This window comes from Selenomonas bovis DSM 23594, assembly GCF_000381005.1.
GTDB lineage: Bacteria > Bacillota > Negativicutes > Selenomonadales > Selenomonadaceae > Selenomonas_C > Selenomonas_C bovis.
The window spans coordinates 3,450-86,344 of the sequence record NZ_KB908386.1; the positions used below are offsets into that span (position 1 = coordinate 3,450).

Below are 82,895 nucleotides of genomic sequence, written 5' to 3' on the forward strand. Positions count from 1 at the left end.
ACAAACGTCCACTTTGTGGACATTGTGCGCCCGTCCTTGCAGTAAATCCAGCCAATCGCGCTGCGCCTGCGGCTTGCGCTCTTGGGGATTTACATGTAAAACAAAGTGCGAGGCGGGACACCTCTTCCACCGCTTCGCGGTTCCCCTCCCGGGGCTGCCACTGGCAGCCCGCGCTGACGCGCCCCCTGAGGAGAAGGTATGTTCTCACCCGCTCAGCAGTAAGCGGAAAAATCTTTGTATTGATCATCCTTTCCTGAAAGGCTCCAGTGCCCCGTTCCCCTTTCATCTGTCCGCGAGCTTCGCCGCGTCGAGGATGGGGCCGTATTTCGCGCGCCACCAGGAGATGCTGCGGATGGCGTTGATGTAGTCCTGCATGGCCTGCTGGTCAAGCTCTGGCGCGGGACCGTCGTCCACGGGCTCGGGCACGAGCGGCACGGTGTCCGCCTTGCCGATGGCGTGGCGCGTGATGAAGAAGCCATAGTTGACGCCCTGCCGGTTCCCCGCCGTGAGGCTCGTACCGAGGCTCATGTAGGAGAATCCCTTGGGTGCGATGAGCTCGAGCAGCGTCGGCACGGCGTCGATCTGGCTGCCCGCGCTCTCCGGCGAGAGCGTGCCCTTGTGGATGCCGCGCCCTGTCACGATGAAGGGGATGCCGTAGCGCTCGTAGGTCGTGGGCGTTTTCTCGATATTATAGCGGTCGGCGTGGTCGCCCATGACGAGCACGAGGCTGTCGGGCCAGCGCTCCTTGACGGCATGGATGAAGCGCGCGAGCTCGCGGTCGGCGTACCAGTAGTGGCCGAGCTCCTTGAGGAGCGCCTCGTCACCGCGCGCCGCCGCAGGGAGCGCCGCGCGCGTGCGCTCCTTGTCGAAGCCCTTCGCCTCGACGTCGACGTCGTAGGGCGAGTGGTTCGATGCGTTCAAAATGACGTTGAAGCTCGGCGCGTCATCCAGCCCCGCGAGCACGCGCTCGTAGAGCACCTCGTCCTCGCAGCCCCAGACGCTCCCCGGCACATCGCCGAAGTCGCCGCGGCTGTAGAAATGCGCAAAGCCCTGCGCGCGCGTGAACGCGCCGATGCGCTCCCAGGTCGCGGGGCCAGCGTACCAGAAATTCGTCTCGTAGCCGAGCGCCGCGAGCTGCGGCGCGCTCGCCGTCGGATACGGCGCGGCGAACGCCTCGGGCATCGTCGTGAGGTAGAGGTTCGCGTCGGCAAAGCCCGTCACGACACCCGTGACGGCGGAGACGGTGCTCGCGCCGTTCGGCAGGAACGTCGGGCAGTAGTCGCTGTCCTCCTCCGCGATCACGGCGCGCATGCCGTCCGCGATATGGAGCTCCTTGTATTTCTCGAGCAGCGGCCAGTTCGCGTAGCTCTCCGAGAGGATGAGGAAGACATGCGACGGCCGCTCCGCCGCAGGGCCCGCCGCCTGGTGATGCAGGTAGTCGTCGAGGTCGTCGCTCACGGGCTCCATCCCCGCATGCAGCGCCGCGAGCGCGCGGATGTCGTCGACGGTGAAGTCGAGCCCGTTGCAGGCGAGCATGCGGTGCTGGAGCACATAGCCGCGGTGTACGGCCTGCAGGTTGTCGAGGATTGCCTCGTTGAGGAAATCATCGCGCGTCACGCCCGCGTTCTCCCAGTCGACGGCCGTCTGCCAGCCGAGGCTGCCGCCGAAGACAGAGAGCAGGCCGATGAGATAGCAGACGCCGAGCGCGAGCGCGCGCACGGCGAGCCGGAGCGGCCAGGCGAGGCGCGCGGCAAACGCGAGCCGCGGCCCGCGCCACGCGAGCACGAACAGCGCGAACAGCCGCCAGAGCACATAGGCGAGCAAGAGCGCGCCCGCGAGCCGCACAGGCAGGTAGAACTCCTGCACGAGCGAGAGGAAGAGCGCCCAGACATCGTCGTTCGCCGCGTTGAACATCAGCTGGCTGAAATTCGTATGGAACTGCCGGTAGTAGGGAAAGCTCGCGACGTAGAGCACCGAGAGCACGATGAGCTCCGCGCCCGCTGCCGCCTTCCAGCAGACGTTTTCTATCCGCGGCAGGAGATAGTGCGCGAGCGCGCCCGGCACGAGGGCGACGAGCGTGAGCGCGCCCGCCGTCTGGCACGAGAGGCGCGCGCCGCGCACGACGGCCGCGAGCACATCCGCCGCGCCTGTACCCGCCCCCATGTATTCCTGCATCCAGCCGAGGAAAAACAGCCGAAAAAAGAAAAGGACTGTAAGGTAGAAGAGCCATACCTTCAGTCCTTTTCTCAGCAAATCATCGAATGTCTCCCAGGCGAAAACCGCCGGCCACCTCATGGCAGGATGATCTCCACGCCGTAGTCCTCGGCCGCCTCGCAGATGTCCTCCGCGGGCTTCGAGTCCGTGATGAGGCCGGAGAGCGTATCGAGGCTCGTGTAGTTGTAGTTGCCGTCCGAGCTGAGCTTGCGCGCCTCGGCGACGACGTAGGCGCGCTTCGAGACGCGCACGATGGCCGCCTTGTTGATGCCGTCCTCGATATCATACGTCGAGACGCTGTTCTCCTTCACATCGACACCGACCGCGCCGACGAAAGCGATGTCCGGCTTCAGGCGGGAGATGAAGTCGAGCGTCATGCCGCCCCAGAAACCGTCGCGGCTCTTGTTGATCTTGCCGCCCGCGAACACGAGGCGGATCTTCGGGTTGCGCGCGAGCACGACGAGGATGTCGATCATGTTCGTCACGACCGTCATGTCGCGGTCCGTCTTCACGAGCAGCTCGGCGATCGCGAGGTTGCTCGTCGAGATATCGAGGAACACCATGTCCTTCTCATGGATGAGCTTCACAGCCGCCTGCGCGATGCGGCGCTTCGCCTCGACATCCGTGTTGCGGTGCTTGCTCACCTCGAGCATGTGCAGGTTCTCGCGGCGCACGACCGCGCCGCCGTAGGTGCGCTTGAGCTTGCCCTGCTTCTCGAGCGCGCCGAGGTCCTTGCGGATGCAGTCCTCGGTGACTTTGAACATCTCACTGAGATCCTTGACGCGCACCTTGCCGTCGCGCGAGAGGAGATTCAGGATGGCTTCCTGTCGTTCTTCCAAAAACATCTTGCGTCACTCCATTGATTGAAATACTGAGAACTCTTCTAGCCAAGGTATTGATTCATCTTGTTATTAAGTGACATTGTACCTGACATATTACAATTTTTCAAGTCCTTTCCCAAAAAATCGGCACAAATTTCAGCAAAGATAAACAATCGACGCAGCACCCCGGAAATCACGCGCAAACAAAAAGGAATGACACCCAATCCTGCCTTCCCCTATCGCCTCAGGAAAGGTACGGAATGTGCATCATTCCAGAAGGCCGCCGTGAGGCAGCCCCCGAAACGTCTCTCGTGCTCAGCGCACGAAGACGACGTTTGTCTTGTCGAGGAACCCGGTCGCGCCGTTCTCGATGAGCACGCGGTTCGCGTCCGCCGTCGAGAGCACGGGGTTCACGCCGCCGTCGAGGCGGATGGCACGCACGACAAGCGGGTTGCTGCCAGCGCGCGCGGCGCGGCTCAGATCGCTCGTGTAGCCCGCCATGCCATTCGTGACGACCTTATCATAGTCGAGGTTCTTGTAGCCGTAGATGGGCTGGCCGAGATCGTTCTTGATGACCGGGCTCATCGCGGGCTTCAGGCCGAGGCCGGAGCAGTCGACGATGAGGCCCGTGTAGCCGCCGATGGCCTGCGCGCCCGCGGGCGCCGCAGAGGCCGAGGAGCCCTTGGCGCTCGTCGCACCCTGTGTGACCGTCGTGCCCGCCGCGGTGCCGCCGAGCGTCACATCGACGTGGACGCTGCTCGGCACGGACGGCGCGACGGAGGCGACCGGCGCGGGCAGCGGCTCCTTCGCCGCCGTCTGCGGCAGGACCGCCGCGGCGACGGACTTCGTGACGCCGAAGAGCGGCACCTGCATCCTCACCGTGTAGCCCTGGCCGCCCTCGACCATCTTCTCATCGACGATTCGGGCCCCTTGCACGAGTGCGCTGACGTTCGTCTTGATGACGTCGCTCGATACGGCCATATCCTCGACCGTCGTCGCCGCGTCGACCTGCACACCCGCGATCTGTTCGGCGATCTGGCGGTACGCGTCGACGACGGCCGCACGGCGCGCCATCATGCGGGCCTGCACGGCGTTGCGTGCGTTCGAGGGCGCGACGCCCGTGCCCTCGACCTCGATGACGGAGCTCTCCCAGTCCGTCCCTGCCGCCGCAAAGGCGCTCGCGCAGCTCATGATGAGCAGCGCGCAGACAAGGGACAAGAGCCGTCCCCCAGCAATCCATTTCCTCATGTAGAAAACCTCCCTTTTCTCTCCCTTTGTCCTTATTATCGGCATTTATCGACAAAAAGTAAATAGTTTCCTTTCGGCGACCTCTTCATTTCGTTCCAGCGGGCCGCCCCAGCGCCTGCAGCCGCTGCCGCGCGCGCTCGCGCAGGCGCAGGCTGCGCGCGAGGAGCATCTCGTAGACGGGCGCGCCGCCCGCGATCTCCGAGACGAGGTAAGCCGTCATCGAGACGAGGATGAGCGGCAGCAGGTGCGCGAACGAGCCCGTCATCTCCATGATGAGCACCGTCCCCGTGATCGGCGACTTCACGACGCAGGCGAAGTACGCCGCCATGCCGAACACCATGCAGTCCACGGCAAGCTGCGGCGCGAGCAGGCCGAGCAGCACCGCCGCGCGCGCGAACATTGCGCCGCCGAGCGCGCCGAGCACGAGCATCGGCAGGAAGATGCCGCCCGGCACGCCCGAGCCGAAACAGAGCATCGTGAAGAAGAACTTCCCAAGGAAAAGCACGAGGAGGAAGAGCAGGCCGTAGTCCTCCCGCACGAGGCTGTCGACGAGCGGGCTGCCGCCGCCGAGAATCTGCGGCAGAAAAAAGCCCGCCGCGCACGAGGCAAAAAGCGGCACCACAGGCTTCGCCCGCTCCGGCAGCGACAGGCGCTGAAAGCCGTCGAGCGAGGCCGTGAGCGTGCGATTAAACGCGAGCGAGAGCACGCCGACGAACGCGCCGAGCAGGACGAGCGGCAGGAAGAACGCCCCCGTCGCCACCACGGGCACCTCGCCCATGTGAAAGACCGGCGCGAGGCCGAAGAACTCCTGCGTCACCGTCGTCGCCGTCACCGACGCGGCCACCGCGCCCATGAGCACGAGCGGCGAAAAATCCTTCGTGAGCTCCTCGAGGCAGAAAATCACGCCCGCGAGCGGCGCGTTGAACGCCGCCGCAAGGCCAGCGCCCGCGCCCGCCGTCAGGAGATAGCGGTCCTCGCCCGGCGCGCGGCGCGCGAGCCTGCCGACGCCCTGGCCGAGGCACGCGCCAAGCTGCACGCTCGGCCCCTCGCGTCCGAGCGACAGTCCCGCGCCGATGCCGAGCACCGCGCCCGCGAATTTCAGCACGAGCACGCGCGCCCAGTTCATCTGCATCTCGCCCGCGAGGATGCCCTCGATCTGCGGGATGCCCGAGCCGGACGTCATCGGCTCCGCCTCGAGGATGCGGTAGATGATATAGCCGATGCCCGCGAGCGCGAGCAGCCAGAGCGCCGTAAACTCCCACGGTGCCTGCGCGAGCCACGCGTAGAGCCGCGGCAGGATCTCCTCCGAGCATACGAGCAAATAGCGGAACGCCGCCACGACGAGCCCCGTGAGCACGCCGATGAGATTCCCCTCGAGGAACAGCCGGAGCTTCAGCCGTTCCGGCTGCGCAAGCCACGCGAGGAGTGCAAGGAACTTTGCACGCAAAGAAAACATCCTTTCCGTAAGGAATCACTGATTCATTCAGCGCTTCCATAAAAAAGAGGCCCGGCGGGCAATGCCCGACCTGAGCCTCTCATATCCTTATTCCGCCGTGAACGGCAAGAGTGCGATGTTGCGCGCGCGCTTGATGGCGACCGTCACCTGGCGCTGGTGCTTCGCGCAGTTGCCCGAGATACGGCGCGGCAGGATCTTGCCGCGCTCCGTAATGAAGCGGCGCAGCTTTGCCACGTCCTTGTAATCGATATGCTCGACCTTGTCCACGCAGAACGTGCAGACCTTCCTGCGGGGCCTTCTGCCTCTGTCACGTCTCATCAATCTGTTTCCCTCCAATCAAAACGGGATTTCTTCATCAGGGATGGACGGTCCGAAGGAGTTGTTTGCCTGCGGCGCCTGCTGCTGCGGCGCAGCGTTCTGCTGATAGCCGCCCTGCGGCATCGGCGCGCCGCCCTCGCGCTGCGGGCGCGAGCCCATGAACTCGACCTCATTCGCGACGACTTCCGTCACATAGCGCTTGCTGCCATCCTGTGCGTCGTACGAGCGGACCTGCATCCGCCCCTCGACGAGCACCTGGCTGCCCTTGATGAGGTTGTTTCCGCAGACTTCCGCGAGGCGCTCCCAGACGACGATGGGGATGAAATCCGCCGTCGGCTGGCCGTTCGCCTCCGCATTCCTGCGGCCGAAGCGACGATCCACCGCAAGCGTAAACGATGCGACGGCCTTGCCGCTCTGCGTGTAACGAACCTCCGGGTCACGCGTCAGACGCCCGGCTAAGATAACCTTGTTCATGGCAAATCCTCCCAGACCTTCAATATCAGTCCTCGTCAGCTCTCACGATCATGTGCTTGAGGAGCTCGTCCGTAATCTTCATGACACGGTCGCACTCCTTCATGCATGCCGGCTCAGCCGTCACATAGAACAGATCGTAGAAACCCTCGGTGTTGTCCTTGATCTCATAGGCAAGACGCTTCTTGCCCCAACGGTCTTCCTTGTCAATCGTGCCGCCATTGTCGGTGATGAGCTTGCTGAACTTGTCGATGACAGCGTTCACAGCCTCTTCCTCCAGCGGTTTCACGATAAATACGACTTCGTACTTTCTCACGAAATCACCTCCTCTTCGGTCTTTGGCCCTCCCCCGTAGAGAGGGCAGAGTTTCTTCTGTCGCTTTCGCGACTAGAAAATTATATCACGCGGCAAAGAAGTTTGCAAGGGAAAATCTCTCACCGCCTAGTACAAAAAGGCGCCCGCCGCGCCTGCTCCGGAGGGCAGAGGCAGCGAAAGCGCCTTTCGATGCATCGATCAATATTTGAATTTCTGCAGCGACTCCGAGAGCTCCTGCGCGAGCTGCGCGAGGCTGTCGCTCGCCGTGGCGATCTCGCCTGCCGACGCGCTCTGCTCCTCGCTCGCAGCCGAGACGCTCTCCATCTCGTTGACGACCTTGCCGCCGTTGCCCGCGATATTTTTCGTCTTCTCCTGGACGACGCCGGTCTGCGCGCCGACCTGACGGAGCTCGCTCACCATGGTCTGCGCGCGGTTCGCGACGCTCTCCGCCGCGCCGCGGATCTCGCCGAATGTCTCCTTGAGCTGCGCGACCGCCGCCGTGCCCTCCTGCACGGCCTGGCTGCCGGACTGCATGGAGGCGACGGCTGCCTCGGTATCGGCCTGGATGCCCGTGATGAGATCCGTGATCTGCTGCGCCGCCTCCTGCGAGGCCTCCGCGAGCTTGCGCACCTCGTCGGCGACGACGGCGAAGCCGCGGCCGTGCTCGCCCGCGCGCGCCGCCTCGATGGCCGCGTTGAGCGCGAGCAGATTCGTCTGCTCGGCAATGCTCGAGATCGTCTCGACGATCGTGCCGATCTCCTGCGAGCTCTTGCCGAGCTTATCGACCGTATCGCGCGAGCTGTTGACGACCTTCTCGACACTCTCGATGTCCGCGACGGCATCCTCGACGCGCTTGCCGCCGTCTACGGCGCGCGTGTACGCCGTGCCCGCGTCCTCCGACACGGCATCCGCCGTGCTGCCGAGACGGTTCAAGGAGTCGAGCGTCTCGGCAACGCTGTCCTGAGACTCCGCAACGTACTGCTGCTGCTCCGCCGAGGCCTGCGCCGCGTTCGTCACCGACTGCGCGACCTGATCGGACGCCTGCGCGCTCTGATGCGCGCTCGCCGTGAGCTCCTCTGAGGAGGCCGCGAGCTGCTGCACCGTCTCGTTCGTCTTCTTCATGAGCGCGCGCACGGTCTTGCGCATCTCGGCGAAGCCGCGCATCATATCGCCGAACTCATCGCCGCGCGTGATGGACGCGCCCGTATCGCGGAAGTCGCCGTCCTGCATCTTCTTGCAGGCCGCGTTCACCTTTTCAAGCGACTCCGTGATCTTCTTCGTCGTGATGATGCACGCCGCGATGAGGATCACGAGCACGACGAGCACGATGATGACGATATTGCGGATGACAGCGCTGACCTCCTGATCGGTATTCGCCTTGAGCTCGACGGCGCCCTGGTGCTCATCCTGCGTGAGCGCGATGAGTTTCTTGCCCATCGCGGCCGCCTGCTTCGCGCCGGTATTGCTGTAAAGACCAATCGCCTCGTCGTATTTCCCCTCGAGCGAGAGCTTCGCCACCTGGTCGAATGTCGCATGGACGTTCTTCCACTCGCTCTCGACGTCCTCCATGAGCGAGTTGCTCTCATCGTCGTCGACATCAATGGCATTGTAGCCCGCGATCGCGTCGTCGACCTGCTTCGCGCCCGCCTGATATTTCTGGTTCAGCTCCTGCAGACGCGCGGGATCATCACGGCACGTCGTCATGATGATGACCATGCCCTGCGCATAGCGCATGCCGCTCATCGCCGAGCCCGCGTAGTCGATGCCCTTGACGCTCGACTCATACATCGTGTTGAGATCGCCGCGCACCGTATTCAGGCCGAGATAGCCCGCGATGCTCACACCGAGCAGCCCGGCCACCGCGATGACGCCGAGGACTGCCATCTTGAATACGACCTTCAGATTGTCCATCCAGCCCATAAAAACACTCCCTTACTCTCTTACACAAATCATACCAAAACCCGGATCAAATGCCATGTCCCATCGCATCGCCAGGAGCGGCATCAGGCCGCACAGCCCGCGAGCCACCGGCGAGGCACAGCACAGGCGTCATCCCACCAACGCAGACCTGCCCCGATGCGCGCGGCATCCGCGCCCATGAAGGCGTTCGTCCGAAGCACGCCGCCCTTCCGTATACTGGAATAATTCTCCCCTAACAGGAGAAATCCTGCTGCTTTTTTTGAAAAAATTTCAGTCAATGCGTCATTTTCTGCGCCGCCTCACCACGGATGCTTCGTTCGCCAAAAAGCGGGCTGGAGCATCGCGAACAGCGTGAAGATCTCGAGCCGGCCGAGCAGCATCTCGAAGCAGAGCAGCGCCTTCATGCCCGCGGGTAGCGGCGCGAACGTGCAGGTCGCGCCCGCGATGCCGAACGCCGGGCCGACGTTGCCGAGCGTCGTGACGCTGATGCCGACCGCGTCGAAGATCGGCACGCCGAACGCCGTGAACGCGAGCGCGAAGAGCGCGATCGCCATAATGTAGAGGAAGAAAAAATGCCCGACGCGGTGGAGGACGGAGACCGGCACCGTATGGCCGTTCAGCCGCACGACGTGCAGCGCGCGCGGATGGAGTTTCGCGAGAAAGACATTCGCGCTGCTCTTCGCGAGCAGGACGACGCGGCTCACCTTGAGCCCGCTCGCCGTCGAGCCTGCGCAGCCGCCGATGACCATGAGCGTCAGCAGCACGCCCTTCGAGAGTGCAGGCCAGCGGTCGAAGTCCGCCGTCACGAACCCCGTCGTCGCGAGCGACGCCACCTGGAACACCGCGTAGCGCGCCGCCTGCGGCAGCGGCTCGCCGCCCGCGAGCACGAGGTTCGCCGTCACGAGCAGCGCGGCGCATGCGAGGATGGCGAGATACACCCGGAACTCCGTATTGCGCCGCAGCGCGCCCGCGCCCTTTTTCCACACCTTGTAATAGAGCGCGAAATTGCCGCCCGCGATCACCATGAAAAGCGACATCCAGCCCTCGATCCAGACGCTGTCAAACGCCATCGCGTTCGCGTCGTACGTCGAGAAGCCGCCCGTGCCGAGCGTCGAGAGCGCGTGGTTCGCCGCCGTCACCGCGTCCATGCCGCAGAGCCAGTAGATGACGGCCGCCGTGAGCGTCAGCCCCGCATAGAGGCGGAACAGCGCGCCCGTCATCGACTGCAGGCGCGGCATCACGCGGTCATGCGTCGGGCCCGTCGTCTCCGCGTTGTACATGTAAACCGTGCTCTGCCCCGCCTGCGGCAGCAGCGCGATGAAGATGACGATGATGCCGAGCCCGCCGAACCAATGCGTCATGCTGCGCCAGAAAAGCAGGCTTCGCGGCATCTCCGAAAGCGAGGTGATGACCGTCGCGCCCGTCCCCGTGAAGCCCGACAGGCTCTCGAAAAACCCATCGAGGAAGCCGAGGCAGCCGCCGAGCACATACGGCAGCATCCCGAGCCCCGCGCCGATGCACCAGCCGAGCCCCGTGATCGCGATGCCCTCGCGCATCGTGATCGCGCGCACCTCGCGCCGCGCGTGCGTGACGAGCACGCAAAAGAGCGCGAGCGCGAGGCCGAACGTCAGGCCGAACGCGCGCAGCGCCTCCCCCTCGCCCCAGAAAAGCGCAAGCGCGCACGGGAGGACGAGCACCCCCGCCACCGCGAGTGTCAGCCGCGCGAGCACGTAAAAGACAACGCGCAGATCCATCCCGCGCCTCCTTTCCGCCAAACCTTACCAGCGCCGCCGCAGCCGCTCCCCGACGAAGCACGCGAAGAGCAGCGCGGAAAAAATCTCCACGCGCCCCAGAAGCATCAGACCGATGCAGACAGACTTCCCGAGCACCGATAGCCCTGCAAGATCCGTGAAACCGAACAGCGCTGCCGTATGCCCCGTACTCGTGAGACACCCCGCCGCGAGGCCGAGCGCGGAGAGCACCGGCACCCCCGACGCCGCCACTGCGAGCGTCCCGGAGAGCAGCACCACCACCGTGAGGAAGAAGAGCGCGAGCAGCCGCCCCACCACCTTGTCCGGCACCGGCAGCCCGTCGAGCCGCACGCAGACCACCATGTGCGGATGCAGCGTCCGCCGCAGCTCCTCTGCCGTCATGCGGCCGAGCACGAGCAGCCGCACCGTCTTGAGCCCGCCCGCCGGCGAGCCGAGACACGCCCCCGTGAACGCGAGCAGGAACAAGAGATACCGGTCAAAATCCGGCCACCCCGCCACTGCCGTCGACGAAAACCCCACCGTCGTGAAAAACGACACCGCCTGAAACAGCCCGTGCCGCAGCGCCTCCCCCGCCGCATACGTCTGCGTGAGGAAAAGATGCGCGCCGATGAGCAGCCCCGAAGCCGCCGCGATCACGAGCGCCGCCCGCAGCTCCGCATCGCGCACGAGCAGGCCCAGGCTGCGCCGCGAGATCGCCTTCCAGTAGAGGAGGAAATTCCCGCCCGTCACGAGCATCATCAGGCAGCCCGCCACCTCGAGCGCCGGGCTGTCGTACGGCTGGAACGCCGCCGTCAGACTGCTCCCCGCCGTCGAGATCGTGAGCATCGCGAGCAGCAGCGCCTCAAACGGCGTGAGCCCCAGGAGCGCGAGCACCGCGAAAAAGAGCGCCGTCAAACCGCCGTAGACGAAAAGCCCGCGCCAGAGCGCGAGATGCATGCGCCGCCAGACAGGACTGAACGCGACGCTCTGCCGAGCCGTCAGCGTGATGCCGAAGCAGCCGCTCACCTGCGGCAGCACCGTCACGAGCATCACGACGAACGTCAGCCCGCCGAGCCAACTCATCAGCCCATGCCAGAGCAGGAGCGACGGCGGCAGCGCCTCCGCCGCGGGGAAACAGGAAAGCCCCGTCGCCGTGAACGCCGCCATGCTCTCGAAAAACGCCGCGAGCGGCGCGAGACGCCCCGAAAGCACAAAAGGCAGCGCGCCGACCGCTGCGAGATACAGCCACGCGAGCACCGCGAAACAAGCGCCCTCCCCGAGCCGCAGCGGCCGCCGATGCGCGCGCCCCAGCCAGCAAAAAAGCGCCCCCGAGCCGAGCGCCACGAGCAGCGGCACGCCGAACATGACGAGCCCCTCGCCCTGCGCCGCGACGGCCTCGCCCTTCCCCGCAAACGCCAGCACGCCCCGCACTCCGGAGCCCACCGCCAGCGCATCCCGCGGCGAAAGCGCGAGCGGCGGCAAAAGCGCAGCCGCCAGCGCCAGGGACAGACGGCTCATCAGATACCAGAAAATCTCATACCCCTGCCGCACAAACCCACCTCGCAATCATCGCCGCTCCGGCCATCCCATCGAAACAACCGGCTCACGCTCATATCAGCCGTCCGCATACGATCGTTCGCACACATCGTACCAACACAGACAATGCGTCTCTCCTATCCCCTCGGGCTGCAACCTCATCAAGACATCTCCGTAGCTTCGAGGCAGACACCTCTTCCGCCATCGCTACGCTCGGCACCTTCTCCTGAGGAGAAGGTCGATAAAACCGCCTCAAACAATCTCCCGCCACGAACAAACCATCGTTGCTTCACTCGCCTCGAACAACCTCCCGCCTCGAACAACCCCGCGTACTTTCTTTCCCGCCTCCCCCGTCGGCAGCGGGGCGGTTGGTGCCGGGCAGCGAACGCAGCGCGGAACTTATTCGGAGGCTCAACGAGCGCCTATCCCGCGCCGGTCGCGCTAAGCGCGACTAGGCGTACTTGCGCCCATTCCAATCAGCTGCGCCCTCCGGGCTTGCTTCTTGGGGGCGCAATGCAGCCGACGAGAGCGAAGCGCGGAGTGAGTCGCACGCGGCCTGCCGTCCTGCGCCTCGCCCCCTATTCTTTTCCTTTGAAACACCTCATGACTTTCTTCGCGAACTGTGTCTGCACGAAGAGGATCACGCGGTCGCCGGGCAGCAGCACGGACTCGCCGTTCGGGATGACCGCCGCGCCGTCCCGCACGTAGGCGCAGACGAGGCACTCGCGCGGCAGCTTGGCCTGCATGAGCGGCTTGCCCGCCGCGGGCGCCCCCTCCTGCATGATGACCTCGACCGCCTCCGCCTTCGCCCCCTCGAGCAGCGACACCGACACGACGCCGCCGCGCCGCGCGAACGCGAGCACCTCGCTCGCCGAGAGCAGCCGCGCCGAGAGCACGACATCGACGCCCACCTTCTCCATGAGATCGACATACTCATTGCGCGCGACGCGCACGACCGTCTTGTCCGCGCCGAGATGCTTCGCGAGCAGCGCGAGCATGAGGTTCAGCTTGTCGTCCTCCGTGAGGCAGACAACGACATCCGCCTCCGCCACGCCCTCCTCGAGCAAGAGATCGATATCCGTGCCGTCGCCGCAGATGGCGATGCCGTTCCTGAGCTTTTCCGCCATGCGCTGGCAGCGCTCGTGCTGCTTGTCGATGACCTTCACCTCGACGCCCTGCCCGTCGAGCATCGTCGCGAGCGCACGCCCCGCGCGTCCCGCGCCGATGACCATCACGCGGTGGATGCGCCGCGCGTCGCGCTGCACGAAATTCTGGCTGAACTTCTCGATCTGCTCCGGGATGCCGATGAAATACGCATTGTCATGTGGCAGCAGATAATCGTCGCCGTGCGGGATGATCATGCGGTGGTCGCGGAAAATCATCCCCGCGAGCACGCCCGGCGGCAGCTCGATATCGCGGAGCTGCCGCCGCGCAAAAGGCGAGCTCCGCCGCACGCGCGTCTCGAACAGCCGCACCTTCCCATGCGCGAAATCCTCGACATTGAGCGCTGCCGGCGTCATGAGGATGCGGTTGATCTCCGCCGCCGTGATGAGCTCCGGATTCAGCATGAGATCGATATCGAAATTCTCCTTGAGATACTCCTTGGCCTCGCCCATGAACTGCATATCGCGGATGCGCGCGATCGTATGCGCGATGCCGTGCTTCTTCGCGAGGATGCAGGCGACCATGTTCACCTCGTCGCTCGCCGTCACCGCGATGAGGATATCCGCGCCGCGGATGTCCGGCTCGTTCATCGTGATGGGGCTCGCGCCGTTCGCATGGATCGTGAGCACATCGAGCGTATTCTTCGGCCCCTCGAGCTGGTCGGCATCCTGATCGACCACGACGACATCGAACGCCTCCTTCGACAAAAGCTCCGCAATGCTGTACCCGAGCTTCCCCGCCCCGACAACGACAATCCGCACCATGACCGCTCCTTTCCCCGCATTCGTATGATTCCTAGTATACGATAGGCGCTATGTTTTTTCAACCCAGCGGCCAGAGCGCCTCATACTGCATGCAAAAAGAGCTGCCTGCAGTTCCTCGGTCTGCACCGATTCCCTGCGGGCAGCTCTCGCCCCTGACAAAACAAGAAACTCTTTATCTTTCTCCCAGCATTCCCAACACAAGGAGGCTGCTTACTGCAGCAAGCTCAGGACACTGCTACCGTTCTGGTTCGCCTGGGCGAGCATCGACTGCGCCGCCTGCAGGAGGATGCTGTGCTTCGTGTAGGCGGTCATCTCCTTCGCCATATCCGCGTCGCGGATGGCCGACTCAGAGGCCTGCGTGTTCCGGCTCGACGTGATGAGATTGTCCGCCGTCATGCCGAGACGGCTCTCGATCGCGCCGATGGTCGTGATCTGGTCGAGCGCCTTGCGCAGGGAGTTGTCGATGAGCGTGAGGGAGGTCTTCGCCTGATCGACGGTCTTGACGCTGAGCTTGCCACCCTCATCGTCTGCAAGCCCCATCGCGCGTGCGTGGATGTCCGAGAGCGCCACGCCGATGTTCTGATTCGCGCGCGTGCCGAGCTGGAACATCAGGCTCGTGTGGCGGCTGAACGTCGGCCAATGCACGGTGAGACCGCCGTCGTACATCGTCGTGTCGCTGTCCGGAAAGTACCAGAACGCGGCCGAACCGCCCTCAGGCACGATGTCCTCGCTCGTCTTCTGCTCGCGGCTGCCGCCCGCGTCGTAGCCGGTCGCCGCACCCGTATCGTCATTGTCGAGGTCGATGCCGCAGCACTCCTTGTAGAACGCGTCGGCATTCGCATACGCGGTCCGATCCGCGACGAAGGCATCCTGCAGCCCCTTGAGCGTCGCGCCCGGCACCGCCGCGCCGATCGCCGTCTCGAGGCTCTTGCCGCCGCCATTCATGAGCGCCGTCATGAAGCGCGCCATCGAGCCCTCGCCGCCCTTTTTCTCCACGTAGCGCAGGAACGCGAACCCGCCGGCATAGGGCTGCTGAGTATTCGTGCCGCTGCCGTTCGCGAAAAGTCCCTGATAGGCCGCCGCGTCCATGCTCCGCAGCGTCTGCGTGCGCGTATCGTCCGCGCCCTGCGTGAGCTCCGCCATGCCCTCGACGATATAGAGCGGCATGTCGGCGAAATCATCGATATTCGCCGACATCACGGCATGCGTGAGCTCATGCGCGAGCACGCGGTCGAGGTAGATGGCGCTCGCGCTCGACGACTTGCCGTTGACGTTCGTCGTGTCGAGCTTCGCCGTGCTGCTGTCATAGTAGTTCAGGTTCACCGTCAGCGTGAGACCGGTCGTATGACTCCCGACATACGAGCTGCTCACGTACGCGAGCGCGTCCGCCTGCGCGCTGCCCGCCGCCTCATGCTTCAGGATCACGTCCATCTCCTTCGGCTTCGTATTCGCCTCGTTGAACCGGATGCCGTACGACTGCTCGATGAGCGAGAGCGAGTTCGGGATCCACTCCGTGTGGAGCGCCTTGATGATGGTATCCTGCGCCGTATCCGCGCGATCCGCGCTACCGTCGAAGAGATAGCGCCCGTTGAACTGGATGCTCGCGTTCTCATCGACCTGATCGATCTGCTGGTCGATCTCGCGCTGGATCGTTGCGCGGTCGGCGTCGCTGTTGTGGTCGTTTGCTGCATCGAGCGCCTTCTCCTTGATCGTGCGCAAGACATCGATGGTCGACTGCACCGCGCCCTCCGCTGTCCGCATGAGGCTGCTCGCGTTCTGCGCGTTCGCCTTCGCCTGATCGAGGCCGCGGATCTGCACGCGCATGCGCTCGGAGATCGCGTACGCCGACGCGTCGTCACCGGCACCGCCGATTTTCCGGCCACTTGCGACTTTCTTCAGATCTTTCACCAGCTGCGACGAATTTTTATTGAGCGTATGGAGCGTCTCTGCCGCCGCCATATTGTGCATGATGACCATTGCCATATCAAGATAACCCCCGTGTCCATTGCCAAAAACGACTCCTTTCTTTATTTATCGACTGCACGCTTTCGCGTCTTAAGGAATCACTGATTAATCCAACGCTTCCTTAACCGTAAATTTTCCTCAGCTACGCTTGCGGAACACCAGCCCGCGAGCGCCCGCACCGCCGCCTGCCGTCTCATGCGCTTGATACGCGTAGAGCGCCGCCCCCAACAGCGCGAGCAAAGCCACGAGCCCCACGACCTTTTTCCTACCCTGCATAACCCTGCCTCCCCCTGTAAGCTGGTATTATGGGCTCGCGAAAAATCATGACATGTTCATGATCTTGTTTGCGTCTGCGAATTTGTACTTGTGCAGCATGAGCGGGCGCGGTCGAGAGTTCGCTACCTGTGGATAAGTGCGCCTTTTGGACAGGAAATTCCTATTCGAAAGGGCATTTGAAGGGATATGGAGACGTATTTTCGCGATAATTGGGTCTAATTATCGCGTAGTTGTATATAGTAATAGGTGTGTATTCGATACATGCCTATTAATCAGTGGTTCCTTAAGGAACCGCTGATTAAATGAGGTGCTCCGGATTTACGCGGATGCGCTGTATCTCCCTAGGAGACAAACCGGAGGCGTAGCGGGCTACGCTGAGGATTTGTCGACGACGGGAGGACAACGCAGACGCGTGAAGACGGCGTGCCGAATGAATCAGTGGTCCCTTAAAGCAAATAAGCGATTATTTTCGCTTTCCCTTCGAGACCAGCGGGTATATGAGAGAGGGTATTTGGGGGACGACAAAAATCGTACCAAACTATCACGGGAAGCATACAGTCCTGAGGAGTATTATGGACAGAAACGTCCCGGATGAGTTTTTCCTTGGCAACGATTTATCAAAATGGGATTATCAAAAGGGACCGAAGCATATTCTACGCAAATCGGCAAATGGTCATCAATATATGTATTCGGAAAGGCCAATCGCTTTTCCAGACCCCATCGACAGGCCAGCACGCACCATGCTGACGAGCGAGGCGACAACAAATCGCAGCACCCATGTCATCTGCGATATCGACCGCAATGAGTTGCGCTTGCTGACGCCAGAGGAAGCGGAAGCTATACAGGGATTCAAAAAGGGCTGGACAAATACTGGAATGAGCAAACGGTTTCGGTATTTTTGCATGGGAAATGCGCTTGTGACAGGATGCGTTACTGTTATGGGAGTGACGTTAAACCGCATTCTGGCAGGAAAAGCGATTAAAAAATTCCTATGTGGAGACCTTCGCGTTGCTAGACGATTTTCGCAAGAAAAACGGGATTATGCAAACAACACTTGCCACTAGTAATCCAGCTTCTGTCGTTGTGGATGATTTGCCCAACATTGATACCTGTAGTTTAGCCGCAGAGGAATCTTATAAGCAACTTCGCAATGTCTACTATCGTCATGCGCACTTGCGCCAAATCAAGGAGCAGTTGACGAGCCATCAACAAAAAGATATTTTAGATGCACTGGACACCGAAGAAGCCAGCCTGTTGGCTTCGCTACGATTAATCCACGTTGATTGTCAAAAAGAGGAATCATTGCGACTCTTTTAGTGATCTGCTGCAAATCCCATCTAAAAATAGCGGGTACCCAATGACACCTTTTCGCTAATCTTTATGCATCCATCCCGAAGATTTCTGCAAAAATCATGGCGAGATCTTCGTCATCCGTCGTGGTTTGCTCCATTCTCTCGTCGTTAATGGCATCAAGCATAAGCCTGTTCTTCTCTTCGAGACGCTGATAAACTGTTTGGTCAAGAGACACCATGTTTCCTTGGAAATCAAACGCCTCCATCATGTAATAGTATTGTGTATATTGGCCGGCAGGAAGACCCAAACGATGAATACGGTCTTTTGATTGCAGCATATGAACGAGGTTGTAGCTATATTCCAGATATACCGCATCATGGCATACATCATGGAGCGACACTGATTCCGCAAGCGTGTGAGGATTGGTAACTAAAACATCCAACCTGCTACCATGAAAGTCATTCAGAACATTTTCACGCGTATCCATCTCGGTACATCCATCTATGGATTCAGCGCGGATTCCACGATGCAGCAATTCTTCTTTGACCTCTCTGATTGAGCGGCGAAAGATACACCAGCAAATCGCTTTCTTTCCATCAGCCACAAGCCTCACCAATTTGCGAAGGCAGGCATCCATTTTAGTGGATATTTTAGGGCATTTACTGACAAGTTCGCTAACTTCTGTTGAATAATCCTTGAAATCAATATCCCCGATGTCTTCTGCTTCAAAATCAAGGATTTCCATCAAATCTGATGCGTCGATACTGTCCAGAAGCATTCTGGGATTCGATTCCAGTTGCAGCACACGAATAAACCAAAGAAGCCTGTTGCTTCGGTGATAGGCTTCTTTTAGTATATAGAATAGCCTATTCTCTATATTGCTCGCTTGCACATTGCATTCTATATCCGGATTTGCTGGAGGAACTTCGAGCTGCTCTTTCGTTGTCCTGCAGTAGAAAGGTTTCAGTTTGCGATTGATATCCTCTTTTTCTGTTTCTGTCGGATTTTTCAACTCACTTTGGCGATACCCAAAGAATGCTCGATATTCATTTGGAAACATCAGGTGAAGCATATTATAGATGTCCACATACCCGTTAGGGATAGGCGTTCCCGTCATTACCGTGACATAATGAGCAACTTGCGCTATATATAACGCGGATTCGGCTCGTTTTCCATTGATTCCTTTGATTTTGTGGACTTCATCGAAAACCAGCATGGTGTCTTGCCTGGATACCAAATCTCGTAAATCTTGTTCCCAGTTTGCCAGGCTTTCATAATTGAACAGGAAAAGATTGTATTCTTCATAATGGTGACGAAGAGAAAGTTGCTTTTGTTCCCTATCCTCCCAAGCGTTATCATGCAAGTTGAACACTCTTAATTGCTGCTTTTTGCCAAAGCAAGCACGAAATTCGTGTTGCCAGGATCCAAATGCATTTTTCGGGCAAACGACGAGAATGCGTTTCATGCCAACTTGCTCTTGCAAAAAAGCGAACATACCAAGCACCGATGATGTCTTGCCAGAGCCGGGGACTGAAAAATTCCCGCTCTTTATCATCATTGTCATGAAAAATGCATCCCACATCTGGCGGCTTTCTAACCGCCTTTCTAAAGAGGAACTGACAATTTCCCTGAACTGTTGGAATTTGGGCAGCATTCTCTTGTCGTGCCGTTTGATGTCTATCCCCAACGTAGAGCGTTTTTGAATATGAATCTCCTGGCTTTCGATGAATTCACGGAGCCGATTGGTCATGGCATAACGATAGCCGTAATCTAAACGTGGAATTTTCATATTCAATATGCTGTCAATCTTTTTGTAGTCAATATAGGTAAGGCCGTCTTTGAAATAAATCATCCCAGGCTTTGTGCTTTTTATATACTTGCGCAGCCTAGTCCTGACAAAGCCCCGGTCGAGCAGATACTTTCCGCCATCGCCAAGATTCATATGCAAAATCAATCGTCCATTATCAAAATCAAGAATGCAAGCATTCTCCAGCAAAAGGATGTCTTCTTTTATCATTATTCCCTTGTCGTGCCTCATTATTTCTTGCAATACCACGTCATCAATCTCTCGTACGACAACGTCACCATAACCGCCCTTCCAATATGCATCAAAAATGCGTTGGCTCTTATTGATGCCGCGCGTATAAAATCCATTCTTGTCCAACCAACTGCATACTACGCTAAACGATTCATGATTTTGTCGCATTGCCGCAACGGTTTCATTATTAGATCCGGTAAACTTTATGCGGTTCCCTGCAGCATCAGACAGTATGCCGAATTTGTCGTGGAATATCCCCTCCCTGGTAAAGGCAACTTTTATATCAAGGCATCCCATTGCAATCAGCCGCGCCAGATTCGACAAGCCTTTTTCAAGGAATATGTTGCCATCTGTCTGCAGAGATTCCAGCAATTCCTGTCTGACACGGCTCCTCACGGCATAGCCAACCCGAATTTCTTCGAGTTCTTCCTCGGGTATCTCCTTTGAAACTACCAATCGATATTTATGTCCCATGCCTGCAAAATATTCCACGCCTGTTGCATAGATTGCCAAGGCTCTCGCAGAAAAATAAGCACTGGCACGGTCATAGCTTACCGCCTCCATTAACACTGGATTGAAAAACGATTCAACGACATCGTCTTCAGTGGTATAAAACGAGTCAAACTGGAGGTCAGTGAACATCTGCTTTCCCCTTTAAATCGTTAAGGAGTTCTATCAGCTCATCTGCCTTTCCGCGTATGTCCTGAAGTTGCGTTTCGGACAATTTGGAAAATATATTCGTGTCCAGCTCTGCAATCGCATCAATCGCTTTGTCCAAGACATGAGCGGCCTGTTCTCGGTTCGCTGTTGCACGAATACGTTCGTCGTATTTGTCCGTTGTCTGCAGCGCCTCTCTGGCAAGAGCGGATTCGCGTTTCATGCTTTCCAGTTTTTCAAAGCGAACTTTCTCTTGCGCATCTTTGCTGTCACTGATTTGATCTGCGACTGTTTCCGCGATATCCATCTGCTTTTCGACGAATTCTCTTCGCTGACGTTTATCTTTCAATATTTTTTTGATTTTGCGCATATATCTCGTCATGTCAGCTTTGGGGGCCAAGGCTAAATTCGAGAATATGATTTGTTTCACGTCTTCCTGCTCATCCTCGTCTTTTTCACTCTTGATGATTGGATATATTTCTCGCAAAGGACCATCCAGCTTCTCTTTTCTGGCAATATAGAACTGAAATGGGTGCTGGATGAAATCAAGATACTCCACCATTAATTGCGCTATTTCAAGGTCTTTGTTGACCTCCTTGAGCGGCTGGTTGATGCTTTTTGCATATTCGTCCGCCGTCAGCAGTTTGTTCCTTACGACATCATTATACAAGCCCGCCAGACGATCGATTGGATCGTAATCGACACGTGCCTCTTCGCCATGCTGAACCATCAGCTCAAGCATCTTGATATGCTTGGCATCACGTTCCATGTTCTCGGTCAGGATTACAGTCTCGAAAAAACCAAATTTTGCAGGATTCTTACGGTTAAGTCTGCGCAAGCAGGTGAACCTGCGGTTCCCATCCACGACGCGTCCATCGCTTAAGGTAATGCCCGCTTCACGTTGATCAACCAATTTGATGTTGTTTTCTGTCTGTTCAATTTTTTCTGGATTGCTGGCAACGATGAATTTCTCGATTTGATCGTTATACGCTTCAATATCATCCCGGCTGATATCCTGTCCGTTGTGTTCAGAGCGATATTCTTCCAGCCATGTTGCAATACGGTCGTTCTGGTCATTATAAAAGAGTGCGTCCAGGCGCACACGATATACTGGATAGGGTTTCGTTTTCCCAGCAATCGTCAGCTTGCGGGTCATTTCCGTTCTCTCAACCAATCCGCTAACTTCGTCTGTCAATAGGTTCATCTGTCAAACCTCCTGAAAATACGCATCGTAATCACGATACAGTTTATGCATAATGCTATTATAGTACAAATCGTTCTCTCTTTCCGCAGCGATTTCTATCACCACATGGTTATCCTTATATTCCATACCATATTCTTCACGGAGCATATCCATAAAATCATCAATATCAATCGATACCTCATGCTCCATGACATCCGCAATAAATCCTTCCATCGATATTGTGTCTGCGCCACTGTAAAACAGTCTTGTGTTTCCGTGCCTTAATGATTGGAATGCTCCGCTGAATCTCAAAATCGACATCAGAAAATAATCATCGAATCCCAAGCAATCAACAGACGTCTTTCCGCCTTTAGCACGAAAATAAGAAATTGTAAAATAGGATTCTTCCATAGCGGCTTTGACCTCATAGGCAACTGACACAAGTCTTTCTTTCGTCCATCCTTCCTTCTCCAAACGACTAAGCATAATAAAATGGTTTGGTGCAAATTCTATGGCCTGTAACTTCTGTTGCATAGGCCAAATCCACCATGTCCTGATGTTCGTGTCCGCTTCAGTAAACTCAATTATTCCGCGTTTGTTGGCAGTATAGATGAACGCTTCTCTGAAGCTTGAAAAATCTTTTTTATAAATCGTTTGGTCATTTGCTACATACCCCAGTTTATCCAAATTATAGCGGTTTAAAATATCCGGGGAATCAGGGCACACAGCATTAAATATCTCTTTTGCCATCAAAAGGCTATAATACGGCTGTGTCAATGCCATGGATAAATTTTTTAGGTCTTCTTCAGATGCTTTCTGAACGGCAATAGAATAAGTATCACCTTGTAAATATTTTTTTGCAAAACAAGCATAATTGGCGAAAAAAGTTGACTTCGGAATTCCATATTGCTCTCCATAGTACGAAGCAAATTCTTCTTTTGTCGCTTCACCAAGTTCCCGCAAGGCTCCAAGCACTTGCCGCTCCCGGTTCGCATTCCCAAAAGCCAGAATTGGCATCCTGCATACGGACATACGCATTTCCTTTGCTGCGGCATGGCTTACTATTTTTTTCAGAAGATTGTGCAGCTCATAGGCATCCTTCAGGCCGTATTCCTCCGCCACATCGGGATACCTGTCAAGGAAATACTGCGTCCCAATCTCGACATCTCTGCCAGCCAGCTCCTCAAAATGAAAATCTCGCAGCAGCACCTTGGCATCGACGTCTCGCGTGTCGTAAAAACGAAAGATTTTTCCCTGCTTCCACAACGTGCAGGGGCTTCTGCTCAGTGCCACTTCCCCATAACGCGCCGTCAGGGTAACCCTCTCGTCCTTGTCACAATCTAGCATGAAAAGGAATACGGCATACTTTTTGTAAAAATCTTCAATCCCAATATCCTCCTCACAATAGTGCGACAGGAAATAGTTCAGGAAACTTTGCCTGTTTATCGGCAAGTATGTGCCATCCACATTGACGCAATCGGCATATGCGGCTTTTTTCAGGAGAATGGCAATTTTTTTGCGGTAGCCTAGCGGTATATTCTCGTCCCGCAAGGAATCGGCAGGACTCTTTTTGCGGCTTCCTCCGTACCTATGCGCCAGATAATAGTATCCTGTTGCGTCGACGCCAAAGGCATTTCGCATCTCATCAGGAGAAAACGAATACTCGTAAAAGACCTCGCAGAACCTGTCCTCATAGAGCGCATGACCCTTCCTGCGGATTGTCCGGATTGCCTTCGCCTCTATTTGCCTGACCCTTTCCCTCGTCACCGCCAATTCGCGCCCGACCTCTTCCAGCGTGGCATTGCCTGACCTTCTCGCGAGAACTAGCCGCTCCCTCTCCGTGAGATCCTTCGTATGGGCGATGTACTCGCGAAACGTTTCCCGCATCTTGACATAGCCCATGTTGTCCTTCTCAACGAAGCCTTCCTCTGTCAGGTCGCGCAGGGTGGCACCTAGAGGGAGATACCCTGCAAGCCCCCATGGGAGCTGTGCACCGATTTCCTGCTCAATCTCGTCATAGGGGCAGGGCCAGTCCCGGTCTGTCACCGCGCATATCGCCTGCCGGACGGCCTCGGCCATGCACTCTGAGTCGCCGATGGCACGTAGGAACGGCTCGTTCGCCGTGATTTTCTCTGCCGTGTCCCCGAAGGGGGCCAGCTGTTCCTTGCCTTGCCGCAGCACCTCCAGCAAGGCAACGCAAAGTTCGTTCCTCGCGCCGCCATGCTTTTCCTGGAAGGACAGGACATCGGCAATCAACTGGCTATAAAGCCCCGTCCTTCCCGATTGTCCTTCCACATCGATTACAGCGCGGCTGCCGTATCTTTCAAGCAGCTCTCCCTGTAGCCGTATGATTTCCCGCACAGATTTTTCCCCTAGGTTTCGTACGCTTCGCCAGTCGCTTTCCCTCACACCGAGGAAGGACGCCAAGTCCACAATCCGCTTTTTCATCTGTTGGCTGCGCACGATGCCGTTGAAGGAGCGTACGGACAGGTTCGCTTGGAGAAGGCTCAGTAGCTCGTCTCGGCGAATATCAGGGAATCGCGTCTCGCTGGCGGCATCCATGCCGGATTGATAACTTTTCCCTTCACGCCAAGCGGCAAGCATGGCAGTGGCGTTCTGGCGCAGACGCTCTTGAAACGCCATGATTTCCTTGACCGTCTTTCGCCCCAGATTGCGTACCCGATACCAGTCTTCCTCTTCCATCGCGAGGAAAGTCTTCACGTCTGTGACCTGCCGGCTTGCCTTGATGCCGTGCACAGCGCGCACAGAAAGATTCTCTTTCAGAAAAGCGAAGAATTCCTCCCGTCGCGGGCTGTCATCTGGAAGGGGGCGAGAAACACCTTCTTGCGTCGCTTTCCCTTTTGAAAAGTCCATACTGACTATGCTAGGTTCAGCCAATGCCCTAACCAGCACAGATGGTTCGCGAGATTTGTCCTCTTCCTCGGCCCGTTTTTCTGCAGATTCATCATCGATGTCTTTTATCAGCGAGGCAACCTCTGCGAGAACTTTCTTGTACTCCGTCGGGTTATTCTTATATAATTTCACGGTATCGATAAACAACCGCGTCGGTTTCGTATAAAGCGATTTCCCGCTCCAAGCAGATTCCATACTTATCATTTGGGAAGCAATGCCACTTCGAGATCGATATGAATCATCAATCGTTAGGCCAGAGGAGACAGCCATCTGTCTCAATTTTCCCGAACAATCTGCAATGGCCTCTGAACGCGTCATTTCTCCATTGACGTATTGCAAGTAGGAGTTTAAGAGAGCAACTGCCTCATACTTGGTGAAAGGAACGTTTTTGGATTTTGCCACGCCTCGTATCACTTCCTCTGTATCATACGGCATTTCAGTAACAATTTGCTTTCAAAAATGGAATCTCCTTACGTTTGACGCGAACCCCAAACAGCATGATCGGATACAAGAAAGACCGAACCTGACGGCTCGGCCTGGTCTCCAAATGATACCATCTGGGCAACTCTGTTACGCATATTATATCGAGCCTTGTTGCGAAATACAAGAAATTTCTGCACTGGGCATATTTTATGTCTTTTATGTTTTCGTATCCTTTTCGACGCTCTGTGCCTTTAATCCTGCTTTTACCGCAAAAAAGCCGTCATACCTGCCTTTTCCTCTTGCGGAACAAGAATTTGCGGGTTTTGTCAACTTCATCTCGATACAACGAACGAGATGGCTATAATAAACCATGTTGGAATAAATATTCCATTTAGAATCAAAGGAAGGAGGAACCGGCTTGCGCACAAAAAACAAGGCCAACTTTCGCCTGCTGGAGTCCTTTATCGACGGCTACCAAGAGAAACATGGGATTTCTCCCACGACGAAGGACATTTCCCGAGGGACAGGGCTTTCCACCGGCACGATTTCCCGCTATCCGCAGTATATGCGGGAACAGGGGATGATTGACTACCAAGGGCACAAGGGTTTTGTCACCCGCAAGATGCGGAAGATGCGGGACGCGACGGAGCTGGTGCCGCGCCTCGGGAGCATCGCCTGCGGCATCCCGAAGTTCGCCGAGGGGAATATCGAGGAGTATGTGCGGCTGCCGATAGCGCTTTTTGGGAGCGGCGATTTTTTCCTGTCCGGCAAACAGGGAACCATCAGGGGAATTTTCCATTCCCAGCAGATGGTTTTCTGTTTGCCGGATTTTTTGTGCAAAAAATTCTGTCGACCGTTAAGGAACCACTGATTAATGCAAGGATTTTTCCGTTCTGCGTCGAAAGCAACGATAAGGGCATTGGAAGGGATATGGCGACGTATTTTCGCGATAATTGAGTCTAATTATCGCGTAGTTGTACATAGTAAACTCAACGAACAAACGTCCACTTTGTGGACATTGTGCGCCCGTCCTTGCAGTAAATCCAGCCAATCGCGCTGCGCCTGCGGCTTGCGCTCTTGGGGATTTACATAGTAAACTCAACGCACAAACGTCCACTTTGTGGACATTGTGCGCCCGTCCTTGCAGTAAATGACACGCGAAGTCATGCTCGACGCCCTCGAACACGACTACAACGACCTCATGAACCTCGGCGAAATCTACGGCGCCCGCGGCGTAGAGGCAGCCATCGACACCATCCACCTCTACGAGAAAGCCCTCGAGCTCGCCTACGCCAAGACTACCGACTACGGTGAGGAAAGCGAGCACTAATTACAACTTTCGAAACACAATCGAGGGGACGATTACAGAAAATCGTCCCCTCGATTGTGTTTGTCGAAAACCACTTTCAAGATTTCTCACGCGATAACGGCATAGGCAGACCTACTGTCCAAGCCCCTGTCACCCTGGACCAGCAAAAAATCCAGAAAAGAAAAAAGGCATACAGGCCACCCTTGTCGAAACAAGCAACGTACAAGCATCCATTCCACGGATATCGTGCGCCCGTCCCGGGATACTTCCCGCCGATTACTCCGTGCCCCGATTATCATAACAACATATCGTCAAGAAAGAAGGCTGCTCTAGAATGCGCGAAGATTTATATGACAAGACAAGTCCGACGGATATAGAGGCATACGGCAAGAAGATGATTGGAAAAACTATGCGGCAGATATATAAGTCACGCATTGACAAGGAACTAATCCACGACAAGCAAGAGGGCTATCTATCCTCCCATGAGGACAAGAACTACAAGGGCGGCATCGGCAACCTGATAGAGGAGTGCTGGTTCGGATATGCGGCCAATTCGGATGCTCAGGCAGATTTCTCCGATGCAGGCGTCGAACTGAAGGTCACGCCGTATATGAAGACCAGCCATGGATTCCGTGCCAAAGAGCGCCTCGTACTGACGATGATCAACTATATGGAAATCGTCAAAGAACGCGATTTCGAACACAGCCACCTGTGGGAGAAAGCGCAGCTCATCCTGCTGGTATGGTACCTGCATGCAAAGGGTATCAGCGATATGGACAGCACGGTGGATTTCGTACAGCTCTTCACACCTCCACCAGAGGATCTCGCAATCATACGCAGCGATTATCAGAAAATCATCACAAAAATCAAGGCCGGCAAAGCCCACGAACTCTCAGAAGGTGACACTTTGTATCTGGGTGCCTGCACGAAAAGCTCTAATTCCAAGGTGAGGCGTCAGCAGCCGTTCAGCGATACAGAGGCAAAGCCCCGTGCGTTCTCCTTCAAAAACAGCTATATGACCTATATACTCCTGCACTATATCATGCCCGGGAAACAGACATACGAACCGATTGTCAAGGAAGGTCAGCACATCGCCAACTTCGAAAGATATGTCACTGATAGGATTGCCAGGTATCGGGGGGCCAGCATTTCTAATCTAGCTGCCCATTTCCAAATTGCCTCACACGCCAAGAATATTCCGGCGATGCTGGCTTTCCGTATCCTCGGTGTGACAGGGAACAACTGCGAGGAATTCGAAAAAGCAGGCATCGCCGTCAAGACCATCCGCATCCAAAGGAATGGCCGTATCAGAGAGAACATGTCATTCCCGTCAATAAACTATCGAGAACTTGCCAGGGAGAATTGGGAGGATTGCACATTCGGAAACTATCTGCGTAATACGAGATTCTTCTTCGTAATATACCACGAGGATTCGGATGGGGAATATCGTCTGCAAGGAGGGCTGTTCTGGAATATGCCAGCCAAAGACCTGGAAGGCGATGTGCGCGCGGTGTGGCAGGAAACCCACGACATCATCAGTAGGGGGCAACTGTCACTGACGTGCAGCAGGAACGGCACGATCATCAACAACCTGCCGAAAAAAGCAAACCATCCGATATCTCACGTCCGGCCCCATGCCAGGACCCGCGATGATACCTCCCCTTTGCCCGAAGGAACGCATATCCATATAGGAAAAGGCGTCGCCTGGAGCAATCCGGATGCTTATACAAAACATTGCTTCTGGCTCAACAACAACTACATCCTGAGACAAATCAAGCAGGCGGGAAACTGATAGCTGCGAAATCTCCAGCAGTCACCGGAGCAGCCAGATAGCCCGCAACATGTGGAGCATACACAAAAAAACAAGACCTGTCTGCAGCCTTGTCTTACTGTGTAAATCCCCAAGAACGCAAGCCGCAGGCGCAGCGTGATTGGTTGGATTTACTGTAAGGGCGATGCGCAATGTCCACGAAGTGGACGTTTGTGCATGTTGCTTTGTGTATAGGAAGTCATTCTTGTTCTACAATCTCGGCAAGCAGCCTGCCCATCCGGGTGATGCAGCCGACGACCAGAGCATTTCCCATACAGAAATATTGGAAACGATCCGTCATCCCTGTATCAGTCCAATGCTCAGGGAATCCTTGTATCTTGTTCGTTTCATTCGGAGTAAGCAGACGATACCGCCCTGTATCGAGATCGCGGACCACATGTGTACTGCGGTTCGTCGTTCCCTCGCTGGTGAGCATGGTCCGGGCCGGCCGATCCACAGGGTCCGGATAAGCAATCGGCCCCTCCGAGAACGTATATTTATGACCGTTCCTCGCTGTTCTCTCGATATGCTTGGCACCTTTGAGGTATTTGAATTTCTCCAAGGATGTATCGTCAAGATAATACTTTTCATCGACACCGTGGTCCATGATATCTCTCAGCAACACATGCGGCCCGTGGTAATCCGGCTCCGCCTTCGCTGTGAACAGCATGCCGTCTGTCATATAACCAGCCGTATCGAACGCGAAGCCGAACGCATCAGATATTGCCAACAAGTCTTGCGTGCCAAGTTCGCCCTGATGCAACGCCCCGCACGGCGCAATCGGAAACACCTGCGCGAAGAAGCCATCCTGATGGATGACCCTGTCTGCGGAAGCACCATGCATGTACCGCCCATAGACCGTATCATTCCGATAGGCAAAGATGAACGTGCGGCGGCGGCGCTGCACGAACCCATAGTCCGCGGCGTTGACAACGCGCCATTCGACACTGTATCCTAATGCCCAGAATGATGCCAGGATGATACCGAAATCGCGCCCCCGTTGCTTGCCCGGCGACTTGAGAAGCCTGTCGACATTCTCCAGCAGTACGAACGGCGGATGTTTCGCAATCAATACACCCCGTATCTGCCACCACAGCACGCCCTTCTTGCCCTCGATTCCCTTCGCTCCGGTACGGGCCACCGAGTAGTCCTGGCAAGGAAATCCGCCAACCAGCAAGGTATGATCCGGGATGCTTGCCTTGTCGACGGTGCCTATATCCTCATTGACATAGATATCCTTCTTGCCGAAATGAGCGCAGTAGCAGTCGAATGCGTCCTGGCGCCTCCTGCTCGGTTCCCACTGGTTCGCCCATACAGTATCCCAGTTTGCATCGGCGGCCTCGAGCCCGACGCGGAAACCTCCGACTCCCGCAAATAGCTCGCATACCGTCTTATCCATATATGGGGCCTCCCTTCCCTCGCTCTTTTCACGGATCTCATTATAACACGAACGCCATCATCGATCAAGGTCGAATTCCCAAAAGATCTGACCGCAATCAAATGTCCCCGGATAATCAGACCTGCGGTATCTGATACATCTTCCTGAAAGGAGGTGACGCCTTTGGACGTGCTCACGAAAGAACAGCGCCGGAAAGCCATGTCCCGCAACCGTGCCAAAGACACACGACCGGAAGTGCGTCTTCGCAAGGCGCTCTACCACCAACGGCTCCGGTACCGCAAGAATTACCGCAAACTCCCCGGAACGCCGGATATCGCCCTGACCAGGCAGAAGATAGCAATCTTCGTCGACGGTGACTTCTGGCATGCCAGAGGGCACGAGACGCACCCGGGAGAGCAGGTCACTACCAACAAAGAATACTGGGTCAAGCACCTATCCCGCAATGTCGAGCGCGACCGCGAAGTGACCGACACCCTGACCGAACAAGGCTGGCTCGTGCTCCGATTCTGGGAGTCCGACATCAAGCGCAATCTCGAGGCCTGTGTGAATACCATCTTGGCCTATGCGCGCTGACCATAGGAAACCACACTCTCCAGGCGACGAACCAGCTCGTCTCCGAGTGAAGCTCCCCCAGAGCTGGCCCCGCGATGCACCCGATGCCAGCGGCGCGCCAACGCGAGGTCGCCTCAGAGCGAGCGCACGCCCATCGCGTGCAGCAGCCAGCGGCGCAGGACGTGGACGTGGTTCTGCTCCGTGTTCTTCGCGGCGTAGAGCAGCGTGACGTTGTCCTCCTCGAGCCAGCGGCGGCATTCCTGCGCGAAGGCGTGGGCCGGCGCGCTGGCCTCGAGCTCGTCGAGGTAGGTGGCCGCGAAGCCCTCGAAGGGGAGTTCTCCCGCGTGGTAGAGCTTCCGCAGCTCCGCGGACGGCGTGATTTCCTTCGGCCAGGCGGCGAGTGCCGCCTGGTCTTTTTTCACACCGCGCGGCCAGAGGCGGTCGACGAGGACGCGCTGGCCGTCGTCCGGAGCGATGTCATCATAGATGCGTTTCATGCGCAGTTCGTACATAGAGGATGCTTCCTTTCTTATTCTGGGCTGCTACTTCCTTCAGCGCTTCTAAAAACTGACAGGCCCTGCGGCAGGCGCGGGCGGTGCCTGGGCCGCGGCTGCGCCTCATGAGATAACACACATTCCCCGCAGGCGTCTTGCTCAGCCGTCCTGCCTGTCAGCCCAGTAGGCGCGCAGGAGACTGAGGACGAAGGCCTGGCAGGCGGGGCCTGTGCCGAGGTCCCACGGATCCTGATTCTTCAGGATGCTGTTGGAGATGATGCGCACGTCGAGGAAGGGCACGCCGAAGGACTGCGCAATCTGCGCGACGGCGTCGCCCTCCATCTCCTCGCAGGCCGTGCCGTAGAAATCGTGCAGGAAGCGCACGCGGTCGACGGCGCAGTTCCAGCTGTCCGAGGTGCCGATGGTGCCGGTCACGACGCGCCCCCGGCGGTAGCTCGCTGCCGCCGCCTGCGCGGCGGCGAGCAGCGCCGCGTCCGCCGCGTGATAGACCTCCTGCGTGAACTTCCCGGCCTGCGCGTCCCAGGCGAAGACGCCGAGCTGCTTGAGCTCCTCCATCGGCGCGCCCGCGCCCGCCGCGCGGTAGCGGGACTGCCAGGCCGACTCGTTGACGGTGCGCGCGCCGAGCACGATGTCGTAGACCGCAAGCGCCGGATCATGCGCGCCTGCCGTGCCCTGGCTGATGATGGCCGCGGGCTGGTAGCGCTCGATAGCGAGCGCCGCGAGCGCCGCCGCGTTCGCCATGCCCCACTGCGTCTCGCTCACGACGACGGGATGGCCGTCCACGAGGCCGCGCACGCAGCGCCAGGGGCCGAACGGCTCCTCCTGCGCCTCCGTCATCTGCTCGATGAGATCGGCGGTCTCCACCTCCATCGCACCTTGGATGACGACGGGCTGTTCCTTCATCGCTGATTCCTCCCTTTCGCAAATGCCCTCCGCGTACTGCACGGCACGGCATGTTTCTTTTTTGATTATACGTTCCAGCTGCATGAGTTGCAAGGTGCGTAGTTGCGTTACATCTGTCTGAAATCAGAAGATTTTTTTTGCTCCTATCGGTAAAAAAATAATTCAGCTATTGATTTTCATTCTCATCTATGCTATATTATATCCAGGCTTTCGTTAGAGGATGTTGTTCCCATCGTCGCACGGGGCAGCGCCCTCGAAGCTCTCCTACTAATATAATACACAGCGAAAAACCAGGCATCTGCTCAATGCCTGGTTTTTCGTCGTTTCGCGCAAGGTCAATCATCGTCAGGCAAACTACACAAGGTTCCTGCCTGTGTGCGATAAATTTACAAAATGACTGGATTTTTATACAGCGTTCTGCTATGATGTAAAAAGTATCGCCCATAAGGTATACAAGATATAAAATTCTTTTATATAACCATTGTGTAGCATTTCTAGGAGGGAATGGTATGAAGTCTGACATCACCATCAAGATGGCCAGATGCAAGGGCTGCGGGATCTGCGTGGCGTTCTGCCCGAAGCAGGTGCTCGCACTCGACGAGCTCGGCAAGGTGCACGTCGTAAAGGGAGATGACTGCATTGCCTGCGGCCAGTGCGAGCTGCGCTGCCCGGACTATGCGATTTTCGTTGATAAAGCAGGGGAGGCGGCAAAATGAGCAAGGCAAGACTGATGCAGGGCAACGAGGCCTGCGCGGAGGGCGCGATTGCCGCGGGCGTGAATTTCTTCGCGGGCTATCCGATCACGCCGTCGACGGAGATTGCCGAGACGATGGCGAAGCTCCTGCCGAAGACGGGCGGCAAGTTCGTGCAGATGGAGGACGAGATCGCGAGCATGGGCGCCATCCTCGGCGCCTCGCTCGCGGGCGCGAAGGCGATGGACGCGACGAGCGGCCCGGGCTTCTCGCTGAAGCAGGAGCTCATCGGCTATGCGGCCTGCGCCGAGATCCCCTGCGTGCTCGTCGATGTGCAGCGCGTCGGCCCCTCGACGGGCCAGCCGACCGCGCCCTCCCAGGCAGATGTGATGCAGGCGCGCTGGGGCACGCACGGCGACCATCCCATCATCGCGCTCGCGCCGTGGAGCGTGCGCGAGACGTATGACGTGACGGTCATGGCCGTGAACTACGCGGAGCGGTTCCGCACGCCGGTCATCCTGCTCATGGACGAGGTCGTCGGCCATCTGCGCGAGAAGGTCGTGCTCCCCGACCATGTGGACGTCTACCCGCGCCGCCAACCGAAGAAGACGCGTGCCGAGGGCTATGAGCCGTTCACGCCGGACGAGGATCTCGTACCGAACGTCGCGGATTTCGGCAAGGGCTACCACATCCATGTGACGGGCCTCATCCATGACGACACGGGCTTCCCCGTCGGCAGCCCGGCCATCACGGAGCAGTCCATCCGCCGCCTCCACGAGAAGATCGACCGCGCAGGCGAAGAGATCATCCACACGGAATGCTCGTTCATGGACGACGCGGAGTACGCCGTCGTCGCGTTCGGCGGCACGGCGCGCACGGCCTACGAGGCAGTGCGGGCGGCGCGCGCGCGCGGCGAGAAGGTCGGCCTCGTGCGCCTCATCACCATCTGGCCGTTCGCGGACAAAGCCATCGCGGCGCTCGCGCAGAAGGTCAAGGGCATCCTCGTCGCGGAGATGAACTACGGCCAGGTCGTCGGCGAGGTGCGCCGCGCGGCCGCGGGCGCCTGCCCCGTCGAGCTCTGCGGCAAGTACAACATGCAGGCGTTCGAGCCGCAGGAAATCGAGACGGCCATCGACCAGTTCATCGCTGGCTTGAAGTAAGGGAGGAATCATCATGGAAAGAAGCTACGAGAAATATTTCCGCCAGAACCGCCTCCCGCACCTCTGGTGCCCCGGCTGCGGCAACGGCATCGCCATGAAGGCCATCGTCGAGGCCATCGAGAAGAAAGGCCTCTCGCAGGACAACACGGTCATCGTCTCCGGCATCGGCTGCTCCTCACGCGCGTCCGGCTACATGGACTTCGACACGCTCCACACGGCGCACGGCCGCGCCATCCCGTTCGCGACGGGCATCAAGCTCGCGAACCCGGAGCTCAACGTCGTCGTCATCACGGGCGACGGCGACTGCACCGCCATCGGCGGCAACCATTTCATCCACGGCTGCCGCAGGAACGTCGACCTCACGGTCGTCCTCTTCAACAACAACATCTACGGCATGACCGGCGGCCAGGCCTCGCCGATGACGCCACTCGGCAAAAAGGCGACGACGGCGCCCTACGGCTCCATCGATCGCCCATTCGACGCCTGCGGCCTCGCCGAGGCTGCAGGTGCGACCTACGTCGCCCGCTCGACCGCATACCACGAGAAGCACCTCGTCGACATGATCGCAGGCGGCTTCGACAACAAGGGATTCTCCTTCATCGAGGCGATGGTCCAGTGCCCGACGGCCTACGGCCGCAAGAACAAGATGGGCAGCCCCGCGAACATGCTGAAATGGATGCGTGACAACGCCGTGATGAAAGCCGCCTGGGACAAGCTCCCCGACGACAAGAAGACCGGCGAGAAATTCCCCATCGGCCTCTTCTACCAGACGACCGCCACGGACTACGACACGGCCTACGATGAGGTCATCGAGAGAGCAGGAGGTGCGAAATGAGAAAGCAGCTTAGATTCTCAGGCTCCGGCGGCCAGGGCGTCATCACCGCCGCCATCATCTTCGCCGAGGCGGCCGTCGCCGAGGGCAAGGAGGCCGTCCAGTCCCAGTCCTACGGCCCGGAGGCGCGCGGCGGCGCGTCGAAGGCCGAGGTCATCATCGACGACGCGCCCATCTACCATCCGCACGTCGAGGTACCGGATCTCGTGCTCGCCATGACGCAGAAGGCCGCGGACAAATACTACAAGGATCTGAACCCCGACGGCCTGCTCGTCCTCGACGAGGAGCTCGTGCCCGAGGTGCCGGACTTCCCGCACGTCGTGCGCGTGCCCATCACGAAGCTCGCCATCGAGGAAGTCGGCCGCCCGCTCTTCGCGAACATCGTCGCGCTCGGCGCGCTCGTCCACCTCACGGGCCTCGTCTCGTTTGACACCATCAAGGCATCCGTCGCCCACCGCGTGCCGCCCCACACTGTCGAGCAGAACATGAAAGCCCTGCAGGTCGGCTGGGACGCCGTCGAAGGGAAATAAAAGAAAGGCTCCAGCCTGCCGCGCATCCATCGCGCGGCAGGCTGGAGCCTTTTTATTCTGTGCGTACCTCCGGCAGGGCGGGCGCGGCTTGATCTCAGCGATCCGTGCCGTCCTGCGCCAGCATAATATCCGGCGTGACCGTCGCATCCTCACCACCATCGGACAGCGCCGTTTCTGCCGCAGCCTCTCTCGCCGCCCCGGTGCGATCCACACGCGCCGAAGCGAGATTTGCCAGCGCGACCACGAGGCAGAGCACCGCGAGCAGCAGGACAGCGATTCCCTTTTTCCTTGTCATGATGCCATCTTCCTTTCCTGTTCTTCGCAGCGCCGCTTTTGTTTACATCCTCATTATGCCACAGGCGCGCCCGCGGGAAAAACGGAGAAATCTGATATATCCATCGGAAAAACCGATGATTAAGGAACCGCTGATCAATTCTGCGCTTCCTTAGAACTGTTGCCCCATGCTACAATGAAAAGGATCACGGCCCAGATGCAGCCGTCATTCCCAAAGAAACACGGAGAAAGCCGCTGCTCCCGAACGAAAGGAATCCTTCTATGACACTCCTTCAAATGCGCTATTTCCTCACGGTCTGCCGCCTGCAGAACATCACGCACGCCGCGGCGGAACTGCATGTCGCGCAATCGACGCTGAGCCAGGCGATGCAGGCGCTCGAGGAAGAGACGGGGCTCAATCTCTTCCTGCGCACGGGACGCCATATCATGATGAGCCAGGACGGGCAGCGCCTCGCGCAGAAGCTCTCCCGCCTGCTCGCGCAGGTCGACGCGGTCGAACGCGAGGTGGAGGACATGGCGCACCGCCACCAGCGGGTGCGCATCGCCATCCCGCAGCAGCAGGCGGCGTTCCTCATGCCGCGCCTCCTGCGCGTGTTCCAGCCCGCCCATCCCGAGATCGTGCTCGACGTCATCGAGCCCTACGGCATCGAGTCGGCGCGCCTCGTGCGCGATGAGAAAGCGGACATCGCCGTCGTGAACTCCGACGAGCAAAGCCTGCCGGAGCTCCGCTACCGCCGCATCGCCTCGCATCCCATCTGCCTCACTGTCTGGGAGGGCCATCCGCTCGCGGCGCGCGGGCACATCTCCCTCGCCGAGGCCGCCCGCATCCCGCTCGCGATGCTCTCCGAGGAGTTCTATGTGACGCGCTGCGCGCTGCGCGCGATGGACGCGCGTGGGCTCTCCCCCGACGTGCGCTATTTCTCCCCGCATCTCTCGACGCTTTACAGCCTCGTGCGCCAGCGGGCGCTGCCCGCCATCCTCTACGAGCGCGCCCTCGCCGAGCTGCCCGGCCTCGTCGCACTGCCCTTCGACGAGGATCTGCGGCTCACGGGCACCATCCTCACGAAGAAAAGCCGCCAGTCCACAAGGGATCAGCGGCTCGTGATACAGTTCATCGCGCAGCAGCTCGCGGCTGCGGGAGACGGGGAGGAAAAGGCTCCCTGAAAGACAAAGCTCCTTGGGGAATGCGTGATATCACGCATTCCCCAAGGAGTTTTCAGCAAGGATCCGCTCATGAATAGAGGGACTGCTCTTTTATCAAAAAAGGAGGAAGACGCATCAGCGCGGGATGCCAGCGACCGCCCCGGACGTGCCGAACGCAAGGGCAGCGGCAGAGGTGTGCGGACTCAGACCATGTTTTCTGGTACGATCCCCCGCCGTACAACACCTCTTCCACCGCTTCGCGGTCCCCCTTCTCCTGAGGAGAAGGCTATTTCACGGCCATTTCGTCGTTCGATGCCTCTTCGAGCGTAACGGGAGGGGCACGACCGTCGCTACGCCATTGATCCGAACACTTCATCGTTCGATTCCTCTTCGAGCGCAGCGAGGCACCTCTTCCCAATGAGAAAGGTATTATTCACAGCCCCAGCGATAAGCGCTACATAGGAACAGATCCCTGAATGGGCCCCTCAATGGAACTGGATGGCGTCGAGCTCCCAGACGCGGCCCGTGACGCTCTCGATGGGCGCATCGGCGGTGACGCTGAGCTCCGGGGCGATGTTCTTTTCCGGGAAAACGTTCCACGTCGCCGTCTCCTCGCCGTGCTCGAAGAAGGCCTCGACGACGGTCTTGTCGACAAAGAGCTGCAAGGAGAGCGTCTGATCCGTGAAGAGCTTGAAGCGGCGCACGCCACGGCCGCCCTTTTTCATGCCGGTGCGGTCAATGGTCATGACCTGCGACGCGCGGTCGTAGGTGAGCGTCGTGCGCTCGAGACCGTAAGCGAGCGTGACCGTGACCGTCTGCGCCGCGCCGAACGTGAGGTCGAGCAGCACCTCCGCGCCGTCGCCGAGCTCCGCGCGCACGCCCGGCGTCTCCTGCGCGTCAATGTCGACGGCGCTCTCCGCGATGCGCAGCGCGCGCAGCTCGCGCGCGGGCTGGGAGAAGAGCTTCCCCTGGCGCAGCGTCAGCACGCGCGGCAGGGTGAGGCTGTGCATCCAGCCCTTTTCCCGCGTCGGATAGGCCGCCTCCTCGTCCGGCATGCCGATCCAGCCGATGAGGATGTGGCGTCCCTCGCAGGAGAAGACCTGCGGCGCGTAGAAGTCGAAGCCCTTGTCGAGCTCCTGGAAGCGCCCGTGCATGAGCTCCATGCTCTCGAGCGAGAGATGGCCCACGAGATAGCCGGACTGGTAGCGGTTTTGGTATTTATACTCCTTCGCCGCGAGGCCCTGCGGGCAGAAGAGCAGCGCGTCGTAGCTGCCGAAGCGCAGGAGATTCGGGCACTCCCACATGTAGCCGAAGTCCTTGTACTTCGTCGCAATCTCGCCGCGGCACGTCCAGCCCCGCTCACCCTCGTCATGGTAGACGAGCACCGTGCCAGTCTCGTCCTCGCGCTGCGCGCCGAGCACGAGGTAGCGCTCGTCGTGGCGGTAGAATACGTAAGGGTCGCGGTAGTGGCCCGTGTAGCCCGCGGGATTCGTCGGCAGGATGATCTCCTCTTTCGCGATCGTCCCGTCGTCCCTCAGCGTGCCGAAGCGCTGCGCGGGCGTGCGCACGCCTGCCGCGTCCTTCGCATTGCAGGTATAGAGCACGCGGACACGCCCGCCCTCGACGAGGCCGCAGCCGGAGTAGCAGCCGTCCTTGTCATGCGCGTCGCTCGGCCACATCGAGAGCTCCGGCACCGTGTAGTGCACGAAGTCGCGTGTCGTCGTGTGCGCCCAGCTCTTGTGCTTGTGCTCGCAGCCCAGCGGGTTCCACTGGTAGAAAATGTGCGTGACGCCGCCCGCGTGGACGAGCCCGTTCGGGTCGTTGATGAGCCCGAACGGCATCTCGAGGTGGAACCGATTGTGCCAGCGGTCAGTGAATGGCAGCGCCGCCTGCACCGCCGCGTCGATGGTCCCCTTGTCGATCGTATCCATACTATGCCCTCCGATATCCTATCTCTGGAAAAGCGCCCCGCCGCACGGTGCCGCGCGGACGCGAGCCGCCCTTCCCTCCGCCTTGCGGGGGAGCTTTCATGAAGAAAGAGGAACCCTCCAAACCGCGCGGGTTCCTCTTCTATTATACGTGATTTCGTCCGTTTCTGTAAGCCATCTCGCGGAATGTGTTCCCTTTTCAGTCCTCCTCCGGACGGAAAAAGAGATACGTCAGCGCGAACGCGACGGCGAAGCCGACGACATTGACGAGGATGTACGCGCCGAGATGGTCGAGATAGAGCAGCGTGCCCGGCAGAACCGTGATGCCCATGCCCGTGCCCGCGAGGTGCAGGAAGCTCGCAAGACCGCCCGCGCAGGCGCCGCCGACGAGCGCGTAGAGGAACGGCTTCATGAGGCGCAGGTTGATACCGAAGATGACCGGCTCCGTGATGCCGAGGAACGCCGGCACGATGGACGAGATGTAGAGGGCGCGCTTTTTCTTGTTCTGCGTACGCGCCGCGACGGCAGCCGCCGCGCCGCCCTGCGCGATGATGGCGCCCGTGATGATGGCGTTGAAGGGATCGACGCCCGTCGACGCGAGCAGCTGCACCTCGAGCGCGTTGAACACATGGTGCACGCCGAACACGACGATGGCCTGCTGCAGGCCGCCGACGACGAAACCGCCGATGCCAAACGGCAGCTGCAGGAACGCGGAGACCGCGCCGAAGATTGCGAGCTCAAGCGTATGCATGATCGGGCCGACGATGAGCAGGCCGAGCAGCATGGAGAGAAAGAGCGTGAGGAACGGCGTCACGATGAGGTCGATGACGTCCGGCACGATGGTCTTGAGCTTCTTCTGCAGCTTCGCGGCGAAGATGCCGAGCACGAGCGCTGGGAGCACCGAGCCCTGATAGCCGACGACGGGCACCTCGATGCCGAAGATGTTCATCGGGATGGGCTGCGCCGTACCGCCCGCGATTGCGTAGGCGTTCGGCAGCTCCGGCGAGACGAGCATGAGGCCGAGCACGATGCCGATGACCGGCGTGCCGCCGAAGCGCTTCGTCGTCGACCAGCAGACGAGCGCCGGCAGGAACGCGAATGCCGTATCCGTGAGAATGCGGCTCATGCGCAGCACGTTCTCGCTGAACTCGAGCCCCAAGCTCTGCGCCGCGCCGCGCAGGCCCATGAAAAGACCGGTCGCGACGAGCACGGGGATGATGGGTACGAAGACGTCGCCGAGCGTGCGCGAAATCTTCTGCACGAGCGACATCTGCGCGTAGGCTTCCTCCTTGTTGCTCACGCCGGAGAAATTCGTCCCCCTGACGAACTCCGCGAACACCTTGTCGACGAAGCCCGTGCCAAGGATGATCTGGTACTGCGCCGCCGCGAAGAACTGCCCCTTCACGCCCTCGATATTCTCGATGGCCTTCTCATCGATCTTGCTCTTGTCATTCACGATGAGGCGCAGACGCGTCGCGCAGTGCTCGGCGTTGCGGACATTCTCCATGCCGCCGACGTACTTCTCGATGAGCTTCGCCACGCGCTGCTCGTCGGGCAGGTCGTCAAAGGAATGATCCTCCGCGTCCGCCGCCGCGGCTGCTCCGCCAGCCGCGGCCTTTGACGTGATGCTCTGCCCGCCATACTCCACCGTGATGTCGCCGAACTCCGCGGCGTTCGTCACGACGACCGGCGTCGTCGTATCGTATCCGGCCTCGCGGATGGCCGCGGGATCGAACGTCAGGAGCACCTGCCCCTTCTTCACCTTGTCGCCCTGCGCGGCCTGCGCTGTGAAATGCTCCCCGTTGAGCTTCACCGTATCCATGCCGACATGGATGAGCACCTCGACGCCATCCGCAGATTTCAGACCGATGGCATGCTTCGTCTCGAAGAATACTGTGATTTCGCCGTCGAACGGCGCGACAACCTTGCCCTGCGGGTTCCTCACCGCGGCGCCGCGTCCCATCGCCCCGGTGCTAAAGACCATATCCTTGACCGCGCTGAGCGGAATCAGCTCGCCCTCGAGCGGGCTTGTCAGCCGAATGTCTCTCATCTCGCTACCTCCATCTTGCTTGTTCAGAAACCGCTTTTTCTCTCAGCGGCTCCTCCACTCCATGTATGAATCCCCTATGAATGTGGTATCAGTTCCACACTCATATCTTAGCAACTCCGTCGCGTTTTGTCAATATCCGTCAGAGAAAATCCTGCGCGCAAAAATGCTGCACGCGCCAACAAATGCGCGTGCAGCATCGCATCTATATGCCTTCCTTATTTCCCGCAGGCCTCGGCAAACGACTTGCCGAGCGCCTCGCAGGCCTTGAGATCCTCATCCGTCGGCCCGTTCTCGACGATGAGGCCGTCAGAAAAGAGCTTCGCGCCCGCCTCGCGCGTGCGCTCCGCCCACGCCTCCATCCAGGCGCCGCCGCCCCAGCCGTAGGAGCCGAAAAGCGCGACGGGAACGCCCGCGAGCTTTTTCTCCGCCAACGCGAAGAACGGCTCAAAGCTGGACTCCTCGAGCACCTCATCGCCCATCGCCGGACAGCCGAAGAAGAAGCCGTCATAGCTCCCCATCTCCTCCGGCGAGAACTGCTCCACCTCGAAGAGCTGCGCCTCCGCGCCCGCCTGGCGCGTGCCTGCCTGAATGGCCTTCGCCATCTCCTCCGTGTTGCCCGTACCCGACCAATAAACGATCGCTGTCTTGCCCATAAGAGCCTCCTTCCCGCGACGCCAGCGCGCCGCACACCCGCGGCCTTCAGACCGCGACAACCAGATCCTCGAACCGCTGTCCTGCCATGAGCTTGACGCAGAACTCCTCGGTGCACGCGGCGTAGCGCGCGAAGAGAGCGCGTGCCTCCGCCTCGTCGCCGTAAACCTTCCAATAACCGCTCAGCGCGAACCGCTGCCCGCGATGCTCGATGAACCCCGCCACATCGCCCGGCGGATAGCCGAGGAAAAGACCGATCTCGTGCGGGAACGTCTTCTGCCTCTCGATGCGCCGCGCGAGCTCCTCGAGCAGCGCGCCAAGCGGCGCCGCGCCATCGTAGCCGCAGCGCTCGAGCAATGCGCGCGCCTGCGGCTGCTTGAGAAACCGCGCGAGCGCGCGCGCCCGGTAGAAAAGCAAGAGCACATATACCTCGCCCTCCGCGAGCCGGCGGACCGTAATGCCCTTGCAGCGAAAGCAGGGCGCGTACGACGCGAGCAGCGCGTCGAAGTCCTCGAACCGATCCTTCCGGAACGAGAGCAGCACCGCCGGCTTCACGCCAACAAGCAGCGGCGCCCCATGAAACCCGAGCAGATGCTCGAACGCCTGTTTCCCCATGCCATCCACTCCCTTCGCTTGTATTATAATGCAAACGATTCTCATTTACAACATGGAGCGGCAAAATTTTTTTGCAAGGCGCCCGCCCTTCGTCCGTCTATGATATAATACCTCTGTAATTCTTTTCTTGCCGTGCCGGATGCGCTTGACATCCTCGGCACGCTATGCTATCATTCAAAACATATCACGATGGTATGTTTATAAACGAAGGAAGTGAGCCCTATTGATCAAGCTCTCTCATATCGTCAAGACGTACGACAGTCCCGCGGGCCCCGTGCACGCGCTCAAGGACATCAGCCTGGAGGTCGCGCGCGGTGAGATCTTCGGCATCATCGGCCTCTCCGGCGCGGGCAAATCGACGCTGATCCGCTGCATCAACATGCTCGAGCGGCCGACGAGCGGCACGGTCGAGGTCGACGGACGCGACCTCACGGCCATGAACAACCGCGAGCTGCGCGCCGTGCGCAAAAAGATCGGCATGATCTTCCAGCATTTCAACCTGCTGAGCTCCGCCACCGTCTACGACAACGTCGCGTTCCCGCTGCGCCTCGCAGGCACGGCGGAGGACACCATCCGCGCGAAGGTCACAGATCTCCTCGGCCTCGTCGGTCTCGCGGACAAGGCGCACCAGTACCCCTCGCAGCTCTCCGGCGGCCAGAAACAGCGCGTCGGCATCGCGCGCGCGCTCGCGAGCGACCCGAGCGTGCTGCTCTGCGACGAAGCGACGAGCGCGCTCGACCCGCAGACAACGAAGGCCATCCTGCGCCTCATCGCCGACATCAACAAGAAGCTCGGCCTCACGGTCGTCGTCATCACGCATGAAATGCAGGTCATCAAGGACATCTGCGACAAAGTCGCCGTCATCGACAAGGGCGTCATCGCCGAACAGGGCACGGTATTCGACATCTTCACGGAGCCGCAGCAGCCCATCACGAGGGAATTCATCAGCGTGCTGCTCTCGAACGACCTGCCCGCCGCGTTCCGCGGCAGCGCCGTCACGCAGGAAAAGACGCCCGGCAGCCTGCTGCTGCTGCGGCTCACATTCCTCGGGGAGAGCGCCGACGATCCGGTGCTCGCGGGCATGATCCGCAAGTTCCCCGACGTCGAGACGACGATGCTCTTCGGCACGCTCGACCAGATCAAGGAGATGCCGTTCGGCCGCATGATCGTCGGCCTCACGGGCCCGGACGAGAGCGTCACGGCCGCGCTCGCCTATCTAAAGGAAAAGGATCTCAAGGAGGAGGTGATCGGCTATGCAAAGCGCCATGATTGACCTGCTCATGAAGGCCCTCGGCGAGACCGTCTACATGGTCGCCGTCTCGATGGCCGTCGCGACGGCCATCGGCGTGCCGCTCGGCGTGCTGCTCTCCACGACGGGCAAGGGCGGCATCCTCGAGGCGCGCGTGTTCAACAAGACGCTCGGCGCCATCGTCAACGCCATCCGCTCCATCCCGTTCATCATCCTCATGGTCGCCATCATCCCGCTCACGCGGCTTCTCGTCGGCACGGCCATCGGCACGACAGCGGCCATGGTGCCGCTCATCATCGCCGCCGTCCCCTTCATCGGACGTCAGGTTGAGACGAGCCTCACGGAGGTGCCCTACGGCCTCGTCGAGGCCGCGCTCTCCATGGGCGCGACGCCGCTGCAGATCATCCGCCGCGTGCTGTTGCCGGAGGCCATGCCGAGCATCGTCGCCCAGCTCACGACCGTCATCATCAGCCTCGTCGGCGAGTCGGCCATGGCCGGCGCCATCGGCGGCGGCGGCCTCGGCGACCTCGCCATCCGCTACGGCTACCAGCGGTTCCGTCCCGACGTCATGATTGCGACCGTCGTCATCCTCATCATCCTCGTCCAGCTCGTCCAATTCGCCGGCAACCTGCTCGCGAAACGGCTGAATAAAAAATAAAGGTTATATAAGGAGGCATTTTCATGAAAAAAGTATTTGCTCTCATCGCAGCGCTCGCTTTCTCCGCCCTCGCCCTCGCGGGCTGCGGCAGCCAGCAGAGCGCATCCTCAGGCGCCAGCTCCGCCGCGTCCGGCGCGAAAACGCTGAAGGTCGGCGCGACCGCCGTGCCGCACGCCGAGATTCTCGAGGCTGCGAAGCCGCTCCTCGAGAAGGAAGGCATCACCCTCGAGATCGTCGAGTTCAACGACTATGTCCAGCCGAACCTCGCGCTCAACGACAAGGAGCTCGACGCGAACTTCTTCCAGCATGAGCCGTACCTCAAGAACTTCATGGACGAGCACAAGGAAGTCAAGCTCAAGAACGCCGCGGGCATCCACATCGAGCCGATGGGCGTCTACTCCAGGAAGATCAAGAAGCTCGATGAGCTCAAGGACGGCGCGACGATTGCCATCCCGAACGACCCGACGAACGGCGGCCGTTCCCTCCTGCTCCTCGAGAAAGCCGGCATCATCAAGCTCAAGGAGGGCGTCGGTGAAAAGGCCACGGTAGGCGACATCGCGGAGAACAAGAAGAACATCAAGTTCCAGGAAGTCGAAGCCGCTCAGGTGCCGCGCACGCTCGACGACGTCGACGCGGCCGTCATCAACTCCAACTTCGCCATGCAGGTGAACCTCGATCCGACGAAGGACGCGATGTTCATCGAGGACAGCACGAGCCCCTACGTCAACATCATCGCCGTGCGCGAAGGTGACGAGAACCGCCCGGAGATCCAGGCGCTCATCAAAGTCCTCCACAGCGATGAAATCAAGCAGTTCATCACAGAAAAATACAAAGGCGCCGTCGTCCCGGCTTTCTGAGCCGCCGACAGCGCAGCCATATGAAAAGCTCCGCCCTTCCCTGCGAGGAAGCGGCGGAGCTTTTCTATATGGAGCGTTTTGAGGAGATCGCACCGCAGTTTGCACACGTCAGGCGTATCCGATCTCTGGCATCAAATGCTTTGTATACGTATACGATGAGACTCTTGACACAAGTTACTTTTATCTAGGCCCTAAAAACTTAGGGGTTCGTTGTAAAATGAAGTTGAACAGTTCATCAAAAACAAAAATACATAGCAACGTCCTATGTTAAAATGGTTTTGAAAATAAACGAGAAACCGTGCAGACGCGCGAAGACGAAGCGACGAATGAATCAGTGTTTCTTTTGCTCTCTGATGAGCCTAATGATGCACGGGCAGTCAGAAAAGAAATCACTTGGTGCAACAACTCCTGCCCGCGATGCCCTTCCAAATGCTATCCGCTGCTGATATAATGGAAACAGCAAAGGAGGAACTTGCGATGAGCTCACCGGCGATCAAGGAGGCGATGACGGCCTCGGAGTGCTATGTCATGAATGACAAGTCCTATCAGGAATATCTCGCCCGAGAGTCCGCCATCCTCGACTATAACAACGACGTCCTCGGCAATCGACGCCTCGGAAGAGAAGAGGGGCGCGCGGAGGGGCGCGCGGAGGGGCGCGCACAAGGACGCGCGGAAGGACGTACCGAGGGGCTCGATGCATTTGCGGCCTTGAGCCGCAGCCTGCTTGCGAAGAAGCGGTACGACGATCTTGCGCGCGCTTCCTCAGACGCGGCCTATCGGCAGAAACTCCTCACGGAACTGGGCATTGAATGAAGCGAATACAACGGGGCTGTTGCATCAGTGAAAATTCACTCTTGCAACAGCCCCGTTTTTGATGAAGTGCAGATGAAGAAACCGCTGATCAAATGAGGCATTCCGGATTTGCGCGGATGCGCTGTATCTCTCCAGGAAAAACCAGAAGCACAGCGGCAAAACGCTCCAACGCGTTCTCACTGCGGATTGCAGGGGCGGTGAGAGACAACGCCCCTGCGTCATGGGTTCTCCGCCGGAGCAGCCGCTCAGCGGTAGAAATGCTGCGGATACTCGTAATACGAGCGCAGGCGGATCTTGATGATCTTGCCCTCGCGCACGTCAAAGCTCAGCTCGTGGCCGATCTCGCTGCCGTAGCCGTAGTAGAAATACGTCGTCGTATAGCCGTTGTCCTTCGCGGCCGTCGTGAGCTTCGTCGGCATGCCGTATTTCTGCGTGAGGATGCTGTCGCTCATGCCGACCTCGATGCCGGCGGGCGTCGCGATACCGTTCGGCGCGATGGTCGAGACTTCGCTCACGCCGTAGTCCTGGCCCGTGTAGCCGCCCTGATGGAACCGCACGCCGAACGTGTCGCCGTAGGTATAGGTGAGCCACGCGCCATGACCGCTGACGCTCGTCGCCGCCTTCCAGAGCGCGACGACCTGGCTGGGAGAATCATGGATGTGCACGCGCCCGAGCGCGACCTGCACGGGCGCGAGCGTCCCGACGATGCAGGGTGCTGTCGCCGTCTGCGGCGTCACCCATGGCACGATGTCCTCCGGCGTCGCCGCGGAGACACTCGAAAGGCCCAGCGCAGACGCAGCCAGCGCAACGGCCAGAATCTTCTTCCATTTCATAAGCCCACTCCCTTTGTCTGAAGCCCGCAGACACGCGGACCGGTTCGTCCTTACGGAAGCGCCGCTGCCCGCAGCGCTCCTTTCCCATGTTCTTTTATTCGCTTTTTCTGCGGAAATTCCTGCCACAATACCAAAACAGCCCAGCCACCAGGTACATTTCCCGGCGACTGGGCCTTTTCTCTATGCGCGCTGGCATGCAGCGCCTATCTCAGTGCATCATGTCCTGCCGTCCGCTGCCCTGCCAGGTGACAAAGGGCGCGTAGTCGATGCCGAAGAAGCGCAGGGCCTTGCCGAGGATCTGATCGACCTGCTGCTCGACGGTCGTCGCGCCGCTGTAAAAGGAGAGCATCGGCGGCACGATGGTCATGCCGAGATCCGCGGCCTCCTTGAGGTTACGCAGGTGGAGGCGCGAGAGCGGCGTCTCGCGCGGCACGAGGACGAGCGGACGGCCCTCCTTGAGGCAGACATCGCCCGCGCGCAGCAGGAGGTTGTCGCTGTAGCCCGTGACGAGGCCTGCGAGCGTCTTCATGCTGCAAGGAAGGACGAGCATGCCGAGCGTCTCGTAGGTGCCGCTCGCGATGGGCGCGGCGAGATCATGGCTGTCGTAGCAGACGTCAGCGAGTGCCTCGACCTCCGCGCGCGTGAGCGCCGTCTCCGCGCGGAAGTTTTCCCAAGCTCCATCCGTCGCGACGAGCTGCGTCTCGATCTCCGGCCGTCCCCGCAGGGCGCGCAGCAGGCGCGCCGCCATGATGACGCCGCTCGCGCCGCTGATGCCAATGATGAGGCGGCGGGGCTGCCCGTCCCGCGTCATGCGAGGTTCTCCAGCAACATATCGCCCACGGTCGGATAGACGGCGCGCGCCGCCTGCTTCATGAAGTCCGCCGCCGTCTCGACGGTATAGCCGTGATACCGCTCGATGGCGGGGAGGTCGTTCTTGTCATCGCCGATGACGAAGAGATCCTCCGGCGCGACCTGCCAGCCCGTGACAGCGAGCAGGCGCGCGATGCCTGCCGCCTTGTCCGCGCCCTCCAGATTGAGGTCGAGATAGTTGCGGTTGATATTGCCCACGAGCTGCGGGAACGCATCATGCACGGCGCGTGCGACCGCCTCCGCGGCCTCCGTCGTCTCGCACCGCATGCTGAGCTGCACGACGCCCGGCATGGCCTTCGCCTCCGCGAGCGTCACCTCCGGCATTACACCGATGCCGAGCTCGACATCGGGATTCGGCCGCAGGCTGAACGTCTCGCGCTCCGTGATGATGAGCAGGGGATCGCTCCCCTCCGCGAACTGCGGCAGAGAGAGCACGCCCCTGAGCACATCCTGCGGATAGACGAGACTCGCGAGGATCTCCCCCTTGCCATCGACGATGACCGCGCCGTTGTTGCAGATGAGGAAATCCGGCGCCAGCGTCTCGTACTTTTCCAGTTCGAGCCCGATCAGCCCGATGCCGCGCCCCGTATTGATGCCGAACTTATGCCCGGCGGCCTGCCATTTCCTGACCGCGGCGAGATTCTCCTCCGGCACGACCGCTCGGACGGGACAGAACGTCCCGTCAAAATCTGTTGCTGCAAGTTTCATAAAAACCCTACATCCTCTCCAATTCCCTGACGGCGCCCCCATCGCCGTCACGATCTCAGCCGACGACGCTGTGTTCCGCGACGGCGCGCGCGTCGAGCAGCGCCTGCTGATAGCCCGCCTCATAACCTTCCGCCGCGCGGCTCTCCGCGTAGTCGCGCAGGAGCGTCATCATGTCGCTGAGCGGCTCCTCCGTCCAGTCGCTCAGCGCGAAGAGCTCGCCGAGCTTGTTGATGCACGCGAGCTCCTTGCCCTGCGTTTCCTTCGAAATCCCGATGCCTGCCTCTGCTGCTTTTCGATCCATTCCGCTCATCCCTCCGTACAGAATCCATGCATTCCCCGCGCGCCAACGGCCTGGCCGCGCACGAAGCCAGCGGCGCGCAGTCTCTCATCCGAAGCGCCGCCGCCAGCGTTCAATGATACGAGTATAGCACAAGAAATTTTTGAAAAACAGTCTTGAAATTTCTCCATCGCCGTTTGTTGCCGACGAACGCTCAGAGACAAACGCCCGCGGGCACACAAAGCTACATGCACAAACATCCACTGCGTGGACATTGTGCATCGCCCTTACAGTAGCTCCAGCCAATCACCCTGCGCCTGCGGCTTGCGCTCTTGGGGATTTAGCTAGCAAAAGGGCGGCCGCATCTCCTGCGGCCGCCCTCCCGGTGCGCCGAACCCCGCTCAGCAGCGTCCTGCTGCTGCCGCACAGGTATCACGCAGCACCGCCGGTGATCTGGATTGTATGTCCCTGCGCCTCCGCCGCCGCTGTCTTCGGCAGATGCACGGAGAGGATGCCATCCTGGTACGACGCCGTCGCCTTGCTCTCATCGATGTTATCGATGTAGAAGCTGCGGCTCATACTGCTCGTGCTGCGCTCGCGGCGGACGTAATTGCCCGCCGCATCCTTTTCATCATTGCTCTGCTCGTTCTTCGCGGCAATGGTCAGATAGTTATCGCGATAATTCAGGGAGATATCCTCTTTCTTCATGCCCGGCAGCTCCGCCGTGAGATCGTAGCTCTCGCCATTATCCTTGACGTCGACCTTGAATTCCGGCGCGCGGAAGCCCTGCATGAACGGCTCATCGAAGACATTCATCAGACGGTCGAAGACATTCTCATCATTGCTCACGCTGCTATCCGAAACAAATGGAACCAAACCAAACATCATCAAGATCCCCTTTCTATGTCTGCCGGCTCTGAGCGCCGGCGAAAGAAGCTACTGCCCATCGGCAGCGGCTTTCTTGTTTGCCATGTGTCAGGCTCCGGGGAAGCTCCTCGCGGACCCTTTCCTCGCTCCCTCATCCTCCTGACAATCTTTATACTACGCCTAATTAGTCAAAAAGTCAATAGGTCAAAAAGAAAAAATATTTCCCCCGACTGTGCCTCAGGACATGATACATATCCCCCCCAAGAAACGAGGTGCCCTGAATTTGCGTGGATGCGCTGTATCTCTCTAGGAAACAAACCGCAGGCGTAGCGGCAAAAGGCTCCATCGCGTTTTGTACTGAGGATTGTCGAGGGCGAGAGGACAGTGCAGACGCGTGAGGACGGAGTGCTGAGTGAATCAGTGGTTCCTAAAATAAAATAGCATAAGCCTCCCCCGTCTTGTATAATGAAAAGCAACGAAACATCAGATCATCCAGGGAGGGAATCGCATGCGCATCCGGAAGCATCACGTGCTCGGCACGCTGGCCGCGCTCGCGCTCATCGTCCTGCTCGCGCTCGAGGCGCTGAGCTACGGCGCGGCGACCATCTTCAACGAGGTCGCCGCGCATCAGGACATGCTGCGCGGCAGCGTGCGCGTTGAGAAGCTCTTCGCGCACATCAACGGGCACGTGCGCTTCGAGGGGCTCGTCTGGTCGGACGAGGCGGGCAACCCCGTGCTCATCGTGCCGGAGGGGAGCTTCTACGTCAAGCCCCTCGACGTGCTCTCAGGCCGCCTCTCCTCGCGCTCCATCACGCGCCTCGAGCTCACGGACGCGGCGATCTCCCTGCGCATCCGCAAGGACGATACGGGACGGCCGCGGCTCGACTTCGTCACGCCGTCCGCCGAGTTCTTCGCCCTCATGGCAAAGGACGCGCCGCGCAGGAAGCGCAAGGGGCCGCCGCTCTCGCCCGAGGAACGCAAGGCACGCGCGGAAAGGGCGCGCGAGGCGCGCGAGGCGCAGCTCACGGCCCAGATCGCGAACTTCAACCGCGAGGGACGCCGCCTCGACCTCGATCTCGTGCTGAAGCACTGCAAGGTCGAGGTACTCTACGAGAAGCGCCACTACCTGCTCGGCGGCGCGCAGCTCACGGCCGCCCTCCACTCCGAGGGCGTGTCGCAGATCGATTTCTCGACGGGCGGCTTCGGCGGCACGATGGTTGGGCGCGGCATCTCGCTCAAAGGCACCATTGACGCGCGTCAGGAGCCCGTGCCCGAGATCAGCCTCGCGCTGCTCGCGAGCGAGGTCGATCCCTCCTCGCTCGGCTTCGGCATGAACATCCACGACAAGATGACGCTCACGGCGCATTTCACCGGCCCCGTCACGCATCCAGACGGCACGGGCACCGTGAGCCTGCCGGAGCTCAACCTGCCGGGCCTCTCGTTCACGAACGTCGAGGGGCGCGTCACCTACCAGGGCGCGCGGCTCGACTTTACGGACGTCACGGCAAGCGTCTACGGCGGCAGCTTCGCCGCGCGCGGCACCTACGACCTCGACGCGCGCACGTACCACCTCGAGGGCCACGGCGAGAATCTCTCCGCCGCGCAGGCGCTGCCCGGCAAGCATCTCAAGTGCCTCGTCGCGCTCGACATCGCCATCGACTCGGCGGGCAGCGCGCGAGAGACGGTGACGAGCGGCAGCTTCGTCTCGGGGCCGGGCCGCTACCACCTCATCGTATTCGACAAGCTCTCCGGCCGCTTCACCGACCGCTACCACGACCTGCAGTTCTACGACGCCGACATCGAGATGGCCGGCGGGCATATCAAGACGGACACGTTCCGCATCAAGGACAAGAAGCTCACGCTCGCGCCCATCGAGGTCTACGACGCGGACGGCCGCCTGCTCATGACGTATGACAAAGACGACTGAGCGGGCGCGCCGCCCCGGGCACCCTCCTTCCCCGGCACACAAAGGCAAAAACCGCGGCTGACAGCCCCAGACAGGCTGCCAGCCGCGGTTTTCTCTTTGCGCCGCCCGCGCTCAGGCCGGCTCCTTTTCCTCTACCATGACGACGTAGTAGACCTCGCCGTAGTAGGCGCTCGCCCGCTTGCGGGCGAAGACGAAGACGTATCTGACCTCGCCCTCCTTCGTGCGCACACGGCAGCGGACGTAGGCCTGCCGCGCCTCCCCCTTTGCCGTCTGCGAGCGCACGGACGCGATGGTCTCCGTGCGGTCCCCGGGATAGAGGATGCGCACGACATCCTTCTGCGTATACGCCGCGAAATCATCGAGATCCGTGCAGTCCAGGAGGCGGAACGCCTCGTCGTTGGCATAGAGAACCTTGCCGTCCGCCGCGCTGCAGACGATGATGGCCCCGGGCAGGTTCTGGCTGATGTCGCGCAGGCTGAACGAGAGCTTCGCGCGGTCGACCTGCTCCTGCTCCGCCGCATAGCGGCTGAAGCCGTTCTTCCCCTTGAGCTTCGTCGCGTAGAGCGCCGCGTCGGCGTAGCGCATGAGATCGTGCAGGCTCTCCGCCTGGTCCGGGTAGCTCACATAGCCGATGGAGAGCGTGAACGAGCGCTCGACGCCGCCGTAGAGATAGTGCTGCGGCGCCTGCGTGAGCTCTGAGAGGAGCCGCTCGGCCTGCGCCGCCGTCGTCGCGGGGAGCAGCACGGTGAACTCGTCGCCGCCGTTGCGCGCGACGAGCGCCGTCCTGCCGAAGAAATCGCGCAGCCGCCGCGCGAGCGCCCGCAGCGCCTCATCCCCCGCCGCGTGGCCGAGCAGGTCGTTGATGAACTTGAAATCATCGAGATCGAGACTGATGAGCACGGCCGGCGTCCCCTGGGCCTGCGCGTGCCAATCCTCGAGCGCCCGGTCGATGCCGAGCCGGTTGAGGATGCCCGTGAGACCGTCGTTGAACGTGAGGCGGTGCAGGCGCGCGAGCGTCTCCTTGAGCGAACTGACCGTATGCTGGAGCACGCCTGCGAGCTTGCCGACCTCGTCGTCGCTCTCCACATGGATCTGCACATCGAGGTTGCCGTGTGCAATCTCACGCGCCGCGCTGCTCAGGGCCTGGAGATGGCGCGTGAGGCGCTGCGTGAGCACGAGCGTGATGGCGGCGAAGAGCAGCAGGCAGAAAATGAGGATCGCGACAAGCTGGAGCGTCGCCGCGCGCGCCTCCGCCTGCACCTCATGCGTCGGTGCCATCACGAGCAGCTCCAGTCCGTTGCGCAGGCTGCAGGTTGCGATATCATACGCCGTGCCGCCCACCTGATAGCGTCCGAGCGCGTCCGTGGCGGATGTCGCGCCGTGGCTCACATCCTTGTCGATGAGCTTCGCGCCGAGATGATCCTCTGACACGCCCTGCGGCGCGTCGATATGGTAGTGCGTCTTACCCGTCGCGTCCGCGAGGAACGCGTAGCCCGTCTCATAGACCGGCCGCCGCTCGAGCAAGCGCAGGATCTCCCCGAAATCGAGATCCACGCCGACGAGGCCGAGGAACGTGCCGTCGCGATAGACAGGCACCACATAGGAGATGAGCATCTTCCCCTGCGCGATGGAGTAATAGGGCTCGACCCAGTGGCCGTGCCCCGTCTCTGCGGACTTGGCATAGAGCGTCAGATCCTGGCTGCTTTCCGGCAGGAACTCGGACGCCTTGTACCACTGCCGCTGGTGGAACGGCGAATGCTCATCCTCGCGCACATACCAGACGCCGTCCGCCGCGCCGCCCGTCAGGTTCTCCGCGTAGTAGGTATAGTAGGCGCGCGCCTCCGGCAGGGAGAGCAGCGTATCCCGCAGGATACGATCCAGACCCGCCGTGAACCGCGCGCGGCGCGCCCCGTCCCAGAGCGCCCCCGTCCCCGCGCTGGCACCGCTCACGAGGCCCGTCGCCGCGAACGAGACGACATCCTCCGTCTGCACGAGCTTCAGATCGAGCTCGCTGCGATAGAGCTCCGCCGTGCGGTTCATATTGTCGACCTCCTCGCGGCTCGTCGCCCGCGTGAGCGCCGTGAGACTCACCGCGCCGACGGCAAGGCCGAGCACGCAGAGAGAGCTCAGGCAGAGCGCGAGGAATTTGCTCTTGATGGAATGAAACATAAAATATGCCCCGCCTTTCGTATCCCCCAACCTAGTAAAACACGGCCACAAGTTCCGGGTTTCTCATTTATGGGAGTATTCGCGAAAGGCGGGGCATTTTCCTGCCTCGCCGGGAAAAGTCAGTGCGCCGCTGCCGCGCCCATCAGTCCACCGACCCGGTCTGCACTTTCCGCGGCGACATCGAGCTCCGCGCAATCGTAGACGACATGCGAGATGCGCGTCGCAAAAATCCCGCCGCCCCAGGCAACGGACTCCCCTCCGTGCCCAGGGTGGCGGGATCTTTGCGGCGCGATGTCTCAGGGCCGCTGCAGGAGATTGAGCAGCGCGCTCTCTCCCAGCGTGCTGGCCGCCTGCGCCATCTGCGCCATGCCGCTCGTCTCCGTGCGCGTGCTCAGCACCGCGGGCGTCTGCTCCGGGTTCGCGCTGCGCGTCTTCGTCTCCGAGACGATGCGGTTCCCCTCGTAGACCGTGACGAGCACCGAGCCGTCGGAAAGCACCTGCGTGACTGTCGTCGTCTGCGTGTCCTTCTCCTCGCCGCTGCCCGCGGGCTTGCCCGCGCGCATGTTCTTGAGCAGCGCGGAGAACGAGTCCTCCGCCGCCCGGCCGCCCGTCCTCGGTGCGGCGCTCACGGCCCAGACCGTCTTGCTCTGCTCACGGATCTCATCAATCGTACTCATAGCTCCTCCTTCCCACATATTTCCTTCATCCATTATATCGAAGGAAATATATTGGGACTTAAGACCGCCGCGGAAAAGAATTTCCTCCTTTTTTCGCAGCAACGCCAGCGGAGAAGCGCCCGCGCCTCAGCGCCCCGTCTGCCAGCCGAAGCGGCGCGCGAGCAGGCGCGCGAGTAAGAGGCCGAGCACGCCCGTCACGATCTGCGGCCAGCTCATCATGAAACCGAGCACCGCGGCGAGCGGCGCGGGCACGGCGAGCAGATGGAGGACGAGGCGCGTCCCCGCATAGAGCAGCGCCGCCTTGAGGACGGGCGCCGCGAAGACGGCGCGCCCCGGCAGGCAGGAGACAGCGAGCTGGAACGCCATGTTGCCGAGCGCCACGACGGGCACGAGCGGCAGCAGGGGCAGCTGCCCCTGCAAAAACGCGCCGACGGGCAGCGCCGCGCCGATCACGAGCGCCCAGCGCGTGCGCGTCTCCCAGACGGCCGCGGCCATCACCGCGTTGAGCAGGCTGCCGATGAAAAACATCTGCACCGGCCCCGGGATCATCGGCAGGAAGAGGCGCAGCCCCTGCAGGAGGACCGCCAGCGCGAGGAACAGCGCCAGATGCAGCCAGGAACGTTCCATGCGCTCACCTCCCCCCGCTCTGCCGCGTCGCCGCGCGGAACTGCCGCGGCGTCTGCCCCGTCGCGCGGCGGAAGCATTTCGTGAAATAGCTGATGTCATGGAAACCCACGCGCGCGGCGATCTCGCTCACTTTCGCGTCCGTCGCGAGGAGCTGCGCCGCGGCCCGCTCGAGGCGGTAGTCCGTGAGATAGCGCATCGGCGAGGTGCCGACGGTCTTGCGGAAGCTCCGCAGGAGGACGCTCTCGCTGCAGGCGGCGAGGCGCATCAGCGTCTGGTTGGAGATGTCCTCATCGTAATGCGCGGCCAGATAGTCGAGGAGCAGCTTCATGCGCTCCATGAGCGTCTCATCGAGCGGCGCGGCCGGGCAGGCGGCGAGGTTGCCGCAGATGAGGTGCATGGCCCGCGAGAGCGCGTAGCGCGCCTCGATCGCGTAGCCGTCCGCCTCCTGCACGATGGCGTCCCAGGCGCGCATCATCAGGGCGGCGACCGCCCCATGCCAGGGGCGGCTGCCGCCGAGCAGCAGGAAGGGCAGATCCTCCCGGCCGCAGAACGGCACGACGAGCTCCTGCCAGTAACAGGAATGCGGCGAGCCGCCGATGACCTCGGGGTGGATGACGAGCGAGCGGAGGACGCTCGCGCCGCCCGGCACATGCTGCACGGCATGCAGCACGCCCGTGTTGATCAGGACGCCCGCGCCCTTCTCGAGCGTGCGTTTTTCCGTGCCGACCTGCACGGTGACCGTCCCCGCCGTCGCGAGGATGTACTCGAGCTCCTCGTGCCAGTGCATCGGCACGTTGTCGACCGCCATGTCGTCCTCGTAGCAGGCCACGGGAAAGAGCAGATCGCCGTGCTGCGTCTGCTCCTTCAGCCTCTGGTCGGTATGTACGTCACAAATCTGGATGGCCATATCTATCTCCTTTCCAAGGAAATCGCTGAGATATTCGATGCGACGTTCCCTGTTCGCCGCTTGCCAAGCGAGAGCGATGATTCCTCAAGAAAAGGAGCCCGCGAAGCGGTGCCTTTTCACGAGGGATGCTCCCGCGGCCGCCGGCCGCGTCAGCGAGCGTTTGCCGGCGGGCCAATCTGACGGTTTTCTACCAGAAAATAGCCGGAAATCTTCTGGAAATCTCCTCTTCCTGACGGTATGATGATAGCACAGATGACAAAGGAGGACAATATGACATCTTTACTGCTCGCCGTGATCTACCTCGCCTTCATCAGCCTCGGCCTGCCGGACTCGCTGCTCGGCGCCGCCTGGCCGGCCATGCAGCCCTCGCTCGGGGTGCCGCTCTCCTACGCGGGCATCCTCTCGATGATCATCGCGCTCGGAACGGTCGTCTCCAGCCTGCAAAGCGACCGGCTCACGCTCCGCCTCGGCACGGGGCGCGTCACGACCATCAGTGTGGGCATGACGGCGGCCGCGCTGCTCGGTTTCTCGCTCTCAGGCAGCTTCTGGCAGCTCTGCCTCTGGGCCATCCCCTACGGGCTCGGCGCAGGGAGCGTCGACGCCGCGCTCAACAACTATGTAGCGCTCCACTACAAGAGCCGCCACATGAGCTGGCTCCACTGCATGTGGGGCGTCGGCGCGACCACGGGACCGTATATCATGGGGATCGCCCTCGCGCGCGGCGCAGGCTGGAGCGCCGGCTATGCCACCATCGCCGGTCTGCAGGTGCTGCTCACGCTCCTGCTCCTGCTCAGCCTGCCGCTCTGGAAGTCGCGCCCAGGCGCCAGGGAGACCGCGCCAGCGGCTGCTCCCGCGCGGGAACAGCGCAAGCCGCTCTCCCTTGCCGCCGTCCTCGGCATCCCGGGCGCGCGGGAGATCATGATCGCTTTTTTCTGCTACTGTGCGCTGGAACAGACCTGCGGACTCTGGGCCAGCAGTTTTCTGCATCTCGGGCACGGGATGACAGAGGAGCGCGCCGCCGGGCTCGCCGCGCTGTTTTTCCTCGGCGTGACCGCCGGGCGTGCGGTGAGCGGCTTCCTCACCATACGGCTGAGCGATACGCGCATGATCCGCCTGGGGCAGCTGCTCCTGCTGATCGGCACCTCGCTGCTCTTCCTGCCCGCGAGCGCCTGCGCCCTCGCGGGGCTGGTGCTCGCAGGTCTCGGCTGCGCGCCCATCTACCCTTGCGTCATCCACGCCACGCCGAGCCATTTCGGCAAAGAGCTGTCGCAGGCCGTCATCGGCGTCGAGATGGCCGCCGCCTACATCGGAACGATGCTCATGCCGCCGCTCTTCGGCGTGCTCGCGAACCACATCGCCGTCACGCTGCTGCCGCTCTACCTGCTCGCGCTCCTCGCGCTCATGACCACCATGACCGAGCGGCTCGAGCGCAAGACCGACCGGCGCGCCCGGCCATGACGCTATCATATCGCATCAGCTTTTTACAATATCACATGGGTTTCTATCAAAAATTTTGATGGAGTGCCTTTTCTATCGGTGCGCAGGAAAAAAGCCCGCAGGCAGGGAGCGGCTTTCGCTGTTCCCTGCCTGCGGGCTCTATAGTTCTTGCTGACGAGTGTGTGGACGTCCGTGATGTCCGCGCGAAGGAGATGTTCCCGGCGGCGTCACTCCTCTTCCGCCACCGCCTCGACTGCTTGCAAGAGGCCGATATGCTTCATGACTTCCTCGACTTTCTGCACGTCGATTGGCTTCGAGGCGTAGGCGTCGCAGCCGAGCTTGAAGGCTTCCTTGACATAGTCGACGTCTGAGATCGCCGTCATCATGATGATCTTCAGATGGTCTTCCGGCGGGGTCGCGTACTGCTTCTCCAGGCCGCGGATCACCTTCAGCGTCTTGAGCCCGTCGACTTTCGGCATCATGATATCGAGGCAGAGTAAATCGTAGGGTTCCTGGCGCTTGATGGACTCGAGGTAGAGGTCGAGCGCCTCCATGCCGTCCACCGCGACGTCACAGGCACCGTATTTCTCCATCGCTTTCTTCAGGAATGCCCGCGATAGGCGGTCATCCTCCGCAATCAATATCTTCATTTCCGCTCCTCCCTCTTGGTCCGATCGCTGCCGGATAGTTTCTTCTCGCAATACGCCATCAGGTCCTGGACATCGTCCTCCTGCACGGGGATCTGCGCGTTCCAGGTCTCGAGGATCGGGTCGCCCCGCAGCTTCGGATTGATGAAGATGCCGTGGCGATCGAGCTCCATGCCGCCGTTCTCCGGCTTGGAGAATTTGAGGATGGCGTTGATGCGGTGCAGGAGTTCTCCGGCACTTGTCTGCACTTCCTGCAGGTATTCCCTCTGGCACTCCGTGAGCTCTGTCTGAAAAAGCAGCGTCAGCATCCCGTTGATCCCGTTGAGCGGCGTGCGAAGCTCGTGCCCCATGTTCACGAGGAAGCGGTCTTTGACACGCGAGGCTTCCACGGCTCTCTGGCGCGCGTCTTCCGCGTCCGCACGGTCCTTTTCCGCGCGCATCTCGAGCTGGCGGAGCTTCGAGATGTCGCGCAGGATGATGGAGCAGCCGGACACGCCGCCGTCCATGTCGCCGACGGGCGAACACGTTGCGGAGAGGTAGACTTTCTCCCCGCCGCGGAAGATGCCGATGTTCCGCGCGAGCCCCGCGGCCCGCCCCGTGCGGATGACGCGCGGGATGGGACTGGGGTACGCCTCGCCGGTCTCCACGTTGACGAGCGGGCAGACCGCGGAGAACCGTGCGCTCTCCGCCTTGCCCGTGACGCCGAGGATCTTCTCCGCCGCGGGATTCATGAACTGGATCTCCTCCTCGCGGTCCGTCAGCAGAATCCCGTCGCCGATATTTTGCAGGAGCCCCTGCGCGACCGGATCATCGAGCTCCCGCCTCTCTTCGTTTCGCATCTGATTATCTCCCTTCTTGCTCCTCTGATGCCATCCCTAGCGCTCTGCGCCCGGGCCCCGGGCGCAGAGCGCGGCGATCGCCGCGGCGACCGCGGGGAGCGGCAGCTGCCGCTCGACGGCACCGGCCTCCCAGGCGGCGCGCGGCATCCCGTAGACAACGCTCGTCGCCTCGTCCTGTCCGAGCGTGCGCGCACCGCCCTGCCGCATCGCGAGGAGGCCCCGGGCACCGTCGTCCCCCATCCCCGTCAGCAGGACGCCGAGGCTGTCCGTGGCGAGGCACTGGTCCGCCACAGACTGGAAGAGCACGTCGACGGACGGGCAGTGCCCGTTGACGAGAGGCCCCTCCTGCACCGAGAGGCAGATGCGATCCCCGAGGCGCCGCACGCGCACATGCCGGTCTCCTGGCGCGATGTAGATATGGTTCGGCGCGAGGTACTCCCCTTCCCGCGCCGTATGCGCCGTCAGGCGGCAGTCCCGGTCGAGCCTCCGCGCGAAGAGCTCGGAGAATCCCGGCGGGATGTGCTGCACGATGACGATGGGCGGCAGCGGCGGGACGAGCTGCGTGAGCACCGCCGCGAGCGCCTCCGTCCCGCCCGTCGACGCTCCCATGACGATCAAGCGGATGGAATGCGTCCTCCCGTTTCGCACGGTCTGTCCGCTCGCTCCTTTTCGCGGGCCTACCGTATACCGCGGCAGGGCGCCGCCCGAGGACATCGGCGTCCTCGGGGAGCCCTGCACTCCCGCGCGCGCCGCGGCAAGGCTGGCATGCCCTGCGGCCGGCACGGCGGTGTGCGCCGCGTCCACGGGCTTCCGGTAGACGGAGGGCTGCACGTAGAGGAAGGGCGCCATCTCGCAGTCGACGGTCTCCGCATGCCCGACGAAGAGATAGCCGCCCGGCACGAGCCAGTCGTAAAATTTGCGTACGAGCTCTGTGCGCGTCTCCCGGTCAAAGTAGATCATGACGTTCCGGCAGAAGATCACATGAAAGGGCTTTCGGAATGGGAACACGTGCGTCAAGAGGTTGAACGGGCGAAAGACGATGCTCTGCCGCAGCGCCTCCACGGCCTGCCGCTGCCCGTCGCGCCGCGAATGGAAATAGGCGCACTGCCAATGCTCCGGGAGCGCGGCGACCGCGTCCGCCGCATAGATGCCGCGCGCCGCCTGCGCGATGACCTCCTCGGAGAGGTCCGTCGCGAGCAGGGAGGTCTCCCAGCCCGCGCCGCGCAGGGAGAAATACTCCGTCAGGAGCATCGCGAGCGTATATGCCTCCTCTCCCGTCGAGCAAGCTGCGCACCACGTCCGTACGTCCTGCGTGCGCGCCGCTGCCTGCGCGATCCACGGCAGGACGACGTCGCGGAAATACCAGAAATGATCCTCTTCGCGCAGGAAATACGTATGATGCGTCGTGATCGCCTCGGAGAGGAGTTTCCGCGCGCGCCCCGTCGTGTCCTGCCGGAGCCACGTGAGGAAGCCTGTCGCCGTGCGGCAGGACGCCGGGAGCCTCTCGTCCTCATGCTGGAACAGTTTGAACAGACGGGATTCCAGGAGCACTCTCTTCTCGGGCGGCAGCTGTATGCCAAACGCCTGCTGTACGATCTGCGCGTACGCGGCGAAACATGCCTGGTCCATCCTGCCCGCCTCCTCACATCTCAGTATTTGCCGAAGCCTCCCGGGAGGTACGGTTCCTGCGGCGGACGGTGCTCGCCCGCCGCCTCCTTCGGTGCAGGTGCTCCGACCGGATTGGTCTCCGGACGGGCGGCCGGTTCTGCCCAGCGCTCAGGGAGTCCCGTCAGGCGGAATTTCCCTGCCGTATCTTTGAGACTTGCCGCCTGTGCCGAGAGCTCTTCGCTCGCGGAGGCCGCCTGCTCGGAGGTCGCCGAGTTGCTCTGGACGACCTGCGAGACCTGCAGCACGCCCTGGTTGATCTGCTCGAGTGCGAGCTGCTGCTCGTTCGATGCCTTCGCGATTCCCTCGACGAGGCTGGCGACGTCCTCGACGTGCGTCATGATGGCCTCGAGCTCCTCCGCTGTCTTCGACGCGATCGTCCGACCCTCGTTGACCTTCGCGATCGAGTCCTCGATCATGTCCGTCGTCTCCTTCGCGGCTTTCGCCGAGCGCGCCGCGAGATTCCGGACTTCCTCGGCAACGACCGCGAAGCCCTTGCCGTGCGATCCTGCCCGCGCCGCCTCGACCGCCGCATTCAGCGCGAGGATGTTCGTCTGGAACGCGATCTCATCGATGACCTTGATGATCTTCGAGATATTCGCTGACGAGACGTTGATGGCCTCCATCGCGCGCAGCATCTCCTTCATCTCCTTGTCCCCGTTCTGCGCCTGCACGCGCGCCTTGCCCGTGAGCTCGTTCGCGTGGTCCGCGTTCTCCGCGTTGCTCTTGGTCTGCGAGGCGATTTCGGCGATGGACGACGAGAGCTCCTCGACGGAGGACGCCTGCTCGGCCGCGCCCTGTGACAGCGAGACGCTCGCATCCGAGACGTTTTTCGCCCCAGCCGCGACCTGCCCAGACGCCATGCGGATGGCCTGCATCGAGCGGTCGAGCTCGCCGCGCATCTTCTCGAAATTCGCGGCGACCATGCCGATCTCATCCTGCGCCTCCAGCGCGACGGCATGCGTGAGATCCCCGCCCGCGATGGCGCGCGCGTCCTCTCCGAGCTGTTCCATGCGGCGCGAGATGCTGCGCGCCAGCGCGACGCCGATCAGGAGGGAGACAATGAGCGCGACGACGGCAATGACGCCCGCGGCCAGCACGATGCGCTCCGCATAGGCGCCTTCTGCCTGCATCTCTTGCTGCGCCTTCTCATCTGCCCGCGTCGCGAAGTCATTGAGCGACGCGCCGATGGTCCCGCCGAGATCGTGGACCGGCTTCATCTCCGGCAGATTCTCCACGGGAGAGCCGGGGACCGTCTGCGCTGCGATGAGCGCGGCACGCGCCTGCTTGTACTGCTGCATCTGCCGCTCGAGCTCCGCCATCGCCTGCTGATCTGCCCCCGTCACCGCCAGCGCCTGGAGCTGCGCGATCTGCGCCTCGACGGCGCTGTCATGTGCCTGCAACTCACTGAGGGATTGCTGCCGCGCCTCGGGCGACTGGCGGAAAAGGTAGCGCGTGAGCTCCCCGCGGTCCTCTGAGAACGCCTTGCCCGCCTGCATCGCGACGACGGCCGTCTTCGCGTCCTCCCTGTACACCTTCTGATACGTCGTGTTGATCTGATCCGACAGGCTGAAACTCGCGATGACCGTCGCGAGCAGGAGCACGCAGAGCACGCCCGTCAGGCTGACGATCTTCGTCCCGATTCTCATATTGCTGAACTTTCCCATGGCTCACATCTCCTAGATTTTCCAAAAACAGATCCTATGCCTTGTCACTCTGCGGCTGCGGGTGCTGTGCCCTGCGCCTCTTCCATCGCCGCCTGCTCGTCCTCGCTGAAGAGCTTCTCCCAATCGAGCAGCAGGACGACGTCCTGCCCATCCTCGCGGAGCCTCCCGATGCCGCGGATGTAGCGGTTCTTCGACGCGCGGAGATCCGGCGGCGGGACGACCTTCGCCGCGGGGATCGTCAGCACCTCGGACACGCCGTCGATGATGAGCCCGATCAGCATCTCCGCCACCTTGATGACAATCACGCACGTCCGGTCGGTATAGTCGCGGAATTCCCGATGAAAGCGCAGGCGCATATCGACCACAGGGATGATCTTGCCGCGCAGGTTGATGATGCCTTGTACATAATCCGGAACCTCCGGTACTTTCGTGATCGGCAGGATGCCGATGATCTCCATGACCACGCGGATATCGATGCCGTAGGTTTCCTCGCCAAGGAAGAACGTCAGATACTTGTCCTTCTGTGTATCTTCTTCCTCCAGGATCTCTTCACTCATGCTGCTTTCCCTCCCTCTTGCTCAACTCGTATAGATGAGTTCTGCCGTCTTTGCCGGGTCGATGATCAGGCTGATGCTGCCGTCGCCGAGCAGCGTACAGCTTGTGATGCCCGTCGTCTTCGTCACATTGCCGAGATAGGCAGAGAGTGGCTTCACCACGATCTGCTGGACGCCGAGGAGACGATCCGCCGCGAGCGCGAAGAGCCGGTCCTCGCTCTCGACGAGCAGCAGGATCCCCTGCGTGAGGTCCGGTTCGGCATCCTCGATGCCATAGACCTGGCCGAGCCGGACGATCGGGCAGCAGCGCCCGTCCTCGATGAGCATCTCGCGCCCCTCCGCGTCGATGAAGACCTGACTGGCCTCTGGGCGGAACGAGCGACGGATCGCCGAGATCGGCAGCGTGAACGATGAGGAGCCGACCTCGAGGTTCATGCCATCGACGATGGCGAGCGTCAGCGGGATCCGGATCGTCGTCGTGCTGCCCTGCCCCGGCATGCTGTCGACGGTGACCTTTCCGCCGAGCGCCTTGATGTTCGAGACGACGACGTCCATGCCGACGCCGCGCCCCGAATACTCAGTGACCTGGTCATTCGTCGAGAAGCCGGGCGCGAAGATGAAATTATAGACCTCCTTGTCCGTGTACTCTGCCTCGGGCTTCGTCAGCAGTCCCTTCTGTCGCGCTTTCTCAAGGATCTTCGCCCGATTCATGCCGCTGCCGTCATCCGTGATCTTGATGACAACCTCGCCGCCCTCATTCGCCGCGGAGAGCGTCACCGTGCCGCTCTCGGGCTTGCCGAGCTCCTTGCGGCGCTCCGGCAGCTCGATGCCGTGGTCGATGGAGTTGCGCACGATGTGCATGAGCGGGTCGCCCAGATGCTCGCTGATCGTCTTGTCGACCTCCGTATCCGCGCCGACGAGCACGAGCCGCGCCTTCTTGCAGAGCTTCTTCGTCATGTCGCGCACGATGCGGTTCATGCGCTTGAACACCGGATCGACAGGTACCATGCGCAGGGACATCACGCTGTCCTGCAGCTCTCGCCCCACCTTGTGGAGCTGCCGTGCCGCCTTCTGGAAATTGTCGAGCTCGAGTCCCGCGAGGTCGGGATTCTGCGTAACCATCGACTCCGCAATGACGAGCTCGCCGACGAGGTCCATGAGCCGGTCGAGCTTATCGACGCGCACGCTGATCACCTGCGCCTCCTCGTGATGGGGATGCGCAGGCTGCTTTTCCGTCTTCTCCTGGGGCGGCGGCGCGTCCGCCGTCTCTTTGTGGATGGCGGGGACGATCGGCTCTGTGTCCACCGCGGCGCCGGCGGCCTGCTCCGCGGCGGACGGCCAATAGCCACACTCCGCCGTGCTGGCGAGCTCGCGAAAATCGAGTCCCGTCAGATAGCTCGTGCCGTCGAGGATCTTCTTCACGTCCTCCGGCGACGCTGCGGACGTGAACCAAAGGCGGAAACCGTCGCGCAGGATCGCCTCCGGCGCCTGATCGTCCTCGAGGATCTTTTCCGGCAGGAAATGGAGCTCTGCAACATGTTCCTTCAGGTTGTTGACGACCGTAAAGGCGCGCACCTCCACCATGCCGCAATCCGGCTCGAAATGGAGGACGGCCTCATAGACATGCAGCTTCCCGCCGCCGCCCGATGGCTCTGCTTTCGCCGGTGCGATGTAGTACTGCTGCGCCTTCGGCGGCGCGGCCTGCGGCTTCGGCTGCGCGCCGGACTTTGCCTTGCGCAGGTCGACATCGGGATCATCGCCGTTCTCGACTTTCATCGCGCGCAGGAAATCCTCGGTTTTCTGCCGGAGCTCCGCGCTGCTCGCGTCCGGCGTCTCGCCATCGGCGAGCCGATCCATCTCGCCTTTCATGAAGTCCACGGCCTCGAGCACGAGGTCTGTGATGGACGAGACATCGACCTTCTGCGGATGGAGCTCCCGCAGGTAAAAGAAAATATCCTCTACGGAGTGCGCCAGCGTCGAGATGTCCGTGAACATCATCATGGCCGCGGAGCCCTTGATCGTATGCATAGCCCGGAAGATCTCGTTCACATCCTCGGGCGCAAACGCACCCGCGTCCTCGCTCCCGAGTGCCAACTGCTCGAGCTGCTCGAGGAAGTTCCTCGTCTCATACAGGAACACCTCGACCATCGATTCATGGTCTGCCAAAGCGCCTCACCTCCCATGTTCTCTTTCCTTCCCACGCCTTATTTCTACGCCATAGGTCAATATTCCTGCTTCTTTCGTAAAACTTGCTGCCAATATGGCTGTTTTTATGATGTAATCGTTATCATTTCGTCGTTTTTAGAAATTGCTGTCAGCGAGCGCGTCCACGCCGACGATGCCGGAGTAGTCCTTGACGATGTCATACGTGTCTGAGGCGCCCGGCAGATTCTTCGGAGGCATCATCAGTTTGTGTGGAGAAATTCCCAGCCTGCTAAGCAGCTTCATATACGCAAAGGCAGGGTGTCGAATGAATCAGTGGTTCCTTAAAGATGAGCTCGGCTTCTCCGCCATCGCGACCTTCTCCCGCATGACGCCGACGCTGCACGCGCTCTGAGGCGCAGGCGTCAGCACGGCCGGGCAGCAACGAAGAAGGGGCTGCGGCACATCGAGTGCAGCAGTCCCTTCTTCATATGTCCGGAGAAATCTTCCGGCCGAGAAACTCCTTGCATGCCTGCTGAAGCCTGACCAACGGCTCACTCCCCTGCGCCAAGGCCTTCAGGCAGAGATCCCCCGAGGCAAGGCGCGTGACGCCCCACAGGACTTGTTCCGGGATATGCGCGGCCGCAAAGCCCCGGAGCTTTTCCTCCTCCAGAGGGAACCCAAAGAAAAGGAAGGTTCCCAGATGGGTGCAGCCCTCATATCCGGTGAAGCCCTCCAGCGACACATCCTGCGCCTGCGGCGCGAAACGGAGATGATCTGCATAGATCAGACGATCCGCGCGTCGCACCCGTACGCGCGACTCATACAGCCGGTACGCGAAGCGCTCCTGCCGCGCAGCGCGGCCACAGGCCAGCACATCCGAATAAAAGAGTCGGCTGCTCTCATCCGCGAGCGCGATGGCAAACGAGCTCTGGAACGCCGAGTCCTCAAAGGGAAGAACCGGCAACGGCGCATAATAAAGGACCGCGCCTCTGCCCACCGTGATGGTCCCGATCCGCTTCGCCTTCCCCCGTTCTATGCGGTGGATTTTCTCATAAGACTGGGAAAGGAACTCCGCGCAAGCGCCATCCTCCAGCCGGATCTCCAGCTCCTGCCTGTCTCCCGCCATGAGGCCCGCAGATACCTTCGCCACCATGATCTGCAGGAAATCCTGCGCATGGAACGGGCGCAGCACCTTGAACGGCGCGGTGAAGGAAAGATCCCTGATCTTTCCGGGCGCGATGGTGAGCGAAAGCGTCGATACCTGATCGAAAAAATTCCGTTCCCCTTCCTGCGCCACCGCTCCTTGCTCCTTTTCGCTCATCTCATCCCCCCGCTCTCAGGCGTCCTCCAGAAGAACATTATGCTGGATCCAGCCGATAATCTCGGCAACGCCCTCTTTCTTCCTGAGATCCGTAAAGAGGAAGGGCCGGCTACCGCGCATCTTCTTCGAATCCCGCTCCATGACGCCGAGATCCGCGCCCACATAAGGCGCGAGATCTTTCTTATTGATGACGAGGAGGTCCGAGCGTGTAATGCCCGGGCCGCCCTTCCGCGGAATCTTGTCGCCCTCGGAGACATCGATGACGAAGATCGTCGCGTCCGCAAGCTCGGGGCTGAACGTCGCGGAAAGATTGTCCCCGCCGCTCTCGACGAAGACGATCTGCGTATCTGGGAAGCGCGAAACCAGCTCATCGACAGCCTCGAGGTTCATCGATGCATCCTCCCGGATGGCGGTATGCGGACAGCCGCCAGTCTCCACGCCGAGAATCCGCTCCCGCGGCATCGCGGAATGCTTCACGAGGAACTCCGCGTCCTCCTTCGTATAGATATCATTCGTGACCACGCAGATGCGGTACGACGCCAGCATCTCCCGCGTCAGAGCCTCGATCAGGGCCGTCTTGCCAGAGCCGACCGGCCCGGCCACACCGATTTTCACATAGGACATCCTATTCCTTCTTTCCTTTCCGAATCTCACGACATATAGAGCCGCGAGTAAAGCACCTCGTGCTGCATGCCCCGGATATCAAGGCCCGGGAACGACAGTCCGAGATCCTCGCGTGAGGCTGCGAACGCCTTGTCCAGAAGCTGTGAGAAATCCTCCCGGAACGAAGCCGTCAGCCGCGCCCCATCCGTCTGCGACAGGGGGATGAGCTTCACGCAAGTATTGACGAGCGCGGAAAGCTGCGCATAGACATAATGCGCGAGCGCGCGCCGCTCCGGCAGACCGAGGGAGGCCGCCAGCGCCCCGTAGCAGACCGGATGGGTGCAGGAGGCGCTCCCCTCCTCGATGTACGCGAGGAACTCCTTCCCCACCGGAAGCGGGATGCGGCAGACATTCTTGGCCAGACGGCGGCCGAGCTTCTCCATGGCCTCCCGCGATTCTCTCGCTGTCCGCGAAGCGCGCAACTCCTCCTCCAGCGAAAGCAGCGCGCCTGCGGCGTCTTCCTGCTGCATCGCCTCATAGGCCAGCCGCGCCGCGAGAAGCTCCTGATAAAGGAAGCTCCCTGCGAAATAGGCACGCAGCCACCTCTCCGCGCTCTCCCTGTCATGCACGGCTCCCTCCTGCACATACGTTTCCAGCCCGTAGGAATGGGCATACGCACCGATGGGAAAGAGCGCGTCGTTGAGCTCGAGCAGGTAGAAAAGCGCGGCCTCATCCCGCTCCGCTTCCCGTACGTTTTTTCCTTCCTCCATAGCTCAGGCATCCCCATTTTGATGGTGGTGATGGTGCGGCGAGAGCAGCTTCAGCTGATCTACCCGGGAGAGCACCATATCCTTTTTCTCATAGGCAAGGCCGAGCTGCCGGATCAATTGTTCCAGCGAGGCATCATACCGCACAGCAAAGCAGGAGAAGGTCCCATCCGGCGCATAGAGCGGCGCATGGCGGTTCCCGATCTCGTAGCAAAGGCGCGCGATTTCTGCGGCCGCCGCTGTCCTGACCAGGAGCGCAGGGACGGGCAGCAGCCGCACGGCCACCACGGTGCCGGCATCTTCCGCCAGCACATCGCCGTCCCGCAGCTGGGCGCCGGCCTCCAGACGCAGCGCGATATCCCGGCCGCCCTCGGTGTTCTTCCGCAGGATGCGCTTCTGCGCCTCGACATCATCGAGCCAGAGCGCATCGACGCGTTTCCCCCGGAAAGCGGGATCGGAGAGATTTCCACAAATGTTCGTGATCACCATCGTGAGCAGACATCCTTTCAAAAGAGGTTATAGAGCTGCGTGAGCGGGAGCTTCGCCGCCGGCTGGCTCGTGATCTTCCTGCCATTCACCCTCACCTCGTAGGTTTCCGGATCCACTGTGATCCTGGGTGCCTGGTCGTTGAAGCGCATATCCTTCTTCATGATGTCCCGGCAATGCGACACAGGCCGTACCGTTTTCTGCAGACCGAGCTTCTCTTTGATGCCTGCCGCATAGGCCGCCTGCGAGACGAAGGTCACGCAGGTGTCATAGCGCGCCCCTGCGGCCGCGCCGAACATCGGCCGGTAGAAGACCGGCTGCGGCGTTGGGATGGAGGCGTTCGGATCGCCCATCTTCGAGGCGATGATGAAACCTCCCTTGATGATCATATCGGGACGCACGCCGAAAAAGGCCGGATGCCAGAGCACGAGATCCGCGAGTTTCCCCGACTCGATGGATCCGACCTCCGCGGAGACGCCATGCGTGATGGCCGGATTGATCGTATATTTGGCAAGGTAGCGCAGGATGCGGAAGTTATCGTTATCTCCGCTCTCCTCCGGCAGGCGGCCGCGCTCTCCCTTCATCTTGCTCGCCGTCTGCCAGGTGCGCGTGATGACCTCGCCTACGCGGCCCATCGCCTGCGAGTCCGAGCTCATCATAGAGAAGATGCCCATATCGTGGAGCACATCCTCCGCCGCGATCGTCTCCGGACGGATGCGCGAGTCCGCAAAGGCGACGTCCTCGGGAATCCGCGGATCGAGATGGTGACAGACCATGAGCATATCGAGATGCTCGTCCAGCGTGTTCTTAGTAAACGGCATGGTCGGATTGGTCGAGGAGGGCAGGATATTCTCATAGCCTGCCGCGCGGATGATGTCGGGCGCGTGTCCGCCGCCCGCTCCCTCTGTATGATAAGTGTGGATCGTGCGCCCGCCGATCGCCGCGAGCGTATCCTCCACGCAGCCGGCCTCGTTGAGCGTATCCGTATGGATCGCGGTCTGCACATCATACTGGTCGGAGATACGCAGGCAGGCATCGATGACGGCAGGTGTGGCACCCCAGTCCTCATGGATCTTCAGCCCCATGGCGCCAGCCTCCACCTGCTCAGCCAGCGGTGCAAGGCTCGAGCAGTTCCCCTTGCCGAGGAAGCCGAGGTTCATCGGATAGGCATCCGCCGCACGGAGCATCTCGCGCAGGTTCCACGGCCCCGGCGTACAGGTCGTGGCATTCGTGCCGTCCGCCGGCCCCGTGCCGCCGCCGATCATCGTCGTGATGCCGCTGTAAAGAGCCGTCTCGATCTGCTGCGGACTGATGAAATGGATATGCGTATCAAGACCGCCCGCCGTCACGATGAGACCCTCGGCCGCCAAAGCCTCCGTTGAAGCCCCTACCGTGAGCCCCGGCGTCACGCCCTCCATGATATCGGGGTTGCCCGCCTTGCCGATGCCGGCGATCCGGCCATCCTTGATGCCGATATCCGCCTTGACAATGCCCTGCACCGGATCCACGACCAGCGCGTTCGTGAGCACGAGATCCAGCGCGCCGCCCTCACTCGTGAGGCCGGAGGCCTGTCCCATGCCGTCGCGCAGCGTCTTGCCGCCGCCGAACTTGATCTCATCCCCATAGACGGTATAGTCCTTCTCCACCTCGAGGACGAGGCTGGTATCTGCCAGACGTACCTTGTCTCCCGTGGTCGGACCGTACATCGCCGCATATTTCTCCCGGCTGATGTCCATGCTCATCGCGCTTCCTCCTCCATCAAGAATCCCTGCTCCCTGGCACGGCGGACTGCCGCCGCGCGCTCCTTCTCCCCGGCCGGCCCCATCGTGAGACCGTTGCAGCCGAAGCACCGCTTCCTGCCCTTCATCTCGACCAGCATCACCGTCTTCTGCTCGCCCGGCTCGAAGCGCACAGAGGTGCCCGAAGGAATATCGAGCCGCATGCCGAACGCTTCCGACCGCTCGAACTTCAGGCAACGATTCACCTCGAAGAAATGATAATGCGCACCGACCTGCACCGGCCGGTCGCCCAGATTCGTGACGGCGAGCTCTTTCGTAAGGCGGCCCGCATTCAGCGTGATCTTGCCCTCTCTGACCATGACTTCTCCTGGAATCATCGTTCTCTCCCTTTCCTCACTGAATCGGCTCATGCACTGTGACCAGCTTCGTGCCATCGGGGAACGTCGCTTCGATCTGGACGGATCCGACCATCTCCGGCACCCCCTCCATCACCTCGCCGCGGGTGAGGATCTTCCTCCCCCGCTTCATCAGCTCCGTGACCGGGAGGCCGTCCCGTGCCATCTCCATGAGCTGCATGCTGATATAAGCCACCGCCTCCGGATAATTGAGCAAAAGACCCCTTGCCTTCCGCTCCTCCGCCAGCTTGCCCGCATAGTGCAGCATGAGCTTCTCCATATCCTTTGGTGCCAGACGCATCCGAACATTCCTCCTCTTCCTTCACCAAAAACCGTGATGCCACGGCATCACGGCCCTGAAAATCAGGATGCCAGCATATACTGCTGAATCTCCTCCTTGCCGGAAGACCCGGTCGCTCCGTGGAAGACCACCCTGCCCTTGTCCATCACATAGCAGTCATCGGCCAGCTCCAGCGCGAAGTCCAGATATTGCTCCACGAGCAGGATCGAGATCCCCGTCTTCTGATTGATGGTGCGGATGGCATCGCCGATCTCCTGGATGACCGACGGCTGGATGCCCTCGGTCGGCTCATCGAGCAGGAGCAGCTTTGGCCGGGCAATCAGCGCCCGGGCGATGGCGAGCTGCTGCTGCTGCCCGCCGGAAAGGTCGCCGCCCTTGCGTGCCAGGAACTTCTTCACGATGGGGAAGAGATCGTAAAGCTCCTCCGCATCCTGCTTCCTGCCCCCGCAGACCTCGAGCCCGAGGCGGAGATTCTCCGCCACTGTCATCTGCGGGAAGATATCGCGCCCCTGCGGGACATAGCCGATGCCCTGGCGCGCCCGCTCATAGGGCGGCATCCGCCGCAGTGATACGCCATCGAGAAAGACATCGCCCTCTGGAGCCTTCACCAGCCCCATCACGCTCTTGAGCGTCGTTGTCTTCCCCACGCCATTGCGACCGACCAGCGCGACGATCTTGCCATCCGGCACAGCGAGATCGATGCCGTGCAGGATCTCGCTCTCCCCATAATAAGATCTCAGCCCTTTGATTTTAAGCATGCTTTTTCTCCCCCCGGCCCAGATACACTTCCTGCACCTTCTCATTCTTCATGACATCCTCCGCCGAGCCTTCCGTGAGAATGGCACCCTCATGCATGACCGTCACCTCATCGGCGATGCTCTTGACGAAATTCATATCATGCTCCACGACGGCCACCGAGCAACGATCCTTGATCTCCTCCAAGATCCGCGCCGTTTTCTCCGTCTCAGGCTGTCCCATGCCGGCCACCGGCTCATCCAGCAGAAGGAGCTTCGGCTCCTCCACGAGCAGCATGGCAATCTCCAGCCACTGCTTCTCGCCATGCGACAGCGCCTTGGCGCGCTCCTTGCTCTTCTTGTCCAGGCCGACCAGATGCAGCACCTCATAAATCTTCTTCGTGTCCAGATACCGCTTGCGCATCATGAGCGAGCCGAACACGCTCTTGTCGCGGTTGATCGCGATGCGCATATTATCGTAGACGCTGAGATTTATGAAAGTGGACGGCACCTGGAACTTGCGGCAGATGCCCTTCTTCACGATCTCGAACTCCTTCAGCTTCAGGATGTTTCCCACGCCGGCATAATAAGCCTCGCCCCCCGCCGGCTTCGTCTTGCCGCAGATCACATCGAGGAGCGTGGTCTTCCCTGCGCCGTTCGGACCGATGAAGAAATGAATCTCATGCGGCGCAATCGACGTCGTCACATCATTGACCGCCTTGAAGCCGTCAAACTCTACCGAAATATGCTTCAGGCTCAAAAGAGCCTCCGATGCCTTCTGCTGGCTCATGAAATCGCTCCCTTCCCTCTCATCGACGCGGAGCGCCTGCGGCCGAACGGCAGACGCACAGCAGGGAATCTCTCCTTCCCCCGCTCATACAGCTTCACAAAGACGCCTGTCAGCCCCTTCGGCATGAAGAGGACGACCAGCACGAACAGCATCCCGATGAAGTACAGCCACATATCCGGCATAGTCTCGCTGATCCCCGTCTTCATCGCATTGACCAGCAGCGCGCCGATCACCGCACCGATGAGCGTCCCGCGGCCACCGACAGCCACCCAGATCACCATCTCTACGGAGAACGCGATATCGAGCTCCTTCGGAGAAATCATCCCCGCAAAAAGCACATAGATGGCCCCGGCCACGCCGGTGATGACCGCCGAGATGCAGTAGATGAACGTCTTGTACTTGCTCGAATCATAGCCGGTGAAATACGTGCGGTTCTCGCCGTCCCGGATTGCGATCAGGATCTTGCCGATGCCCCGGCTCATCAGCCAGGTGCAGAAGATATAGACGAGCACCAGCATGGCCACCGCGAAATAATAGAACGAGACGAGGTTCATCGGATTCTGCAGCTGGATGCCGAGGAGCGTCGTAAAGCCGGTGATGCCGTTGCTGCCGCCCGTATAGGCCTGCATGCCGATGAAAATCGTGACGAATGCCCAGGCCAGAGCCTGCGACAAGATGGAAAAATACACGCCCTTGATCCTGTTCTTGAACGTGGCAAAGCCGACGATCAATGCCAGCAGGAGCGGCAGCCCCGCAACTGCCAGCATCGCCAGCGGAAAGGAAGCGAAGGGCTTCCAGAAAGCGGGCAGAGACGTGAGTCCGCCCGTGACCATGAACTCCGGGAGCGCGCTGCCGCACGCCTCCAGCTTCAGATACATCGCCATCGCATAAGCGCCCAGGCCGAAAAACACCCCATGGCCGAGGCTCAGGATGCCCGTATATCCCCAGATCAGATCGATGCCGAGCGCGACGATCGCATAGCAGATGAATTTCCCCAAGAGCGTCAGGCGGAACAGCGAGAGCACGAAAGGCATAGCGAGCAATACCGCCACCAGGGCCAGGAAAACCAGATTCTTCTTATCCTGCAACCAATACTTGATATCCAAGGTCTGCATCCTCCTTTCTCAGTCCAGCGACCGGCTCCGCAGCGCGAAAAGCCCCTGCGGCTTCTTCTGAAGGAACAGGATGACGAGGAACAGCACGGCTGCCTTCGCAATCGAAGCCGTGCTGCCCACCTCGAACACCGTGCTCGCAATCCCGATAATGAGCGCGCCGGAAATGCTGCCGATGAGCTTGCCGACGCCGCCGAGCACGACCACCATGAACGTATCGACGATATAATTCTGTCCGAGCGTCGGCCCGATCGAGCCGAGCAGCGTCAGCGCACAGCCGGCGATGCCCGCCAGGCCGCTGCCCAGCGCAAAAGTCAGACAATCGATGCGCTTCGAGCGGATGCCGAGGCACTGGGCCATATCGCGGTTCTGGATGCAGGCGCGCGTCTTGCGGCCGAAATTCGTGTGATAGAGGAACGCCCAGACCGCGAGCAGGCAGAGGAGCACGAGCCCGATGATGAAGAGGCGCTTGTATGACATCGAGACGCCAAGCAGCGTCAGGCTGCCGCCCAGGAAGGAAGGCGCTACGACATTCACATTCGGCGCGCCGAAGATGCTGCGCGCGAGCTGCTGCAGCACCAGGCTCACGCCCCAGGTCGCGAGCAGGCTGTCCGTCGGCCGCCCGTAAAGCCTCCGGATGACCGTCACCTCCAGCAGCATGCCGAAAGCCGCCGCCGCCAGGAAGGACAGGAGGATAGAACAGAAAAAATACCCGTCGCCCAGAGCCGGCATCAGGATGCCCTGCACAACATAGGTGGTATAGGCGCCCACCATGATGAACTCGCCATGGGCCATGTTGATGATGCCCATCAGGCCGAACGTGATGGCCAGGCCCAGTGCCGCGAGCAGAAGGATCGAGGAAAGGCTCAATCCATTGAAAAGTATGGTAAGTATATCCATGAGAACCTCCAGAAAGGAATCAGAATCATGAAGAAAATGCCAGCAGCCGGGCAACCTGCCCATCGGCGCTGGCATTTCCATCCTGCAGGATCTGCGGTCAGTTCGATCCCGCACTCAGGCCTTCCGCCCAAGGATAGCTCTTGAGGAACGGATCCGGCTTGATCGGATCTGTGGCCGAGATCTCATCGATGAGACCGTTCGCGTTCACCTTGCCGATGCGAACATATTTGTAAAGGTGCTGGTTATCGCCGTCGATCTTGACCGTACCCTCCGGGGCGTCGAAGCTCGTGCCTCCAGCTGCTGCGCGGACCTTGTCGACATCGAAGCTGCCTGCCTTTTCGACGGCCGCCTTCCAGAGATATACCGCATCATAAGCCGCCTCGATCGGGTCATCCGTCACACGGTCATCGCCATACGCCTTCTTATAGGCTGCCACGAATTTCTCATTGGCAGGCGTCTTGGTCGTCTGATAATAATCCCAGGAAACCAGGTCGCCCGCGATGTTCTGCGCGCCGATGCCCTTGATCTCCTCCTCGGCGATCGAGAAGGACATGACCGGGCAGGTCTCCGCCGTCACGCCAGCATCCTTCAGCTGCTTGAAGAACGCCACATTCGAGTCACCATTGAGCGTATTCACGATGACGTCCGGATTTGCCGCCTTGATCTTGCTGATGATCGTCGCGTAGTCCGTATAGCCCATCGGCGTGTACTCCTCACCGACCACCTCGCCGCCCGCGGCTTTGAGCTGTGCCTTGATGATACGGTTCGCCGTCTGCGGGAACACATAGTCGCTGCCCACGAGGAACATCTTCTTCCTGCCGTTCTTCAGCAGGTACTCGATAGCCGGCACGATCTGCTGGTTCGGCGCCGCGCCCATATACATGATGTTCTTCGACTGCTCCATGCCCTCGTACTGCGTCGGATACCAGAGCAGGCCGTTCGCGCCCTCGACCACCGGCTTGACCGCCTTGCGGGAGGCGCTCGTCCAGCAGCCGAAAATCGTGGCCACCTTGTCGTTCATCAAGAGCTTCTTCGCCTTCTCCGCGAAAATCTGCGGATCCGACGCACCGTCCTCCTCGACAATCTCGATCTTCTTTCCCAGAACGCCGCCCTGATCATTGATCTCCTGGATGGCCAGCTTCTCGGCATCGCGCACCGAGGTCTCGCTGATGGCCATCGTCCCGCTCAGCGAATGGAGCAGTCCGACCTTCACCGTATCACCAGAGGCCGAGGAGGAGCCGCCGCTCATCGCGCTGTTCTCACCGCACCCGGCCGTAATCGCCAGAGAAAGAGCCATGAGGGATACACCCAGAAATTTCTTCCAAGATTTCATGCTGAACACTTCGCTTTCTTTGAATAATAAAGGGGTCTCGTATGATCATACATATATTTCTTACGAAAGAACGGGGCCTGTAACACAATAATGTGTCACAAGCCCCGTTGCTTTGACGTGTGTCTATATTACCATGGGATGCACCCTCTGTCAACAGCGTTTTGTGTATTCATAACGGACATATCTTTTGTCAGCTCCAGCAGCGCCGACTCCCCCGCGCGGCACATCCCCGTCAAGACCTTGATGATGTTGGCTGATCCTTCAGGGATAGCAGTTTTTTCAAAGATAACTCACGTTTTATCATACCGCATCATCTTTTTACAGTACAACATGGGTTTCTATCAAAAATAGAGATTTTTTCATTTATACTGTAAAAACTTCGCGATATGATATAAGGAAGCGCACCCCCCTCTTCTGCGGCCGCCGCGATGACGCAGAAAACGAGGCTGCCGCGCCCTGGTGTCAGGGTGCGGCAGCCTCGTTCTTTCTTGTTTCGCAGTTCAGGGCAGCCCCTGCTTGCCGCGGCACAGACGCGCTTTCCGCTGTCTGTCGCGGGGAAGGTTGATGGCCCATGTCCGGCCGCGCCTGCCGTTCAACGGCTCAGCCTCTCAGCTGCGCTTCGCGGCGTCGCGGAAGCCGAAGGCCTGCTTGCCCGGGTAGACGGCGCTCGCGCCGAGCGTCTCCTCGATGCGCAGCAGCTGATTGTACTTCGCGACGCGCTCCGAGCGCGAGGGGGCGCCGGTCTTGATCTGGTCGGCGTTGAGCGCGACGGCGAGGTCGGCGATGGTCGTGTCCTCTGTCTCGCCCGAGCGGTGCGAGACGATGGCCGTGTAGCCCGCCTTGTGCGCCATCTGGATGGCGTCGAGCGTCTCGGAGAGCGAGCCGATCTGATTGAGCTTGATGAGGATGCTGTTGCCGCAGCCGAGCGAGATGCCCTTCGCGAGGCGCTGCGTGTTCGTGACGAAGAGGTCGTCGCCGACGAGCTGCACCTTGTCGCCGAGCGCCTTGGTGAGGCGCTGCCAGCCCTCCCAGTCCTCTTCGTCGAGGCCGTCCTCGATGGAGTAGATCGGATATTTCTCGACGAGGCTCTGCCAATGCGCGATGAGCTCGTCCGACGTGAACTCACGGCCGGATTTCGGCTGCTTGTAGTAGCCCTTGCCCTTTTCGCTCTTCCACTCGGAGGAGGCGGCATCCATCGCGAGCACGAAGTCCTTGCCCGGCACGTAGCCGGCGTTCTCGATGGCCTTGAGGATGTGCTCGATGGTGTCCTCGTCGCTCGCGAGGCTCGGCGCGAAGCCGCCCTCGTCGCCGACGGCCGTCGTCTCGCCCTCGGATTTCAGCAGGGCCTGCAGCGCGTGGAAGACCTCCGTCGCCTGCCGCAGCCCCTCGCGGAACGTCGGCGCGCCGACCGGCATGATCATGAACTCCTGCGTGTCGACGGAGTTCGTCGCGTGCGCGCCGCCGTTGAGGATATTCATCATCGGCACGGGCAGATGATGGCCCGCGAGTCCGCCGAGGAAGCGGTAGAGCGGCACGCCCTGCGCGGCTGCCGCCGCCTTGGCCGCCGCGAGCGAGACGGCGAGGATGGCGTTCGCGCCGAGATTCGATTTCTCCTTTGTGCCGTCGAGCGCGATCATCACGCCGTCCACTGCGTAGATGTCGGCGGCGCTCAGGCCCTTGAGCGCGGGCGCGATTTTCTCGTTGATGTTGGCGACGGCCTTGCTCACGCCCTTGCCGCCGTATTTCGTCTTGTCGCCGTCGCGCAGCTCGAGCGCCTCGAACTCACCCGTCGAGGCCCCGGAGGGCGCCGCCGCCCTGCCGACAGCCCCAGAGGCCAGCGTCACCTCCGCCTCGACGGTCGGATTGCCGCGCGAGTCGATGATCTCGCGCCCCACGACATCGATGATGCTCAAATCGTTTCTCATCTCAAAGACCTCCTGACGTTTGTTTGAAAACATTTCTCATTTCACTGTCATCGTATCATAGTTGAGAGATATTTTCAACTAATATCTGACGACGTCTGCGATTTTCATGATACACGAACGCCGCGCCGCTATCTGTCACAAAAGTTACAAGCGCGCCGCTGCGCTTCGGCTGCCGCGTGAAAGCGCCCGCGCGGGTGGCGGCGGGCAGATGCGGCGCGCCGCCCGCCGAGGCGCCGCTTCCTCATGCGTTGCCAATCCCCGCGTGCTATATTGAGGGAAAGAACCGGAAAGGATGATCGCCATGAAACGAAATCTCCGCTGCTTGTTCCTCGCGGGGCTCGCCATGCTCCTGCTACTCGTCGCGCCCGCGCCCCCGCTGCCCGCTGCCCGCGCGGAGGCTGCGGCCGTCACGGCCACGGGTCAGGGCGCCGACGAGCGCAGCGCGCTGCACGCCGCCATGCGCGCCGCCGTCGAGCAGGAGGTCGGCGTCTACGTCGACAGCCGCACGCGCCTCGAGAACTACCGCCTGCTCTCCGACAGCGTCTACACGAAGTCCGAGGGCTTCATCGACCGCTATGACATCCTCTCCCACGACGTGCTCGGCGGTGTCCACACCATCACCATCCGCGCGGAAGTCTCCTCTGAACGCCTGCGCGCGAACGCGCTGAGCCGCCTGCAGAAAAAGGCGCTCATCGGCGCGAACCTCGAGGATCCGCGCATCGGCGTGCTCGCGGTAGACGCCGCGGGAGAGAGCTATCCGGCGCTCGAGAACGCGCTCGCCGCCGCGCTGCTGCGCGAGGGTTTCTCCCGCGTCATCGACCTCGGCCAGGCGGCTGCCGCGCGCCGGGCCGCGCTCGCCGCGGATGACGCGGAGGATGCCGCCGCGCGGGCCGCCGCGCGCGCGGCTACGGGCTGCGACTACCTCGCCGTCGTCCACGTCGCAAAGGACACGGAGAGCCTCGACGCCGTGCTGCCCGGCCTGCACAAGGTCTACCTCACGGCCGCCGCGCGCCTCATCAACACCTCGACGGGCGAGATCACCTGGGCGGGCACGGCGGACACGGCCTCCTCCCACTGGTACGCGGGCGCGGAGGGCGAGGCGCTCGCGGCCGCCGCGCGGAAGCTCGCGCGCCCGCTCGCCAGAGCCGCCCTCGAGAAAGCCGCGACGCCCGAGCAGCACGTGCGGCTCACAGCGCCCGTCTCCCTGCTCGGCGGCGCGGCGGCTGCGCGCGAGCGCCTCGCCGCGCTCCCGGGCGTCGCCCATGTCTACCTCCGCGGCATCACGGCGGGCCGCCTCACCGCCGACCTCGACTACGACGGCACCGCCGCGGATCTTGCGGCCGCGCTCTCGCGCGCGGGCTACACCGTCCGCAGCCTCTTCTCCGAGGCGATCGCACTCTGAGGCGAGGGACTGCCGGTTTAGGGAACCACTGATTAATTCAGCGGTTCCTTAGGGCAAAGCTGTGGCGCGCCGCGCGCGAGGCGCCGGGCCCGAGGCGTCGCGCTCTGAGATGAGGCGTCCTTTGCCTTGCTTTTTCCTTCCTTTTGTATTACGCTGAGATTGGAACGCCGCCGCAGCTCTCGACGGCGTTTCCTACGGCTGGCGGGACGGCGGGGAACGGCTGCCCTCCTGCCTGTACGATGCCAGATCTTTTCCCTGGAAGGAGTGTCTTGCTTGCGCTTTCCCCATGTTCTCCCCCGGCCGCTGTGGCTTGCCTACGGCCTGCTCGCGCTCTCACTGCTGGCCGCGTTGCTTCACTCACCCTATGACATCACACTCACGGGCAGTCTTTGGCTGAGTCTCTTCGCCTGGCGCCTGCTGCCGACGCGGGCGTTCCTCAGCCGCTGGCTCGTCGGCGCGCTCGCCTTTTCCTCCGTCATCCTGCTGCGCGCGCTGCACCTCGTCTGGATGCAGCTCACCATACCGGGACTCTCGCTCTTCACGGCGGTCTTCGGCATGACGCTCGCGGCGGCCGCGCCGCTCGGCGCAGTAGCGCTCCGGCAGAGCCGCCTTTCCTTGCTCGCGCGGCCGTTCGCGCTGCTCGCCGCGCTGCTGCTCTTCCTGCCGCCGCTGATCTTCTGGGGGTATTATGCCTTCGCGCACGCCTGCTTCAGCACGGACACCATGCAGGCCATCCTGCAGACGAATCCCGCGGAGGCGCTGCAATACGTGCGCGATGCCGTGCCGCCCGCACGGGTGCCGCTGCTGCTCCTGCTGCTTGGCGCGTTTTGCGTGCTGCTCTCCTGGTACAGCCGCATCACCGTCCTCCCCGCGCCGACGCTGAAGCGCGGCGGCGCCTCCCTATCGCTCCTCTGCGGCGCGCTGCTGCTCGCCCTCTCGTCCTACAACATCTACGGCATCGTCGCGATCGGCACCGCGCGGATCTTCTCGGCGCAGCAGGCCTTCGTCGCCTCCGCGCCGCAGCGCCTGGCACGGCTCCAGGGCCTGCCGCAGGACGGGCCGCCGGGGCTCTATGTCCTCGTCATCGGCGAGTCGGCGAACCGCCTCCACATGTCCGCCTACGGCTATGCGCGCGATACGACGCCGTGGCTGCGGCAGATACAGAGGACGCCTGACTGCCTTCTCTTCCAGCACGCCTACGCGAACTTCGTCGCCACACTGCCCGCGCTCTCCTACGCGCTCACCGCGCAGAACCAATACGAGGAAACGGACGCCGAGGACGCGACGACGCTCATCGAGGCTGCCAAAGCCGCCGGATTCCATACCATATACCTCAGCAACCAGGGAAAGCTCGGCCTCTACAGCACGCCGCTCGTCGCCATCGCCAGCGAATGCGACGAGGCGGTCTGGCTCCATCCGCAGCAATTCTTGAGCAAGGGACGCGAAGAAAAAAGCCTCCACATCGAGGACAGCGATCTCGTCAGCGCGCTCCAGGGCATCGAGACCGCCCCGGACAGCCGCACACTCCTCGTCCTGCACCTCATGGGCTCGCACAACACCTACGAGAACCGCTACCCGGAGGACTTCCATCCCTTTGGCAGCGAGACGCTCATCGACCGCTACGACAACTCCATCACCTACACGGACGCCATCCTGCAACAGATTTACGACGACGTGCGCCAGCGGCCGGACTTCGCGTGCCTCGTCTACTTCTCCGACCACGGCGAGGCCGTCGACGAGGGATACATGCACAACGGCGACGCCTACCGCCCCTCCATGACCTACATCCCGCTCGTCCTCCTCGCCTCCGACACCTACCGCGCGCGCGCAGCCGCGAAATGGCAGACGCTCGCCGCGCACCGCGACGCCTATTTCACAAACGATCTCATCTACGACCTCATGCTCTCCCTCATGGATATCGACACCGGAGACACGCGGCCGGAGAACGACATCGCAAGCCCCGCCTACGACGCCACGCCCGCGCGCTTCCGCACGGAGCACGGCGCGGAGCCCATCGTTCCGCCGGGTGCCGGCGACTGAGCACCGCATATCTCCATAGGATATGCACTTCCTAAAGATATCCCTGCCCCTTGACATGTACTCTGTAAAGTTGTAACATCGTAGACAATCTCTCAGCAGAGTACCTCAAAAGGGAAAGGAAGTTGCATTTATGAAAACACTCGAGAGACTCAGCGCATTCATCTCCAAGTATATGGCGGTCTTCGTCATCCTCGTCGCGGCCGTCGCGCTCTACCAGCCCTGGACGTTCCATTGGGCGGCGTCCAAGGTCACGATCCTGCTCGGCGTCGTGATGTTCGGCATGGGCATGACGCTCCGGCTCGAGGATTTCCGCCTCGTGTTCCAGCGCCCGCGCGACGTCTTCGTCGGCGCGCTCGCCCAGTTCACCATCATGCCCGGCCTCGCCTGGCTGCTCGCGAAGGGATTCAACCTCCCGCCCGACCTCGCTGCGGGCGTCATCCTCGTCGGCACCTGCCCCGGCGGCACGTCCTCGAACGTCATGACCTATCTCTCGAAGGGCGACGTCGCGCTCTCCGTCTCCATGACGATGACGACGACCGTCCTCGCGCCGGTCGTCACGCCGCTGCTCACCTGGTGGCTCGCGGGCGCCTGGGTCGACGTCTCCTTCGCCGCGATGATGCTCTCCATCCTGCAGGTCGTCATCCTGCCCATCGTGCTCGGCATCGTCATCAACCGCTTCTTCGCGGAGACCGTGCAGCGGTTCATCAAGCTCCTGCCGCTCGTCTCCGTCATCGCCATCGTCCTCATCGTCGGCGGCGTCGTCTCCGTCAGCGCGCAGCGCATCATGGAGACGGGCCTGCTCGTCATGGGCGTCGTCATCCTGCACAACCTCGGCGGCTACGCGCTCGGCTTCGCCATCGCGAAGGCGCTGCGCATGGACATCGCCAAGGTCAAGGCCATCTCCATCGAGGTCGGCATGCAGAACTCCGGCCTCGCGACCTCGCTCGCCCTCACGCACTTCGGCGCGGCGGCCGCGATCCCCGGCGCGATCTTCAGCGTCTGGCACAACATCTCCGGCTCCATCGCGGCGAACTACCTCGCCGCGCGCATGACGCGCAAGGAAGCGGCAGAGCCCGCACCCGCGCAGGAAAACGCCTGAGCGGCCCATCCTTCATCTTGAAATATACCGAGGCACACGTTATACTGAGCATGAATCAATGAGTGTCATGGTTTGAACAAAACGATACGCCCCCGCGGCTGGTACCCGCGGGGGCGTTTTGCGTGGCAGGCAGGCCGCCCGCGTGGCGATGCCGTTCGGCGCTCCGTCAATACATCGATTGAAACAATGTTTTTATTGAACAGATGTGAGATTTCTTGCATAAAACAGGATGCTATGCTATAACTAAGGTTGGGATTTTCATTTTTGAGTAAAGTTTTGTTCATCTGTTTTTTATAACAGATCTGACACGCCAAGGGAGAGATTTGCCATGCATTCCATCCGTACCAGGCTCACCGTCCTGTTCGTCACCCTGAGCTCCGTCGTCGCCGTGCTCATCGCGGGCTACTTCATCTATGCCTTCGTCGCGAAGAACCAGGCGGACGTTGCCTCCTACCGCCAGCTCCTGAACGACCAGTTCGACCGCGAGATCCGCCAGCAGACCGAGGGCCTCGTCTCCTCGCTCGACGCTATCTACGCTGCGCAGCAGGCGGGCACGCTCACAGAGCAGGAGGCGCGCGCGCTCGCCATCGCGACGATCAAGAGCGACCGCTACGACGATGGAAAGGGCTACTTCTTCGCCGACGACAAGCAGACCGGCGTCTGCGTCGCGCACGCCACGCTCGGCAGCAAGGTCGAAGGCAAGCGCCGCATCGACGACCAGGACGAGAACGGCGACTACTACATGCGGAAGATCTTCGCCGCGGCCGCGGAAAGCGACGCGGGCGGCTTCTCCAACTTCTCCTTCCCCAAGCCGGGCGAGAGCGTCGGCACGCCGAAGCGCGGCTTCTCCATGGAGTTCAAGCCCTACGGCTGGATCATCTGCACGGGGACATGGATCGACTACATCGACGCGGCGGCGCAGGCCTATAACGAGCAGGCACAGGCGGCGCTCCATCACCAGATCCTCGTCTCCCTCCTGCTGCTCCTCGCACTCGAGCTCCTCATCGTCTTCGCGGGCAGGCGCCTCGCGGGCAGCCTCTCGCGCCCCATCGCACGGGCGACGGACATCCTGCACCATTTCTCAGAGGGCGACTACCGCATCGCCATCGACACATCTGCCGCCGGGCAGGACGAGCTCGGCAGCATGGTGCGGATGCTCGCGACGCTGAAGGGCTCCATGTGCGCGCTCATCGAGCGCGTCCAGGCGGCGGCGGACGATGTCTCCTCGCATGCGGAGCAGATCCAAAAGGGCTCCGAGCAGTCCGCGCAGGCCTCCTCCCAGACGGCGGGCGCCATCACGAACGTCGCCTCGGCCGCAGAGGAGCAGAACGCCGCCGTCAAGGAGGCCGCACAGTCCATCGCGGCGCTCACCGACAGCATGACGCGCGTCAGCGACAACGTCCACCAGAGCGCGAGCGCCGCCAAGGAGGCGCAGGAAAGCTCGGAACAGGGCAGCCAGACGGCGGCCGACGCCATGTCCGGCATGCAGGCCCTGCAATCGTCCGTAGAGGAGACCTCCGCCGCCATCGACCGTCTGGGCACACGCTCCAAGACCATCGGGCAGATCACCGACACCATCACCGGCATCGCCCAGCAGACGAGCCTGCTCGCGCTCAATGCCGCCATCGAGGCGGCCCGCGCGGGCACGGCGGGCCGCGGCTTCGCCGTTGTCGCCGACGAGATCGGCAAGCTCGCGAGCGAGTCGCAGGACGCCGCGCAGAGCATCGCCGCCATCATCGCCGACATCCAGAAGGACACCGCGGCGGCCGTCGAGCAGATGCGCCAGGGCAAGGAGCTCGCGGGCCACGCCGCGCAGACGGCGAAAGATGCCGGCAGCGCGTTCGCCAGCGTCACAACCTCCATCACGCACGCCTCCGCCATGACGGCGGACACCACGGAGCGCGTGCGGAACGCCGCCGCGCAGATGCAGTCCATCCAGGCAGCCGTCGCCAAGGTCGAGAAGATGAGCCAGGCCATCGCGCAGCAGACGGAAAATGTCTCCGCCGCCACCGAGGAACAGTCCGCCTCCGTCGAGGAAATGGCGGCCAACTGCCAGCAGCTCGCCGCCATGGCGGACAAACTCCGGAACGCCGTCGCGCAGTTCCGCTGCGACAAGGCGCACTGAGGCGCCTATCCACCTCAGCACATTCCTCATGACAAAAGGGACTGTCTCACGAAAGCATTTTCGTGCGGATAGCCCCGTTTTCTTTGACCTCAATCACGGTCATCTGACACTGGCGATAATCATGGCATAAAAAACAGTACAAGAAACAGGCGGTCACCGATCGCCTCGTTTTTTGCACTGTTCTGTTTCAGGCTGCTGCCACAACTTGGATGAGGTGCACGCCTAATCGCTGTGCCTGTATTTTGCAATGCAATTTAAAAATGTTATGTGCCATTGCCAGCAGGATGGTTTCTGCCTCTACGTTGACATGCCCTTTTGTCA

73 protein-coding genes are annotated in these 82,895 nt (G+C 61.0%); 21 read left to right on the plus strand and 52 right to left on the minus strand.

Going from position 1 to position 82,895, the window contains the following annotated elements; genetic code table 11:
* Positions 1-282: 282 nt before the first annotated feature.
* The 13 genes from F599_RS0105320 to F599_RS15525 all read right to left on the minus strand — a co-directional run bounded on the left by F599_RS0105320 (position 283) and on the right by F599_RS15525 (position 16,219).
* A complete protein-coding gene (locus tag F599_RS0105320; protein WP_019542488.1) occupies positions 283-2,295 on the minus strand; it encodes an LTA synthase family protein in 2,013 nt (670 codons plus the stop codon).
* Complete coding sequence (locus F599_RS0105325; RefSeq protein ID WP_019542489.1) at positions 2,292-3,059, minus strand: DeoR/GlpR family DNA-binding transcription regulator; 768 nt, start codon at positions 3,057-3,059, stop codon at positions 2,292-2,294. The genes F599_RS0105320 and F599_RS0105325 overlap by 4 nt, the downstream gene beginning before the upstream one ends.
* Before the next feature lie 291 nt (positions 3,060-3,350).
* A complete protein-coding gene (locus tag F599_RS0105330) occupies positions 3,351-4,283 on the minus strand; it encodes an LPP20 family lipoprotein (RefSeq protein ID WP_051081669.1) in 933 nt (310 codons plus the stop codon).
* Positions 4,284-4,368: 85 nt separating this feature from the next.
* Entirely contained in the window at positions 4,369-5,739 is a 1,371-nt protein-coding gene (locus F599_RS0105335) for a ClC family H(+)/Cl(-) exchange transporter (protein ID WP_019542491.1), read from the minus strand.
* 87 nt (positions 5,740-5,826) lie between these two features.
* Positions 5,827-6,057 (minus strand): 30S ribosomal protein S18, encoded by a 231-nt coding sequence (gene rpsR, locus F599_RS0105340; RefSeq protein WP_197018148.1) that lies wholly within the window; start codon positions 6,055-6,057, stop codon positions 5,827-5,829.
* A gap of 18 nt (positions 6,058-6,075) precedes the next feature.
* Positions 6,076-6,531: a single-stranded DNA-binding protein gene (locus tag F599_RS0105345; protein ID WP_019542493.1), complete on the minus strand. Its 456-nt coding sequence runs from the start codon at positions 6,529-6,531 to the stop codon at positions 6,076-6,078.
* Positions 6,532-6,556: 25 nt separating this feature from the next.
* Complete coding sequence (gene rpsF / locus F599_RS0105350; RefSeq protein ID WP_019542494.1) at positions 6,557-6,844, minus strand: 30S ribosomal protein S6; 288 nt, start codon at positions 6,842-6,844, stop codon at positions 6,557-6,559.
* 197 nt (positions 6,845-7,041) lie between these two features.
* Positions 7,042-8,763 (minus strand): methyl-accepting chemotaxis protein, encoded by a 1,722-nt coding sequence (locus F599_RS0105355; protein ID WP_019542495.1) that lies wholly within the window; start codon positions 8,761-8,763, stop codon positions 7,042-7,044.
* A gap of 299 nt (positions 8,764-9,062) precedes the next feature.
* On the minus strand, positions 9,063-10,517 hold the full coding sequence (locus F599_RS0105360; RefSeq protein ID WP_019542496.1) for a TrkH family potassium uptake protein: 1,455 nt from the start codon (positions 10,515-10,517) through the stop codon (positions 9,063-9,065).
* A 24-nt stretch (positions 10,518-10,541) separates the two neighbouring features.
* Positions 10,542-12,080 (minus strand): TrkH family potassium uptake protein, encoded by a 1,539-nt coding sequence (locus tag F599_RS13655; protein WP_156021940.1) that lies wholly within the window; start codon positions 12,078-12,080, stop codon positions 10,542-10,544.
* A 548-nt stretch (positions 12,081-12,628) separates the two neighbouring features.
* Positions 12,629-13,975: a Trk system potassium transporter TrkA gene (gene trkA, locus F599_RS0105370; RefSeq protein ID WP_026327842.1), complete on the minus strand. Its 1,347-nt coding sequence runs from the start codon at positions 13,973-13,975 to the stop codon at positions 12,629-12,631.
* Positions 13,976-14,188: 213 nt separating this feature from the next.
* A complete protein-coding gene (locus tag F599_RS14760) occupies positions 14,189-15,961 on the minus strand; it encodes a flagellinolysin (protein ID WP_019542499.1) in 1,773 nt (590 codons plus the stop codon).
* Between the two features lie 120 nt (positions 15,962-16,081).
* A complete protein-coding gene (locus F599_RS15525; protein WP_019542500.1) occupies positions 16,082-16,219 on the minus strand; it encodes a hypothetical protein in 138 nt (45 codons plus the stop codon).
* Between the two features lie 572 nt (positions 16,220-16,791).
* On the opposite strand from F599_RS15525, the gene F599_RS15095 reads away from it, so the two are divergent.
* Both F599_RS15095 and F599_RS15530 read left to right on the plus strand, forming a co-directional pair.
* Positions 16,792-17,283, plus strand: a complete 492-nt coding sequence (locus F599_RS15095) for a DNA cytosine methyltransferase (RefSeq protein WP_071592850.1) — start codon at positions 16,792-16,794, stop codon at positions 17,281-17,283.
* Complete coding sequence (locus tag F599_RS15530; protein ID WP_156021941.1) at positions 17,261-17,536, plus strand: hypothetical protein; 276 nt, start codon at positions 17,261-17,263, stop codon at positions 17,534-17,536. The genes F599_RS15095 and F599_RS15530 overlap by 23 nt, the downstream gene beginning before the upstream one ends.
* 61 nt (positions 17,537-17,597) lie before the next feature.
* Here the strand turns inward: F599_RS15530 and F599_RS0105390 are convergent, their stop codons facing one another.
* From F599_RS0105390 to F599_RS16250, 3 genes are read right to left on the minus strand one after another with little or no spacing between them, the layout of a single operon-like run.
* Positions 17,598-20,192, minus strand: a complete 2,595-nt coding sequence (locus tag F599_RS0105390; RefSeq protein ID WP_019542502.1) for an SNF2-related protein — start codon at positions 20,190-20,192, stop codon at positions 17,598-17,600.
* Positions 20,182-21,411, minus strand: a complete 1,230-nt coding sequence (locus tag F599_RS0105395) for a hypothetical protein (protein WP_019542503.1) — start codon at positions 21,409-21,411, stop codon at positions 20,182-20,184. The genes F599_RS0105390 and F599_RS0105395 overlap by 11 nt, the downstream gene beginning before the upstream one ends.
* Positions 21,412-21,414: 3 nt before the next feature.
* Positions 21,415-24,705 carry a sigma factor-like helix-turn-helix DNA-binding protein gene (locus F599_RS16250; RefSeq protein WP_420902057.1) on the minus strand — a complete coding sequence of 1,097 codons (3,291 nt, stop codon included), beginning with the start codon at positions 24,703-24,705 and terminating at the stop codon, positions 21,415-21,417.
* Between the two features lie 439 nt (positions 24,706-25,144).
* Between F599_RS16250 and F599_RS0105405 the strand changes: the two genes are divergently transcribed.
* From F599_RS0105405 to F599_RS0105415, 3 genes are all read left to right on the plus strand, one after another.
* Entirely contained in the window at positions 25,145-25,597 is a 453-nt protein-coding gene (locus tag F599_RS0105405; RefSeq protein ID WP_019542505.1) for a LexA family protein, read from the plus strand.
* A 279-nt stretch (positions 25,598-25,876) separates the two neighbouring features.
* Positions 25,877-26,056 carry a hypothetical protein gene (locus tag F599_RS13670; protein WP_033369120.1) on the plus strand — a complete coding sequence of 60 codons (180 nt, stop codon included), beginning with the start codon at positions 25,877-25,879 and terminating at the stop codon, positions 26,054-26,056.
* Between the two features lie 313 nt (positions 26,057-26,369).
* Complete coding sequence (locus F599_RS0105415; RefSeq protein ID WP_019542507.1) at positions 26,370-27,827, plus strand: Sau3AI family type II restriction endonuclease; 1,458 nt, start codon at positions 26,370-26,372, stop codon at positions 27,825-27,827.
* Positions 27,828-28,044: 217 nt separating this feature from the next.
* Here the strand turns inward: F599_RS0105415 and dcm are convergent, their stop codons facing one another.
* The gene (gene dcm, locus F599_RS0105420) at positions 28,045-29,244 is read right to left on the minus strand and encodes a DNA (cytosine-5-)-methyltransferase (RefSeq protein WP_019542508.1); all 1,200 of its coding nucleotides are present in this window, start codon (positions 29,242-29,244) and stop codon (positions 28,045-28,047) included.
* Positions 29,245-29,412: 168 nt separating this feature from the next.
* Here dcm and F599_RS0105425 point away from each other — a divergent pair, with 168 nt between their 5' ends.
* On the plus strand, positions 29,413-29,817 hold the full coding sequence (locus F599_RS0105425; protein ID WP_244869338.1) for a very short patch repair endonuclease: 405 nt from the start codon (positions 29,413-29,415) through the stop codon (positions 29,815-29,817).
* A gap of 113 nt (positions 29,818-29,930) precedes the next feature.
* Here F599_RS0105425 and F599_RS0105430 read toward each other — a convergent pair whose 3' ends face one another.
* Entirely contained in the window at positions 29,931-30,308 is a 378-nt protein-coding gene (locus F599_RS0105430; protein WP_019542510.1) for a DUF488 domain-containing protein, read from the minus strand.
* 141 nt (positions 30,309-30,449) lie between these two features.
* Positions 30,450-31,214 (minus strand): 5'-methylthioadenosine/S-adenosylhomocysteine nucleosidase, encoded by a 765-nt coding sequence (locus F599_RS0105435; RefSeq protein WP_019542511.1) that lies wholly within the window; start codon positions 31,212-31,214, stop codon positions 30,450-30,452.
* 509 nt (positions 31,215-31,723) lie between these two features.
* On the opposite strand from F599_RS0105435, the gene F599_RS0105440 reads away from it, so the two are divergent.
* From F599_RS0105440 to F599_RS0105455, 4 genes are read left to right on the plus strand one after another with little or no spacing between them, the layout of a single operon-like run.
* A complete protein-coding gene (locus tag F599_RS0105440; RefSeq protein WP_019542512.1) occupies positions 31,724-31,930 on the plus strand; it encodes a 4Fe-4S binding protein in 207 nt (68 codons plus the stop codon).
* On the plus strand, positions 31,927-33,066 hold the full coding sequence (locus F599_RS0105445) for a 2-oxoacid:acceptor oxidoreductase subunit alpha (protein WP_019542513.1): 1,140 nt from the start codon (positions 31,927-31,929) through the stop codon (positions 33,064-33,066). The genes F599_RS0105440 and F599_RS0105445 overlap by 4 nt, the downstream gene beginning before the upstream one ends.
* A 13-nt stretch (positions 33,067-33,079) precedes the next feature.
* Positions 33,080-33,901 (plus strand): 2-oxoacid:ferredoxin oxidoreductase subunit beta, encoded by an 822-nt coding sequence (locus F599_RS0105450; RefSeq protein ID WP_019542514.1) that lies wholly within the window; start codon positions 33,080-33,082, stop codon positions 33,899-33,901.
* Positions 33,898-34,428: a 2-oxoacid:acceptor oxidoreductase family protein gene (locus F599_RS0105455; protein WP_019542515.1), complete on the plus strand. Its 531-nt coding sequence runs from the start codon at positions 33,898-33,900 to the stop codon at positions 34,426-34,428. The genes F599_RS0105450 and F599_RS0105455 overlap by 4 nt, the downstream gene beginning before the upstream one ends.
* A 94-nt stretch (positions 34,429-34,522) precedes the next feature.
* On the opposite strand, the gene F599_RS0105460 is transcribed toward F599_RS0105455, so the two are convergent.
* Positions 34,523-34,723, minus strand: a complete 201-nt coding sequence (locus tag F599_RS0105460) for a hypothetical protein (RefSeq protein ID WP_019542516.1) — start codon at positions 34,721-34,723, stop codon at positions 34,523-34,525.
* A 260-nt stretch (positions 34,724-34,983) separates the two neighbouring features.
* Here F599_RS0105460 and F599_RS13675 point away from each other — a divergent pair, with 260 nt between their 5' ends.
* The gene (locus tag F599_RS13675) at positions 34,984-35,886 is read left to right on the plus strand and encodes a LysR family transcriptional regulator (protein ID WP_071592851.1); all 903 of its coding nucleotides are present in this window, start codon (positions 34,984-34,986) and stop codon (positions 35,884-35,886) included.
* Positions 35,887-36,350: 464 nt separating this feature from the next.
* Here the strand turns inward: F599_RS13675 and F599_RS0105470 are convergent, their stop codons facing one another.
* The 4 genes from F599_RS0105470 to F599_RS0105485 form a co-directional block, all read right to left on the minus strand.
* Positions 36,351-37,796 carry a glycoside hydrolase family 32 protein gene (locus tag F599_RS0105470; protein ID WP_019542519.1) on the minus strand — a complete coding sequence of 482 codons (1,446 nt, stop codon included), beginning with the start codon at positions 37,794-37,796 and terminating at the stop codon, positions 36,351-36,353.
* Between the two features lie 196 nt (positions 37,797-37,992).
* Entirely contained in the window at positions 37,993-39,843 is a 1,851-nt protein-coding gene (locus tag F599_RS0105475) for a glucose PTS transporter subunit IIA (protein ID WP_019542520.1), read from the minus strand.
* A gap of 215 nt (positions 39,844-40,058) precedes the next feature.
* Positions 40,059-40,496: a flavodoxin gene (locus F599_RS0105480; protein ID WP_019542521.1), complete on the minus strand. Its 438-nt coding sequence runs from the start codon at positions 40,494-40,496 to the stop codon at positions 40,059-40,061.
* A 46-nt stretch (positions 40,497-40,542) separates the two neighbouring features.
* Entirely contained in the window at positions 40,543-41,109 is a 567-nt protein-coding gene (locus F599_RS0105485) for a DUF3793 family protein (RefSeq protein ID WP_019542522.1), read from the minus strand.
* Between the two features lie 223 nt (positions 41,110-41,332).
* On the opposite strand from F599_RS0105485, the gene F599_RS0105490 reads away from it, so the two are divergent.
* From F599_RS0105490 to F599_RS0105505, 4 genes are all read left to right on the plus strand, one after another.
* Positions 41,333-42,382, plus strand: a complete 1,050-nt coding sequence (locus F599_RS0105490; RefSeq protein WP_019542523.1) for a methionine ABC transporter ATP-binding protein — start codon at positions 41,333-41,335, stop codon at positions 42,380-42,382.
* The gene (locus F599_RS0105495) at positions 42,375-43,016 is read left to right on the plus strand and encodes a methionine ABC transporter permease (RefSeq protein WP_020700508.1); all 642 of its coding nucleotides are present in this window, start codon (positions 42,375-42,377) and stop codon (positions 43,014-43,016) included. Before F599_RS0105490 ends, F599_RS0105495 begins: the two co-directional genes overlap by 8 nt.
* A 23-nt stretch (positions 43,017-43,039) precedes the next feature.
* Positions 43,040-43,873, plus strand: coding sequence for a MetQ/NlpA family ABC transporter substrate-binding protein (locus F599_RS0105500; protein WP_019542525.1), 834 nt, complete (start codon positions 43,040-43,042; stop codon positions 43,871-43,873).
* A gap of 477 nt (positions 43,874-44,350) precedes the next feature.
* The gene (locus F599_RS0105505) at positions 44,351-44,686 is read left to right on the plus strand and encodes a hypothetical protein (protein ID WP_019542526.1); all 336 of its coding nucleotides are present in this window, start codon (positions 44,351-44,353) and stop codon (positions 44,684-44,686) included.
* Between the two features lie 245 nt (positions 44,687-44,931).
* Here F599_RS0105505 and F599_RS0105510 read toward each other — a convergent pair whose 3' ends face one another.
* The 5 genes from F599_RS0105510 to F599_RS0105530 form a co-directional block, all read right to left on the minus strand.
* On the minus strand, positions 44,932-45,519 hold the full coding sequence (locus tag F599_RS0105510) for a hypothetical protein (RefSeq protein WP_019542527.1): 588 nt from the start codon (positions 45,517-45,519) through the stop codon (positions 44,932-44,934).
* A gap of 208 nt (positions 45,520-45,727) precedes the next feature.
* Positions 45,728-46,330 carry a UbiX family flavin prenyltransferase gene (locus tag F599_RS0105515; RefSeq protein WP_019542528.1) on the minus strand — a complete coding sequence of 201 codons (603 nt, stop codon included), beginning with the start codon at positions 46,328-46,330 and terminating at the stop codon, positions 45,728-45,730.
* Entirely contained in the window at positions 46,327-47,097 is a 771-nt protein-coding gene (locus tag F599_RS0105520) for an HAD family hydrolase (protein WP_019542529.1), read from the minus strand. Before F599_RS0105520 ends, F599_RS0105515 begins: the two co-directional genes overlap by 4 nt.
* A 55-nt stretch (positions 47,098-47,152) precedes the next feature.
* Entirely contained in the window at positions 47,153-47,398 is a 246-nt protein-coding gene (locus F599_RS0105525; protein ID WP_019542530.1) for a hypothetical protein, read from the minus strand.
* Positions 47,399-47,806: 408 nt separating this feature from the next.
* The gene (locus F599_RS0105530; protein ID WP_020700509.1) at positions 47,807-48,259 is read right to left on the minus strand and encodes an Hsp20/alpha crystallin family protein; all 453 of its coding nucleotides are present in this window, start codon (positions 48,257-48,259) and stop codon (positions 47,807-47,809) included.
* A 490-nt stretch (positions 48,260-48,749) separates the two neighbouring features.
* On the opposite strand from F599_RS0105530, the gene F599_RS0105535 reads away from it, so the two are divergent.
* Positions 48,750-50,168: an AsmA family protein gene (locus tag F599_RS0105535; RefSeq protein ID WP_019542532.1), complete on the plus strand. Its 1,419-nt coding sequence runs from the start codon at positions 48,750-48,752 to the stop codon at positions 50,166-50,168.
* A gap of 111 nt (positions 50,169-50,279) precedes the next feature.
* On the opposite strand, the gene F599_RS14765 is transcribed toward F599_RS0105535, so the two are convergent.
* The 4 genes from F599_RS14765 to F599_RS0105555 all read right to left on the minus strand — a co-directional run bounded on the left by F599_RS14765 (position 50,280) and on the right by F599_RS0105555 (position 54,548).
* The gene (locus tag F599_RS14765) at positions 50,280-52,337 is read right to left on the minus strand and encodes a diguanylate cyclase domain-containing protein (RefSeq protein WP_019542533.1); all 2,058 of its coding nucleotides are present in this window, start codon (positions 52,335-52,337) and stop codon (positions 50,280-50,282) included.
* Positions 52,338-52,633: 296 nt separating this feature from the next.
* Positions 52,634-53,014 carry a hypothetical protein gene (locus F599_RS13685; protein ID WP_019542534.1) on the minus strand — a complete coding sequence of 127 codons (381 nt, stop codon included), beginning with the start codon at positions 53,012-53,014 and terminating at the stop codon, positions 52,634-52,636.
* A gap of 126 nt (positions 53,015-53,140) precedes the next feature.
* Positions 53,141-53,641 carry a hypothetical protein gene (locus tag F599_RS0105550; RefSeq protein WP_019542535.1) on the minus strand — a complete coding sequence of 167 codons (501 nt, stop codon included), beginning with the start codon at positions 53,639-53,641 and terminating at the stop codon, positions 53,141-53,143.
* 4 nt (positions 53,642-53,645) lie between these two features.
* The gene (locus F599_RS0105555; protein ID WP_019542536.1) at positions 53,646-54,548 is read right to left on the minus strand and encodes an AraC family transcriptional regulator; all 903 of its coding nucleotides are present in this window, start codon (positions 54,546-54,548) and stop codon (positions 53,646-53,648) included.
* A 270-nt stretch (positions 54,549-54,818) separates the two neighbouring features.
* On the opposite strand from F599_RS0105555, the gene F599_RS0105560 reads away from it, so the two are divergent.
* Entirely contained in the window at positions 54,819-56,006 is a 1,188-nt protein-coding gene (locus F599_RS0105560) for an MFS transporter (protein ID WP_020700510.1), read from the plus strand.
* Positions 56,007-56,212: 206 nt separating this feature from the next.
* Here F599_RS0105560 and F599_RS0105565 read toward each other — a convergent pair whose 3' ends face one another.
* From F599_RS0105565 to eno, 19 genes are all read right to left on the minus strand, one after another.
* Positions 56,213-56,635: a response regulator gene (locus F599_RS0105565; RefSeq protein ID WP_019542538.1), complete on the minus strand. Its 423-nt coding sequence runs from the start codon at positions 56,633-56,635 to the stop codon at positions 56,213-56,215.
* The gene (locus F599_RS0105570) at positions 56,632-57,471 is read right to left on the minus strand and encodes a histidine kinase dimerization/phospho-acceptor domain-containing protein (protein ID WP_019542539.1); all 840 of its coding nucleotides are present in this window, start codon (positions 57,469-57,471) and stop codon (positions 56,632-56,634) included. The genes F599_RS0105565 and F599_RS0105570 overlap by 4 nt, the downstream gene beginning before the upstream one ends.
* A 36-nt stretch (positions 57,472-57,507) precedes the next feature.
* Positions 57,508-59,100 carry a chemotaxis protein CheB gene (locus tag F599_RS15850; RefSeq protein WP_019542540.1) on the minus strand — a complete coding sequence of 531 codons (1,593 nt, stop codon included), beginning with the start codon at positions 59,098-59,100 and terminating at the stop codon, positions 57,508-57,510.
* Positions 59,101-59,120: 20 nt separating this feature from the next.
* Positions 59,121-60,803, minus strand: coding sequence for a methyl-accepting chemotaxis protein (locus tag F599_RS13695; RefSeq protein WP_019542541.1), 1,683 nt, complete (start codon positions 60,801-60,803; stop codon positions 59,121-59,123).
* 44 nt (positions 60,804-60,847) lie between these two features.
* Entirely contained in the window at positions 60,848-61,360 is a 513-nt protein-coding gene (locus F599_RS0105585) for a chemotaxis protein CheW (protein WP_019542542.1), read from the minus strand.
* A gap of 21 nt (positions 61,361-61,381) precedes the next feature.
* A complete protein-coding gene (locus F599_RS0105590; RefSeq protein ID WP_019542543.1) occupies positions 61,382-63,523 on the minus strand; it encodes a chemotaxis protein CheA in 2,142 nt (713 codons plus the stop codon).
* A 463-nt stretch (positions 63,524-63,986) separates the two neighbouring features.
* Positions 63,987-64,823: an urease accessory protein UreD gene (locus tag F599_RS0105605; protein ID WP_019542545.1), complete on the minus strand. Its 837-nt coding sequence runs from the start codon at positions 64,821-64,823 to the stop codon at positions 63,987-63,989.
* Between the two features lie 15 nt (positions 64,824-64,838).
* The gene (gene ureG / locus F599_RS0105610) at positions 64,839-65,447 is read right to left on the minus strand and encodes an urease accessory protein UreG (protein WP_019542546.1); all 609 of its coding nucleotides are present in this window, start codon (positions 65,445-65,447) and stop codon (positions 64,839-64,841) included.
* Between the two features lie 26 nt (positions 65,448-65,473).
* Entirely contained in the window at positions 65,474-66,196 is a 723-nt protein-coding gene (locus F599_RS0105615) for an urease accessory protein UreF (RefSeq protein WP_019542547.1), read from the minus strand.
* Positions 66,197-66,199: 3 nt separating this feature from the next.
* Complete coding sequence (locus F599_RS0105620; RefSeq protein ID WP_019542548.1) at positions 66,200-66,682, minus strand: urease accessory protein UreE; 483 nt, start codon at positions 66,680-66,682, stop codon at positions 66,200-66,202.
* Between the two features lie 17 nt (positions 66,683-66,699).
* Positions 66,700-68,421 carry an urease subunit beta gene (gene ureB, locus F599_RS0105625; protein ID WP_019542549.1) on the minus strand — a complete coding sequence of 574 codons (1,722 nt, stop codon included), beginning with the start codon at positions 68,419-68,421 and terminating at the stop codon, positions 66,700-66,702.
* Positions 68,418-68,795 carry an urease subunit beta gene (ureB, locus tag F599_RS0105630; RefSeq protein ID WP_026327846.1) on the minus strand — a complete coding sequence of 126 codons (378 nt, stop codon included), beginning with the start codon at positions 68,793-68,795 and terminating at the stop codon, positions 68,418-68,420. The genes ureB (F599_RS0105625) and ureB (F599_RS0105630) overlap by 4 nt, the downstream gene beginning before the upstream one ends.
* Before the next feature lie 16 nt (positions 68,796-68,811).
* A complete protein-coding gene (gene ureA / locus F599_RS0105635) occupies positions 68,812-69,114 on the minus strand; it encodes an urease subunit gamma (RefSeq protein ID WP_019542551.1) in 303 nt (100 codons plus the stop codon).
* A gap of 62 nt (positions 69,115-69,176) precedes the next feature.
* A complete protein-coding gene (gene urtE / locus F599_RS0105640; protein ID WP_019542552.1) occupies positions 69,177-69,872 on the minus strand; it encodes an urea ABC transporter ATP-binding subunit UrtE in 696 nt (231 codons plus the stop codon).
* Complete coding sequence (gene urtD / locus F599_RS0105645) at positions 69,865-70,638, minus strand: urea ABC transporter ATP-binding protein UrtD (protein ID WP_019542553.1); 774 nt, start codon at positions 70,636-70,638, stop codon at positions 69,865-69,867. Before urtD ends, urtE begins: the two co-directional genes overlap by 8 nt.
* Positions 70,635-71,744, minus strand: coding sequence for an urea ABC transporter permease subunit UrtC (urtC, locus tag F599_RS0105650; protein WP_019542554.1), 1,110 nt, complete (start codon positions 71,742-71,744; stop codon positions 70,635-70,637). The genes urtD and urtC overlap by 4 nt, the downstream gene beginning before the upstream one ends.
* 18 nt (positions 71,745-71,762) lie before the next feature.
* Positions 71,763-72,650 carry an urea ABC transporter permease subunit UrtB gene (gene urtB, locus F599_RS0105655; RefSeq protein ID WP_019542555.1) on the minus strand — a complete coding sequence of 296 codons (888 nt, stop codon included), beginning with the start codon at positions 72,648-72,650 and terminating at the stop codon, positions 71,763-71,765.
* A gap of 97 nt (positions 72,651-72,747) precedes the next feature.
* A complete protein-coding gene (gene urtA, locus F599_RS0105660; RefSeq protein WP_240950582.1) occupies positions 72,748-73,947 on the minus strand; it encodes an urea ABC transporter substrate-binding protein in 1,200 nt (399 codons plus the stop codon).
* A 644-nt stretch (positions 73,948-74,591) separates the two neighbouring features.
* Complete coding sequence (gene eno / locus F599_RS0105665) at positions 74,592-75,908, minus strand: phosphopyruvate hydratase (protein WP_019542557.1); 1,317 nt, start codon at positions 75,906-75,908, stop codon at positions 74,592-74,594.
* Between the two features lie 301 nt (positions 75,909-76,209).
* On the opposite strand from eno, the gene F599_RS0105670 reads away from it, so the two are divergent.
* The 4 genes from F599_RS0105670 (at position 76,210) to F599_RS0105685 (ending at position 82,574) form a co-directional block, all read left to right on the plus strand.
* The gene (locus F599_RS0105670) at positions 76,210-77,310 is read left to right on the plus strand and encodes a hypothetical protein (protein ID WP_156021942.1); all 1,101 of its coding nucleotides are present in this window, start codon (positions 76,210-76,212) and stop codon (positions 77,308-77,310) included.
* A 273-nt stretch (positions 77,311-77,583) separates the two neighbouring features.
* Positions 77,584-79,350, plus strand: a complete 1,767-nt coding sequence (locus F599_RS14775; protein ID WP_019542559.1) for a phosphoethanolamine transferase — start codon at positions 77,584-77,586, stop codon at positions 79,348-79,350.
* A 130-nt stretch (positions 79,351-79,480) separates the two neighbouring features.
* The gene (locus F599_RS0105680; RefSeq protein WP_019542560.1) at positions 79,481-80,449 is read left to right on the plus strand and encodes a bile acid:sodium symporter family protein; all 969 of its coding nucleotides are present in this window, start codon (positions 79,481-79,483) and stop codon (positions 80,447-80,449) included.
* 328 nt (positions 80,450-80,777) lie between these two features.
* Entirely contained in the window at positions 80,778-82,574 is a 1,797-nt protein-coding gene (locus tag F599_RS0105685; RefSeq protein WP_019542561.1) for a methyl-accepting chemotaxis protein, read from the plus strand.
* Positions 82,575-82,895: the final 321 nt, after the last annotated feature.

What these genes read in the sequence shown, in the direction of transcription:
- F599_RS0105480 (WP_019542521.1), bottom strand. Translation starts at nt 40,496, where the DNA reads ATGGGCAAGACAGCGATCGTTTATTGGTCGGGTACGGGCAACACGGAG.
- F599_RS0105605 (WP_019542545.1), bottom strand. Translation starts at nt 64,823, where the DNA reads ATGAGCGAAAAGGAGCAAGGAGCGGTGGCGCAGGAAGGGGAACGGAAT.
- ureB (WP_019542549.1), bottom strand. Translation starts at nt 68,421, where the DNA reads ATGAGCATGGACATCAGCCGGGAGAAATATGCGGCGATGTACGGTCCG.
- F599_RS15850 (WP_019542540.1), bottom strand. Translation starts at nt 59,100, where the DNA reads ATGGACCAGGCATGTTTCGCCGCGTACGCGCAGATCGTACAGCAGGCG.
- F599_RS0105585 (WP_019542542.1), bottom strand. Translation starts at nt 61,360, where the DNA reads ATGAGTGAAGAGATCCTGGAGGAAGAAGATACACAGAAGGACAAGTAT.
- F599_RS0105460 (WP_019542516.1), bottom strand. Translation starts at nt 34,723, where the DNA reads ATGACAAGGAAAAAGGGAATCGCTGTCCTGCTGCTCGCGGTGCTCTGC.
- F599_RS0105500 (WP_019542525.1), top strand. Translation starts at nt 43,040, where the DNA reads ATGAAAAAAGTATTTGCTCTCATCGCAGCGCTCGCTTTCTCCGCCCTC.
- urtB (WP_019542555.1), bottom strand. Translation starts at nt 72,650, where the DNA reads ATGGATATACTTACCATACTTTTCAATGGATTGAGCCTTTCCTCGATC.
- F599_RS15095 (WP_071592850.1), top strand. Translation starts at nt 16,792, where the DNA reads ATGGACAGAAACGTCCCGGATGAGTTTTTCCTTGGCAACGATTTATCA.
- F599_RS0105680 (WP_019542560.1), top strand. Translation starts at nt 79,481, where the DNA reads ATGAAAACACTCGAGAGACTCAGCGCATTCATCTCCAAGTATATGGCG.
- F599_RS0105445 (WP_019542513.1), top strand. Translation starts at nt 31,927, where the DNA reads ATGAGCAAGGCAAGACTGATGCAGGGCAACGAGGCCTGCGCGGAGGGC.
- F599_RS0105470 (WP_019542519.1), bottom strand. Translation starts at nt 37,796, where the DNA reads ATGGATACGATCGACAAGGGGACCATCGACGCGGCGGTGCAGGCGGCG.
- F599_RS0105570 (WP_019542539.1), bottom strand. Translation starts at nt 57,471, where the DNA reads ATGCGAAACGAAGAGAGGCGGGAGCTCGATGATCCGGTCGCGCAGGGG.
- F599_RS0105485 (WP_019542522.1), bottom strand. Translation starts at nt 41,109, where the DNA reads ATGGGGAAACAGGCGTTCGAGCATCTGCTCGGGTTTCATGGGGCGCCG.
- F599_RS0105550 (WP_019542535.1), bottom strand. Translation starts at nt 53,641, where the DNA reads ATGGAACGTTCCTGGCTGCATCTGGCGCTGTTCCTCGCGCTGGCGGTC.
- F599_RS0105535 (WP_019542532.1), top strand. Translation starts at nt 48,750, where the DNA reads ATGCGCATCCGGAAGCATCACGTGCTCGGCACGCTGGCCGCGCTCGCG.
- F599_RS0105395 (WP_019542503.1), bottom strand. Translation starts at nt 21,411, where the DNA reads ATGAACCTATTGACAGACGAAGTTAGCGGATTGGTTGAGAGAACGGAA.
- urtA (WP_240950582.1), bottom strand. Translation starts at nt 73,947, where the DNA reads ATGGCTCTTTCTCTGGCGATTACGGCCGGGTGCGGTGAGAACAGCGCG.
- F599_RS15525 (WP_019542500.1), bottom strand. Translation starts at nt 16,219, where the DNA reads ATGCAGGGTAGGAAAAAGGTCGTGGGGCTCGTGGCTTTGCTCGCGCTG.
- F599_RS0105455 (WP_019542515.1), top strand. Translation starts at nt 33,898, where the DNA reads ATGAGAAAGCAGCTTAGATTCTCAGGCTCCGGCGGCCAGGGCGTCATC.
- F599_RS0105565 (WP_019542538.1), bottom strand. Translation starts at nt 56,635, where the DNA reads ATGAAGATATTGATTGCGGAGGATGACCGCCTATCGCGGGCATTCCTG.
- F599_RS0105390 (WP_019542502.1), bottom strand. Translation starts at nt 20,192, where the DNA reads ATGTTCACTGACCTCCAGTTTGACTCGTTTTATACCACTGAAGACGAT.
- F599_RS0105430 (WP_019542510.1), bottom strand. Translation starts at nt 30,308, where the DNA reads ATGTACGAACTGCGCATGAAACGCATCTATGATGACATCGCTCCGGAC.
- F599_RS14765 (WP_019542533.1), bottom strand. Translation starts at nt 52,337, where the DNA reads ATGTTTCATTCCATCAAGAGCAAATTCCTCGCGCTCTGCCTGAGCTCT.
- F599_RS13695 (WP_019542541.1), bottom strand. Translation starts at nt 60,803, where the DNA reads ATGGGAAAGTTCAGCAATATGAGAATCGGGACGAAGATCGTCAGCCTG.
- urtD (WP_019542553.1), bottom strand. Translation starts at nt 70,638, where the DNA reads ATGAGCCAGCAGAAGGCATCGGAGGCTCTTTTGAGCCTGAAGCATATT.
- F599_RS0105360 (WP_019542496.1), bottom strand. Translation starts at nt 10,517, where the DNA reads ATGGATCTGCGCGTTGTCTTTTACGTGCTCGCGCGGCTGACACTCGCG.
- F599_RS0105475 (WP_019542520.1), bottom strand. Translation starts at nt 39,843, where the DNA reads ATGAGAGACATTCGGCTGACAAGCCCGCTCGAGGGCGAGCTGATTCCG.
- F599_RS14760 (WP_019542499.1), bottom strand. Translation starts at nt 15,961, where the DNA reads ATGGCAATGGTCATCATGCACAATATGGCGGCGGCAGAGACGCTCCAT.
- F599_RS0105325 (WP_019542489.1), bottom strand. Translation starts at nt 3,059, where the DNA reads ATGTTTTTGGAAGAACGACAGGAAGCCATCCTGAATCTCCTCTCGCGC.
- F599_RS0105330 (WP_051081669.1), bottom strand. Translation starts at nt 4,283, where the DNA reads ATGAGGAAATGGATTGCTGGGGGACGGCTCTTGTCCCTTGTCTGCGCG.
- F599_RS0105555 (WP_019542536.1), bottom strand. Translation starts at nt 54,548, where the DNA reads ATGGCCATCCAGATTTGTGACGTACATACCGACCAGAGGCTGAAGGAG.
- F599_RS0105495 (WP_020700508.1), top strand. Translation starts at nt 42,375, where the DNA reads ATGATTGACCTGCTCATGAAGGCCCTCGGCGAGACCGTCTACATGGTC.
- F599_RS0105510 (WP_019542527.1), bottom strand. Translation starts at nt 45,519, where the DNA reads ATGAAATGGAAGAAGATTCTGGCCGTTGCGCTGGCTGCGTCTGCGCTG.
- F599_RS0105685 (WP_019542561.1), top strand. Translation starts at nt 80,778, where the DNA reads ATGCATTCCATCCGTACCAGGCTCACCGTCCTGTTCGTCACCCTGAGC.
- rpsR (WP_197018148.1), bottom strand. Translation starts at nt 6,057, where the DNA reads ATGAGACGTGACAGAGGCAGAAGGCCCCGCAGGAAGGTCTGCACGTTC.
- F599_RS0105415 (WP_019542507.1), top strand. Translation starts at nt 26,370, where the DNA reads ATGCGCGAAGATTTATATGACAAGACAAGTCCGACGGATATAGAGGCA.
- ureB (WP_026327846.1), bottom strand. Translation starts at nt 68,795, where the DNA reads ATGATTCCAGGAGAAGTCATGGTCAGAGAGGGCAAGATCACGCTGAAT.
- F599_RS0105560 (WP_020700510.1), top strand. Translation starts at nt 54,819, where the DNA reads ATGACATCTTTACTGCTCGCCGTGATCTACCTCGCCTTCATCAGCCTC.
- F599_RS0105530 (WP_020700509.1), bottom strand. Translation starts at nt 48,259, where the DNA reads ATGTTTGGTTTGGTTCCATTTGTTTCGGATAGCAGCGTGAGCAATGAT.
- F599_RS0105670 (WP_156021942.1), top strand. Translation starts at nt 76,210, where the DNA reads ATGAAACGAAATCTCCGCTGCTTGTTCCTCGCGGGGCTCGCCATGCTC.
- F599_RS0105355 (WP_019542495.1), bottom strand. Translation starts at nt 8,763, where the DNA reads ATGGGCTGGATGGACAATCTGAAGGTCGTATTCAAGATGGCAGTCCTC.
- F599_RS0105505 (WP_019542526.1), top strand. Translation starts at nt 44,351, where the DNA reads ATGAGCTCACCGGCGATCAAGGAGGCGATGACGGCCTCGGAGTGCTAT.
- ureA (WP_019542551.1), bottom strand. Translation starts at nt 69,114, where the DNA reads ATGCGTCTGGCACCAAAGGATATGGAGAAGCTCATGCTGCACTATGCG.
- F599_RS13670 (WP_033369120.1), top strand. Translation starts at nt 25,877, where the DNA reads ATGACACGCGAAGTCATGCTCGACGCCCTCGAACACGACTACAACGAC.
- F599_RS0105335 (WP_019542491.1), bottom strand. Translation starts at nt 5,739, where the DNA reads ATGTTTTCTTTGCGTGCAAAGTTCCTTGCACTCCTCGCGTGGCTTGCG.
- F599_RS0105620 (WP_019542548.1), bottom strand. Translation starts at nt 66,682, where the DNA reads ATGGTGATCACGAACATTTGTGGAAATCTCTCCGATCCCGCTTTCCGG.
- F599_RS0105320 (WP_019542488.1), bottom strand. Translation starts at nt 2,295, where the DNA reads ATGAGGTGGCCGGCGGTTTTCGCCTGGGAGACATTCGATGATTTGCTG.
- F599_RS0105435 (WP_019542511.1), bottom strand. Translation starts at nt 31,214, where the DNA reads ATGAAGGAACAGCCCGTCGTCATCCAAGGTGCGATGGAGGTGGAGACC.
- F599_RS0105520 (WP_019542529.1), bottom strand. Translation starts at nt 47,097, where the DNA reads ATGAAACTTGCAGCAACAGATTTTGACGGGACGTTCTGTCCCGTCCGA.
- ureG (WP_019542546.1), bottom strand. Translation starts at nt 65,447, where the DNA reads ATGTCCTATGTGAAAATCGGTGTGGCCGGGCCGGTCGGCTCTGGCAAG.
- F599_RS0105515 (WP_019542528.1), bottom strand. Translation starts at nt 46,330, where the DNA reads ATGACGCGGGACGGGCAGCCCCGCCGCCTCATCATTGGCATCAGCGGC.
- F599_RS0105345 (WP_019542493.1), bottom strand. Translation starts at nt 6,531, where the DNA reads ATGAACAAGGTTATCTTAGCCGGGCGTCTGACGCGTGACCCGGAGGTT.
- F599_RS0105615 (WP_019542547.1), bottom strand. Translation starts at nt 66,196, where the DNA reads ATGGAGGAAGGAAAAAACGTACGGGAAGCGGAGCGGGATGAGGCCGCG.
- eno (WP_019542557.1), bottom strand. Translation starts at nt 75,908, where the DNA reads ATGAGAAACGATTTGAGCATCATCGATGTCGTGGGGCGCGAGATCATC.
- F599_RS0105450 (WP_019542514.1), top strand. Translation starts at nt 33,080, where the DNA reads ATGGAAAGAAGCTACGAGAAATATTTCCGCCAGAACCGCCTCCCGCAC.
- F599_RS0105440 (WP_019542512.1), top strand. Translation starts at nt 31,724, where the DNA reads ATGAAGTCTGACATCACCATCAAGATGGCCAGATGCAAGGGCTGCGGG.
- F599_RS13685 (WP_019542534.1), bottom strand. Translation starts at nt 53,014, where the DNA reads ATGAGTACGATTGATGAGATCCGTGAGCAGAGCAAGACGGTCTGGGCC.
- F599_RS15530 (WP_156021941.1), top strand. Translation starts at nt 17,261, where the DNA reads ATGCAAACAACACTTGCCACTAGTAATCCAGCTTCTGTCGTTGTGGAT.
- dcm (WP_019542508.1), bottom strand. Translation starts at nt 29,244, where the DNA reads ATGGATAAGACGGTATGCGAGCTATTTGCGGGAGTCGGAGGTTTCCGC.
- F599_RS0105525 (WP_019542530.1), bottom strand. Translation starts at nt 47,398, where the DNA reads ATGGATCGAAAAGCAGCAGAGGCAGGCATCGGGATTTCGAAGGAAACG.
- urtE (WP_019542552.1), bottom strand. Translation starts at nt 69,872, where the DNA reads ATGCTTAAAATCAAAGGGCTGAGATCTTATTATGGGGAGAGCGAGATC.
- F599_RS13675 (WP_071592851.1), top strand. Translation starts at nt 34,984, where the DNA reads ATGACACTCCTTCAAATGCGCTATTTCCTCACGGTCTGCCGCCTGCAG.